103 protein-coding genes and 1 tRNA gene (2 of these 104 cut by a window edge) are annotated in these 110,683 nt (G+C 70.3%); 54 read left to right on the top strand and 50 right to left on the bottom strand.

The genetic code is table 11. From position 1 onward, the window contains the following. The 5 genes in view from G9Q37_RS06255 to G9Q37_RS06275 are tightly spaced (at most 58 nt apart) and all read right to left on the bottom strand, a layout consistent with a single transcriptional unit that may run on beyond the window. Positions 1–986: the 5' portion of an acyl-CoA dehydrogenase family protein gene (locus G9Q37_RS06255; RefSeq protein WP_166226095.1), read on the bottom strand. 274 nt of this gene lie to the left of the window's left edge; the window shows 986 of its 1,260 coding nt (coding positions 1–986); it begins with the start codon at positions 984–986; its stop codon lies beyond the left edge, outside the window. 47 nt (positions 987–1,033) lie between these two features. Next, the gene (locus G9Q37_RS06260; RefSeq protein ID WP_166226098.1) at positions 1,034–2,119 is read right to left on the bottom strand and encodes a phosphotransferase; all 1,086 of its coding nucleotides are present in this window, start codon (positions 2,117–2,119) and stop codon (positions 1,034–1,036) included. Between the two features lie 28 nt (positions 2,120–2,147). Beyond that, complete coding sequence (locus G9Q37_RS06265; RefSeq protein ID WP_166226101.1) at positions 2,148–2,867, bottom strand: Crp/Fnr family transcriptional regulator; 720 nt, start codon at positions 2,865–2,867, stop codon at positions 2,148–2,150. A gap of 58 nt (positions 2,868–2,925) precedes the next feature. Next, on the bottom strand, positions 2,926–3,705 hold the full coding sequence (locus G9Q37_RS06270; protein WP_166226104.1) for an oxepin-CoA hydrolase, alternative type: 780 nt from the start codon (positions 3,703–3,705) through the stop codon (positions 2,926–2,928). Positions 3,706–3,712: 7 nt separating this feature from the next. Then, a complete protein-coding gene (locus tag G9Q37_RS06275; RefSeq protein WP_166226107.1) occupies positions 3,713–5,233 on the bottom strand; it encodes a 3-hydroxyacyl-CoA dehydrogenase in 1,521 nt (506 codons plus the stop codon). Between the two features lie 117 nt (positions 5,234–5,350). On the opposite strand from G9Q37_RS06275, the gene G9Q37_RS21760 reads away from it, so the two are divergent. After that, a complete protein-coding gene (locus tag G9Q37_RS21760; RefSeq protein WP_205710729.1) occupies positions 5,351–7,432 on the top strand; it encodes a hypothetical protein in 2,082 nt (693 codons plus the stop codon). A 12-nt stretch (positions 7,433–7,444) separates the two neighbouring features. Here the strand turns inward: G9Q37_RS21760 and G9Q37_RS06285 are convergent, their stop codons facing one another. From G9Q37_RS06285 to lexA, 3 genes are all read right to left on the bottom strand, one after another. Beyond that, a complete protein-coding gene (locus G9Q37_RS06285) occupies positions 7,445–8,452 on the bottom strand; it encodes a D-2-hydroxyacid dehydrogenase family protein (RefSeq protein ID WP_166226110.1) in 1,008 nt (335 codons plus the stop codon). A gap of 81 nt (positions 8,453–8,533) precedes the next feature. Continuing rightward, on the bottom strand, positions 8,534–8,839 hold the full coding sequence (locus G9Q37_RS06290; protein ID WP_166226113.1) for a hypothetical protein: 306 nt from the start codon (positions 8,837–8,839) through the stop codon (positions 8,534–8,536). Positions 8,840–8,967: 128 nt separating this feature from the next. After that, complete coding sequence (lexA, locus tag G9Q37_RS06295; protein WP_166226116.1) at positions 8,968–9,651, bottom strand: transcriptional repressor LexA; 684 nt, start codon at positions 9,649–9,651, stop codon at positions 8,968–8,970. A gap of 70 nt (positions 9,652–9,721) precedes the next feature. Here lexA and G9Q37_RS06300 point away from each other — a divergent pair, with 70 nt between their 5' ends. The 3 genes from G9Q37_RS06300 to G9Q37_RS06310 are packed head-to-tail and all read left to right on the top strand — an operon-like array spanning position 9,722 to position 11,601. After that, complete coding sequence (locus G9Q37_RS06300; RefSeq protein WP_166226118.1) at positions 9,722–10,675, top strand: asparaginase; 954 nt, start codon at positions 9,722–9,724, stop codon at positions 10,673–10,675. Between the two features lie 3 nt (positions 10,676–10,678). Next, positions 10,679–11,098 carry a hypothetical protein gene (locus G9Q37_RS06305; protein ID WP_166226120.1) on the top strand — a complete coding sequence of 140 codons (420 nt, stop codon included), beginning with the start codon at positions 10,679–10,681 and terminating at the stop codon, positions 11,096–11,098. A 23-nt stretch (positions 11,099–11,121) separates the two neighbouring features. Then, positions 11,122–11,601 (top strand): DUF6152 family protein, encoded by a 480-nt coding sequence (locus G9Q37_RS06310; protein ID WP_205710730.1) that lies wholly within the window; start codon positions 11,122–11,124, stop codon positions 11,599–11,601. Between the two features lie 58 nt (positions 11,602–11,659). Here G9Q37_RS06310 and adk read toward each other — a convergent pair whose 3' ends face one another. The 6 genes from adk to G9Q37_RS06340 all read right to left on the bottom strand — a co-directional run bounded on the left by adk (position 11,660) and on the right by G9Q37_RS06340 (position 15,550). Further along, entirely contained in the window at positions 11,660–12,316 is a 657-nt protein-coding gene (gene adk / locus G9Q37_RS06315) for an adenylate kinase (RefSeq protein WP_166226123.1), read from the bottom strand. Between the two features lie 136 nt (positions 12,317–12,452). Next, positions 12,453–13,178 carry a 3-deoxy-manno-octulosonate cytidylyltransferase gene (gene kdsB, locus G9Q37_RS06320; RefSeq protein WP_166231018.1) on the bottom strand — a complete coding sequence of 242 codons (726 nt, stop codon included), beginning with the start codon at positions 13,176–13,178 and terminating at the stop codon, positions 12,453–12,455. A gap of 34 nt (positions 13,179–13,212) precedes the next feature. Beyond that, positions 13,213–13,419 carry a Trm112 family protein gene (locus G9Q37_RS06325; protein ID WP_166226126.1) on the bottom strand — a complete coding sequence of 69 codons (207 nt, stop codon included), beginning with the start codon at positions 13,417–13,419 and terminating at the stop codon, positions 13,213–13,215. Between the two features lie 21 nt (positions 13,420–13,440). Continuing rightward, complete coding sequence (gene lpxK, locus G9Q37_RS06330) at positions 13,441–14,472, bottom strand: tetraacyldisaccharide 4'-kinase (protein ID WP_166226129.1); 1,032 nt, start codon at positions 14,470–14,472, stop codon at positions 13,441–13,443. Between the two features lie 5 nt (positions 14,473–14,477). Beyond that, the gene (locus G9Q37_RS06335; protein WP_166226132.1) at positions 14,478–14,912 is read right to left on the bottom strand and encodes an ExbD/TolR family protein; all 435 of its coding nucleotides are present in this window, start codon (positions 14,910–14,912) and stop codon (positions 14,478–14,480) included. Then, a complete protein-coding gene (locus G9Q37_RS06340; RefSeq protein ID WP_166226135.1) occupies positions 14,909–15,550 on the bottom strand; it encodes a MotA/TolQ/ExbB proton channel family protein in 642 nt (213 codons plus the stop codon). Before G9Q37_RS06340 ends, G9Q37_RS06335 begins: the two co-directional genes overlap by 4 nt. A gap of 348 nt (positions 15,551–15,898) precedes the next feature. On the opposite strand from G9Q37_RS06340, the gene xseA reads away from it, so the two are divergent. From xseA to G9Q37_RS06355, 3 genes are all read left to right on the top strand, one after another. Further along, complete coding sequence (xseA, locus tag G9Q37_RS06345; protein ID WP_166231020.1) at positions 15,899–17,158, top strand: exodeoxyribonuclease VII large subunit; 1,260 nt, start codon at positions 15,899–15,901, stop codon at positions 17,156–17,158. Positions 17,159–17,232: 74 nt separating this feature from the next. After that, positions 17,233–17,814: a Fe-Mn family superoxide dismutase gene (locus G9Q37_RS06350; RefSeq protein WP_166226138.1), complete on the top strand. Its 582-nt coding sequence runs from the start codon at positions 17,233–17,235 to the stop codon at positions 17,812–17,814. Positions 17,815–18,014: 200 nt separating this feature from the next. Beyond that, the gene (locus tag G9Q37_RS06355; protein ID WP_166226141.1) at positions 18,015–20,252 is read left to right on the top strand and encodes an NADP-dependent isocitrate dehydrogenase; all 2,238 of its coding nucleotides are present in this window, start codon (positions 18,015–18,017) and stop codon (positions 20,250–20,252) included. A gap of 51 nt (positions 20,253–20,303) precedes the next feature. On the opposite strand, the gene G9Q37_RS06360 is transcribed toward G9Q37_RS06355, so the two are convergent. Then, entirely contained in the window at positions 20,304–20,753 is a 450-nt protein-coding gene (locus tag G9Q37_RS06360; protein WP_166226144.1) for a DUF192 domain-containing protein, read from the bottom strand. Between the two features lie 126 nt (positions 20,754–20,879). Here G9Q37_RS06360 and icd point away from each other — a divergent pair, with 126 nt between their 5' ends. Further along, complete coding sequence (gene icd, locus G9Q37_RS06365) at positions 20,880–22,133, top strand: NADP-dependent isocitrate dehydrogenase (protein WP_166226147.1); 1,254 nt, start codon at positions 20,880–20,882, stop codon at positions 22,131–22,133. An 84-nt stretch (positions 22,134–22,217) separates the two neighbouring features. Here icd and G9Q37_RS06370 read toward each other — a convergent pair whose 3' ends face one another. Together G9Q37_RS06370 and G9Q37_RS06375 are read right to left on the bottom strand one after the other, a co-directional pair. Then, positions 22,218–22,376 carry a hypothetical protein gene (locus G9Q37_RS06370; RefSeq protein ID WP_166226150.1) on the bottom strand — a complete coding sequence of 53 codons (159 nt, stop codon included), beginning with the start codon at positions 22,374–22,376 and terminating at the stop codon, positions 22,218–22,220. 177 nt (positions 22,377–22,553) lie between these two features. Further along, complete coding sequence (locus G9Q37_RS06375) at positions 22,554–22,730, bottom strand: hypothetical protein (protein ID WP_166226153.1); 177 nt, start codon at positions 22,728–22,730, stop codon at positions 22,554–22,556. Between the two features lie 62 nt (positions 22,731–22,792). Here G9Q37_RS06375 and G9Q37_RS06380 point away from each other — a divergent pair, with 62 nt between their 5' ends. Next, complete coding sequence (locus G9Q37_RS06380; protein ID WP_166226156.1) at positions 22,793–23,446, top strand: hypothetical protein; 654 nt, start codon at positions 22,793–22,795, stop codon at positions 23,444–23,446. An 85-nt stretch (positions 23,447–23,531) separates the two neighbouring features. Here the strand turns inward: G9Q37_RS06380 and rpoN are convergent, their stop codons facing one another. Then, complete coding sequence (gene rpoN / locus G9Q37_RS06385; protein WP_166226159.1) at positions 23,532–24,980, bottom strand: RNA polymerase factor sigma-54; 1,449 nt, start codon at positions 24,978–24,980, stop codon at positions 23,532–23,534. A gap of 340 nt (positions 24,981–25,320) precedes the next feature. Continuing rightward, positions 25,321–25,455, bottom strand: a complete 135-nt coding sequence (locus G9Q37_RS21925; protein ID WP_277345039.1) for a hypothetical protein — start codon at positions 25,453–25,455, stop codon at positions 25,321–25,323. Between the two features lie 26 nt (positions 25,456–25,481). On the opposite strand from G9Q37_RS21925, the gene G9Q37_RS06390 reads away from it, so the two are divergent. Together G9Q37_RS06390 and G9Q37_RS06395 are read left to right on the top strand one after the other, a co-directional pair. After that, positions 25,482–27,713 carry an ATP-binding protein gene (locus tag G9Q37_RS06390; protein WP_166226162.1) on the top strand — a complete coding sequence of 744 codons (2,232 nt, stop codon included), beginning with the start codon at positions 25,482–25,484 and terminating at the stop codon, positions 27,711–27,713. After that, positions 27,695–28,153, top strand: a complete 459-nt coding sequence (locus tag G9Q37_RS06395) for a PA2169 family four-helix-bundle protein (protein WP_166226165.1) — start codon at positions 27,695–27,697, stop codon at positions 28,151–28,153. Before G9Q37_RS06390 ends, G9Q37_RS06395 begins: the two co-directional genes overlap by 19 nt. Before the next feature lie 19 nt (positions 28,154–28,172). Here G9Q37_RS06395 and G9Q37_RS06400 read toward each other — a convergent pair whose 3' ends face one another. From G9Q37_RS06400 to G9Q37_RS06415, 4 genes are all read right to left on the bottom strand, one after another. Further along, the gene (locus G9Q37_RS06400) at positions 28,173–29,600 is read right to left on the bottom strand and encodes a sigma-54-dependent transcriptional regulator (RefSeq protein WP_166226168.1); all 1,428 of its coding nucleotides are present in this window, start codon (positions 29,598–29,600) and stop codon (positions 28,173–28,175) included. A gap of 113 nt (positions 29,601–29,713) precedes the next feature. Beyond that, positions 29,714–32,344 (bottom strand): hybrid sensor histidine kinase/response regulator, encoded by a 2,631-nt coding sequence (locus G9Q37_RS06405; protein ID WP_166226171.1) that lies wholly within the window; start codon positions 32,342–32,344, stop codon positions 29,714–29,716. Further along, the gene (locus G9Q37_RS06410; protein WP_166226174.1) at positions 32,341–32,790 is read right to left on the bottom strand and encodes a DUF421 domain-containing protein; all 450 of its coding nucleotides are present in this window, start codon (positions 32,788–32,790) and stop codon (positions 32,341–32,343) included. The genes G9Q37_RS06405 and G9Q37_RS06410 overlap by 4 nt, the downstream gene beginning before the upstream one ends. A 27-nt stretch (positions 32,791–32,817) precedes the next feature. Next, a complete protein-coding gene (locus tag G9Q37_RS06415) occupies positions 32,818–33,369 on the bottom strand; it encodes a hypothetical protein (RefSeq protein ID WP_166226176.1) in 552 nt (183 codons plus the stop codon). A gap of 125 nt (positions 33,370–33,494) precedes the next feature. Between G9Q37_RS06415 and G9Q37_RS06420 the strand changes: the two genes are divergently transcribed. Beyond that, on the top strand, positions 33,495–33,983 hold the full coding sequence (locus tag G9Q37_RS06420; RefSeq protein ID WP_166226179.1) for a CBS domain-containing protein: 489 nt from the start codon (positions 33,495–33,497) through the stop codon (positions 33,981–33,983). 63 nt (positions 33,984–34,046) lie between these two features. Here the strand turns inward: G9Q37_RS06420 and G9Q37_RS06425 are convergent, their stop codons facing one another. Then, the gene (locus tag G9Q37_RS06425; RefSeq protein WP_166226182.1) at positions 34,047–34,784 is read right to left on the bottom strand and encodes a DUF4142 domain-containing protein; all 738 of its coding nucleotides are present in this window, start codon (positions 34,782–34,784) and stop codon (positions 34,047–34,049) included. Positions 34,785–35,084: 300 nt separating this feature from the next. On the opposite strand from G9Q37_RS06425, the gene clpS reads away from it, so the two are divergent. Together clpS and clpA are read left to right on the top strand one after the other, a co-directional pair. Next, positions 35,085–35,441 (top strand): ATP-dependent Clp protease adapter ClpS, encoded by a 357-nt coding sequence (clpS, locus tag G9Q37_RS06430; protein ID WP_166226185.1) that lies wholly within the window; start codon positions 35,085–35,087, stop codon positions 35,439–35,441. A gap of 71 nt (positions 35,442–35,512) precedes the next feature. Then, positions 35,513–37,849: an ATP-dependent Clp protease ATP-binding subunit ClpA gene (clpA, locus tag G9Q37_RS06435; RefSeq protein ID WP_166226188.1), complete on the top strand. Its 2,337-nt coding sequence runs from the start codon at positions 35,513–35,515 to the stop codon at positions 37,847–37,849. A gap of 73 nt (positions 37,850–37,922) precedes the next feature. Here clpA and G9Q37_RS06440 read toward each other — a convergent pair whose 3' ends face one another. Next, positions 37,923–38,303 (bottom strand): hypothetical protein, encoded by a 381-nt coding sequence (locus G9Q37_RS06440; protein WP_166226191.1) that lies wholly within the window; start codon positions 38,301–38,303, stop codon positions 37,923–37,925. A 76-nt stretch (positions 38,304–38,379) separates the two neighbouring features. After that, positions 38,380–38,826, bottom strand: coding sequence for a host attachment protein (locus G9Q37_RS06445; RefSeq protein ID WP_166226194.1), 447 nt, complete (start codon positions 38,824–38,826; stop codon positions 38,380–38,382). Between the two features lie 144 nt (positions 38,827–38,970). Between G9Q37_RS06445 and G9Q37_RS06450 the strand changes: the two genes are divergently transcribed. Next, the gene (locus tag G9Q37_RS06450) at positions 38,971–39,420 is read left to right on the top strand and encodes a universal stress protein (protein WP_166226197.1); all 450 of its coding nucleotides are present in this window, start codon (positions 38,971–38,973) and stop codon (positions 39,418–39,420) included. A gap of 29 nt (positions 39,421–39,449) precedes the next feature. Here the strand turns inward: G9Q37_RS06450 and G9Q37_RS06455 are convergent, their stop codons facing one another. The 6 genes from G9Q37_RS06455 to G9Q37_RS06480 form a co-directional block, all read right to left on the bottom strand. After that, the gene (locus tag G9Q37_RS06455) at positions 39,450–40,094 is read right to left on the bottom strand and encodes a BON domain-containing protein (RefSeq protein ID WP_166226200.1); all 645 of its coding nucleotides are present in this window, start codon (positions 40,092–40,094) and stop codon (positions 39,450–39,452) included. Further along, positions 40,091–40,786 carry a lipoate--protein ligase family protein gene (locus G9Q37_RS06460; protein WP_166226203.1) on the bottom strand — a complete coding sequence of 232 codons (696 nt, stop codon included), beginning with the start codon at positions 40,784–40,786 and terminating at the stop codon, positions 40,091–40,093. Before G9Q37_RS06460 ends, G9Q37_RS06455 begins: the two co-directional genes overlap by 4 nt. 56 nt (positions 40,787–40,842) lie before the next feature. Then, on the bottom strand, positions 40,843–41,901 hold the full coding sequence (locus G9Q37_RS06465; protein ID WP_166226206.1) for an alpha-ketoacid dehydrogenase subunit beta: 1,059 nt from the start codon (positions 41,899–41,901) through the stop codon (positions 40,843–40,845). A 20-nt stretch (positions 41,902–41,921) separates the two neighbouring features. Further along, positions 41,922–42,932 (bottom strand): thiamine pyrophosphate-dependent dehydrogenase E1 component subunit alpha, encoded by a 1,011-nt coding sequence (locus G9Q37_RS06470; RefSeq protein ID WP_240936543.1) that lies wholly within the window; start codon positions 42,930–42,932, stop codon positions 41,922–41,924. 135 nt (positions 42,933–43,067) lie between these two features. Continuing rightward, on the bottom strand, positions 43,068–45,758 hold the full coding sequence (locus tag G9Q37_RS06475; RefSeq protein ID WP_166226209.1) for a bifunctional acetate--CoA ligase family protein/GNAT family N-acetyltransferase: 2,691 nt from the start codon (positions 45,756–45,758) through the stop codon (positions 43,068–43,070). Beyond that, positions 45,755–47,524 (bottom strand): PHA/PHB synthase family protein, encoded by a 1,770-nt coding sequence (locus tag G9Q37_RS06480; protein ID WP_166226212.1) that lies wholly within the window; start codon positions 47,522–47,524, stop codon positions 45,755–45,757. Before G9Q37_RS06480 ends, G9Q37_RS06475 begins: the two co-directional genes overlap by 4 nt. Before the next feature lie 99 nt (positions 47,525–47,623). On the opposite strand from G9Q37_RS06480, the gene G9Q37_RS06485 reads away from it, so the two are divergent. The 4 genes from G9Q37_RS06485 (at position 47,624) to G9Q37_RS06500 (ending at position 51,265) form a co-directional block, all read left to right on the top strand. Next, positions 47,624–48,628: a zinc-dependent alcohol dehydrogenase family protein gene (locus G9Q37_RS06485; protein ID WP_420810309.1), complete on the top strand. Its 1,005-nt coding sequence runs from the start codon at positions 47,624–47,626 to the stop codon at positions 48,626–48,628. Between the two features lie 113 nt (positions 48,629–48,741). Beyond that, positions 48,742–49,173, top strand: a complete 432-nt coding sequence (locus G9Q37_RS06490) for an Hsp20/alpha crystallin family protein (protein ID WP_166226215.1) — start codon at positions 48,742–48,744, stop codon at positions 49,171–49,173. Beyond that, entirely contained in the window at positions 49,170–50,687 is a 1,518-nt protein-coding gene (locus G9Q37_RS06495) for a bifunctional aminoglycoside phosphotransferase/ATP-binding protein (protein WP_166226218.1), read from the top strand. Before G9Q37_RS06490 ends, G9Q37_RS06495 begins: the two co-directional genes overlap by 4 nt. 104 nt (positions 50,688–50,791) lie before the next feature. After that, a complete protein-coding gene (locus tag G9Q37_RS06500) occupies positions 50,792–51,265 on the top strand; it encodes a phasin family protein (protein WP_166226222.1) in 474 nt (157 codons plus the stop codon). 26 nt (positions 51,266–51,291) lie between these two features. Here the strand turns inward: G9Q37_RS06500 and rrtA are convergent, their stop codons facing one another. Beyond that, positions 51,292–51,765, bottom strand: a complete 474-nt coding sequence (rrtA, locus tag G9Q37_RS06505) for a rhombosortase (RefSeq protein ID WP_166226225.1) — start codon at positions 51,763–51,765, stop codon at positions 51,292–51,294. A gap of 86 nt (positions 51,766–51,851) precedes the next feature. Next, positions 51,852–53,405 carry a helicase HerA-like domain-containing protein gene (locus G9Q37_RS06510; RefSeq protein WP_166226229.1) on the bottom strand — a complete coding sequence of 518 codons (1,554 nt, stop codon included), beginning with the start codon at positions 53,403–53,405 and terminating at the stop codon, positions 51,852–51,854. A 107-nt stretch (positions 53,406–53,512) separates the two neighbouring features. On the opposite strand from G9Q37_RS06510, the gene G9Q37_RS06515 reads away from it, so the two are divergent. From G9Q37_RS06515 to rng, 9 genes are read left to right on the top strand one after another with little or no spacing between them, the layout of a single operon-like run. After that, complete coding sequence (locus G9Q37_RS06515) at positions 53,513–54,238, top strand: YebC/PmpR family DNA-binding transcriptional regulator (RefSeq protein WP_166226232.1); 726 nt, start codon at positions 53,513–53,515, stop codon at positions 54,236–54,238. Beyond that, the gene (purD, locus tag G9Q37_RS06520; RefSeq protein ID WP_166226235.1) at positions 54,235–55,509 is read left to right on the top strand and encodes a phosphoribosylamine--glycine ligase; all 1,275 of its coding nucleotides are present in this window, start codon (positions 54,235–54,237) and stop codon (positions 55,507–55,509) included. The genes G9Q37_RS06515 and purD overlap by 4 nt, the downstream gene beginning before the upstream one ends. A gap of 32 nt (positions 55,510–55,541) precedes the next feature. Next, complete coding sequence (locus G9Q37_RS06525) at positions 55,542–56,174, top strand: 1-acyl-sn-glycerol-3-phosphate acyltransferase (RefSeq protein ID WP_240936547.1); 633 nt, start codon at positions 55,542–55,544, stop codon at positions 56,172–56,174. Further along, the gene (gene hemF / locus G9Q37_RS06530) at positions 56,171–57,088 is read left to right on the top strand and encodes an oxygen-dependent coproporphyrinogen oxidase (protein WP_166226239.1); all 918 of its coding nucleotides are present in this window, start codon (positions 56,171–56,173) and stop codon (positions 57,086–57,088) included. The genes G9Q37_RS06525 and hemF overlap by 4 nt, the downstream gene beginning before the upstream one ends. Next, positions 57,088–57,735: a nicotinate (nicotinamide) nucleotide adenylyltransferase gene (gene nadD / locus G9Q37_RS06535; RefSeq protein WP_166226241.1), complete on the top strand. Its 648-nt coding sequence runs from the start codon at positions 57,088–57,090 to the stop codon at positions 57,733–57,735. The genes hemF and nadD overlap by 1 nt, the downstream gene beginning before the upstream one ends. After that, positions 57,732–58,442, top strand: a complete 711-nt coding sequence (gene rsfS / locus G9Q37_RS06540; protein WP_166226246.1) for a ribosome silencing factor — start codon at positions 57,732–57,734, stop codon at positions 58,440–58,442. The genes nadD and rsfS overlap by 4 nt, the downstream gene beginning before the upstream one ends. Further along, entirely contained in the window at positions 58,439–58,906 is a 468-nt protein-coding gene (rlmH, locus tag G9Q37_RS06545) for a 23S rRNA (pseudouridine(1915)-N(3))-methyltransferase RlmH (protein WP_166226251.1), read from the top strand. The genes rsfS and rlmH overlap by 4 nt, the downstream gene beginning before the upstream one ends. Next, positions 58,903–59,592: a Maf family protein gene (locus G9Q37_RS06550; RefSeq protein WP_166226255.1), complete on the top strand. Its 690-nt coding sequence runs from the start codon at positions 58,903–58,905 to the stop codon at positions 59,590–59,592. Before rlmH ends, G9Q37_RS06550 begins: the two co-directional genes overlap by 4 nt. A 13-nt stretch (positions 59,593–59,605) precedes the next feature. Continuing rightward, complete coding sequence (rng, locus tag G9Q37_RS06555; RefSeq protein ID WP_166226258.1) at positions 59,606–61,120, top strand: ribonuclease G; 1,515 nt, start codon at positions 59,606–59,608, stop codon at positions 61,118–61,120. Between the two features lie 8 nt (positions 61,121–61,128). Here rng and G9Q37_RS06560 read toward each other — a convergent pair whose 3' ends face one another. Further along, on the bottom strand, positions 61,129–61,662 hold the full coding sequence (locus G9Q37_RS06560) for an Mpo1 family 2-hydroxy fatty acid dioxygenase (RefSeq protein WP_166226262.1): 534 nt from the start codon (positions 61,660–61,662) through the stop codon (positions 61,129–61,131). Between the two features lie 86 nt (positions 61,663–61,748). After that, a complete protein-coding gene (msbA, locus tag G9Q37_RS06565) occupies positions 61,749–63,545 on the bottom strand; it encodes a lipid A export permease/ATP-binding protein MsbA (protein WP_240936548.1) in 1,797 nt (598 codons plus the stop codon). Between the two features lie 217 nt (positions 63,546–63,762). Here msbA and tolB point away from each other — a divergent pair, with 217 nt between their 5' ends. The 6 genes from tolB (at position 63,763) to G9Q37_RS06595 (ending at position 68,538) form a co-directional block, all read left to right on the top strand. Continuing rightward, on the top strand, positions 63,763–65,043 hold the full coding sequence (gene tolB, locus G9Q37_RS06570) for a Tol-Pal system beta propeller repeat protein TolB (protein WP_166231030.1): 1,281 nt from the start codon (positions 63,763–63,765) through the stop codon (positions 65,041–65,043). A gap of 51 nt (positions 65,044–65,094) precedes the next feature. Then, positions 65,095–65,658: a peptidoglycan-associated lipoprotein Pal gene (gene pal / locus G9Q37_RS06575; protein WP_166226265.1), complete on the top strand. Its 564-nt coding sequence runs from the start codon at positions 65,095–65,097 to the stop codon at positions 65,656–65,658. Between the two features lie 7 nt (positions 65,659–65,665). Beyond that, complete coding sequence (gene ybgF / locus G9Q37_RS06580; RefSeq protein WP_166226268.1) at positions 65,666–66,445, top strand: tol-pal system protein YbgF; 780 nt, start codon at positions 65,666–65,668, stop codon at positions 66,443–66,445. Between the two features lie 33 nt (positions 66,446–66,478). Further along, positions 66,479–67,597, top strand: a complete 1,119-nt coding sequence (locus G9Q37_RS06585) for a YeeE/YedE family protein (RefSeq protein ID WP_166226271.1) — start codon at positions 66,479–66,481, stop codon at positions 67,595–67,597. Beyond that, positions 67,594–68,424, top strand: coding sequence for a tRNA threonylcarbamoyladenosine dehydratase (locus G9Q37_RS06590; RefSeq protein ID WP_240936549.1), 831 nt, complete (start codon positions 67,594–67,596; stop codon positions 68,422–68,424). Before G9Q37_RS06585 ends, G9Q37_RS06590 begins: the two co-directional genes overlap by 4 nt. A gap of 38 nt (positions 68,425–68,462) precedes the next feature. Next, positions 68,463–68,538, top strand: a tRNA-Lys gene (locus tag G9Q37_RS06595). Between the two features lie 120 nt (positions 68,539–68,658). Here G9Q37_RS06595 and G9Q37_RS06600 read toward each other — a convergent pair. Genes G9Q37_RS06600 through dapC form a run of 6 tightly spaced genes read right to left on the bottom strand, consistent with a single transcriptional unit; the run spans position 68,659 to position 75,934 of the window. After that, on the bottom strand, positions 68,659–70,611 hold the full coding sequence (locus G9Q37_RS06600; protein WP_166226275.1) for an ABC-F family ATP-binding cassette domain-containing protein: 1,953 nt from the start codon (positions 70,609–70,611) through the stop codon (positions 68,659–68,661). Then, complete coding sequence (gene prmB / locus G9Q37_RS06605; RefSeq protein ID WP_166226278.1) at positions 70,608–71,483, bottom strand: 50S ribosomal protein L3 N(5)-glutamine methyltransferase; 876 nt, start codon at positions 71,481–71,483, stop codon at positions 70,608–70,610. The genes G9Q37_RS06600 and prmB overlap by 4 nt, the downstream gene beginning before the upstream one ends. A gap of 5 nt (positions 71,484–71,488) precedes the next feature. Next, a complete protein-coding gene (gene dapE, locus G9Q37_RS06610; protein WP_166226281.1) occupies positions 71,489–72,661 on the bottom strand; it encodes a succinyl-diaminopimelate desuccinylase in 1,173 nt (390 codons plus the stop codon). After that, entirely contained in the window at positions 72,661–73,818 is a 1,158-nt protein-coding gene (locus G9Q37_RS06615) for a PilT/PilU family type 4a pilus ATPase (RefSeq protein WP_166226284.1), read from the bottom strand. Before G9Q37_RS06615 ends, dapE begins: the two co-directional genes overlap by 1 nt. Positions 73,819–73,853: 35 nt before the next feature. After that, a complete protein-coding gene (gene dapD, locus G9Q37_RS06620) occupies positions 73,854–74,678 on the bottom strand; it encodes a 2,3,4,5-tetrahydropyridine-2,6-dicarboxylate N-succinyltransferase (RefSeq protein WP_166226288.1) in 825 nt (274 codons plus the stop codon). A gap of 32 nt (positions 74,679–74,710) precedes the next feature. Beyond that, entirely contained in the window at positions 74,711–75,934 is a 1,224-nt protein-coding gene (gene dapC, locus G9Q37_RS06625) for a succinyldiaminopimelate transaminase (protein ID WP_166226292.1), read from the bottom strand. Positions 75,935–76,159: 225 nt separating this feature from the next. Here dapC and G9Q37_RS06630 point away from each other — a divergent pair, with 225 nt between their 5' ends. Beyond that, entirely contained in the window at positions 76,160–78,301 is a 2,142-nt protein-coding gene (locus G9Q37_RS06630) for a hypothetical protein (protein ID WP_166226296.1), read from the top strand. On the opposite strand, the gene G9Q37_RS06635 is transcribed toward G9Q37_RS06630, so the two are convergent. Then, the gene (locus tag G9Q37_RS06635) at positions 78,292–79,059 is read right to left on the bottom strand and encodes an MHYT domain-containing protein (protein WP_166226299.1); all 768 of its coding nucleotides are present in this window, start codon (positions 79,057–79,059) and stop codon (positions 78,292–78,294) included. The genes G9Q37_RS06630 and G9Q37_RS06635 overlap by 10 nt on opposite strands. Before the next feature lie 210 nt (positions 79,060–79,269). On the opposite strand from G9Q37_RS06635, the gene smc reads away from it, so the two are divergent. From smc to pgeF, 7 genes are all read left to right on the top strand, one after another. Further along, on the top strand, positions 79,270–82,782 hold the full coding sequence (smc, locus tag G9Q37_RS06640; protein WP_166226302.1) for a chromosome segregation protein SMC: 3,513 nt from the start codon (positions 79,270–79,272) through the stop codon (positions 82,780–82,782). Continuing rightward, a complete protein-coding gene (locus G9Q37_RS06645) occupies positions 82,779–83,930 on the top strand; it encodes a cell division protein ZipA C-terminal FtsZ-binding domain-containing protein (RefSeq protein ID WP_166226306.1) in 1,152 nt (383 codons plus the stop codon). The genes smc and G9Q37_RS06645 overlap by 4 nt, the downstream gene beginning before the upstream one ends. 2 nt (positions 83,931–83,932) lie before the next feature. Next, complete coding sequence (gene ligA / locus G9Q37_RS06650; protein ID WP_166226309.1) at positions 83,933–86,017, top strand: NAD-dependent DNA ligase LigA; 2,085 nt, start codon at positions 83,933–83,935, stop codon at positions 86,015–86,017. Further along, complete coding sequence (gene def, locus G9Q37_RS06655) at positions 86,014–86,553, top strand: peptide deformylase (RefSeq protein WP_166226313.1); 540 nt, start codon at positions 86,014–86,016, stop codon at positions 86,551–86,553. The genes ligA and def overlap by 4 nt, the downstream gene beginning before the upstream one ends. A gap of 135 nt (positions 86,554–86,688) precedes the next feature. After that, positions 86,689–87,795, top strand: a complete 1,107-nt coding sequence (locus G9Q37_RS06660) for an alkene reductase (RefSeq protein ID WP_166226316.1) — start codon at positions 86,689–86,691, stop codon at positions 87,793–87,795. Positions 87,796–87,834: 39 nt separating this feature from the next. After that, positions 87,835–88,476, top strand: a complete 642-nt coding sequence (gene maiA, locus G9Q37_RS06665) for a maleylacetoacetate isomerase (protein WP_166226320.1) — start codon at positions 87,835–87,837, stop codon at positions 88,474–88,476. Next, positions 88,476–89,246 (top strand): peptidoglycan editing factor PgeF, encoded by a 771-nt coding sequence (gene pgeF / locus G9Q37_RS06670; protein ID WP_166226324.1) that lies wholly within the window; start codon positions 88,476–88,478, stop codon positions 89,244–89,246. Before maiA ends, pgeF begins: the two co-directional genes overlap by 1 nt. Here pgeF and G9Q37_RS06675 read toward each other — a convergent pair. After that, a complete protein-coding gene (locus G9Q37_RS06675; RefSeq protein WP_166226328.1) occupies positions 89,166–89,462 on the bottom strand; it encodes a hypothetical protein in 297 nt (98 codons plus the stop codon). The genes pgeF and G9Q37_RS06675 overlap by 81 nt on opposite strands. A gap of 116 nt (positions 89,463–89,578) precedes the next feature. On the opposite strand from G9Q37_RS06675, the gene G9Q37_RS06680 reads away from it, so the two are divergent. From G9Q37_RS06680 to phbB, 3 genes are read left to right on the top strand one after another with little or no spacing between them, the layout of a single operon-like run. Continuing rightward, entirely contained in the window at positions 89,579–91,387 is a 1,809-nt protein-coding gene (locus G9Q37_RS06680) for a PHA/PHB synthase family protein (protein WP_240936552.1), read from the top strand. A 34-nt stretch (positions 91,388–91,421) separates the two neighbouring features. Further along, positions 91,422–92,600 carry an acetyl-CoA C-acetyltransferase gene (locus G9Q37_RS06685; protein WP_166226331.1) on the top strand — a complete coding sequence of 393 codons (1,179 nt, stop codon included), beginning with the start codon at positions 91,422–91,424 and terminating at the stop codon, positions 92,598–92,600. A gap of 51 nt (positions 92,601–92,651) precedes the next feature. After that, on the top strand, positions 92,652–93,389 hold the full coding sequence (phbB, locus tag G9Q37_RS06690; RefSeq protein ID WP_166226334.1) for an acetoacetyl-CoA reductase: 738 nt from the start codon (positions 92,652–92,654) through the stop codon (positions 93,387–93,389). Between the two features lie 97 nt (positions 93,390–93,486). On the opposite strand, the gene G9Q37_RS06695 is transcribed toward phbB, so the two are convergent. Next, on the bottom strand, positions 93,487–94,131 hold the full coding sequence (locus tag G9Q37_RS06695; protein WP_166226337.1) for a hypothetical protein: 645 nt from the start codon (positions 94,129–94,131) through the stop codon (positions 93,487–93,489). Continuing rightward, positions 94,128–94,610, bottom strand: a complete 483-nt coding sequence (locus G9Q37_RS06700) for a type III secretion system chaperone (RefSeq protein ID WP_166226341.1) — start codon at positions 94,608–94,610, stop codon at positions 94,128–94,130. Before G9Q37_RS06700 ends, G9Q37_RS06695 begins: the two co-directional genes overlap by 4 nt. A 150-nt stretch (positions 94,611–94,760) precedes the next feature. Between G9Q37_RS06700 and G9Q37_RS06705 the strand changes: the two genes are divergently transcribed. Both G9Q37_RS06705 and dusA read left to right on the top strand, forming a co-directional pair. Next, positions 94,761–95,966, top strand: a complete 1,206-nt coding sequence (locus G9Q37_RS06705; RefSeq protein WP_166226344.1) for an HD-GYP domain-containing protein — start codon at positions 94,761–94,763, stop codon at positions 95,964–95,966. Between the two features lie 25 nt (positions 95,967–95,991). After that, positions 95,992–96,999 (top strand): tRNA dihydrouridine(20/20a) synthase DusA, encoded by a 1,008-nt coding sequence (gene dusA / locus G9Q37_RS06710; RefSeq protein WP_205710731.1) that lies wholly within the window; start codon positions 95,992–95,994, stop codon positions 96,997–96,999. On the opposite strand, the gene G9Q37_RS06715 is transcribed toward dusA, so the two are convergent. Beyond that, complete coding sequence (locus tag G9Q37_RS06715) at positions 96,996–97,652, bottom strand: GntR family transcriptional regulator (protein WP_166226348.1); 657 nt, start codon at positions 97,650–97,652, stop codon at positions 96,996–96,998. The genes dusA and G9Q37_RS06715 overlap by 4 nt on opposite strands. Positions 97,653–97,767: 115 nt before the next feature. Between G9Q37_RS06715 and scpA the strand changes: the two genes are divergently transcribed. From scpA to G9Q37_RS06745, 6 genes are all read left to right on the top strand, one after another. Continuing rightward, a complete protein-coding gene (gene scpA / locus G9Q37_RS06720) occupies positions 97,768–99,924 on the top strand; it encodes a methylmalonyl-CoA mutase (protein ID WP_166226351.1) in 2,157 nt (718 codons plus the stop codon). 2 nt (positions 99,925–99,926) lie between these two features. Then, on the top strand, positions 99,927–100,937 hold the full coding sequence (meaB, locus tag G9Q37_RS06725; protein ID WP_420810318.1) for a methylmalonyl Co-A mutase-associated GTPase MeaB: 1,011 nt from the start codon (positions 99,927–99,929) through the stop codon (positions 100,935–100,937). A gap of 18 nt (positions 100,938–100,955) precedes the next feature. Then, entirely contained in the window at positions 100,956–102,488 is a 1,533-nt protein-coding gene (locus G9Q37_RS06730; RefSeq protein WP_166226354.1) for an acyl-CoA carboxylase subunit beta, read from the top strand. A gap of 20 nt (positions 102,489–102,508) precedes the next feature. Then, positions 102,509–104,557: an acetyl-CoA carboxylase biotin carboxylase subunit gene (locus tag G9Q37_RS06735; RefSeq protein WP_166226358.1), complete on the top strand. Its 2,049-nt coding sequence runs from the start codon at positions 102,509–102,511 to the stop codon at positions 104,555–104,557. 8 nt (positions 104,558–104,565) lie between these two features. After that, positions 104,566–105,057, top strand: a complete 492-nt coding sequence (locus tag G9Q37_RS06740; protein WP_166226361.1) for a VOC family protein — start codon at positions 104,566–104,568, stop codon at positions 105,055–105,057. A gap of 135 nt (positions 105,058–105,192) precedes the next feature. After that, complete coding sequence (locus G9Q37_RS06745; protein ID WP_166226364.1) at positions 105,193–106,707, top strand: methyl-accepting chemotaxis protein; 1,515 nt, start codon at positions 105,193–105,195, stop codon at positions 106,705–106,707. A gap of 10 nt (positions 106,708–106,717) precedes the next feature. On the opposite strand, the gene rsxB is transcribed toward G9Q37_RS06745, so the two are convergent. Both rsxB and G9Q37_RS06755 read right to left on the bottom strand, forming a co-directional pair. Further along, positions 106,718–107,380: an electron transport complex subunit RsxB gene (rsxB, locus tag G9Q37_RS06750; protein ID WP_166226368.1), complete on the bottom strand. Its 663-nt coding sequence runs from the start codon at positions 107,378–107,380 to the stop codon at positions 106,718–106,720. Between the two features lie 28 nt (positions 107,381–107,408). Continuing rightward, positions 107,409–108,803 (bottom strand): polyhydroxyalkanoate depolymerase, encoded by a 1,395-nt coding sequence (locus G9Q37_RS06755; protein WP_166226372.1) that lies wholly within the window; start codon positions 108,801–108,803, stop codon positions 107,409–107,411. A gap of 127 nt (positions 108,804–108,930) precedes the next feature. Here G9Q37_RS06755 and ygiD point away from each other — a divergent pair, with 127 nt between their 5' ends. Further along, positions 108,931–109,740, top strand: coding sequence for a 4,5-DOPA-extradiol-dioxygenase (gene ygiD / locus G9Q37_RS06760; RefSeq protein WP_166226375.1), 810 nt, complete (start codon positions 108,931–108,933; stop codon positions 109,738–109,740). Positions 109,741–109,807: 67 nt separating this feature from the next. Here ygiD and G9Q37_RS06765 read toward each other — a convergent pair whose 3' ends face one another. Continuing rightward, a protein-coding gene (locus tag G9Q37_RS06765) for an amino acid aminotransferase (RefSeq protein WP_166226378.1) crosses the window boundary here: on the bottom strand, positions 109,808–110,683 show its 3' portion. It continues 321 nt past the right edge of the window; the window shows 876 of its 1,197 coding nt (coding positions 322–1,197); its start codon lies beyond the right edge, outside the window; the stop codon is at positions 109,808–109,810.

Consider the following 110,683-nt stretch of genomic DNA (forward strand, 5'->3'; position numbering starts at 1 on the left):
GTGTCCATCATGTAGGCGGCCTTGAGCGTCAGCAGGCGCGCCATCTCGATGCGGCAGCGCGCGTCGGCGATGCGCTCGTGCCAGACCGATTGCGCGGACACCGGCTTGCCGAAGGCCACACGGCTGTTGAGGCGCTTGCACATGAGCTCGAGCGCGCGCTCGGCCGCGCCGATGGAGCGCATGCAGTGGTGGATGCGGCCCGGACCCAGGCGGCCTTGCGCGATCTCGAAACCGCGGCCTTCGCCGAGCAGGATGTTGCTCACCGGCACGCGCACGTTCTTGAGCACCACCTCCATGTGGCCGTGCGGCGCGTCGTCGTAGCCGAACACGGAGAGCGGGCGCACCACGGTGATGCCCGGCGTGTTCGCGGGCACCACCACCATGCTCTGCTGCGAATGGCGCGGCGCGGCAGGGTCGGTCTTGCCCATCACGATGTAGACCTGGCAGCGCGGGTCACCGGCGCCCGACGACCACCACTTGCGGCCGTTGATCACGTAGTGGTCGCCGTCGCGCTCGATGCGGCACTGGATGTTGGTGGCGTCGCTGGACGCGACCTCGGGCTCGGTCATGAGGAAGGCCGAGCGGAGCTCGCCGCGCAGCAGCGGTTCGAGCCACTGGTCCTTGAGCGCCTCGGACGCGTAGCGTTCCAGCGTTTCCATGTTGCCGGTGTCGGGCGCCGAGCAGTTGAAGACCTCGGCGGCCCAGGGCACGCGGCCCATGATTTCGCACAGCGGCGCGTACTCGAGGTTGGACAGGCCTTCGGGCGCGCGGTGGCTGCGCGGCAGGAACAGGTTCCACAGGCCCGCGGCCCGCGCCTTGGGCTTGAGCTCTTCGATCAGCGTGGTGGGCAGCCAGGCGTTGCCCTTGGCGCGGTTGGCCTCGATCTCGGCGAAGAAGCGGCCTTCGTTGGGGTAGACGTGTTCGTCCATGAAGGCGAGCAGGCGCTCGCGCAGGCCCTTGACCTTGTCGGTGTAGTCGAAATGCATGCGGTCTCCTTGAAAGGTCGCGGGGGCGGTAAAAAAAAGCGGGCGGCTCAGCCGCCGTTGGCGTAGCGCCAGGCCAGCTCGGCCATGGGGCGCGCGCCCGCGGCCGAGCGCACCGCCTGCTCGCTCGAGGCCGTGCCGGCCTCCACGCGCTTGGCGATGCCCTGCAGGATGGCCGCAAGGCGGAACATGTTGTAGGCGAGGTAGAACGACCAGTCGGCCTGCAGCTGCGCGGGCGTGGCGAAGCCGGTGCGCTCGCAGTAGCGCGCGATGTACTCGGCCTCGGACGGGATGCCCAGTGACGCGAGGTCAAGCCCCGCGATGCCACGGAACATGCCCGGCGGGATGTGCCACGACATGCAGTGGTAGCTGAAGTCGGCCAGCGGGTGGCCGAGCGTGGACAGCTCCCAGTCGAGCACCGCGAGCACGCGCGGCTCGCTCGGGTGGAACATGAGGTTGTCGAGCCGGTAGTCGCCGTGCACCACCGACACCATGCTTTCGTCGCGCGCCATCGCGGGCACGTTCTGCGGCAGCCACTCGATCAGCCGGTCCATCTCGGCGATGGGCTGCGTGACCGAGGCCTGGTACTGCTTGCTCCAGCGCCCGATCTGGCGCTCGAAGTAGTTGCCAGGCCTGCCGTAGTCGGTCAGGCCGATGGTGTCGGGGCGCACGCGGTGCAGCGCGGCCATCACGCGGTTCATCTCGTCGTAGATGGCGCCGCGCTGCGCGCGGTCCATGCCGGGCAGCGACTGCTCCCAGAGCACGCGCCCATCCACGCACTGCATCACATAGAAGGCACGGCCGATCACCGACTCGTCTTCACAGAGCAGGTGCATCTGCGCCACCGGAACGTCGGTCGACGCGAGCGCGCTCATCACGCGGAACTCGCGTTCGATGGCGTGCGCCGAGGGCAGCAGCTTGGCCACCGGGCCGGGCTTGGCGCGCATCACGTAGGCGCGCCGCGGCGTGATCAGCTTGTAGGTGGGATTCGATTGGCCGCCCTTGAACATCTCCACCGTGAGCGGGCCTTCGAAGCCCGGCAGGCGGGGTTCGAGCCAGCGCTGCAGGGCAGCGGTGTCGAAGGCGTGGCGGTCGGTCACCGGCCGCGTGCCGGTGAAGTTCTGTGCTTCGGTCATTCGGCAGCGGCGGTTCGGGGCAGGGCCCTCAGGTTTCGGATTCGGCGATGCGCATGAGCGCAGCGCGGTTGCGCACCACGAGGCCACCCTGCTCGATGCGGATGGTGTCCTCGCGCTCCATGGACTTGAGTTCCTGGTTCACGCGCTGGCGCGACGCACCCAGCAGCTGCGCGAGTTCCTCCTGCGCCAGCTGCAGGCCGATGCGCGTCTCGTTGCCGTCGTTGAGGCAGGGCACGCCATAGCTGCGAACCAGGTGCAGCAGCTGCTTGGCCAGGCGCGCGCGCAGCGGCAGCGTGTTGAGATCTTCCACCAGGCCGAACAGCGTGCGGATGCGCCGCGCCTGCAGGCGCATCAGCGCCTCGTAGAGCTCCACGTGCGTGGCGAGGATCTTCTGGAAGTCGGTGCGCGCCACGCACATCAGCGTGGTGGGGCCATGGGCGTACGCATCGTGCGTGCGCTGGTCGCCGTCGAACATCGCCACGTCGCCGAACCACACGCCGGGCTCCACGTAGGTGAGCGTGATCTGCTTGCCCGACAGCGAGGTCGAGCTCACGCGCACCGCGCCCTTGGCCACGCCCGTCCATTCCGAGGCCGGGTCGCCGCGCGCGACGATGAGGTCGCCGTCCTTGAATCGCTTGACGTAGGCGCATCGCAGGATGTCGTGCCGCAGGGAGGGAGAAAGGCTGTTGAACCAGCGACCGCTGTTGATCGCCTCGCGTTCTTCCATTGTCAGAATCGGCTCGTCCATGGTCTGTCTTTTGAGTGACTGCGGTGCCTGCGGATGTCGCGGTGGGGACCGCGTGGCTTCAGCGGTACTGGGCGCTGCGCTTCTCGAGGAAGGCCGAAATGCCTTCGCCCGCGTTGGCGTGGTGAAGGTTGCGCACGAAGTGGTCGCGCTCGGCATTGAGCTGGGTGTGCAGCGCGGCCTGCGGCGCGTCGTTCACGAGCTCCTTCACGCTGGCCAGCGCATTGGGCGCGCGTGCATTGAGGCGTTCGGCCAGCGCGAGCGCCTGGCCCAGCGCGGCGCCGGGTTCCACCACCGTGTTCACCACACCGAGCTGCTGCAGCCGCGGTGCGCCCACGCGCTCGCCGCCCATGAGCAACTGCATGGCCGTGGCGCGCGGCAGCATGCGAGCGAGGCTCCAGCTGCCGCCGCCATCGGGCGACAGGCCCACGCCGCTGTAGGCCATCACGAACACCGCGTTGTCGGCCGCGACGATGAAATCGCAGGCGAGCGCGAGCGAAAAGCCCGCGCCCGCGCACGAGCCTTCGACCGCCGCGATCACGGGCTTGGGGCAGGCGCGGATGGCCTCGATCCAGCCGTGCAGGCCGTCGATGCTCTGCGCCTGCACCTCGGGCGCTTTCTGCCGGTTGGCGAGCAGGCGCTGCAGGTTGCCGCCCGCGCAGAAGTGGCTGCCTTCGCCCGTGATGATCACGCTGCGCACGTCGGGGTTGCCCTCGGCCACGCTCAGGGCCTCGATGCCGGCGGCGTAGAGCTCCGGGCCGAGCGCGTTGCGGTGCTCGGGGTTGCTGATGGTGAGCACCAGGGTCGCGCCCTGGCTGTGGCTCTTGAGGCTGGCGGTCATGGCGTGATCAGAGTTCTTCTTGCTTGAGGCTCAGGCCCAGCGCGCCACGGCGGCGCAGCCAGGGCGAGGGGCGGTAGCGCGCGTCGCCGTACACGGTCTGCAGGTTGAACAGGATCTCGAGCACGTTGGTGGGGCCGATGCGGTCGCCCATGGCCAGCGGACCCATGGGGTAGCCCAGGCCCAGCGTCACGGCGACGTCGAGGTCGGACGGGCTGCAGATGCCCTGCTGGCACATGTCGGCCGCGATGTTGACGATGGTGGCGACCACGCGCTGCGTCACGAAGCCGCCGCTGTCGCGCACCACGCTCACCGGCTTGCCGTCGCGCGCGAACAGGGCGTGTGCGGCGTCGCGCATGTCGGCGCGCGTGGCCGGGTTGGTGGCCAGCACGCGGCGCTTGGTGGCGCTGTCTTCGAGCATCATGTCGATGCCCACGGTGCGCGAGGCGTCGTGGCGCTCCACCGCGGCCAGTGTGGTCACGTCCAGGCCCAGCGGTGCCACGAGGATCAGCGCCTGCGAGGAGGGCGCCGCGGCGGTCTCGATGCTCGCGCCCAGGTCCTTGAGCAGCTGGTAGATCTCCTGGCGGCGCGCGGCCTTGGGCGAGACCCACACGGGCGGCAGTTCGGCCACCTGCGGCACCGGCGGTTCGGCCGGCACCTGGGCCGCGCCGTCGACGTAGCGGTAAAAGCCTTCACCCACCTTCTTGCCCACCACGCCGCCGGCCAGGCGCTGCGCGGTGATCACGCTCGGGCGGTAGCGCGGCTCTTCGTAGTACTGGTGGTAGATCGACTCCATCACCGGGTGCGACACGTCGAGCGCGGTGAGGTCCATGAGCTCGAAGGGGCCGAGGCGAAAGCCCACCTGGTCGCGCAGGATGCGGTCGATGGTGGCGAAGTCGGCCACGCGCTCGCCGACCACGCGCAGCGCTTCGGTGCCGTAGCCCCGGCCCGCGTGGTTGACGATGAAACCCGGGGTGTCCTGCGCGGCCACCGGCGTGTGGCCGTAAGCCCGCGTGAAGCCCATGAGCCGCTCGCACACGGCGGGGTCGGTCTTGAGGCCCGCGATCACCTCGACCACCTTCATGAGCGGCACGGGGTTGAAGAAGTGGTAGCCCGCAAAGCGCTCGGGGTGGCGCAGCGCCGCGCCGATCGCGGTGATGGACAGTGACGAAGTGTTGCTCACGAGCACCGCATCGGGTGCGACGATGTCTTCCAGTTGTTTGAACAGGCCTTGCTTGACCTCAAGTCGCTCCACAATCGCCTCGATGACGAGATCACACGCCTTCAGGTCTTCGGCCGACGCCGCCACCTGCAGCCGTCCCAGGCAGGCATCGCGGTCCGCGGCCGAGAGCTTGCCCTTGGCGACCAGGCCGTCCCAGGTCTTGGCCAGCGCCTCGCGCGCTTTCTCGGCGGCGCCCGGCTGGGCATCGAGCAGCCACACACGAACACCTGCCTGGGCCGCCATTTGGGCAATGCCGCGACCCATGGCACCGGTGCCAACGATGCCTGCGCAGTCGAAGAAGGATTGCATATCTGTGTTTTATTTGGGTTGAAGACGCCTTTGCCTATGACAAAATGTTTCAACCTGTTGGGAAGGAAATCCGACGTGCGCCAGATTTGGACAGCCTGCATTTTGCTATCAACCGCCATGGGCAGTTCCGCTGTCACGCTGGGCCGCCACAGCGGCGTCGCGTTGATCGGCCGTCCGCTGGATGTGCGTTTGCAGGTCATGCTCGCCCCGGGCGAGGACATCGGCACGCAGTGCGTGGCCGCCGAGGTGTTCTATGGCGATGTTCTCGTGCCGTCCAACCTGGTGACCGTCACGACCAGCATCGCGGCCGGTGAAACCACCGGCACGGCACGCGTGGTGTCGAGCCAGCCGATCAACGAACCCATCGTCACGCTGTCGGTGCGGGCCGGATGCGGTCTGCCGTTTACGCGCCGTTACGTGCTGTTGGCCGACCCCGTGAGCGAGCCGGCGAGCACCCAGCCGCTGCCCGCCCCGGCCGCCGTGGCACCTGCACCGGCACCGCTGCCCGTGCCTGCCCCGCAGGCGGCACCGGCAGCGGCGGCGGTGCCCGCACCCCCGCCGACGGCTGCGCCCGCGCCCGCCCCGGTGGTACGGGCCCGCCCCCCGGCGCCACCCAAACCGCCCAAGGTGGCGGTGGCGCCGCGCCCCAAACAAAGCGCCCCGGCGCCGGCTCCGGCACCCAAGGTCGCCAATGCGCCGGCCGGCGCAGCCGCCGCGCCCGCGGCCGGTGGCTCGTCCCGCCTGCGGCTGGACCCGCCCGATCTGCCAGCCAGCGGTGCCGGCAGTCCTGGTGGCCAAGCCCCTGCCGGTTCGGCGGCGGGTTCGCCGGCCGAACCCAACGCGCTTGAAACCGCACTGGCCGCGGCCAACGCCGAGGTGGCGCGCAACAACGAACGCCTGGCCGCACTCGAGGCCGAGATGGCGCGCTTTCGCGAAGCCCAGCAGCGCGATCAGGCGCGCGTGGCCGAGCTGACCGCGCAACTCGCGCGGGCCGAGGAAGACCGTTACAGCAACTGGGTGGTGTTCCTGCTCGGCGGCCTGCTGGCGCTGGCGCTGGCCGCCATCGCCGTGCTGATGCGCCGCCAGCGCCGTGAAACCGCTCTGGCCTCGGACGCGTCGCGCGCCTGGTGGGCCGAGCAGCCAGCGGACGAGGCGGATGAGCCCCCGACGCGCGCGTCGCGCCGTGCTGCCCTCGAACCCAGCGCCCCGGTGCCGCTCGACGAGATCGACGTCGACGTCGATTCAGCGCCCGTGCCGCTGCCGCCGCCCGCCATGCCGCGCAAGGCCGCCTCCGACAGCCTGCCCCCGATCGACCGCCGTGAATTTGCGCCCAGCGCCATGGGCGTGTCGCGTTCGGTGGCGACCGAAGAGCTCTTCGACGTGCAGCAGCAGGCCGATTTCTTTGTTTCCCTCGGTGAAGACGAGCAGGCGATCGCGGTGCTGCGCAACCACCTGGCCGAGAGCCACGAGCCGAGCCCGCTGGCCTACCTCGACCTGTTCCGCCTCTACCACCGCCTGGGCCGCCGCGAAGACTACGACGCGCTGCGCGAAGAGTTCAACACCGTGTTCAACGCCGGTGCGCCGCAGTTCGACCGCTACAGCGACAAGGGCCGCGGCCTCGAGGCCTACGAAACCGCATTCGCGCGCATCCAGGCCCTGTGGCCGCAGCCGCGCGTGCTCGACCTGATCGAGCGCAGCATCTTCCGCGACAGCCAGGAGGGTGAGACCGAGGTGTTCGACCTCGAGGCCTACCGCGAGCTGCTCATGCTGCACGCCATCGCCAAGGAGCTGGTGGAGCGCGATGCCGGCAGCACCCAGCCGCCGCGCGATTTCCAGAACACCAACATGCAGCCGCTCAAGGCGGCCGGCAAGGCCGAAGCGGCTTCCGCGCCGGCGGGGGCGGGGGCGGGCGAAGAGACGCAGCGCCGCAACGTCACTGTGCCGATGGACCTGCACGTGATCCCCCCGGCGTCGCCGCGCGTGGCGCTCGACGTGAACATCGAAGAGCTCGAGATCGAATCGCAGTTCGAGGCCTCGCTGCCCGAGGTCGACGTGCCGGTCGAACCCACGGCGGGCCGCAGCCGCGCGTTCCGCGAGGGCGAAAGCATGATCGACTTCGAGATCCTGGACAACATTCCGCCGGTTCAGCGCCGCGACAGCGACCGCAACGGCGGCTCCAGCGACGACCCCGCGCGCTGAGCGCGCGGCCGGTCAGCGCCGGACCTGCAGGGCGCCCGGGTTGACGATGTTCGTCGGCGTGCCTTTGATGAAGTTCACCACGTTGTCGAAGGCCGAGTTGAAGAAGGTCTCGTAGTTCTCCTGCTCCACGTAGCCGATGTGCGGCGTGCAGATGCAGTTCTCGAGCCGCAGCAGCGCATGGCCCTGCAGGATGGGTTCGGACTCGAAGACATCGACCGCCGCCATGCCCGGTCGGCCCCGGTTGAGCGCAGCCAGCAGGGCCTCGGGCTCGATGATCTCGGCGCGCGAGGTGTTCACGATCAGCGCCGTGGGCTTCATGCGCTGCAGGTCGTCGAGCTTCACACAGCCCATGCTGCGCTCGCTCAGCCGCAGGTGCAGGCTCAGCACGTCGCAACTTTCGAAGAAACCTTCCTTGCTCGTGGCCACGTCGTGGCCGTCGGCCAGGGCGCGGGCGCGCGATTCTTCCGAGCCCCACACCACCACGCGCATGCCGAAGGCGCGGCCGTAGCCGGCCACGATGGAGCCGATGCGGCCGTAGCTCCAGATGCCCAGCGTCTTGCCGCGCAACACCATGCCGACCCCGAAGTTGGCGGGCATGGCCGACGACTTGAGGCCTGACTGCTGCCAGGCCCCGTGCTTGAGGTTGGACACGTACTGCGGAATGCGCCGCATGGCGGCCATCACCAGGGCCCAGGTGAGTTCGGCCGTGGCCACAGGCGAGCTCACACCCTCGGCCACGGCGATGCCGCGCTCGGTGCAGGCCGCCACGTCGATGTGGCTGCCCACGCGACCGGTCTGGGCGATGAGCTTGAGCCGCGGCAACTTGTCGACCAGTTGCCGCGTGATGTGGGTGCGTTCGCGGATCAGCACGACGATGTCGGCGTCGCGCAGGCGGACCGACAACTGGCCCACCCCCTTCACGGTGTTGGTGAAGACCTTGGCGGGATAGGCCTCGAGTTTCTCAGCGCATTGCAGCTTGCGGACGGCGTCCTGGTAGTCGTCGAGGATCACGATGTTCATGGGCGCTTATTGTGCCCGCGCGCTTCATGACCCTTCGGCCGCCCCAGGGCGCCAAGGTGCTTCCGGATGTAGCCCGCGCGCTCAGCGCGCCAATCGGCGTCGGCCCTGGGCTTCGCGGTCGGCCAGGCGATCGAGTTCGCGGCACACCTCGTCGATGCGGCCCGCGAGGGCCACGCGGCCGTCGTGACGGCCACGCGCCAGCGACTCGTTGGCCGCGGGCCGGCCGAGCCAGCCCGCGCGCGCGAAGCGGCGCACCGCGGGCGTGGGCGTGGCGGCCTGCGCCAGGCTCAGCGCCGCGCTGCGGCCCGTGAGCGAAGGCTCGGGCAGCCAGCATTCGATGAGCTGCAGGGGTTTGCGCCAGCTGCTGGATTGGAAGAACAGTCCCATGTGAAACGCCTTTCGGGGTTGAACACAGGCAGGATTGATCGTGGAAGCCGCCGTCGCGGGGTTGTGCCGCTCACCGGGGTGAGGGCCCAACGCCCGCCACCCGCAACGGTGGCGTGGACCCGGTCGGGTCAGTTCTGGAAGCTGTTGCGGATCAGGCCCACGGCCAAGCCTTCGATCTCGAAGGGTTCGCCGGGCTCGACCACGATGGTGGGGTAGTCGGGGTTCTCGGCGTGCAATTCGATGTGGTCGCGCAAGCGCATGTAGCGCTTCACGGTCACGTCGTCGCCGAGCCGGGCCACGACGATCTGGCCGTTGCGCGCCTCGCGCGTGGCCGCGACCGCAAGCAGGTCGCCGTCGAGGATGCCGACGTCGCGCATGGACATGCCGCGCACGCGCAGCAGGTAGTCGGGCGTGCGCTGGAACAGGCCGGGTTCGACCGCGTAGGTCTGGTCGACATGTTCCTGGGCAAGGATGGGCGAGCCCGCGGCCACACGGCCGATCAGGGGCAGCACGAGCTGGGCGAGGCCGGGCAGGGGCAGGGCCATCTGGCGCTCGCGCGACTCATTGATACTCTGCAGGTCGGCACGGCGCAGCCGGATGCCGCGCGAGGTGCCGCTCACGAGCTCGATCACGCCTTTGCGCGCGAGCGCCTGCAGGTGCTCTTCGGCCGCATTGGCCGACTTGAAGCCCAGCTCGGCCGCGATCTCGGCACGCGTGGGTGGCGCGCCGGTGCGGGCGATGGTGCTCTGGATCAGCGACAGGATCTGTTGCTGGCGGGCGGTGAGCTTGGGGCTGGCAGCGGTGTCTTGCATGGGGCCTCGCGGTCGGTGTTCGGATACTGTTCGGGTATCCAGTGCCTGTATTTTTAACCAGTTATCGAGGATGACGCAAGTGGCACGTGAAGATTCCACCGCCCGGTTCGTGGTGCTGGGCATGGGCGGCACCATCGCCGGCCGGGCCCGGCAGGCCGGCGACAACGTCGGCTACGAGGCGGGCCAGGTGCGCGTGGAGGACCTGGCAGCGGGGCTGCCGGCGCTGGCCGGGCTGGACATCCGCTTCGAGCAGGTGGCCCAAATCGACAGCAAGGACATGCGCCTGGCCGAGCTGCAGGCGCTGGTGCGGCGCGTGCAGGCGTTGCTGCACGATCCGCAGGTGCAGGCCGTGGTGGTCACGCACGGCACCGACACGCTCGAGGAAACCGCCTACCTGCTGCAGACCCTGCTGGTGCCGTCCAAGCCCGTGGTGCTCACCTGTGCCATGCGCCCCGCCACCGCGGTGTCGCCCGACGGTCCGCAGAACCTCAGCGATGCGCTCGCGGTGGCCGCGCACCCGGGCGCGCGCGGCGTGACCGTGGTGTGCGCGGGCCGGGTGCACGGCGCGTTCGAAGTGGCCAAGCAGCACCCTTACCGCACCGATCCTTTCGACTCGGGCGACGCGGGCGCGATCGCCCAGGTGGAAGAGGGCCGCGTGCGGCGCTTCCGCGACTGGCCCGCCGAAGGCCGCCACGGGCCGCGCTGCGCGGCCTTCCTCGCGGCCGCGGCGCTGCCGCGTGTGGCCTGGATCGACAGCCATGCCGACGCTGGCGCCTGGCAGGTCGAGGCGCTGTGTGCGGCCGGGGTGCAGGGGCTGGTGGTGGCCGGCACCGGCAATGGTTCGGTGCACCAGCACCTGCTGCAGGCCTTGCGGGCCGCGCGCGACGCCGGTGTGCGCGTGGTGCTGGCCACGCGCAGCGGCGCGCCCCTGGTGGGCCATCCCGCGCAGGCCTTCGAGGCGCTTGACGGGCTGTCGCCCGTGAAGGCGCGTTGGGCGCTGGCGCTCGACCTGCTGCCGGGCTGAGCCATGTTCGCCGCGCTGGCCTCGCACCCCTGGGCCTATCCCATGCTCGAGGTGGCCCACATCGTGGGCATCGCTTTGCTGCTGGGCAATCTGGTGCTGATCGAGGCGCGGGTCTGGGGCTTCGGTCCGGCCCTGCCGGCCGAACCGCTGGCCCGCCTGGGTCTGTCGATCGCGGTGGCGGGCTTCTCGCTGTGCGCGGTGAGCGGCCTGGTGATGTTCGCCACCATGCCGCAGGAACTGTTGGCCAACCGCGTGTTCACAGCCAAGATGGCGCTGATCGCGGTGGCCGCCTGCAACGCGGGCCTGTTCCATGCGCGCGGCTCGCTGCAGCGCCTCGACGGTCCGGCGCGCGCGCTGATGGCGGTGTCCACGCTGTTGTGGCTGCTGGTCATCACCTGCGGCCGCTGGATCGGCTACGTGTGAACCGCTCGACGAAGGAGACCCTCATGCACCGCAGAAACCTGCTGCAGGCCGGTGGCGCGCTCGCCCTGGGCAGCGTGGCCGGCCTGGCCCGCGCCCACCACGGCTGGAGCAGCTTCGATCAGGACCGCCCGATCTACCTCGAAGGCCGCGTCGTGCAGGCGGCCTGGCGCAACCCGCATGCCGAGTTGGTGCTCGAAGTGCCCGAGGGCCTGGCCGTGCCGGCTGCGCTCGCGCAGCGGCCGTTGCCCGCGCAGACCGCAGGCGTGGACGGCGCGGGTCTGCTGCGCCGCGCGGTGGTGCCCACGCGCAAGGACAGGCGCTGGCAGATCGAGCTCGCGCCCATCTTCCGCATGAACCAGTGGCAGGTGAGCGAGGTGAAGGTGGGCGACAGCATCGCGATGGTGGGCTTCACCTTCCAGGGCGAACGCGGTGAGCCGGTGCTGCGCGTCGAGTACCTGTTCGTGGGCGACAAGACCTACGGACTGCGTTCGAGCCCGGCCTGAGCCGGGCGCGCATGAAAAAGCCCCGCCGGGGCGGGGCTTGCGCTGGCGCGGGGCGGGTTCAGGCCGACAGGGCCTGCAGCGCGCGCGCGGTGATGTCTTCCACGCTGCCCACGCCACTGATGGCACGGTACTTGGGCGCGGCGGCGGCGTCGTTCTGCGCCCATTGGCGGTAGTAGTCCACCAGCGGGCGGGTCTGTGCGCTGTACACCTCGAGGCGCTTCTTGACGGTCTCTTCCTTGTCGTCGTCGCGCTGGATCAGGGGCTCGCCGGTCACGTCGTCCTTGCCTTCGGCCTTGGGCGGGTTGAACTTGACGTGGTAGGTGCGGCCCGAAGCCGGGTGCGAGCGGCGGCCGCTCATGCGCTCGATGATGGCGTCGAAGGGCACATCGATCTCGAGCACGTAGTCGAGCTTGACGCCCGCGGCCTTCATGGCGTCGGCCTGCGGGATGGTGCGCGGGAAGCCGTCGAAGAGGAAGCCGTTCGCGCAGTCGGGCTGGGCGATGCGTTCCTTCACGAGGTTGATGATCAGGTCGTCGCTCACGAGCGCGCCCGCGTCCATCACGGCCTTGGCCTGCAGGCCCAGCGGCGTGCCGGCCTTGACGGCCGCGCGCAGCATGTCGCCCGTGGAGATCTGGGGGATGCCGAACTTCTGGCAGATGAACGCCGCCTGCGTTCCTTTGCCAGCCCCCGGTGGGCCCAACAGAATCAGTCTCATCGGTTTCCTTTTCAGAGTTTGAATCGCGTCGTCGCTTGCCTCGGGCGACGCCCCTGGGCATGGGCGCCGGGGGTAACCGGGCGAGGATAGCATGCGCCCCCTGACACAGCCTTACGCCGCGCCGGGGCTGCAGGCCTCAGCGCGCGGCGAAGAGGGCGCGCACGCGCTCGAGGTCTTGCGGCGTGTCCACGCCCGGGCCCGGCGCGTGCGCGCTCAGGTGCACGGCGATGCGCTCGCCGTGCCACATGGCCCGCAGCTGCTCGAGCGACTCGAGCCGCTCGGTGGGCGCCACGGGCAGGCCGGGAAAGCGGCGCAGGAAGGCTGCGCGGTAGGCATAGATGCCGACGTGCCGCAACGGTGCGGGCGAGGGCAGGCCATCACCCTGGGCCATGCCATCGCGCCACCAGGGGATGGGGGCACGGCTGAAGTAGTGCGCAATGCCGTCGCGATCGAGCACCACCTTGACCACATTGGGGTTGAGCCAGTCGTCGCGGCGCTCGATCGCATGGGCCGCGGTGCTCATGGCGCAGCCGGGGTGCGCGCGCAGCTTCTCGGCCACCGCGCCGATCAGCGCGGGCTCGATCAGGGGTTCGTCGCCCTGCACGTTCACCACCAGGTCGTCGCCATCGAGGCCGAGCAAGGCGCAGGCCTCGGCGAGCCGGTCGCTGCCGCTGGGGTGGTCGGCGCGGGTGGCCACGGCCTCGACGCCGTGCGCCTCGCAGGCGCGCAGGATGCGCGCGTCGTCGGCCGCCACCACGCAGCGCAGGGCGCCACTGAGGGCCGCGCGTTGTGCCACGCGCACGACCATGGGCAGGCCGGCGATGTCGGCCAGGGGTTTGTCCGGCAGCCGGCTCGAGGCCATGCGCGCCGGGATCAGCACGGTGAAGCCGCTCACGTCAGTCGGGCGCGCGCGGCGCTGGCGGGCGCGCGGCTTCTTCTTCGGTCAGCGGGCGCGCTTCGTGTTCGAGCAGGATGGGAATGCCGTCGCGGATGGGGTAGGCCAGGCGCGCGCTGCGCGAGTGCAGCTCCTGCCGTTCGCGTTGGTAGATCAGCGGGCCCTTGGTGACGGGGCACACCAGCAGTTCGAGCAGTTTGGCTTCCATGGCGCGAATGATAGGCGGGGCTCAGCGGCGCAGGGTGGCGAGGTGGGCGTCCACGGCGGCGAAAAAGCCGGGGTCGATGTCGAGCCGCAGCGGCACGGCCCAGGCCGGCTGCGAGGCCGGCAGGCCGGCGAGCTTGACGAGGTCTTTCTCGGTGCACAGCACCGGGCCCTGCCAGCCGGCGAGGGCCCGCCGCAAGGCGCTGGCGTCGGCGTGGTCGGGCAGGGGCAGCAGGCGCTGCGGCCGCACGCCGGCCGCGGCCAGCATGCCGAAGAAGGCCTCGGGTCGAGCAATGGCGGCGAGCGCCGCGCAGGGCGTGTCCGAGAAGGTGTGCAGCGCGCGCGTTCGGCCCTGCAGGTCCACCACCTGCGCGGCGAGCCCGCGGCGCACGCCGAAACGCGCCATGCCCGCGGGAACGGGCAGCACAAGGTCGGGCGGGCACAGCAGCAGTTGCGGGGCCTGCGTGCTGCCGGCGCGCGGCGGCCAGGGTTCGCGCAGCAGGCCCGCGGGCAACAGCCAGCCGTTGCCCAGGCCGCGCGCGTCGAACACGGCGATGCGCAGGTCGCTGCGCAAGGGCCAGTGCTGCAGACCGTCGTCGCAGACGATGAGGTTCACCTCGGGGTGAGCCGCCAGCAGCGCCTGCGCGGCGTCGACGCGGCGTCGGCCCACCCACACCGGCACGCCGGTGCGGCGGCGGATCAGCAGCGGCTCGTCGCCGCTGCGTGCGGGATCGGTGTCGTCGCGCACCTCGGTCACCGCGTCCTCGCGGCGGCCATGGCCGCGCGAGACCACGCCCACGCGCCAGCCGCGGGCCCGCAGGTGCTCGATCAGCGCGAGCGTGGTCGGGGTCTTGCCGGCGCCCCCGGCCACAAGGTTGCCCACCACCAGCACGGGCACGGGCAGCGCCCGGGGCCGCAGCCAGCCGAGCCCGTAGGCGGCGCGGCGCAGGCCCAGCAGGGCGCGGTAGACCAGTGAGAGCGGCCACAGCAGGCAGGCCAGCGGGCCGCGCCGCTGCGCCATGCCCTGCCAGCCCGACTCGCGCGCGGCCTGCGGCATGCGGCTCAGCGCGTGCGCGCGCCGGCGCTGCCCTGTTGCGTGGCGAAGGTGATCTGCACCAGACCCGCGCGGCGCGCGGCGTCCATCACGTTGATGACGGCCTGGTGCGCGGCGGCCGCGTCGGCGCTGATGACCACCACGGTTTCGCGGCCGCCCTCGGCGCTTTCCTGCAGCGCGGCGGTGAGCTGTTCCACGCTGGAGCCCTCGAGCACGCGGCGGTTGATCGCATAGCGCCCGTCGGCCCCCACGGCCACCACCACCTCGCGCGGGTTCTGCTTGGGGGCTTCGGCATCGGCCACCGGCAGGTTGACCTTGAGTTCGGTGAACTTGCTGTAGGTGGTGGTGAGCACCAGGAAGATGACCACCACCAGCAGGATGTCGATGAACGCGATCAGGTTGATCTCGGGTTCATCGCGCGTGCCGCGGGTGTGGAAGTTCATGGCTTGCGCACGGTCATGAGGTGGCGCGCGAAGCGTTCGGCCGCCACTTCCATGGTCAGCAGGTACTCGTCCACGCGGGCGCGGAAGTAGCGCCAGAAGATGAGGGCAGGGATCGCCACCATGAGGCCGAAGGCCGTGTTGTAGAGCGCGATCGAGATGCCGTGCGCGAGCTGGGCCGGGTTGCCGCCGCCGGCCACCACGCCCATGCCGTCACCGGCCTGCGAGCCGAAGATCTCGATCATGCCGATGACCGTGCCCAGCAGCCCCAGCAGCGGCGCGGCCGACGCGATGGTGGCCAGCGCGCCCAGGTACTTCTGCATGCGCGCCGCGGCATGGCGGCCCGCGCCTTCGAGGTTGGCCTTGAGGTCCTCGGCGGTGGCACGCGGGTTGGCGTTGAAGGTGCGAAATCCCGTGGCCAGCACCGCGCCCAGCAGCGAGTTCTGTTCGAGCTGCGCCACCACGTCGGGGCCGGGGATGCCGTTGCGCGACACCATGATGGCTTCGTCGAGCAGTTTGGGCGGTGCGATCTTGCTGGTCTTGAGGCTGATGAAGCGCTCGATGACGAGGGCCAGGCCCAGCACGGAACAGATGATCAGGGGCCAGATCGGCCAACCAGCGGCTTGTATGATGGACAGCAACTCTGGGCTCCGGATGACGTTGGTGCCGACGGCACCGCACAACGCGGCGGATTATGGCCCAGCCCCCCCGCACTGCCCGCAGCTTCTCATTCACAACTTCTGTGGATAACTTTGTGAAGAACCCGGCGAACAAGCCCGCACGGTGCAGCGCCGCTGCGGTCTTGGCTGGAATGCCCGTTTTTTCGGCAGCACATTCCGCTTTGGAATCAAGGCCCTGGGCGTCATGCGGCGGCCTGTCGGGCATTCACGACAACAACCCCAGCAACGGCGCGGCCTGTGGACACGTTTGACCCTGAAAACCCCGGCGGCGCTGCATCCGCGGCCGCGCAGGGGCCATCCACCGAGCGTGTGTGGGCGGTTGGCCCGCTGGTGCGAGCCGTGGCCGACACCTTGTCGGCGCGCTTCAATCCCGTCGCGGTGCAGGGCGAGCTTTCGGGCTTCTCGCGCGCGGCCAGCGGGCATTGCTACTTCTCGCTCAAGGACGACGCCGGCCAGCTGCGTTGCGCCATGTTCCGCCGCGTCGCCGACGGCATCGGCTTCGCGCCGCGCGACGGCCTGCGCGTGCAGGTGCGAGGCCGGCTCGACGTGTACGGCCCGCGCGGCGACCTGCAACTGATCGTCGAGGGCATGAAGCCCGCGGGGCAGGGCAGCCTGTACGAACAGTTCCTGCGCCTGAAGGCGCAGCTGCAGGCCGAGGGCCTGTTCGAGCCCGGACGCAAGCGCCCCGTGCCGGCGCATCCGCGCCACGTCGGCGTGGTCACCTCGCTCGGGGCCGCGGCCCTGCGCGATGTGGCCACCGCCTTGCGCCGGCGCGTGCCGCACGTGGCGGTCACGGTGTTCCCGGCCTCGGTGCAGGGCGCGCAGGCGCCGGCCGAGATCGTGGCCGCGCTGGCCTCGGCCAACGCCCACCGCGGCGAGCGCGGCCCCTGCGACGTGCTGCTGCTGGTGCGTGGTGGCGGCTCGCTCGAAGACCTGTGGTCGTTCAACGACGAGGCGGTGGTGCGCGCCGTCGCGGGCTCGGCCCTGCCCGTGATCGCCGGCGTGGGCCACGAGACCGATTTCACCCTGGTCGACTTCGCGGCCGACCTGCGTGCGCCCACGCCCACGGCCGCGGCCGAGCTCTGCGCCGCACCGCGCGAGCAGCGGCTTGGCGAACTCGAATACCTGCAAGAGCGCCTGCAGGGCGCGGCGCAGGATGCGATCGACACCCAGGCCCAGCGCCTCGACCGCCTTGCGCAGCGCCTGGGCCGGCCCGCGGCGCGGCTGTCGCAGGCGCGCGAGCACCTGCAGGTGCTGCAGGCGCGGCTGCAGGGCGGCACGCGCCTGTGGCTGCAGCGTCAGACCTCGCGGCAGCAGCAGCTCGCGCTGGGCCTGCCCCAGGGCGTGGCGCGCGGCCTCGAGCGCCAGCGCGAACGCCTCGCGCGGCAGCAGGCCGCGCTCGGCCTGCTCGACCCGCGCCTCGTGCTGCAGCGCGGCTACGCGTACCTCACCGACGACGCCGGCCACGCCATCACCGGGGTGGCACAGGCCTTGCCGGGCGCCGCGCTGCAGGCCACGCTGGCCGACGGCGTGCTGCCCCTGCGGGTGCGCGGGCCTGCCGACGCATAACCCCGTTGGCGTGGCCGTCGCCCACGCTGCCTACAATCGCCGATCCACCCACAACCACACAGAAGAGGACGCGCATGGAACACACCCTGCCGGCACTGCCCTACGGTCTGGACGACCTGGCCCCGCACTACAGCCGCGAAACCCTGGAATACCACCACGGCAAGCACCACAACGCGTACGTGGTGAACCTCAACAACCTGCAAAAGGGCACCGAGTTCGAAGCCATGGCGCTCGAGGACATCGTGAAGAAGTCTTCCGGTGGCATCTACAACAACGCCGCGCAGATCTGGAACCACACCTTCTTCTGGAACTGCATGAAGCCCAACGGCGGCGGCGAGCCCACCGGCGCGCTGGCCGCGGCCATCACCGCCAAGTGGGGCAGCTACGCCGCCTTCAAAGAGGCCTTCACCAAGAGCGCCGTGGGCAACTTCGGCTCTGGCTGGACCTGGCTGGTGAAGAAGGCCGACGGCTCGGTGGACATCGTGAACACCGGCGCCGCCGGCACCCCGCTGACCACCGCCGACAAGGCCCTGCTCACCGTGGACGTGTGGGAGCACGCCTACTACATCGACTACCGCAACGCCCGTCCCAAGTTCGTCGAGACCTTCCTCGACAAGCTCGTGAACTGGTCGTTCGCCGAGAAGAACTTCGCCTGATTTTCCGCAGGCCGAACGCCGGGGCTCGAAGGGCAACCTTCGGGCCCTTTTTCTTGTCCGGCGTCCGTTGGCATGCAAATTTCTTTGCGCGTTTTTTGCATTGTGGGAGTTTGGTCCCGAAAACGCGGACCCGGCCCTGGCGCCGAAAGCACAATGTCGGGCGTCGGATTGCCGCACCCAACAATTTCTGGAGATAAGCCATGAGCAGCCAGCAACCCACCATCATCTACACCCTGACGGACGAGGCCCCCCTGCTGGCCACGAGCGCGTTCCTGCCCATCATCCGCACCTTCGCGGCGCCCGCGGGCATCAACATCGAGACCAGCGACATCTCGGTGGCCGGCCGCATCCTGGGCCAGTTCCCCGAACTGCTCACCGAAGCGCAGCGTGTGCCCGACAACCTGAGTGCGCTGGGCAAGCTCACGCTCAAGCCCGAGGCCAACATCATCAAGCTGCCCAACATCAGCGCCTCGGTGGCCCAGCTCAAGGCCGCGATCAAGGAACTGCAGGACAAGGGCTACAAGATTCCCGACTACCCCGAGAACCCGCAGACCGACGAAGAAAAAGACATCCGCGCGCGCTACAACAAGTGCATCGGCAGCGCCGTGAATCCGGTGCTGCGCGAAGGGAACTCGGACCGCCGCGCGCCCAAGGCCGTGAAGGAGTACGCCCGCAAGAACCCGCACAGCATGGGTGAGTGGAGCCAGGCCTCGCGCACCCACGTCTCGCACATGCACCACGGCGACTTCTACCACGGCGAGAAGTCGATGACGCTGGACCGCGCGCGCAACGTCAAGATGGAGCTCATCACCAAGAGCGGCAAGACCATCGTGCTCAAGCCCAAGGTCGCGCTGCTCGACCGCGAGGTGATCGACTCGATGTTCATGAGCAAGAAGGCCCTGCTGGCCTTCTACGAGCAGCAGATCGAGGACGCGCACAAGACCGGCGTGATGTTCTCGCTGCACGTGAAGGCGACCATGATGAAGGTGTCGCACCCCATCGTGTTCGGCCACTGCGTGAAGATCTTCTACAAGGAAGCCTTCGAGAAGCACGGCAAGCTGTTCGACGAGCTCGGCGTGAACGTCAACAACGGCATGGTCGATCTCTACAACAAGATCGCCAGCTTGCCGCAGAGCAAGCAGGACGAGATCAAGCGCGACCTGCACGCCTGCCAGGAGCACCGCCCCGAACTCGCCATGGTCGACTCGGCCAAGGGCATCACCAACTTCCACTCGCCCAACGACGTGATCGTGGACGCGTCCATGCCCGCGATGATCCGCGCCGGCGGCAAGATGTACGGCGCCGACGGCCGCCTGAAGGAAGTCAAGGCCGTGATGCCCGAGAGCACCTTCGCCCGCATCTACCAGGAGATGATCAACTTCTGCAAGTGGCACGGCGCCTTCGACCCGCGCACCATGGGCACCGTGCCCAACGTGGGCCTGATGGCGCAGCAGGCCGAGGAATACGGCTCGCACGACAAGACCTTCGAGATCCCCGAAGACGGCGTGGCCAACATCACCGACCTGGACACCGGCGAAGTGCTCATGAGCCAGGACGTGGAGCAGGGCGACATCTGGCGCATGTGCCAGGTGAAGGACGCCGCCATCCGCGACTGGGTGAAGCTGGCCGTGACCCGCGCGCGCAACTCGGGCATGCCGGTGGTGTTCTGGCTCGACCAGTACCGTCCGCACGAGGCGCAGCTGATCACCAAGGTCAAGATGTACCTGCACGAGCACAACACCTCGGGCCTGGACATCCAGATCATGAGCCAGGTGCGCGCCATGCGTTACACGCTCGAGCGCGTGATCCGCGGCCTCGACACCATCAGCGCCACGGGCAACATCCTGCGCGACTACCTCACCGACCTGTTCCCCATCATGGAGCTGGGCACCAGCGCCAAGATGCTGTCGGTGGTGCCGCTGATGGCCGGCGGCGGCATGTACGAAACCGGTGCGGGCGGCTCGGCGCCCAAGCACGTGCAGCAGCTGGTGGAAGAAAACCACCTGCGCTGGGACTCGCTCGGTGAGTTCCTGGCCCTGGCCGTGAGCTTCGAAGACCTGGGCCTCAAGAACAACAACCCGCGCGCCAAGCTGCTGGCCAAGACGCTGGACGCGGCCACCGGCAAGCTGCTGGACAACAACAAGAACCCCAGCCCCAAGACCGGCCAGCTCGACAACCGCGGCAGCCAGTTCTACCTGGCCATGTACTGGGCCCAGGAGCTCGCGGCGCAGACCGAAGACGCCGAGCTCGCCGCCAAGTTCGCGCCGCTGGCCAAGGCGCTGGCCGACAACGAGGCGACCATCGTCAAGGAGCTGGCCGAGGTGCAGGGCAAGCCGGTGGACATCGGTGGCTACTACAAGCCCGACTTCCAGAAGCTCGAGACCGTGATGCGCCCGAGCGCCACGTTCAACCAAGCGCTGTCCCTGGTCAAGCCCTGATCGATCGGGCCCCGGGCCTGCCACGCAAGCCGCCCACCCGGGCGGCTTTTTTCATTTCACGAAGGGCGGGCCGCTCAGCCGCGCGCCGGCCTTGAGGCCGCGCTTGGCGAACCAGCCCTGGTGCATCTCGAGCACGTAGCGCACGGGCTTGGCCGAGCAGTGCGAATCGAGGCTCTGGGGTTGCATGTCGACCAGGTTCACGATGGTGCCGTCGTCGGCCAGGAAGGCGGCGGTCAGCGGCAGCAGCGTGTTCTTCATCCAGAAGCACTGCGTGGCGGGCTGCTCGAACACGAAGAGCATGCCTTCGTTGGCGGGCATGTCCTGGCGGTGCATCAGGCCCACCATGCGCGAGGTGTGGGTGCTGGCGACCTGTGCGTTGATGAGGTGCATGCCCGCGCTGAGCGACACGCGGGGCAACTGGGTCTGGGGCGCGTCCTGCGACCAGGCCGGACCCGTGGCGAACAGGCACAGGGCGAGCAGACGGGTGAACAAGGCTTTCATGCGGCGTGACGGCGGTCAGGGGTGGCGACCGCCGCATTGTGTGCCATCGCCAGCCCCAGGGGCGCCAAAGCCCAGCGTCTAGAATTTCTTTTCCCTTGTCTGTCCGCCACCCGCATTCCCGTCGACATGTACCAGCACATCCAGGTGCCCGCGCAGGGCCAGAAGATCACCGTCAACGCCGACAGGTCGCTGCAGGTGCCCGACGAGCCCATCGTGCCCTACATCGTGGGCGACGGCGTGGGCGTGGACGTGACGCCGGTGATGCTCAAGGTGGTGAACGCCGCGGTCGAGAAGGCCTACGGCGGGCGCCGCAAGATCCACTGGATGGAGGTCTACGCGGGCGAGAAGGCCACGCGGCTGTACGGTCCCGATGTGTGGCTGCCCGACGAAACCGTGGCCGCGGTGAAGGAGTACGTGGTGTCCATCAAGGGGCCGCTGACCACGCCCGTGGGCGGCGGCATCCGCTCGCTCAACGTGGCGCTGCGCCAGGCGCTCGACCTCTATGTCTGCCTGCGCCCCGTGCGGTACTTCAAGGGCGTGCCCTCGCCGCTGAAAGAGCCGCACAAGACCAACATGGTGATCTTCCGCGAGAACTCCGAAGACATCTACGCCGGCATCGAATACGAGGCCGGCTCGCCGCAGGCGAAGAAGCTCATCCGCTTCCTGCACGACGAGCTCGGCGCGGACAACATCCGATTCCCCGAGAGCTCGGCGCTGGGCGTCAAGCCGGTGTCGGTCGAGGGCAGCGAGCGCCTGGTGCGCAAGGCCATCCAGTACGCGATCGACCACGACAAGCCCAGCGTCACGCTCGTGCACAAGGGCAACATCATGAAATTCACCGAAGGCGGCTTCCGCGAGTGGGGCTACGCGCTGGCGCGCCGCGAATTCGGGGCCGAGTTGATCGATGGCGGCCCTTGGTGCCGCGTCATGAACCCCCGCACCGGCCGCCAGATCGTGATCAAGGACGCGATCACCGACGCTTTCTTCCAACAGGTGCTGATGCGCCCGGCCGAGTACGCGGTGATCGCCACGCTCAACCTCAACGGCGACTACATCTCCGACGCGGTGGCCGCGCAGGTGGGGGGCATCGGCATCGCGCCCGGCGCCAACATGAGCGACTCGGTGGCCTGCTTCGAGGCCACGCACGGCACCGCGCCCCGGTACGCGGGCAAGGACTACGTGAACCCGGGTTCGTCCATCCTCTCGGCCGAGATGATGTTGCGCCACATCGGTTGGAAGGAAGCGGCCAACCTCATCATCGACGCGATGGAAAAGGCCATCCAGACCAAGAAGGTCACCTACGACTTCGCGCGCCTCATGGACGGCGCGATGCAGGTGAGCTGCTCGGGTTTCGGCGAGGTGATGATCGAGCAGATGTGAGGCGCAGGGCGCTGCGCCGACCACCCGGCAAAAACCCCTGGGCGCCGTGAGGCCCCAGGGGTTTTTGCATGGGGCCAGGCCGGATCAGCGCTGCTGGCGGCTGCCGCCCTCGTTGCGGTTGTTGCCCTCGCCGCGCTGCGGGGTGCGCGAGCCGCTTTGCTGTTCCTGCTGTTCCTGCGGCTTGCGCGAGGGCGTTTCCTGCTGGCGTTGGGTGTTGTCGGTGTTGCGGTTCGGCTGGTTCATCGAGATCTCCTGAAAGTTGATGCGGTACCGGCGGCATGCCGGCGCGCTGCGTCGGGCAATTGCGGTGCCTGGGGCGCGGCGGGCGGGGCCGGGCACCGAATCGCGGGTACCGCGATTGCCCGCCGGGTGCCTTCCCGTTCCAGCCCGCCCATCGAGGCGTTGCCCATGTCCAAGCCCTCAGCGCCCGCGGTGCAGGCCGAGGGCCAGCGCTGCCTGCTGCTGCCTGGCGACGTGCGCGACGGCGCGTTCAGCCGTGCCGCCGTGCAGGCCTCGGCCGAGGACATCGAGGCGCTCGGTGAAGCGCGCTGGCGCCACACCTTCGACACGAATTTGATCGGGAACGGGGCTTGCCATGCGGGCGCACTGGCCGGCGGCTGCCGGTCAGTCCTTCTCAACACCGATCCAAGGAGTTCCACATGTCACAACACGACGAGCGCGGCCGCCGCCAGGGCGGCCAGGCAGCACCGCGCCAGCAGGAAGCGCAGCAGCAGGGCCATGACCAGAGCCCCGGTCAATCCTACGAGGCCTACGGTGGTGGTGGCGCCCAGCGCGGCGGCTACCAGGGCGACTTCCCTGGCGGCTATTCGGGCCAGTACCCGGGCGACTCCCGGTCGGGCGGCTACGGAGGCCAACAGGGCGCCTACCAGTCCGGCGGCATGGGGCAGCAAGGCGGCGTTGCCTATGGCGGGCCTGGCGGTTATGGGCAGCAGGGCGGCTACGGCGGCCAGCGCTTCGGGGAACACGCGAGCTACGGCACCGGCGGTCAGGGCCAGATGGGAGGCGGCTATGGAGGCCGCGTTGGCGAGCAGGACCACCAGGGCCGTCAACACCACGACGACCCCGACTACTGGCAGTGGCGCAACGAACAGATGCGCGCGCTCGACGACGACTACCACGCCTGGCGGCAGGAGCGCTTCAGCAAGTTCTCCGACGACTTCTCGCAGTGGCGCAGCCAGCGTCAGAAGGGTGGTGGCTCGGGCACGGGCAGCAGCGGCTCCGGCGCAGGTGGCAGCAGCGCTTCGTCGGGCCAGGACACGCACGCCGGCAGCTCGAGCGAACGCCACAAATGAGGCCGCCGCCGTGACGCGGTCCCACTGATGTCCGGCCGGGCCCTGGTGAACAGGGCCCGGCCCTTTGCCGCGGTGTCCGGCGATTTCAGCTGTGCCGGCGCCGTTTCTCCACCGGGTCGATGCGCAGCAGCTGGCGGTACTTGGTGACCGTGCGACGCGCCACCACCAGGCCCTGGACCGCGAGCTGGCGCGTGATCTCGGCGTCCGACAGCGGACGGCTGCTGTCTTCACCCGCGATGATGTCGCTGATCAGCCCGCGGATGGCGGTGGCCGAGCACGCACCGCCGCTGGCACTCACCATGGGGCGCGAGAAGAAGTACTTGAGCTCGAACACGCCCAGCGGCGTGGCCATGTGCTTGTTGTTGGTCACGCGCGAAACCGTCGATTCGTGCACCCCCACTTCCTCGGCGATCTCGCGCAGCACCAGCGGGCGCATGGCCATGGGCCCGAACTCGAGGAAGTGCCGCTGGCGCCGCACGATGGCGCGTGCCACGTCGAGGATGGTCGAGAAGCGCTGCTCCACATTGCGCAGCGTCCAGCGCGCGTCCTGCAGATGTTCGCCGAGTGGGCAGGCCTGGCGCGCGCTGTGTTGCTGGTAGAGCTGCGCGTACACCTGGTTCAGGCGCACGCGTGGCACCACCGCCGGGTTGAGCTGCACGGCCCACTGGCCGCGCAGGCGCCGCACGATCACGTCGGGCACGATGTAGTCGATGCGCGAGGAGCCCAGTCGCCAGCCCGGGCGCGGGTCGAGCCGGCGGATGCGGTCGACCGCGGCCTCGACGCGCGCGATCGGCTCGCCCAGCGCGGCAGCCAGGCGCGGCACGTCGCGAGCGGCCAGCGCATCGAGGTGTTCGGTCACGATGCGCCCGGCGACCGCACGCAGGGCCTCGTCGGGCAGCAGCCGCACCTGCAGCCACAGGCACTCGCCCACGCCGCGCGCGGCCACGCCCGCGGGCTCGAGCGACTGCACCAGGCGCAGGGCCACAAGCATGTCGCCCTCGTGCGCGGTGGTTTCGCCGCGCACGAGGGCGGCGATTTCCTCGAGCGGCGTGCGCAGATAGCCGTCGTCGTCGAGCGAATCCACGATGGCGCGCGCCAGGCACAGGTCGCGCGCCGACAGCGGCATGAGGTTGAGCTGGGCGTGCAGGTGCATGGCCAGCGTGGTGTCGCCCGCGGTCAGGTCCATGGCGCTGGTCTCGCCATCGCCCGTGCCGCTGGCCTGACCCGGGCCATCGCTGGTCCAGATCTCGCGGTCGTCGGCGGCCTCGGGCGTGGCCGCGTCCCAGGTGTCGGGCTCGCGCGGTGTGTCGTCTGCGCCTGGGTCGGTGGCCTCGGGCCCGCCCGCGGTGTCGCGGTCGGGGTCGGCGGGTGTCTCGCCGTCTTCGTCGCTCTCCAGAAACGGGTTTTCGCCGAGCTTTTGCCGCACCAGCGCCGCGAAGTCGAGCGAAGACATTTGCAGCAACTGAACGGCGCGCTGCAGCCGCGGCGACAGGGTTTGTGTCTGGCGGGTTTCGGTGCGGAACTCCAGTCCCATGGGGTCTCCTGTGGCAGGCCGGTGGTTTGCCGGCCGGGGCCGGCGGCACCCTGGGCTTTTGCAACCCCCGTGCCGGACCGCACGCCACGCCGGCCTCACGGCGCGCGAACCCGCGCCGTTGCTGGGCTTGCGGGCTGCGCGCGCCGCCGCGCCCACGGCCGCGCCCACGCGTCCGGCCCGAAAAATCTGCCGGGGCAGCGCGCTGCGTCGGCGCATGCTGCGGCAAGAGTTGCCGACGGCGAGGCTGTCAATCGGGGGCTTCTTCCTGCCACCAGGCCGCGCGCGCCTCGGCCAGGGCCTCGCGCAGGGGTTCGAGCCGCGTGTCGTCGGGCAGCGCCGGTCAGAGCCAGGTCGACTGCCACACCGCGTGGGCCCGGAAGGCCTGGGCCAGCGCGGCCATCGCGCGATCGGGGGCGGCGTGATCGGGCACGGCCGCGGGCACACCGCTTGCCTGCCGCGGCGCGAGTGTTGTCATCCCCCGACCCTGTGCGCAGGCTTTCCATGTCGATCCGTTCCCGTCTGGTGCTTCTGGTTCTGGCCGTGCTCTTGCCGGCCCTGGGCGCGATCGCCTGGGTGGTGTTTCGCGGCTGGCAGAACGGCCACGCGGCCATCGACCACCACGCACGCGACAGCACCCAGGCCCGGGCCCTGGCGATCGAGCGCGAGCTCAACCGCTACAGCGGCATCGCGCACACGCTGGCCGCCTCGCCCCTGCTGGACCGCGCGCCGCCGCTGGCCGAGCGCGACCGCCTGGCCTTCGACGACACGGCGCGTCGCGCGATCGCCGGCCTGCCGGTGTCGGTGCAGCTCACCAGCGGGGCCACGGTCTGGACGGACACCCGCCTGCCGCGCGGGATGCCGGTGTCGCGCGCGCCCCCCGCGGCAGAGCCGCCGCCCCTGCATCCCGATGCATCGCCGGCCTCGTCGGCGGCGCGCCTGGTTGCCGGGCCAGGCAAGGACGCGGACCGCAGTCTGAGCCTGCTGGAGCCGGTGCTGCGGGGCGACGCGGGGCGGGGCGCGCGCGCGACCGCCCTGGGACTAAGCCTGCGCATTCCGCTGGCCCGGCTGCAAAAGGTGCTCGACGAGTACCCGGTCCCGCCCGGCTGGGGCGGCTGGCTGCTCGACGCGCACGGTCAGGTGCTGCTGCACCGTGCGGCGCGCAACGGCGCGGAACCGGGTCTGGGGGCGCGCGGCGTCCAAAACCCCGAAGGCACCGATGCCTTGCCGCTGCTCGCGCTGTTGCGCGAGAGCCTGGCCGGCGAGCAACGCGACGGGCGCTTCGCCCTGCAGACGGCCGAAGGCGACACGATGCGCGTGTACTACCGCCGCGCCCCCGAGGGCTGGGTCTACCTCACCACCGTGCCCCGTGCGCAACTCGCCCCGGGCTACGCCGACCAGGCCTTCGCACTGCTGCTGGGCGCGGTGCTCCTGCTCGTGGCGGGCGTGGTGGCGGCGATGCTGGTCGCGCGCGGCGAGTTGCGGCGCCAGGTGGACGAGGCAGTGCAGCGCGCCCGCCAGGCCGAGCGCTGGGCGGCGCGGCGCGAACGCGTGGAGGCCCTGGGCCGTCTCACCGGGCGCGTGGCGCACGAGTTCAACAACCTGCTCGGCGTGATCAGCAACAGCGCCCACCTGATCCAGCGCCACGCGAACACGCCGGCACTGGCCATGCCGCTGGCGGCCACCCTGCGCGCGGTCGATGCGGCCAGCGGCCTCATGCAGCACCTGCTGCGCTTTGGCGGCCGGCAGAGCACGCGGCCCTGCAAGCTCGTGCTCGCGCACTGGCTGCCCGAATTGCGCGACATGCTCGGTGTGGTGCTGGGCAAGCGTGTGGCGCTGGAGATCGAGGTGCGCGACCAAGGGTTGTGCGTGCACGTCGACCCGGACGAACTCGAACTCGCGCTCATCAACCTCGCGCTCAATGCGCGCGAGGTGCTGCCCGAAGGCGGCCGTGTGGCCGTGACGGCCGAAGCCGCGGCACCGGCGCTCACCGCCGACCTGCCGTCCGGCCGCTACGTGGCCATCGCCGTGCGCGACGATGGCCCCGGCATGGCGCCCGAGCAGGTGCGGCGCGCCTTCGAACCCTTCTTCACCACCAAGGACGACGACACCACCGCAGGCTTCGGCCTGAGCCAGGTGCACGGCCTGTGTTCACAGGCGCACGGGAAGGCCTTGCTCGTGAGCCAGCCCGGCGAGGGCACCACGGTCACGCTGGTGCTGCCCGCGGTGGAGCCCGAGCGTTCGTCGGCGGTGGGGCCTCGCGCCAGCGCCGCACCGCTGGCGGCGAGTGTGCTGGTGGCCGAGGACAACGACACGCTGGGCGATGTCACCGTGGCGCTGATCGAGACCATGGGCGCGCGCGTGGAGCGCGTTACGCACGCGGGTCAGGCGCTGGAGCGGCTGGAGCGCGGCCCGCCGATCGACGTGGTGCTCAGCGACGTGGCCATGCCGGGCCCGATGGATGGTGTGGGCCTGGCGCACGCGGTGCGCGCGCGCTGGCCCGGGGTGCACGTCGTGCTGATCAGCGCGAACGGCAGCAGCCTGGTCGGCGCCGAGAGCTTTCTCGTGCTGCGCAAACCCTGCGCACCCGCCGTGCTGCTCGAGGCGCTGCGGCCCGCGCTCGACGGACCGGGCCCGCGTGCAGGCACGCCGCGTGCCCCAGGCATGGGCGCCGTCGCGGGCGGCCGTTCCCGTTCAACCCATTGCGAGGACACACCATGGACAACAAACCCCTGATTCACGTGCTCAATGACCTGATCGAAACCTGCAAGGACGGCGAGTTCGGTTTTCGCAGCACGGCCGAACACGCCAGTTCGCCCGAGCTGCAGCGCCTGCTGGAGTTGCGCAGCGAGGAATGCCGCCAGGCGGCGTCCGAACTGCAAAGCCTGGTGGTGCACCTGGGCGGTGAGGCCGAAGCGCGCGGCTCGGTGGCCGGTGCGGCGCACCGCGGCTGGGTGGCCGTGAAAGGCACGCTGGCCGGCTACAGCGACCTGAACATGCTGGAAGAAGCCGAACGCGGCGAGGACGTGGCGATCGAGCGCTACCGCCGTGCGCTCGACCAGCAGTTGCCGCCCGACGTGCGCGCGGTGGTGGAGCGCCAGTTCGAGGGCGCGCGGCGCAACCACCAGCAGGTGCGGCGCCTGCGCGAAGAGGCCCGCGCGCGCTCGACGGCCTGAGCACTGCGGTCCGGCCGGCTCAGGGCGTGTCCGCCTCGGTGGCGTATTCCTTGAGCCGGTTGTAGAGCGTCTTGAGGCTGATGCCCAGCATGGCCGCGGTGCGCTCCTTCTGCTGCTGGCAGTGCTGCAGCGTGGCCTGTATGAGCAGCCGCTCGGCCTGCGCCATGGACACGCCCACGGGCAGCACGATGCCATCGGTGCACGGGGGCAGAACCTGGGCTTCGCCCACCACCACACCATCACCTTGCGGTGCACGCAGCGCGGGGCGGGGTGCGGGCGGCAGGCAGGCCAGCCCGGGGGCTTCGATGCAGTCGCCATCGGTCATGACGTAGGCGCGGTACACGGCGTTGCGCAACTCGCGCGCGTTGCCGGGCCAGTCGTGGTTGAGCAGGGCCTGCAAGGCGCCGGCCGAGAAGCGCTTGGGCACGCCTTCGCGGCGCACCACGTCGTCGAGAAAGTGCTGCGCGAGCAGCGGCAGGTCGTCGAGGCGCTCGCGCAGGGGCGGCAGGGCGATGGGGAACACGTTGAGCCGGTAGAGCAGGTCTTCGCGCAACTTGCCGCTGGACACGGCCTGGTGCGGTTCGCGGTTGGTGGCCGCGACGATGCGCACGTCGGTGGGCAGGCTCTGGGTGGAGCCCACGCGCATGAAGCGGCCGGTCTCGAGCACGCGCAGCAGCTTGACCTGCAGGTCGGCCGGCATTTCGGTGACCTCGTCGAGGAACAGGGTGCCGCCGTTGGCGCGCTCGAAGAAGCCCAGGTGCTGGCGGTCGGCACCGGTGAAGCTGCCTTTTTCGTGGCCGAAGATCTCGCTCTCGATCAGGTTGGGCGAGATCGCGCCGCAGTTGACCGCGAGGAAGGGGCCGTTCTGGCGCCGGCTCATGGCGTGCACCGTCTGCGCCACCACCTCCTTGCCGCTGCCGCTTTCACCGGTGATGAACACCGTGGCCGCGGTGGGCGCCACGCGCAGGATCTGCTCGTACACGCGGCGCATGGCGGCCGAGCGGCCACGCAGCAGGCCGAAGCCGCCGCTCTCGGCCACGGGGTCGCGCGGCAGGTCGCCGGCCGCCGGCGCGCCATCGGCGGCCGTCGCGCGTGGCTGGCAGCAGCGGTCGAGCACGCGCTGCAACTGCTTCATGGCGATCGGCTTCACGAGGTAGTCGGACGCGCCGCGGCGCATGGCCTCGATCGAGGTGTCCAGGCTCGCGTGGCCCGTGACGAGCACGATCTCCGAGTCGCTCACCAACTGGCGGTCGCCGAACAGGTCCAGGCCGTTGCCATCGGGGAGTTGAAGGTCGAGCAGCACGAGGTCGGGCGGCTGCAGGGCGATCTGGCGGCGCGCATCGCGCAGCGTGTGGGCCACCGCCACCGAAAAGCGGTCGGTGCGCACGAGCTCGCGCAGGGTGGTGGCGGCGTCGGTGTCGTCGTCGACGATCAACACGTGATTCATCAGTGGGTCTCCCTTCACGCGGCTGCCGGGGCACCGCATCGAACGGGACATCATGGGCAGCGAGGCCGACCTTGTGTGTTTCGAGGTGTGTGGATGGCCCCGGCATCATCTTTTCATCCTGGCCTCGCATCCGCATCTTCGCGGCGCGCGCCGGTCTGCATGAGCCGCGTGAGCTGCAGCGGGCTCACGGGCTTGGTGAGGTGCAGATCGAAGCCGGCCTCGAGCGCGAGTTCTCGGTCGTGGAGCTGGCTCCAGCCCGTCAGGGCCACGAGCAGCGTGCGCTCGCCGCCCGGCGCGCTGCGGATCGCACGCGCCACCTGGTGGCCGGAGCGCCCGGGCATGCCGATGTCGAGCAGGCAGATCTCGGGCCCGTGCGCGTGCCACAGGGCAAGCGCCTCGTCGCCGTCGTAGGCCAGCCGCACGGTGTGCCCGTCGGCAAGCAGCAGCGCGGCCAGGGTGTCGGACGCGTCGCGGTTGTCGTCGGCGATGAGCACATGGCGGTGCCGCGCGCCGGGCGTCGGCCGGTCTTCCACCGGCGCGTCGCTGGCGGTGGCCAGGGGGCCGGCGGGCAGGCGCACGCTGAACACGCTGCCGCGGCCCGGGCCTTCGCTGTGCGCGCTCATGCTGCCGCCGTGCAGCTCCACCAGGCCTTTGGACAAGGCCAGGCCAATGCCCAGGCCGCCGCGCGTGCGTTCGCCCGCATGCCGCAGCTGCGCGAACATGCGGAAGACGTCGACCAGCGCGTCGGCCGGGATGCCGATGCCGTTGTCGTGCACCTCGATCACCGCTTCATCGCCTTGCCGCCGTGCCAGCAGCCGGATGCTGCCGCCCGGGTCGGTGTACTTGGCGGCGTTGGTGAGCAGGTTCGCCACCACCTGGGCCAGGCGCAGCGGATCGGCATCGAGCATCAGCGGGCTGTCGCCGAGGCACACCTGCAGCCGGTGGCCCTTGGCGTCGATCAGAGGCCGGGCGGTCTCGACGGCCGAGACGAACACGTCGCCGAGGTCGGTGGGCGCCTTGCGCAGCGTGAGCGCGCCGCGCGTGATGCGCGAGACGTCGAGCAGGTCGTCGAGCAGCAGCGCCATGTGCGACACCTGGCGGTCGATGACCTCGCTGCTCCAGCGCTTTTGCTGTTCGGTGGCGCGCGGCGACATGGCCAGCAGCGTGGCCTGGCGGATCGGGGCCAGCGGGTTGCGCAGCTCGTGGGCCAAGGTGGCCAGGAACTCGTCCTTGCGGCGGTCGCCCTCGCGCAGCCGCTGCTCGTCGCGCTTGCGCCCGGAAATGTCGGTGAACCACACGCCGACGCCGTCGGGAATCGGCGAGGCGATGCAGTGGAACCAGCGCGTGTGCCCGCCGGCACCGTCGACGGCGTCGAACTCGACCGTGTGGGCGGTCTCGACCGTGCGAACGAAATGCTGAAAGGCCGCGCTGTCGGCCCAGTGGGCGTGCAGCGGATCGAGCAGGCGCTGCCCCAGCAGGCGCTCGGGCGCACGGCCCAGGGTGTGGGCGGCCGCGCGGTTGAGGTAGACCCACAGGAAATCGGTGATGCGGTCGTCGGCTCCGCGCACGGGCTTGAGGATCACGAAGGGCGCGCCCGAGGCCTCGAGCACCGTTTCGAAGCGTCCGCGGGTGAGCCGCAGCTCGTCGCTGGTGTGCGCCTGTTCGACGAACACCGCGATCTTGCGCGCGCAGATGTCGGCCAGGGTGCATTCGCGCTCGGTGGGTGCGCGGGCCTCGTCCAGGTGCACGGTGAGCGCGCCCAGCACCTCGCCGTTCGCGCTGATCAGCGGCGTGCCATGCACCGCGCGGATGCCCTGTGACTCGAAGAAGGTGCGGCAATTGTCGAAGCGGGCATCGCTTGCGGTGTCGTCGATGACCACGCGCGCGCCTTCACGGCAGGTCTGCAGACAGACCCCGCCCGGCAGCCGGGCCGCCAGGGCCAGCGCATGGGCGTCGAAGCCGATGCTGGTGGCCAGGCGCAGGGCGCCGCTCTCGCGGTCGAGCAGGGACACGACACCGCGGCGCGCGCCGTGGAAATGGGCCAGCACCTCGAGCACCATGCGCAGCTGCTCGGCCAGCGTGGTGGTGGTGAGCAGTTGCGTGCCGAGCTCGTGCAGGCGGTGCAGGTCGTCGACCTGCTGGCTCAGCTGGGTGCGCGCGGCCACGAGCTGGGCCTCGACCAGGCGCCGTTCGGTGATGTCGACGGCGGCGCCGCGCAGGCGCACCGGTCGGCCCTGGCGCCAGACCACGTGCACGCGCATGAGCATGTCGATGCGGCCGCCCCCGGGACGGTTCAGCGTGACCTCGCGCTCGTAGCTCGCGGCCTGCCGCACGAACTGCTCGCGCAGGAACCGGCAGTGGTCGCGCACCAGTTCCACCGGCAGGCGGTCGATCCAGTTGGGCGCGAGCGCATCGGGTTCGGGCAGACCGATCAGCCGGGCAAGCGCGGGCGAGGCGCAGAAGGTGCGCTGCACCAGATCGACGTCGAACACGCCGATGCCCGTGCCCTCGATGGCCATCATCAGCCGGTCTTCGGCGACCGCGGCCCGCGCCCGGCTGTCCTGCAGCAGGGCCCCCATGGCCACCAGCGCGCCGCACAGCACCACCCAGATCACGGCGTTGGCGGGCAGGCCGAGCCACGGGCCGAGGCCCCACTGCAGCGCGGCGGCGATCGTGGCCACCAGCACCACGCTCGCGAGCCGGCGCCATTGCCCTGGGTCTTGAACGTGCCAGCGCCGCGTCATGGGTGCCGTTCTTGGGGCACCACGGCAATGCTGCCATCGGACTCCAGAATGGCCCAGCGCACCTGCTCGAGGCGTTCCAGGCCAGCCTTGTGCATTTCGCAATACACCTCCTCGGGCGTGATCCGCATCCGGTTCATCGCCGTGTCCATGAAGCGCCCATGGCAGGCGAGCACGACAGGCGAACCCGCGATCAGCCGCTCGGCCCGCTCGAAGCGGTGCGCCAGCAGCGACGTGGCGAACACCAGCACCATCAGCGTGGCGGCACCGGTGAAGGCCGATGTGAGCGAATGGTCCTGGCCCACCAGGGCTTGCGACACGATCTCGGGGATCATGAGCAGCGACACCAGTTCGAGCGGGGACAGCTGGCCGAACTCGCGCTTGCCCAGCACACGCAGACCCGCAAAGACGAACAGGTAGATGGCACTGACGCGGATGACGGTGTCCATGGTCGAGGCGGTTGGGTGTTCTGCGGCTCAGGGCAGCACGACGGTGTCGAAATCCAGGCGCACGAGGCCCGGGCCACCGCCCGGGCGGCCGTCGCTGGTGAGGTCGACCCAGCCGCGGTGACGGCCCCAGCCATCGGCCTCGAGGCGAATGTGCAGTCGGGTGCGCTCGCCCGCGCGCAGCGCCGGCAGCCCGACCGCGAGGCGTCCCGAGCGGGAGTCGGCGGCCGTGGCGGGGAGCAGATCGGCCCGCGAGAAGCGATCGAGGTAGCCCTCGGAGATGCCCAGGCTCAAGGCGGGCAGGGGCTGGTCACCGGTGTTGACCACCTCGATCAGCAGCGAGCCGCTGCCCCGATGGCGCAGGCGCGAGGGATGCTGCACGCGAAGCGCGACGGTGCCGGGGATCAGCGCGAGCTGCGCCGACCGGCTGATGTCGGTCGGCCCCAGCAGGCCCGACAACGCGAGGCAAGGCAGCAGGGCCAGCACCGGCAGGCCGATGGCTTCCAATCGGCCCAGGCGCACGCGCCGCACAAAGCCCGGCGGGGGGGCGGGGAGGTCGTGCGGCGGTGTGGGAGCACTCATGTGGGGCACTCCCGGCAATCGGTGTGCCCGGCCTGTTGCCCGGAGGCGGCATGTCCCTTGCCGGAGGGGGCCGCCGTGGGCAGTCGCCCGCGGCGACCGTTGTCCATCGAGCGAAGGAGCTGCCCATGAACCAAGTGAGTGACGTGATGACCCGCGGGGTGCGAACCCTGAACCCCGAAAACCGGCTGCGCGAGGCCGCGCAGGCCATGGAAGCGCTTGCCGTCGGTTCTTTGCCGGTCTGTCAGGGCGAGCGCCTGGTGGGCGTGCTGACCGACCGCGACCTGGTGGTGCGGGGCATGGCTCAGGGCCTGCAGGCCGACGAGGCGATGGTGCTCGAGGTCATGAGTCCGGATGTGCAGAGGTGCTACGAGAACCAGTCGCTCGAAGAGGCCGCGCAGCAGATGCGCGACGGCCAGGTGCGGCGCCTGCCCGTGGTGGACGCCGAACGCCGCCTGGTGGGCATGTTGTCGCTGGGCGACATCGCCGCAAAGGCCGGTGCGGACGAGGCCGGTCAGGCCCTCCAGGACATTTCCCAGCCCGCCCGGCCCGATCGCAGCGGCCTCTCGCAGGCCAGCGGGAGCGCGGGCGGCGGGCAGGACGCCGCGCGGCGCTGAAGGCGGAAGCCGAAAAAAAGGGGCGCCCTTCGGGGCGCCCCAATCCGGGACGACTGGCAAGACTCAGCGCGAGTCCCGGGAGGGGGAAGAGGGCGAAGAGGGCGTGGCCGGGGTGCCGGGCGAGCGGTCGGAGCGGTCGTTGTGTGCCGGCCCCGTCCCTCCCGTGGCCGTGGGCTTGAGCCCTCGGGCCATGTCGAGGTGCTTTCGCAGGGTGGGCAGGCTGCGCTCGGCGAAGGCCTTGACCTCGGCGTCTCCCGCGCCCTCGGCGGCCTTCTCGAACAGCTTGACCGTGTCCTCGTGGGCTTCGACGGCGATGTTGTCCACGTAGCGCCGCGTGAAGGTGTCGCCCTCCGAGGTGGAGAGGAGCTTGAGTTTGCCGCGCTGCAGCAGCGACGGTCTGTCCGGCAGTTCCACGCCTTTGCTGCGGGCAAGCGTGCGCAAGGTCTCGGCCATGCGCGTGTGTTCGTCCACCATGGTCTGCGCGTAGCGCTTGACCTGCGGGTCGGTGGCTTTTTGCAGGGCGAGCCGGCTGCCCTCGACCTCGGTATGGCCGTCCTCGGCGGCCTGCTTCAGGAACGCTTCGTCGGCGTGCCGCAGCGTTTTCCGCTCGGGCACAGTGCTGGGGGGCGCGGTCTGGCCCTTTTCGCGGGCGGGTGGGTCGCTTGCCGCCGGCGCCGTGCTCTGGGCCAGGGCCGGCGCGGCACCGAACGCGGCGGCGGCCAGGGCGGTGCACAGCACAGCGGACCGCGCGGGGCCGCGAAGGGAGGGGGTGGGGCGGGTCAACAGGCGGGGTGTTTTCATGGGCGGGCTCCGGTGAAAGGGGTGCCGGGGCTTGGCAAGCGCGGTGCCCGTGAGCCGTGCGCGCGGCCGCGGCCCCCGTAGGGTGGACTCGGTAAAGGCTGCCGCAGGCTTTGCCGGGCGGCGTGCCTCCCTCCATCGGCCGGCCACCGGTCATGTGGCCGTTTTCGCGAAAAAGCGGCCTTTGGGGGGCTTCATGGGGGTCATGGCGGGCGGCAGCGATCGCACAATGGCGACAAGGCTCGGGTTCGGGCATGGCCCTGACGGGTAGCGGGGTGAAAGACGCTCGCTAGAATGAATTTCATGGCATCGCAGATACCCAAGAAACCGGAAACGCCCGCGGCCCCCCCGGCCACAGGCAGCGACGACGCGGTCGTGCTCGAACGGCGCACGCAGCGCGTGCAGCCCCCCCAGATGTTCCAGGTGGTGCTGCTCAACGACGACTTCACCCCCATGGAGTTCGTGGTGCAGGTGATCCAGGAGTACTTCAGCAAGGACCGCGAAACGGCCACCCAGATCATGTTGAAGATCCATCTCGAAGGCAAAGGCGTGTGCGGCGTGTATTCGCGCGACGTGGCCAGCACCAAGGTCGACCAGGTGCTCCAGGCCGCCCGCAACGCCGGCCACCCCCTGCAATGCCTGAGCGAACCCGTTGAATAACGCAACAGCCGCCCCATCTGGCCTACAGTCGTCTCAAGACGCCCCATTCCCCCAGCCCAAGGACGTGTCCCATGATTGCCCAGGAACTTGAAGTCAGCTTGCACATGGCCTTTGTCGAGGCCCGGCAACAGCGGCACGAATTCATCACGGTCGAGCACCTGCTGCTCGCGCTGCTCGACAACCCCAGCGCCGCCGAGGTCTTGCGCGCCTGCTCGGCCAACATCGACGACCTGCGCAAGTCCCTGACGAACTTCATCAAGGACAACACGCCGCAGGTCGCCGGCACCGACGAGGTGGACACCCAGCCCACGCTGGGCTTCCAGCGCGTGATCCAGCGCGCGATCATGCACGTGCAGTCCACCGGCAACGGCAAGAAGGAAGTCACCGGCGCGAACGTGCTGGTGGCCATCTTCGGCGAAAAGGACTCGCACGCCGTGTACTACCTGCACCAGCAGGGTGTCACGCGCCTCGACGTGGTGAACTTCATCGCCCACGGCATCCGCAAGAGCGACCCGCCCGAGCCCGCCAAGTCCAACGAGAGCGCGGCCGAGAACGAGGAAGCCGCCGAAGCCAAGGGCAACGAGAAAGCCTCGCCGCTGGAGCAGTTCACCCAGAACCTGAACCAGATGGCCAAGGACGGCAAGATCGACCCCCTGATCGGCCGCGACTACGAGGTCGAGCGTGTGATCCAGATCCTGTGCCGGCGCCGCAAGAACAACCCGCTGCTCGTGGGCGAGGCCGGCGTGGGCAAGACCGCGATCGCCGAGGGCCTGGCCTGGCGCATCACCCAGGGCGACGTGCCCGAGATCCTGGCCGAGTCCAACGTGTACTCGCTCGACATGGGCGCGCTGCTGGCGGGCACCAAGTACCGCGGTGATTTCGAGCAGCGCCTGAAGGGCGTGCTCAAGTCGCTCAAGGACAAGCCCAACGCCATCCTGTTCATCGACGAGATCCACACCCTGATCGGGGCCGGCGCGGCCTCGGGCGGCACGCTGGACGCGTCCAACCTGCTCAAGCCGGCGCTCTCCAGCGGCCAGCTCAAGTGCATCGGCGCCACCACCTTCACCGAGTACCGCGGCATCTTCGAGAAAGACGCGGCCCTGTCGCGGCGCTTCCAGAAGGTCGATGTGGTCGAGCCCACCGTCGAACAGACGGTGGACATCCTCAAGGGCCTGAAGTCGCGCTTCGAGGAGCACCACAACGTCAAGTACGCCGTGGCCGCGCTGCAGGCCGCCGCCGAACTGTCGGCCAAGTACATCAACGACCGCCACCTGCCCGACAAGGCCATCGACGTGATCGACGAGGCCGGCGCCGCGCAGCGCATCCTGCCTGCGTCCAAGCGCAAGAAGACGATTTCCAAGACCGAGGTCGAAGAGATCGTGGCCAAGATCGCGCGCATCCCGCCCGCCAACGTGTCCAACGACGACCGCGGCAAGCTCCAGACGCTCGAGCGCGACCTCAAGAGCGTGGTGTTCGGCCAGGACAAGGCGCTCGAGGTGCTGTCGGCCAGCGTGAAGATGGCGCGCTCGGGCCTGGGCAAGGCCGACAAGCCGATCGGTGCTTTCCTGTTCAGCGGCCCCACCGGCGTCGGCAAGACCGAAGCCGCGAAGCAGCTGGCCTACATCATGGGCATCGACCTGATCCGCTTCGACATGTCGGAGTACATGGAGCGTCACGCCGTGAGCCGCCTGATCGGCGCGCCTCCGGGCTATGTGGGCTTCGACCAGGGCGGCCTGCTCACCGAGGCCATCACCAAGAAGCCGCACTGCGTGCTGCTGCTCGACGAAATCGAGAAGGCGCACCCGGACATCTTCAACGTGCTGCTGCAGGTGATGGACCACGGCACGCTGACCGACAACAACGGGCGCAAGGCCGACTTCCGCAACGTGATCATCATCATGACCACGAACGCGGGCGCCGAGACCATGAACAAGGCCAGCATCGGCTTCACGAACGCCCGGGAGTCGGGCGACGAGATGGCCGACATCAAGCGCCTGTTCACGCCCGAGTTCCGCAACCGCCTCGACGCCATCGTGAGCTTCAAGGCGCTCGACGAGCAGATCATCCTGCGCGTGGTCGACAAGTTCCTGCTCCAGCTCGAAACGCAGCTGGCCGAGAAGAAGGTCGAGGTGACCTTCTCCGACGCCCTGCGCAAGCACCTCGCCAAGAAGGGCTTTGACCCGCTCATGGGTGCGCGCCCGATGCAGCGCCTGATCCAGGACACGATCCGCCGTGCGCTGGCCGACGAGCTGCTGTTCGGTCGCCTCACCGAGGGCGGTCGCCTCAACGTCGACCTGGTCACCAAGACCGGCGAAGACGGCAAGGAGACCCAGGAAGTCGAACTCGACATCCAGCCGTTGCCCAAGAAAGAGGGCAAGGCCAAGCCGGAGGAAGCCACCGAGGTCTGAGCCTCGAGCGGCTCCCGTGCTCAAAAAGCCCCGCCTCGGCGGGGCTTTTTGTTGGGCGCGCCCCGGTGCCGCTTCACTTCACCGGGCAGGCGGCGCGCGGCGGGTTGCCCATGGGCTTGCCGCGCTCGGCCGCTCGCTGTTCCATCAGCCGCCGGTGTTCCCGAAGAATTCGCTCGCATTCCTCGGGCGAACGGGCGGCATGCATTTGCGCCCGGTGCTGTGCACGCTCCTGCTCGCTCATCATGGACCAGCCCGGCGTGTACCGCGGGCCGCTGCGCCAAGGGCGTGCCGCGGGCGCGTTGTCTGATCCCGGCGCGGCGGCCACCCCGCCCGACGCCGGCGCGGGGTAGTTGCCCTCGCCGGGTGTCGAGCGGGTGCCTTGCGCAACGCCCGTGCCGAGGGCACTGGCGATCCAGAGGGCCACGGCGATGGATCGGATCTTGGGGGTGTTCATTGCAGACTCCCTTTCAACGGTTTTGAAGATGGCGGGCGCGGCCGCATGGCCGCATGGCCGCACTGGAGGCCCAGGCTCAGGCCGAGGCGAATTCGCGCTGCACACGCCGCTCGATCTCGTCCTGGCCGAGGTGGCACAGGTTCAGCGGCAGGCTGGCCTTGAGCAGGCGACGGGCATGTTCGCCCATGGCCTTGTGGATCTCACCGAGGAACGGGCTGCCTGCAAGCACCAGCAGCGAGCCATAGGCGTGCTCGCGCGCGCCGTGCTCCAACTGCTCGGCGAGTTCGCGCGCGAAGCGCAGGTGCTCCCGGTGGTGGGCATCCTGGCGCGGCGCGTAGGCCATGCCACCGAACGCCCTGTCGGCGCGTTCGCGGCCCGGCCGGTCGTCGCCGAGTTCATGGGCTCTGAGCCGCCCCTCGGGGTGCGAGAAGCTCGCGACCTGCACCATCGGCGAGCCGCGTTCGCGCTGGAAAATGCGTGCGTCGGTGGCACAGGCCACCAGAAGCCATTCGATGGCAGGCATGGGAGTCTCCTTTCGGTGGGCTTTTGAATCGGTACCCCACGGTAGGCGCAAGGGCCCGCGCCGAACTTGATGCATCGCAAGATGGGTCTTCGTGCGGCCCTGCACAGTGCGCACATCAACAGCCCGATGCCGGAGGTGTGCGCCATGAAACCGTTTCAACGAATCCTCGTGCCCGTGGATGGCAGCGATGCCTCGAAGAAGGCACTCGACGCCGCCGTGCAACTGGCGCACGTCATGGACGCGCAACTGCGCGTGCTGCACGTGATCGACGAGCTGCCTTACCTGAGCGGCCACGAGTACGCCGGCGACTTGCTGAGCGCAGCGCGCACCGGTGCGCGCGAGGGGCTCGACGAGGCGATGACGCGCGTCAAGGCCGCGGGCCTGGCCTGCGACTCGCAGCTCATCGACGAGCTCGGGCCGCGGCTGGGCGAGTCGGTGGAGCGGGCCGCGCGCGACTGGATGGCCGACCTCATCGTGGTGGGCTCGCACGGGCGCCGCGGTCTCAACCGCATGCTGTTGGGCAGCGGTGCCGAGCAGATCATCCGCCTCGCACCGGTGCCGGTGCTGGTGATCCGCGTGGACAAGGCAGGCTGATCTAGGCCGCTGATCGGGCGGCCCGCGCCTTACGCGGCCACCTCGAGCTGGTCGATCACGCGCGAGACGCCTTGCGCGGCGTAGGCGGTGCCCACCGCGGCCTGGCGATCGGCCAGCGACTGGACGGTGCCGCTCAGCGTGACCACGCCACCTTGCACGTCGACGGCGATGCGCTGGGCCTCGCGCCGCGCGTGGCGCTCCAGTGCCGAGGCGATCCCGCGCGAGATCGCCAGGGCATCGGCACGGGCCTTGATGGCGATGTCGTTCGTCACGCCGCGCACGCCCACGAGCGGGCGCACCGCCTGCTCCGCGCTCATGCGCTGGTAGGCCCAGTCGGTCTCACCCGAGAGCCGGATCCAGCCATCGTCGACCTCGACCGTCACCCGGTCTTCGGGCACCAGGGAATGCCAGCGCAGCGCATGCGCCGCGGCCTGTGCGATCTCGCTGTCGGTGCGCGCGTGCCCGGGCGCCAGGCGCACCTCCAGGTCCAGCGCAATGCCGCCCACGCGTCGCACCGCGCGCTCCACCGCGTGTTTCTGCACGTAGGTGTCCAGCGTGCCGCTGAGCGTGACCACGCCGCTGTGCACGGCCACGCCGATGTGGGTGGTGTTGATGGCGGGGTCCCAGGCGAGTTCCGCCGCCACGTCTTTCTTCAGTTGCTCGTCGCTCTTCATGGAAAACACTCCTGTGGGTGAAAGAGGCCGGGGACCCCGCGGGCCTCGTCGGGAGGGCCCAGTCTGGGCCGCGCACGCGCTGGCGGCCTTGATGCGGCGCAAGTGGCGTCTGCCGCGGCGACCGCGTGCAGGTGGGCGGCCCATTCCGCGGCCCAGCGCGCCGCGTTGGGCACATGGCCCAGGCAGCAACGCACGGTGGTGGTCGTTTCGGCCAGCGCCTGCGCGTGCTCGATGCGCCGGTTCGGCTCGCGGCACAGCATCGACCACGGCACCGGGCGCAGCAAGGTGCCCAACCACAGTTGCACCCGCTCAGGCCGCCAGGTCTGCGAAACGCCGGTGAGCTTGCGCCCGTCCACCAGCACGTCGCCGGGCCCGCGCCCCGCGAAGCAGGCCCAGTGCGGCCGGGGTGGTCCTTGATGGTTGTGGGCGTCGATGCCATGGCCGCGCAGCCAGTCGCGGTGCAGCGCGCCGAACCACAGGGCCAAGGCGACCGGGCCATCGCGAAGGCGCGGGTGCTCGGCCGGCAGCACGAGCACGGCGCGCAGCAGCCAGGGTTCGGGCGGCGCCGCCCCAGCGCCGCCCGAGCGCAGGCAGCAGGGCCAGGGCATCCCGGTCGTCCTGCCACGCTGCGATCGGCCCAGCGACAGGCCGGCGTGCGAGGAAACGGACGCGAGCGCGATCGGCCGCTGCATGGTTCATCTCCGCGCGATGAGGCCTGGCCCGGATTTGCGGGCGCCCGGGTCGGGCCTCATGCCGCCGCCTTCAGCTTCGCGTCGGCCAGCTCGCAGCAGGCCTCGACGATGCGCGTCACCGACGGAATCACGGCCTGCTCCAGCGGCCGGCTGTAGGGGATGGGCACGTTCGGCACGCCCAGGCGGCGGATCGGCGCGGCCAGCGCGACCTCGTCCATGTGCTCGGCCACCACGGCAGCGATCTCGCCCGACAGACCAAAGCCCAGATAGTCCTCGTCCACGATGAGCAGCCGCCCGGTCTTGCCGACCGAGCGCAGCACGCTCTGCGTGTCCAGCGGCACCAGGGTGCGCAGGTCGATGACCTCGGCCTCGATGCCCTGCGTGTGGAGCGTGCGAGCGGCCAGCAGGGCTTTGTGCACCATCAGGCCGAGCGTCACGATGGTCACGTGCCGGCCTTCGCGCGCGACCGCCGCCTGGCCGAAGGGGACGGTGAAGGCCGTCTCCGGCACCGCGACGCTCGCGCCTTCCTGGTACTGCATCCAGGGCAAGCCCATGATGCCCCGGTGCAGGAAGACCATCACCGGGTTGTCGTCGCGGATCGCCTGCGTCATGAGCCCCTTGGCGTCGTGGGCGTTGGACGGCACCACCACCTTGAGGCCGGGCAGGTGGGCGAAGGTCGCGTACAGACACTGGGAGTGCTGTGCCGCGCCGCCATGGCCGCCGCCGATGGCGGTCATCAGCACCACCGGCAGCTTCACCTGGCCGCCCGACATGTAACGGTTCTTCGCCAGGTGGTTGTAGATCTGGTCCATGCAGACGCCGAACAAGTCCACCGACATCAGCTCGGCGATGGGCCGCAGGCCCTCGACGGCGGCGGCCGCGGCGGCGCCGATGAAGGCGCTCTCGGAACGCGGCGTGTCGCGGATGCGCTCGGGCCCGAAGCGTTCGAGCAGGCCGCCGGTTGCGCTGAAAACGCCGCCGTAGCGGCCGAAGTCCTCGCCCATCACGAAGACGCGCGGGTCGCGTTCCATCTCCTGACCGATCGCCTCCGCGATGGCCTGGGCCGTGGTGAGGATGCGTGGTGCGCCAGGGGCCGGGTGGCCTGCGGTGTTCATGGGGTTTCCTTCCTCGCCGCTCAGGCGAACACGTGTTCCGTGGCCTCCGAGGCGGCCGGGTACAGGCTGCCGCGCGCGAACTCGAAGGCCGCTGCGATGTGGCCTTCGGCGCGTTGCCGGATGCGGTGGTCGAGCGCGTCGTCGAGCAGCTTGCGCCGCCGCAGCGTGGCGGCCAGCGTGGCAATCGGATCGTGCGGGCGCGGTTCGCCCGCCCCGGTCGTTGGCTGGAACACCCTGGCATCGCCCTGGAAGTGACCGAAGTGGCACTCGGTCTTCACGTCGATCAGCGTGGCGCCGCCCCCCTGGCGTGCACGGTCCACGGCCACGGCCGCCGCCTCATAGACCGCGATGGCGTCGTTCCTGTCGACCGCGATGCCCTCGATGCCGTAGCACTTCGCGCGCTCGGCGCTGGACGCGCCAGCGGCGGCCCGGTCTTCCGCCCCCGGGATGGCCGAGCGGTTGTCTTCGCACACGAAGACCACCGGCAGCCGCCACTGACCCGCGAGGTTGAGCGATTCGTGGAAGATGCCTTGCTTGGCCGCGCCCTCGCCGAGGAAGGCCACGGCGATGGCCGGACTGCCCGTCAGCCGGGCCGCGAGCGCCGCGCCGCAGGCCGGCGGCAGGCTGGCGCCCACGATGCCGCTGCAACTGAAGCGGTGCGCCGGATCGAACAGGTGCAGATGTCCGCCCTTGCCGCGCCCCAGCCCCGTGACCTTGCCGAAGATCTCGGCCGTCATGCGGTCCAGCGGCACGCCTTTGGCAATGGCGACGTGGTGCGAGCGGTGCGTGCCCACCACGGTGTCGGTCTCGCGCAGGTGCGCGCACACGCCGACGGCCACGGGTTCCTGCCCGGCGGCCAGGTGCATCTCGCCGGGCACCGGGCCCGAGGCGATGTCGAAGCTCAGCCCCGGCGGGATGTCGGGTGGCCGCTTGCCTTGCAGATACACCTGCGCAAGGGTCTCTTCGTATCGGCGGATGAGGAGCATGGTCTCGTACATCCACAGCAGCTTGTCGGGGGGCGGTTTCGTCACGGGGGTCTCCGGCTCGTTGAACGCGTACGAGCAATCTAGGCCGGGTGACGAAAGGGAAGTTGACGCGGCGCAAGAACGCCGTCGGGGCGCCGGACGCGGGCCCGAGGCCCGGCACTGGGCGGCCGCGGTCGGCTTTTATCGCCCGGTCCCGGTGGTCCCCGCCTGGCGCGCCGAAGCCAGCGGCAGGCGCAGCTCCAGCGTGCCGCCGTCGCAGCGGCGCATGCCGAAGCCGGCAGCGCGCGCCAGGTTGAGCATGCCGTGGTTGCCCTCCAGGCACCAGGCCCGCAGCTCGCGCGTGCCGCCCGCGCGCAGGTGCTCGATCAGCCGGTCCAGCAGGGCGCGGCCCAGCCCGCGCCGCTGCCAGGGGGGCGCCACCAGCACCGCGAACTCGGCCACCTCGTTGTCGGGGTCGCACACCGCGCGCGCCTCGCCGCACAGCGTGTCGCCGGCCAGCGCGACGAAGGCCATCTCGCGCTCGTAGTCGATCTGGCAATAGCGCGCCAGCTCGCTGCGCGGCACCTCGCGGCGCGTGAAGAAGAAGCGCAGCCGCAAGTCCTCGGGCGGGCATTGCGCATAGAAGCGCTGCAGCCGTTCGCCGTCTTCGGGGCGGATGGGGCGCAGGCACAGCGGCTCGCCGCCGAAGGCCTGCACACGCTCCAGGCCCGAGGGGTAGGGCCGCAGCGCGAGGTGCGCGCCATCGCGCGTGGCTTCGGCCGCGTGCACACGGATGCGCGCATCCAGCGCCAGCGCGCCTTGCGCGTCCACCAGCAGCGGGTTGATGTCCAGTTCGGCCACACCGGCGAGGTCGCAGGCGAGCTGGCTCAGTCGCAGGAGCACGTCGACGACGGCGTCTTGTTGCGCAGGCGGTCGCGAGCGGTAGCCGCGCAGCAGGGCCGCGACGCGCGTGCGCTGCACCAGGTCGCGCGCGAGCACCGCGTTGAGCGGCGGCAGCGCAAGGGCGCGGTCGGCGCGCACCTCGACCGCCGTGCCGCCTTCACCGAACAGCAGCACCGGGCCGAACACCGGGTCGCTGGCAATGCCCGCGATGGTCTCCACCGCCAGCGGCCGATGGGCCATGGCCTGCACGGTGAAGCCCTGCAGGCGCGCGCCGGGCTGGGCGCGCGACACCCGCTCCTGTATGCGCTGCGCCTCGGCCCGCAACTGGTCGGCGTCGGCCAGGTTCAGCGCCACACCGCCCAGGTCGGACTTGTGCAGCACATCGGGCGAGACGATCTTGAGCGCCACCGGGTAGCCGATGCGTTCGGCCGCGGCGAGCGCGCCGTCCGCATCGGCCGCACGTTCGCTGGCCACGCAGGCGATGCCATAGGCCAGCAGCAGCCGCCTGACGTCCGGTTCGTCGAGCCACCCGCCCCCCCGGGCCACGGCCGCCTCGACCAGGGCGCGCGCGCCTTCGCGGTCGGGGTAGTGCAGCTCGGGGCGCGACTCGGGCAACTGCAGCAGCGCGGCCTGCGCGGCATGGTGGTCGCGCAGTTGCTGCCAGGCCGCGGTGGCGCGTTCGGGCGTTTCGTAGTAGGCGATGCCCTGGGCGCCGAACAGCTCGCGCGCGGCCGCCACGTGCGGCCCGCCGAGCCAGCAGGCCAGCACCGGCTTGTCCGTCGCGCGCAGCAGCGGCAGGCAGGCCTGCGCGATCGCCGTGGCCGAGGCGATGGCCGTGGGCGCGTGCATGAACAGGATGCCATCCACCTCGTCGGCCTCGATCAGGGGGCGCAGCGCATCGAGGTAGCGTTCGGGCGGTGCGTCGCCGATGATGTCCACCGGGTTGGCGTGCGACCAGTTGCCGGGCAGGCAGGCGTCCAGCCGCGCCAGCGTGCGCGGCGACAGGGCCGCGAGTTCGCCGCGGGCCAGCGCGTCGGCGGCGAGCACGCCCGCGCCGCCGCCGTTGGTGAGCACCGCCAGCCGCGGGCCGCGCCAGGTGCGCACGCGCGAGAGTGTCTGCGCGGCATCGAACAGCGCTTCCAGCGTGTCCACGCGCAGCATGCCGGCGCGCCGCACGGCGGCGTCGAACACGGCGTCGGAGCCGGCCAGTGCGCCGGTGTGCGAGGCCGCGGCGCGCGCGCCCTCGGACCCGCGTCCCGATTTCACCAGCACCACGGGCTTGTTGCGCGCCGCCGCGCGCGCGGCCGACATGAACTTGCGCGCATGCTTCACCGACTCGATGTAGAGCAGGATGGCGCGCGTGTGCGGGTCGCTGCCCAGGTGGTCGAGCAGATCGCCGAAGTCCACGTCGGCGCTGTCGCCCAGCGAAATGAAGTGCGAGAAGCCGATGCCGCGGGCCTGGGCCCAGTCGAGCATGGCCGTGGCCAGCGCGCCCGATTGGGTGACGAAGGCGCGCTCGCCTGGCAGGGCCTGGCCCGGCGCGAAGCTGGCGTTGAGCGCCTGGCCGGGCACCAGCGCGCCGATGCAGTTGGGCCCCAGGATGCGCAGCAGGTGCGGGCGCGCCGCATCGAGCATGGCCTGCTCCAGGCTGCGGCCGTCGGCGACCCGGCCTTCGCGCAGCCCGGCCGTGAGCACGATGGCCGCGCGCGTGCCCTTGCGGCCGAGCTGGTCCACGATGGCCGGCACGCTCTCGGCCGGGGTGCAGACCACGGCCAGATCGGGCGCGGCGGGCAGCGCGTCCACGCTGGCGAACACGGGCTGGCCGTCGAGTTCGAAGGGGCAGCGGTTCACCGCCCACCGCGGGCCCGCAAAGCCGCCCTCGCGCAGGTTGCGCCAGACCAGGGCGCCCACGCCGCTGGCACGCCGCGACACGCCGATGACCGCCACCGAGCGCGGGTGGAACATCTTGTCGAGATGGCGAATGCTCACGGTGCGGGCTCCTGCGGGGCGCCGGACACGTAGCGGCCCGGTGCGGGGATGGTGTGGCCGCGCACGCGCAGACCGGTCACCGGCCGCGCCTTCACGCGGCGAGACGATTGCTGGGCGAGCCATTGGCACCAGTGCGGCCACCACGAACCCGCGTGGACCTGTGCGTGTGCGAACCAGAGCAGGGGCTTCGCAGGCGCTTCACGTGGCGCCCAGGCGCCCGTGCGGTAGGCGGCCTCGGGGCTGGCCAGCGGGCCGTCGGGCGGGTTCACGATGCCCACGTTGTGCCCGCCGGCGCACAGCACGAAGGTGGCCGGTGCGCGTGCGATGCGCAGCAGCTGGTAGACCGATGTCCAGGGCGAGACATGGTCGCGCTCGGTGGCCAGCAGGTACAGCGGCACGCGGATCGCCTCCAGGTTCACCGGCTCGCCGTGGAACCGGTAGCGGCCATCGGCCAGATCGTTCTGCAGGTACAGCCGGCGCAGGTACTCGCTGTGCATGCGAGCGGGCAGGCGGGTGGCGTCGGCGTTCCAGGCGCGCAGTGGCGTCACCGGTGTGCGCGCGCCCATCAGGTACTCATGCACCAGCTTGGACCAGACCAGATCCCTGGAGTTGATGAGCTGGAAGGCGCCGGCCATGCGCTGACCATCGAGGTAACCATGCTCGGCCATGATGTCTTCGAGAAAGGCGATCTGGCTTTCGTCGATGAACAGACCCAGCTCGCCGGGTTCCTGGAAGTCCACCTGCGCGGCCAGCAGCGACACGCTGCGCAGGGTCGCGTCGCCACGCGCGCCCAGCCATGCGGCGGCCATGGCCAGCAGCGTGCCCCCGAGGCAATAGCCCATGGCGTTCACGCCCGCGCCCGGGCAACGCTTGCGCACGGCCGCCAGTGCGTCGAGCACGCCGAACTGCAGGTAGTCGTCCAGACCGAGGTCGGCGTCCGCACTGCCCGGGTTGCGCCAGGACAGCATGAACACCGTGTGGCCCTGCGCCACGAGGTGGCGCACCAGCGAATCCTGCGGCGTGAGGTCCAGGATGTAGAACTTCATGATCCACGAGGGCACCACCAGCACCGGCTCGCGCCAGACCGTGGGCGTGGCCGGCTCGTACTGGATCAACTCGACCAGGTGGTTGCGCATCACCACCTGGCCCGGCGTGAGTGCGAGCGTCTTGCCCGGCTCGAAGGCCTGCAGGCCGCGTGCCCGGCCGCCCGCGCCCAGGGCCATGGCGTCGCGCGCCCAGTTCGCCGCGCCTTTGGCCAGGTTGGCGCCGCCGGTGCGAAGCGTCTCCTGCAACACCTGCGGGTTGAGCAGCGGCACATTCGAAGGCGAGAGCATGTCCAGCCATTGGCGCGCCACGAAGGCCGTCACCTCTTCGTGGTGGCGCGACACGCCGCGCACCCCGTGCGTGGCCTCGTCCCACCACTGCTGCTGCAACAGAAAGGCCTGGGCGAGTGCGTTGTAGGGGAACCGTTGCCATTCGGGCCGGGCGAAGCGCTTGTCTTGCGGCGCTGGTGTCACGCAGCCCTCGCAGGGGCCCTGTGCGGCGCGGGCCAGGTAGTGCAGCCAGGCCTGCCACTTGTGCAGGGCGCTGGCCGCCAGTTGCGACTGCCGCGCGGGCGAAACGAGCAGGTGCAGCCACCAGTCCGTCTGCGCTTGCGCGAGCGAGGCCGGTGACAGGCCGTTCGCGAAGCGGGCAATGCCGACCTTCAGGGGCAGGTCGATCGCGGATGGGCCGTGCGACGGGTCGGCGTGCGGGGGGCTGCGCATGCTTTCATCATGGCCCGCTGGGCGCCGCGGCCCTTGCGCTACATCAAGGGCCGCCTGGATTGCCCTCGGATCCCGCGCTCGCGGCCGTAGCATGGGCCCATGAGCACGCCGTCCATGCTGGCCATGGCCATCGATGTCGCCACACGGCGGCTGGTGCCGCTGCAGCGGCCCAGGCCCCGACCCGGCCCGCGCGAGGTGCTGGTGCGCGTGCGGGCCTGCGGCGTGTGCCGCACCGATCTGCACATCATCGATGGCGAGCTGCCGCGGCGCGAGCCCGCCGCGGTGCCTGGCCACGAGGTGGTGGGTGAGGTGGTGGCGCTGGGTGAGGGCGCCCGGCTGTTCGCGGCGGGCCAGCGCGTGGGCATCGGCTGGCTGGGGCGCAGCTGCGGCGTCTGCCCGTTCTGCGCCACGGCGCGCGAGAACCTCTGCGACGCGCCCCTGTTCACCGGCTATGACCGCGACGGCGGCTACGCTGCGTACTGCGCGGCCGACGAGCGCTTCTGCTTCGCGCTGCCAGACGGCGTGGACGATCTGCATGCCGCGCCGCTGCTGTGCGCGGGGCTGATCGGATTTCGCAGCTGGCGCCTCGCCGGGGGGCGCCGGCCGAAGCGGCTGGGCCTCTGGGGCTTCGGGGCCGCGGCGCACATCGTGTGCCAGCTCGCGGTGGCGCAGGGTCAGCAGGTCTATGCCTTCACGCGCCCTGGCGACGCGGCTGCCCAGGCCTTCGCGCGCGCGCTCGGCGCGAGCTGGGCCGGTGCCAGCACCGAGGCGCCCGCGGGCGCACTGGACGCCTCGGTGATCTTCGCCCCCGAGGGCGCCCTGGTGCCCGCCGCGCTCGCGGCCACGCGAAAGGGCGGGGTCGTGGTCTGCGGCGGCATCCACATGAGCGCCATTCCCGCCTTCGACTACCGGCTGCTGTGGGGCGAGCGCGAACTGCGCTCGGTGGCCAACCTCACGCGCGCCGATGGCGAGGCCTTCTTCCAGTTGCTGCGCGAGGTGCCGGTGCACAGCCAGGTGCAGCCCTTCGCGCTGCCTGACGCGAACGCGGCGTTGCAGGCGCTGCGCGAGGGGCGGTTGCAGGGCGCGGCGGTGCTGGTGCCCTGAGCGGGCTTCGCATCGCCGCTCTTGCGCCAGATCAAGTTGCGCGGCCGCGCCAATGCCACCATTGAAGCCGTGCGCCGGCCGCACCCGTTCAACCGCCAGATGAGGACACCACCATGAGCAACCTGCGACTGCTGGACCCGACGTTCAGCGATGCTTTCGACAACGCCTTTCGCCGCCTCTTTGCACCCATGGCCTTCGACGCCGAGCCCGCGCCCCTGCTCAAGATGCGCGTGGACGTGACCGAGAACGACCAGGCCTATGAGCTCAAGGCCGACATTCCCGGCGTCAGGAAAGACGACATCAACGTGCGCATCGACGGCAACGTGGTGCAGATCGACGCCGAGGCGCACAGCGAGAAGGAGACCAGGGGCAACGGCGACAAGGTGCTGCGCAGCGAGCGCTACCAGGGCAGCATCTCGCGCAGCTTCAGCCTGGCCTGCGACATCGACCAGGCCAGGGTGGACGCGCGCTACGCCGACGGCGTGCTGTCGCTCACCCTGCCCAAGAAGACCACCACGGGCGCGCGCAAGATCACGATCCAGTGAGCGCGGACCGCGCCGACCCGTGTGAACCGCCGGCGGACGGGGGCGCGCTCGCGCGCGCGCTGGCCGCTCGCCTGGGCGCCACGCTCATCGAGACGCACATCTCCTGGGTGCTGCTCGCGGGCGAGCATGCTTTCAAGCTCAAGAAGCCGCTGCGCCTGCCTTTCGTCGACTACGGCACGCTGGCGGCGCGTCGGCACTGCTGCGAGCAGGAGCTGAGGCTCAACCGCCGCCTCGCGCCCTCGCTGTACCTGGACGTGGTGGCGATCACGGGCCCGTGCGAGGCGCCCGTGATCGGGGGCGAGGGGCCCGCCATCGAGTACGCGGTGCGCATGCGCCGCTTCCCCGAGGGCGCGCTGTTCAGCGAACGCCTGGCTGCGCAGCGGCTCGGCGAGGCCGAGATCGATGCCTGTGCGGCCCTGCTGGCGCGCTTTCACCGCCAGGCGCCGGTGGCGCGCGCGGACAGCGGCTTCGTCAGCGCAGCGCACCGCGCCGCGCTGGCGTCGGCCGCGCTCGAGGGCGCCGCGCCGCTGGCATCGGCCGAAGAAGCGGGCTGGCTCGCGCGCTGGTTGCGCGGGCAGGCGCAGCGGCTCGCGCCGCACTGGGCCGAACGGCTGGCCGGCGGCCACGTGCGCGAATGCCATGGCGACCTGCACCTGGCCAACCTGATCGTGGTGGCGGGCGAGGTGAGCGCCTTCGACGGCATCGAGTTCGATCCGGCGCTGCGCTGGATCGACGTGATCGACGACATCGCCTTTCCCGTGATGGACCTGCACGCCCAGGGCCGCGGCGACCTGGCGTTTCGCCTGCTCAACGCCTGGCTCGACGCGAGCGGCGAGCACGCGGGCCTGCCGGGCCTGCGCCACGCCCTGGTGTACCGCGCGCTGGTGCGCGCGCAGGTGGAGCGGCTGCGCGGGTGCAACGGCCCGGCGCGCCGCTACCTCGACGCCGCGCTGCGCTGGGCGCGCCACGCGCCGCCCTGGCTCGCCCTCATGCACGGCCTGCCGGGCTCTGGAAAAAGCTTTGTCTCGCAACAGGTGTTGCAGGCGCAGGGCGCCATCCGCCTGCGCTCGGACGTCGAGCGCAAGCGCCTCTTCGGCCTGCAGGCGACCGAAGACTCGCGCGCCAGCGGGCTGGACATCTATGGCGGCGAGGCCACGCGCCGCACCTACGACCGGCTGTTCGCGCTCGCGGGCGCGGCGCTCGGCGCCGGCTGGCCGGTGATCCTGGACGCGGCTTTCCTGCGCCGGCACGAACGCGAAGCCGCCGCCGCGCTCGCGCGCCAGGCCCATGCGCCCTGGCGCATCGTGCATTGCGAGGCGGCGCCCGAGGTGCTGCGTGCGCGGCTGCGCGCGCGCCGCGGCGATGCCTCGGAGGCCGACGAGGGCACGCTGCGCGTGCTGCAGGCCGCGCAGGAGCCGCTGACCCCGCAGGAGTGGCTCAGGACCGAGGTCGTGCCGCTCGCGATGGGCCTGGGCGCGGCGGCGCCCGGCGCCCCGGTGGCAAGCGCCACATGACATTTGCGTCACGTCAAGTCGGCAGCCCCCCAGGCGTCCTACATTGCCCGTCCGGTGACGTCGACCGACACGCACCAGCGACCCCGCTTTCAAAGGAGAAGGCCATGGCCACCAAACGCAACCACTCCCCTGCGGCATCTGCCGTGCCAACGCCCGAGGCCGCCTGGAGCGCCGCGAGCGAGCTTCCGCGCCAGCAAATGAGCCTGGCGACCGAGAGCGCCTGCGCGGTGTTCCGCGGCTTCGAGGCGATGCGCAAGATCCAGGAGCGTGCGGCCCACGACGCCCTGAGGCACCACGCGCAGGCGGCCGAGCGGCTCCGGCAGACCAGCGAGCCCGCGCAACTGATCGAGATCCAGGCCGACCTGATGCGCTTCGATGCCGAGGGCGCGACGCAGTACTGGCAACTCCTGGGCGCTGCGGCCTTGGACATGCAGCGCGAGCTCATGGGCTGCTACACGCAACTGATCGACAACGGCGCGCTGCAGCGGCTCACTTCGGCCATGGACAGCTTCAACGGCATGGCCAACGGGCTCGGTGTGCTGCAAGCCGGCGCGCCGGCACGCGAGCGGGCGACCTGAAACCTGTGGGCGCGCGCCGGGCCGGGTCAGCCCCGCCGCGCGCCGGCCAGCAGCCACACGGCCGCCACGAGCAGGCCGTAGCCGTGCACCTGCTCGATCACCGGCCCGCCGATCAGCGCGGCCTCCATGGCCGGCACGCCGGACAGCAACTGCCAGCCCACGCGCACCGCGAGGTACAGCAGCGCGGCCCAGGCCAGCCAGCGCCCCTCGCGCGCCTGTGGCCACAGCACCAACAGCACAAGGCCGTAGAGCACGCCCGACAGGCCCACGTAGTCGGCCACCTCGGGGTCGAACACCAGCAGCATGAGCGAGATCGCCGCGGCCAGCGCGGGGATGCTGCGCGACAGCGCGCGCAGCGACAACGGCGCGCGCGCGAGCAGGCTCACGAGCGTGAGCGCGAAGGCATTGAGCGCCCAGTGGGCCCAGCCGAGGTGGATCAGGTGACCCGTGACCAGGCGCCAGAGCTCGCCGTGCAGCACCGCGGTGCGTTCGTAGCGCAAGGCCAGGTGCGCGGCCGGCGGCAGCGCCTGCAGCGCGGCGAAGAAGGCGAGGGCGGCCAGCGTCGGCCACCAGGCTTTGAGGGCGTTCAGCGTTTGCCGCCCAGCAGGCCGCCCAGCACGCCGCGCAGAATCTGGCGGCCCAGGCCGCTGGCCACGGTGCGCGCCGCCGTCTTGGCCATGGTCTGCACCAGGCCGTCGTACTGGCCGCCGCGGGGGCCGGTGCGGCCGAACAGCACTTCGTTGATGACGCTCTTTTCGGCGGCGGCCGGCGCATTCTGGGCCGCGCCCGGGATGCGCGGGGTCTTGGCCGCGGGCCTGTCGTCGGCCGTGTCGGCCGTGGGCGCCGCGCCGGCCTGGCCGCGCTGGGCCGCATGGGCCTGGAACATCTCGTAGGCGCTTTCGCGGTCCACGGTCTTTTCGTAGGTGCCCGCGACCAGCGAGCCCTCGATGAGCGCGCGGCGCTGCTCGGGCGTGATCGGCCCGATCTGGCTGCCCGGGGGCAGCACGTAGACGCGCTCGGTCTCGCTCGGGCGGCCCTTGGCGTCGAGAAAGCTCACCAGCGCCTCGCCCACGGCGAGCTCGGTGATCGCGGCCTCGATGTCCAGGCCGGCCTTGGGACGCATGGTCTGCGCGGTGCTCTTCACCGCCTTCTGGTCGCGCGGCGTGAAGGCGCGCAGCGCGTGCTGCACGCGGTTGCCGAGCTGGCCCAGCACGCTGTCGGGGATGTCCAGCGGGTTCTGGGTCACGAAGTACACGCCCACGCCCTTGGAGCGCACCAGGCGCACCACGAGCTCGATGCGCTCCACCAGCACCTTGGGCGCTTCGTTGAACAGCAGGTGGGCTTCGTCGAAGAAGAAGACCAGCTTGGGCTTGTCGGGGTCGCCGATCTCGGGCAGCGTCTCGAACAGCTCCGAGAGCATCCACAGCAGGAAGGTGGCGTACAGGCGCGGCGCGTTGAGCAGCTTGTCGGCCGCGAGGATGTTGATCACGCCCTTGCCGTCCACGGTCTGCATGAAGTCGGCAATGTCGAGCATGGGTTCGCCGAAGAACTTGTCGCCGCCTTGTTCTTCGACCTGCATCAGCCCGCGCTGGATGGCGCCGATCGAGGCCGCGCTGATGTTGCCGTACTCGGTGGTGAACTGCTTGGCGTTGTCGCCCACGTGCTGCAGCATGGCCCGCAGGTCTTTCATGTCGAGCAGCAGCAGGCCGTTGTCGTCGGCGATCTTGAAGATCAGGTTGAGCACGCCGGTCTGCGTGTCGTTGAGGTTGAGCATGCGCGCGAGCAGCAGCGGGCCCATGTCGCTGATGGTGGCGCGCACCGGGTGGCCCTGCTGGCCGAACACGTCCCACAGCGTGGTGGGGCATTCGGTGGGCTGGGGCAGGGCCAGGCCGCGGTCGGCCAGCACGGCCGCCATCTTTTCGCCGATGCGGCCGGTCTGGCTGATGCCGGTTAGGTCGCCCTTCACGTCGGCCATGAACACCGGCACGCCGATGCGCGAAAACCCCTCGGCAAGGGCCTGCAGCGTGACGGTCTTGCCGGTGCCGGTGGCCCCGGTGATGAGGCCGTGCCGGTTGGCCAGGCCGGGCAGCAGCAGGCATTGGGCGGTGGCGTTCTGGGCGATCAGCAGCGGTTCGGCCATGGGAGCGGTCCTGGGGTGGGGCAAGGCGGCGAAGGGACGGTGTGGGGCGAAATCGTAAAATCGCGGGCTCATTACACCAAAGCCAGCAGGCATTTCGAGGACTTCCCATGGCCGGACACAGCAAATGGGCGAACATCCAGCACCGCAAAGGCCGTCAGGACGAAAAGCGCGGCCGCATCTGGACGCGGCTGACGCGTGAAATCATCGTCGCCGCGCGCAGCGGCGGCGGCGACGTGGCCATGAACCCGCGCCTGCGCCTGGCGATCGAGAAGGCCAAGGCGGCCAACATGCCGGCCGACAACATCAAGCGCAACGTCGACAAGGCCACCGGCGCGCTCGACGGCGTGAACTACGAAGAGATCCGCTACGAGGGCTACGGCATCGGCGGTGCGGCCATCATCGTGGACACCATGACCGACAACCGCGTGCGCACCGTGGCCGAGGTGCGCCACGCCTTCAGCAAGCACGGCGGCAACCTGGGCACCGACGGGTCGGTGGCCTTCCAGTTCAAGCACTGCGGCCAGCTCGTGTTCGCGCCCGGCACCTCGGAAGACGCGGTGATGGAAGCGGCGCTCGAGGCCGGTGCCGAAGACGTGATCACCGACGGCGATGGCGCGATCGAGGTGCTGACCTCACCCGGCGACTTCGAGGCCGTGAAGAACGCGCTCGAGGCCAAGGGGCTCAAGCCCGAGATCGCCGAAGTGACCATGCGCGCCGAGAACACCATTGCCCTGGCCGGCGACGATGCCGCGCGCATGCAGAAACTGCTCGACGTCCTTGAAGACCTGGACGACGTGCAGAACGTCTTCCACAACGCAGAAATTTCGGAATGAAAGTCCTGGTGATCGGCGGCGGCGGCCGCGAGCATGCGCTGGCCTGGCGCCTCAAACAGTCCGAGGGGGTGGAGCAGGTCTTCGTGGCCCCCGGCAATGCGGGCACCGCGCGCGATGCGCAGCTCACGAACCTGGCCATCACCGACAAGGTGGCGCTGCGCGAGTGGGTGCAGGCCAACGGTATCGAACTCACCGTGGTGGGCCCCGAGGCGCCGCTGGCCGCGGGCGTGGTCGACGAGTTCCGGGCCCATGGCCTGGCCATCTTCGGCCCCACGCAGAAGGCCGCGCAGCTGGAGAGCTCCAAGGCCTTCAGCAAGGCCTTCATGCAGCGCCACGGCATTCCCACGGCCGAGTACCAGACCTTCACCGACCCGGTGAAGGCCCATGCCTATGTGGACGCCAAGGGCGCGCCCATCGTGGTCAAGGCCGACGGCCTGGCCGCGGGCAAGGGGGTGGTGGTGGCCATGAGCCTGGCCGAGGCGCACGAAGCGATCGACTTCATGCTGCTCGACAACAAGCTGGGCGTGGCGCACAACGAGGGCGGCGCGCGCGTGGTGATCGAGGAATTCCTGCAGGGCGAAGAGGCCAGCTTCATCGTGCTGTGCGACGGCGAACACGCGCTGGCCCTGGCCACCAGCCAGGACCACAAGCGCCTGAAAGACGCCGACCAGGGCCCCAACACCGGCGGCATGGGCGCGTACTCGCCCGCGCCCGTGGTCACGCCCGCGGTGCACCAGCGCGCCATGGACGAGGTGATCCTGCCCACGCTGCGCGGCATGAAGGCCGACGGCATTCCCTACACCGGCTTCCTGTACGCCGGCCTCATGATCACGCCCGACGGCGCGGTCAAGACGCTGGAGTTCAACTGCCGCATGGGCGACCCCGAGACCCAGCCCATCATGATGCGGCTGCGCAGCAACTTCGCCCAGGTGCTGCTGGCCGCCACGCGCGGCGAACTCGATCGCGTGCAACTCGATTGGGACCCGCGCATCGCGCTCGGCGTCGTCATGGCAGCCGCCGGCTACCCCATGGACCCCCGCAAGGGCGACGCCATCACCGGCCTGCCGGCCGACGAGGCCGACCGCGTGGTGTTCCACGCCGGCACCGCGCTCGACGGCGAGACCGTGCGCGTGTCGGGCGGCCGCGTGCTGTGCGTGACCGCGCTCGCCGACTCGGTGGCGCAGGCGCGCGAGCGCGCCTACGCGCTGGTGGACACGGTGCGCTTCGACGGCATGCAGTGCCGCCGCGACATCGGTTTCCGCGCGCTCTGAGCCTTCATTCCCTCCGGCCCGGGCATTCCCGTTTGAGCGATCCCGTTCTTCTGCCGCCGCCGCACCCGGTGCGCTTTCGCGGCTCGCGCCTGGCGCGGGCCGTGCTGCGCCTGGGCGGCTGGCAGGTGATCGAAGCCGGCTTTCCCGCGCGCCAGGGCGTGGCCATCGTCTACCCGCACACCAGCAACTGGGACTTCGTGGTCGGCATCCTCGCCAAATGGGCCATCGGCATCCCGGTGCGCTTCTGGGGCAAGGACACGCTGTTCGAGGTGCCGCTGTTCGGCCGCTGGCTGCGCTGGCTCGGCGGCATGCCGATCGAGCGCCGCTCGCCACGCGGGGCGGTGGGCGCCATGGTGCAGGCCATGCGCGAGGCCGCCGCGCGCGACGAACTGCTGTGGCTTGCGCTCTCGCCCGAAGGCACGCGCCGCCACACCGCGGGCTGGCGCAGCGGCTTCTACCAGGTGGCCATGGGCGCGCAGGTACCCCTCGGGCTGGTGGCCCTGGATTACAGTCGCAAGCAGGTGAGGGTGACCGAATTCCTGCGCCTGTCGGGCGACGCGGCGCGCGACTACGCGCTCATCGCCCAGGGCTTCGCGGGTGCGCAGGGCTTCAAGCCCGCGCAGGCCAGCCCGGTGCAGCCCCTGTCCACGTCCGCCAAGCCATGAACGACAACCCGATTGCCAACGTCCGCGAATACCTGACCGACCTGCAGGAACGCATCACCTCCACGGTGGCCATGGTCGACGGCGGCGCCTTCGTCGTCGACCGCTGGAGCAAGCCGCCCGGCGAGAAGCTGCAGGGCTCGGGCATCACGCAGATCCTCGAAGACGGCGCGGTGTTCGAGCGCGCGGGCTGCGGTTTCTCGCACGTCACGGGCCCGCAGCTGCCGCCCTCGGCCACGCAGCACCGCCCCGAACTCGCGGGCGCGCCCTTCGAGGCCATGGGCGTGTCGCTGGTGTTCCACCCGCGCAACCCCTACGTGCCCACGGTGCACATGAACGTGCGCATGATCGCGGCCACGCCCGCGGGCGGCGCGCCCGTGTGCTGGTTCGGCGGCGGCATGGACCTCACGCCCTACTACGGCTTCGACGAAGACGCGGTGCACTTCCACCGCACCTGCAAGGCCGCGCTCGACCCCTTCGGCGTCGACAAGTACCCGCGCTTCAAGCGGTGGTGCGACGAGTACTTCTACCTCAAACACCGCGACGAGCAGCGCGGCATCGGCGGCGTGTTCTTCGACGACTTCGCCGAGCTCGGCTTCGACGGCAGCTTTGCCATGCTGAGTTCGGTGGGCGACGCCTTCCTCGACGCCTACCTGCCCATCGTCGACCGCCGCAAGAACACGCCCTACGGCGAGCGCGAGCGCAGCTTCCAGCTCTACCGCCGCGGCCGCTACGTCGAGTTCAACCTGGTGTGGGACCGCGGCACGCACTTCGGCCTGCAGTCGGGCGGGCGCAGCGAGTCCATCCTGCTGTCCATGCCGCCGCTGGTGAGCTGGGCCTACAACCGCAAGACCAAGAAGGGCACGCCGGAAGACCGGCTGTACCGCGAATTCCTGGTGCGCAAGGACTGGGTCTGATGGCCGGCGCGCGCGAGCCGCTGCGCCGCGTCGGCATGTTCGGCGGGGCATTCGACCCGCCGCACGGCGCGCACCGCGCGCTGGCCGAGGCCGCGCTCGAACAGCTGCAGCTCGACCGCCTGCACGTGCTGCCCACGGGCCATGCCTGGCACAAGTCGCGCACGCTGCTGCCCGCGCACCACCGCATCGCCATGTGCGAGCGCGCCTTCGGCGACCTGCCGCGCGTGCGCATCGACCCGCGCGAGACGGAGCGCGAAGGCCCGAGCTACACCGCCGACACGCTGTCCGAGCTGAGCACCGAGTACCCGGGCGCGGAGCTCTTCCTGATCCTGGGCGCTGACCAGCTGCTGGCCTTCAAGACCTGGGTGCGCTGGCAGGACGTGCTCTCGCACGCCACGCTGGCCGTGGCCAACCGGCCCACGAGCATCGGCCCCCAGGCCCTGCTCGGCGAGGCGCCCGAGACCGACCTGTCCTCGGTCGACATTCCCTTTGTGCGGCTGAACATGCCGCTGCAACACCTGAGCGCCACCGCGGTGCGGGCCCGCCTGGCGGGCGGCGCCGCGGACGGCCCCCCCCTGGACGTGCTGGTCCCGGGGGCGGTCGCGAGCTATATTTCGCAGCACCACCTCTACCAGACCCCTACATGAGCGAAGCCTCCGCCAAGAAAGACATCCAGAAACTGCAGAAGGCCATCGTCGATGGCCTGGAGGACGTCAAGGGCCAGGACATCGTGGTGTTCAACACCGAAGAGCTCTCGCCGCTCTTCGAGCGCGTGATCATCGCCAGCGGCACCTCGAACCGCCAGACCAAGGCCCTGGCCGCCAGCGTGCGCGACGCCGTGCGCGAGGCCGGCTTCGACAAGCCGCGCGTCGAGGGCGAGGACAACGGCGAATGGATCATCGTGGACTGCGGCCAGGCCGTGGCGCACGTGATGCAGCCCGTGATCCGCCAGTACTACCGGCTCGAAGAGATCTGGGGCGCCAAGCCCGTGCGCCTGAAGGCCGCGGCCAAGGCGGCGAGCGCCAAGCCCAAGGCCGAGGGCGAAGCCGCCCCGGTGACCAAGGCCGCGGCGAAGAAGGCCGGCGCGAAGAAGGCGCCCGCGAAGAAGACCGCCGCAGCGGCGGCGCCGGCGGCCCCGGCCAAGAAGGCCGGTGCCAGGGCCGCGCCGGCCAAGAAGGCGGCGCCCCGGGCGGCCGCGAAGCCGGCGGGCAAGACCGCCGCGAAGAAGGCCCCGGCCAAGCCGCGCGCCGCGCTGCCCAAGGTGGTGGTGAACGCGCCGGCCGCGAAGAAGAAGGCTGCGCCGGCCGCGCGCAAGACGGCGGCCAGCAAGCCCGCCGCCAAGAAGAAAGCATGAAACTCGTGATCGTCGCGGTCGGGCAGAAGGTGCCCGACTGGGCCCAGACCGCCTACGACGATTACGCCAAACGCTTTCCCCCCGAGCTGCGGGTCGAGCTCAAGGCCGTCAAGACCGAGCCGCGCGGCTCCAAGACGGTCGAGACGCTCTGGGCCGCGGAACGCCAGCGCATCGAGGCCGCGGTCCCGCGCGGCGCGCGCGTGGTGGCGCTCGACGAGCGCGGCACGCCGCTCAGCACCCAGGCGCTCGCGCAGCAGCTCAAGCAGTGGCAGCTCGGTGGCGACGACGTGGCCCTGCTGATCGGCGGGCCCGACGGCCTGGACCCCGAACTGCGCGCCGCCGCGCACCAGCGCGTGCGCCTGTCCGACCTCACGCTGCCGCACGCCATGGTGCGCGTGCTGCTGATCGAGCAGCTCTACCGCGCCTGGTCGATCAACGCGAACCACCCCTACCACCGCGAATGAAAACCGGCCCCCACGCTCCGCCGCTGCGCGGGTCGCTGCCCCCCGAGGGGGCGCGTGTCGCCTTGGGGCGGCCCGGCGGCGACACCCCGTCGATCTACCTCGCCTCGCAGAGCCCGCGCCGGCGCGAGCTGCTCACGCAATGGGGCGTGGCCCACGAGCTGCTGCTGCCCGGGGCCGACGAAGACGCCGAGGCGCTCGAAGCCGCGAAGCCCAGGGAAGCGCCCGCCGCCTATGTGCAGCGCGTCACCGCGCTCAAGCTCGAGGCCGCGATGGCGCGCCTGAAGCAGCGCGGCCTGCCCGCCGCGCCCGTGCTCTGTGCCGACACCACGGTGGCGCTGGGCCGGCGCATCCTGGGCAAGCCGGCCGACGCGGCCGAAGCGCGGCGCATGCTGGCCGATCTCTCGGGCCGCGCGCACCGCGTGCTCACCGCCGTGGCCGTGGGCAAGGGCCGGCGGCGCTGGTCGGCTCTGTCGGTGTCCACGGTGCATTTCCAGCCCCTCACCGCGACGCAGATCCGCCGCTACGTCGAAGGCGGCGAACCCATGGGCAAGGCCGGGGCCTATGCGATCCAGGGCCATGCGGGCCTGTGGGTCAGCCGCATCCAGGGCAGCCACACGGGCATCATCGGCCTGCCCGCGTTCGAAACCGCGCAGCTCTTGCGCGCCGCGGGCCTGCCCATCCTCTGAACGGAACGCTCACATGAACCAGGACATCCTGATCAACTGGTCGCCGCAGGAAACGCGCGTGGCCGTGGTGGAGCAGGGCGCGGTGCAGGAGGTGCACATCGAGCGCACGCTCGAACGCGGCCTGGTCGGCAACATCTACCTGGGCAAGGTCTCGCGCGTGCTGCCGGGCATGCAGTCGGCCTTCCTCGACATCGGCCTGGACCGCGCGGCCTTCCTGCACGTGGCCGACCTGATGCCCAACATCCAGGCCAAGCACGCCGCGCCGCGCACGCCCGCGGCCGAGGGCGCGCCGCAGGTGCTCGCGCCCAACCCGGTGCTGCCGATCGAGAAGCAGATCTTCGAGGGCCAGGCGCTGATGGTGCAGGTGCTCAAGGACCCGATCGGCACCAAGGGCGCGCGGCTCACGGCGCAGATCAGCATCGCGGGCCGGCTGCTGGTGTTCCTGCCGCAGGACAGCCACATCGGCGTGTCGCAGAAGATCCCCACCGCGCAGCGCGAGGCCTTGCGTGCGCGGCTGCAGCAGCTCACCGCCACCAGCGACGGCAGCCCCGCAGGCGGCTTCATCCTGCGCACCAACGCCGAGGACGCGAGCGACACCGAGCTCGCCGACGACGTGGCCTACCTGCGCAAGACCTGGCTGCGCATCAAGCAGGCCGCGCTGAGCCAGCCCGCGGCCACGCTGCTGCACGAAGACCTCAACCTCATGCAGCGCGTGCTGCGCGACCTCACGAGCGCCGAGACGCAGTCGATCCGCATCGACTCGCGCGAGCAGTACGGCCTGCTCAAGGGCTTTGCCGACGAGTTCATGCCCGACACGGTGCGCAAGCTGCAGCACTACAGCGGCGAGCGGCCGATCTTCGATCTCTTCAACGTGGACGAGGAAATCGTGCGCGCGCTGGGCCGCCGCGTCGACCTCAAGTCGGGCGGTTACCTGGTGATCGACCAGACCGAAGCGCTGACCACGGTCGACGTCAACACCGGCGGCTTCGTGGGCGCGCGCAACTTCGACGACACCGTGTTCCGCACCAACCTCGAGGCCGCGCAGGCCATTGCGCGCCAGCTGCGGCTGCGCAACCTGGGCGGCATCGTGATCGTGGACTTCATCGACATGACGCGCGAGGACCACCGCGACGCGGTGCTCGCCGAGTTCCGCAAGCAGCTCGGGCGCGACCGGGTGAAGACCATGATCGGCAGCTTCTCGCAGCTCGGGCTGGTGGAGATGACGCGCAAGCGCACGCGCGAATCGCTGGCCCACATGCTCAGCGAGCCCTGCGAGGCCTGCCACGGGCGCGGCGCGGTCAAGACCGCGCGCAGCGTGTGCTACGACATCCTGCGCGAGATCCTGCGCGAGGCGCGCGCCTTCAGCCCGCGCGAGTTCCGCGTGGTGGCCGCGCCCAAGGTGGTCGAGCTCTTCCTCGACGAGGAACGCGCCCACCTCGCGGGCCTGTCCGAGTTCATCGGCAAGCCGATTTCGCTGCAGAGCGAGAGCTCGATGACGCAGGAGCAGTACGACATCGTGCTGCTCTGAGCGCGCGGCTACAGGGCCGTGCGGCGGGCCGGCGGGCCTTCACGCACCGGGCCGACGCGGGCCTCGATGTCGTGTTGCAGCGCGCGGCGCAGGCCCAGCAGGAAGCCGGCCTCGGCCACCACGAACAGCGGGCCGATGACCAGGCCCACGAGGTCGTCGACGAAGGCGGGTTTGCGGCCTTCGTAGAAGTGGCCGATGAACTGGATCACCCAGCCCACGAGGAACAGGCCGATGCCGATGGCCAGCCAGGTGCCCGTGCCCTGTGCGGCCACGGCCTGCGCGAACCACAGGCACAGCGCCATGAGCGCGGCCATCACCGCGCCCAGGCGCAGGTCCAGCCGCAGGTAGTACAGCACGGTGGCCAGCGTCACCGCGGTGGCCGGCGAAAGTGCCACGCCGCCCCAGTGGCCCAGCACCGGCCGCGAGAGCAGCACCGCCACGGCCACCACGATCATGGGGATGCCCACGAAGTGGGTGATGATGTTGCGGCGGTCGCGGTGGTAGGCCGCGTACTGGCTCAGCTGGTCGGTCAGGGTCTTCATCAGGTCGCTCCTCGCGCGGGGATGCGCCGTTTTACACCCTCTGCAGCCCGCGCCTCAACGGGGAAAGCGCGGGGGTGGCCGGGTGTTCAGTTCGTGCCGCCCAGGCCCTGACTGTGCAGGCGCGCGTACAGGCCGTCGGCGGCCAGCAGCTGCGCGTGCGAGCCCTGTTCGACGATGCGGCCGTCGGCCAGCACGATGACGCGGTCGGCGTGCTCGATGGTGGAGAGCCGGTGCGCGATGACCAGCGTGGTGCGGCCCTTCATGAGGCGCGCGAGCGCGTCCTGCACCAGGCGCTCGGACTCGTTGTCCAGCGCCGAGGTGGCCTCGTCGAGGATCAGGACGGGGGCGTCCTTGTAGATGGCGCGCGCGATCGCCAGCCGCTGGCGCTGACCGCCCGAGAGCTCGGTGGCGTTGTGGCCCACGTTGGTGTGCATGCCCTGCGGCAGCTTCGCCAGCAGATCGCCGAGGTTGGCCGATTCGAGCGCGGCCCGGGCGCGCGCCTCGTCGATCTGCGCGTCGGCCTCGCCCAGCGCCACGTTGGCCGCGAGCGTGTCGTTGAGCATCACCACGTCCTGGCTCACCATGGCGAACTGGCGGCGCAGGCTCGCGAGCTGCCAGTCGGGCAGGGGCACGCCGTCGAGCGTGACGCGGCCGCGCTCGACCTCGACGAAGCGCGGCAGCAGGTTCACCAGCGTGGTCTTGCCCGAGCCCGAGGGGCCCACGAAGGCCACCACCTCGCCGGGGCGCACGTGCAGATCGATGCCGCGCAGCGCCACGCCGGTCTCGCCCTCGGGCGTGGTGTCGTCCTTGGGTGGGTAGCGCACCCACACGCCCTCGAAGCGGATGTCGCCCTGCACGCGCGCGGCCTGGTGCGCACCGCCGCCTTGTTCGGCGGTCTGCTCGATCAGCTCGAGCCCGCGCTCGAGCGCGGCCAGCCCGCGCGTGATGGGCGAGGCGATCTCGGCCAGGTGCCGGATCGGCGCGATCAGCATCAGCATGGCCGTGACGAAGGCGACGAAGTTGCCCACCGTGACGCCCGAGGTGCTGCTCTGCCACAGCGCCACCGCCACCACGGCCGACAGCGCGGCCGACGCGAGCAGCTGGGTGAAGGGCGTCATGGCCGCCATCGCGATGGTGCTCTTGAGCGCGAGGCGGCGCAGCGACAGGCTCAGGCCGTCGAAGCGATCGGCCTGGCGCTGCTGCGCGCCGTGCAGGCGCACCACACGGTGGGCCAGCGCGTTTTCCTCGACCACGTAGGCCAGTTCGTCGGTGGCCTGCTGGCTCGCGCGCGTGAGCCGGTACAGGCGCTTGGAGAGCACGCGCATGATCCAGGCCAGGCCCGGGAACACCGCGATCACGATCAGCGTGAGCTTCCAGTTGAGGTAGAGCAGGTAGCCCATGAGCGCCACCAGCGTGAGGCTGTCGCGCGCCAGCGTGATCAGCGAGGACACCAGCATCTGCGAGCCGGTCTGCACCTCGTAGACCAGCGTGTTGGACAGCTTGCTCGCGCTCTGGCGCGAGAACAGCGAGAGCTGGGCCGCGGTGAGCTTGGCGAACATGGCCCGGCGCAGGTTGAGCATGCCGGTGTTGGCCGTGTACGAGAGCGCGTACTGGGCCACGAACGAGGCCATGCCGCGCAGGCCGAACAGGCCCATGAAGGCCAGTGGCACCATCCACAACGGCACGCGGCCCTTGTTGAAGCCGTCGTCGAGCAGCGCCTTGAGCAGCGCCGGGATCATGGGCTCGGTGAGCGCGCCCACCACGGTGGCCAGCGCTGCGAACACGATGCCGGTGCGCGCGTCGCGGAAATAGGGCCACAGGCGCTTCACGCGCTGCAGCACGCTGCCGGTGGGCAGGGCGGAGGTCGGGGCTTCGGGGCTCAAGGGCAGGGCGGCGGGGGCGATGGGGTCGACAGGTCGGGAACCAATGCCGCGCGACGCGGTCCAGTGGCCCGTGGCGCCTCACATCTTGTCACGGGGCAGGGTCAAGGGTCCGGTATTATCGGCCGGTCCTTCACCGGGGCACCGGGCGCCACGCCCCGCACTGCCTCAGCATCCCAACACCATGATCGAACCGAACCGACTCCATCCCACCACCGGGATGCCGCGCCGGCGTGCCCTTGGCCTGGTGTCCAGCCTGCCATTGCTGGGTGTGCCCGCCACCGGCGCCTGGGCCCAGTTCCGCGTCGAAGTGGCCGGCGTGGGCCTCACGCGCTTTCCGTTCTCGGCCGTCAATTTCCGCGGCAACGACGCCGCGAGCGAGAACATCGCGGCCATCGTGCGCGCCGACCTCGAACGCTCGGGCCAGTTCGTGTTCGTGCCGCCCCTCAACGGCAGCCTCGACGAAACCTCGCGCCCCGACCTTGCACCGTGGCGCGAGCGCGGCGCCGACTCGGTGCTCACGGGCAGCGTCACGCGCCTGGCCGACGGCCGCTTCGACGTGCGCTTTCGCCTCTGGGACTCGGTGCGCACCGCCGACCTCGGCGGCCAGAGCCTGCCGTCCACGCCCGCCAACCTGCGCGTGGCCGCGCACAAGGTGGCCGATTACGTCTACGAGAAGCTCACGGGCGAGAAGGGCGTGTTCTCCACGCGCATCGCCTACGTGTCCAAGGCCGGCAACACGCACCGCCTGTGGGTGGCCGACGCCGACGGCGAGAACGCCCAGGCCGCCTTCACGAGCAACGAGCCCATCATCTCGCCGAGCTGGGCGCCCAACGGCACGCAGCTCGCCTACGTGTCGTTCGAGAAGCGCAAGGCCGAGATCGTCACGCACGAGGTGGCCACGGGCCGCCGCCGCGTGCTCGCGAGCTTTCGCGGCTCCAACAGCGCGCCGGCATGGTCGCCCGACGGCCGCCAGGTGGTGGCCGCGCTCACGCTCTCGGGCAACGCCCAGCTCTACGCCATCGACGCGGGCGGCGGCGAGCCGCGGCGCCTGTCGCAAAGCGGCAGCATCGACACCGAGCCCGTGTTCAGCCCCGACGGCAAGCAGATCTACTTCGTGAGCGACCGCGGCGGCTCGCCGCAGATCTACCGCATGCCTGCGGCGGGTGGCAGCGCGCAGCGCGTGACCTTCACGGGCAACTACAACATCTCGCCCGCGCTCAGCCCCGACGGCCGCTGGCTCGCGTTCATCTCGCGCATCAACGGCGCGTTCCGCCTGCACGTGATGGACCTCGCCTCGGGCAACGTCACCGCGCTCACCGAGACCGGTGGCGACGAAAGCCCGAGCTTCGCGCCCAACAGCCGCATGATCATCTACGCCACGCGCGACAAGGGCGCCGAGGCGCTCATGACGACCACGGTGGACGGCCGCATCAAGACCCGCCTGGCCGGCGCCCAGGGCGACATCCGCGAGCCCGAGTGGGGCCCGTACCTGCGCTGAATCCGCTTTCCGTTCTCTTCACCCATCCCAACCACACACAGGCCACAAACCATGTCCAAGACCCTGTCCATGCGCCGCTTCAACGGCGTGCTCGTCACCCTCATCGCCGCCTTCACGCTCGCCGCCTGCGGCTCCGGTGTCCGCCTCGACCAGCCGCCCGTTGAAGACCGCAGCGGCACCGCCACCGGCGCCGGTGGGGCCGGCGCTGGCGGCGCGGGCAGCGGCGTCGACCCGCGCGGCGTGGCCGGCGTGCAGGTGCCCTCGACCGTGGGCAACCAGCCCGCCGCCCTGCAGCGCGTGATCTACTTCGACTACGACAGCTTCGACGTCAAGCCCGAAGCCGCGTCGCTGCTCGAGGCCAACGCGCGCTACCTCAACGCCAACCGCGCCGTGCGCGTGCAGCTCGAAGGCCACACCGACGAGCGCGGCGGCCGCGAATACAACCTGGCCCTGGGCCAGAAGCGCGCCGAGGCCGTGCGCCGTGCGCTGTCGCTGCTGGGCGTGCAGGACGCCCAGATGGAAGCGGTGAGCTTCGGTGAAGAGAAGCCGGCCGCCACCGGCGCCGACGAAGCCGCCTGGGCCAAGAACCGCCGCGTCGAACTGACCTACCGCTGAACGGCCCATGACCAGCCTGCGCCATCCCCGCGCCCTGGCCACCGCCGCGCTGCTCGCGATGGGCAGCGCGTGGTCGCCGATGGCGCACGCCATCTTCGGCGACGACGAGGCCCGCCGCGCGATCATCGAGCTGCGCCAGCAGGTCGATGCGAACAAGGCCGCCAACGCCGCCGCCGAGCGCGGCCTGCGCGAGAGCGACGCGAGCATCCAGCGCAGCATGCTCGAGCTGGCGAACCAGATCGAGCAGTTGCGCGGCGAGATCGCGCGCCTGCGTGGCCAGAACGAGCAGCTCGCGCGCGAGGTGTCCGAGCTGCAACGCGCCCAGAAAGACGCGCAGGCCGGCGTTGACGAGCGGCTGCGCCAGTTCGAGCCCGTCAAGGTCGAGCTCGACGGCCGCAGCTTCAACGCCCAGCCGGCCGAGAAGGCCGACTACGACGCTGCCATGGCCACGCTGCGCCGCTCCGACTTTCCCGCGGCGGTTGCGGCCTACAGCGGCTTTCTGCGCAAGTACCCGAGCAGCGGCTACACGCCCGTGGTGCTCTACTGGCTGGGCAACGCGCAGTACGCGGCGCGCGCCTACAAGGACGCGGTCGACACGCACCAGCGCCTGGTGCGCGAGTTCCCCGACCACCCGCGCACGCCCGAGGCCATGCTCGCCATGGCGAACAGCCAGGTCGAGCTCAAGGACCCGCGCGGCGCGCGCAAGACGCTCGAAGACCTCGTGAAGGCGCACCCGCAGAGCGAGGCCGCGTCGGCGGCCAAGGAACGGCTGGCCCGCCTGAAGTGAACCCCATGGGGCCGCACCTACAATCGCGGCCCTATGGATGAACTCGCCGCGCTGAACTCCCTTCGTCACACCGTGCTGTGGGCCGCGTTTGCGGTCGCGGCCGCCTTCGGTTTCATCGCCCAGCGCACCCATTTCTGCACCATGGGCGCGGTCAGCGACATCGTGAACATGGGCGACTGGAACCGCATGCGCATGTGGGGCATGGCGGTGGGCGTCGCGGCCATCGGCTTCTACGCGCTGGGCTGGCTGGGCCTGATCGACACCAGCGCCTCCATCTACACCGGCAAACGCATCGTCTGGCTCTCGGCCCTGGTGGGCGGCGCGCTGTTCGGTGTCGGCATGGTGCTGGCCTCGGGCTGCGGCAGCAAGACACTGGTGCGCATCGGCGGCGGCAGTCTCAAATCGCTGGTGGTGTTCTTCGTGATGGGTCTGGCCGCCTTCATGACCCTGCGCGGCGTGTTCGCCGTGGCGCGCAACGCCACCGTCGACCAGGTGGCCTTCGAGATCGGCGCCGGCGCCGCGCTGCCCGCGTGGCTGGCCACGGGCTTCGGTGTCGAGCCCGGCGTGGCGGGCCTCGCGGCCGCGCTGCTCGTGGGCGGCGCGCTGATCGTGTGGGCGCTGCTCGGCGCCGATTTCCGCACCTTCAACAACCTGCTCGGTGGCCTGGGCATCGGCCTCGTGATCGTGGGCATGTGGTGGGTCAGTGGTCGGCTGGGCTTCGTGCCCGAGCACCCCGAAACGCTGGACCCGGTCTACCTCGCGAGCAACACCGGTCGCATGGAGTCGCTCACCTTCACCGCGCCCATGGCCTACACGCTCGACTGGCTGATCTTCTTCAGCGACAAGAGCAAGCTGCTCACCTTCGGTGTGGTCACGGTGCTGGGCGTGGTCGCGGGCTCGCTGCTGTGCGCGCTGATCGACCGCAGCTTCCGCTGGGAAGGTTTCCGCGACACGCAGGACACGGCGCTGCACCTCGTGGGCGCGGTGCTCATGGGCGTGGGCGGTGTGACCGCGCTCGGTTGCACCGTGGGCCAGGGCCTGTCGGGCCTGTCCACGCTGAGCCTCATCAGCGCCATCGCGGTCGCCGGCATCATGGCCGGCGCGGTGCTGGGCTTCAAGTTCCAGATCTGGCTGCTGGAGCGCAGCGCGTGAACACGCTCGAGGCCGAGCGCTTCGAGCGCCGCTTCGGCGGCCTGCGCCGGCTCTATGGCGTCGAGGGCGCGCAGCGCATCTTCGGCGCGCACGCGGTGGTGGTGGGCATCGGGGGCGTGGGCTCCTGGGCCGCCGAGGCCCTGGCGCGCAGCGGGGTGCGCCGCCTCACGCTGATCGACCTCGATCACGTGGCCGAATCGAACATCAACCGCCAGGTGCACGCGAGCGAGGCCACGCTGGGGCAGGCCAAGACCGAGGCCATGCGCGACCGCATCCTGGGCTTTCACCCCGACATCGAACTCGAACTGGTCGACGATTTCGTCGATGCCGACAACTGGCCCACGCTGCTGCGGGGCCAGCGGCCCGATGGCGTGATCGACGCCTGCGACCAGGTGCGTGCCAAGACCGCCATGGCCGCGTGGGCGCGCGAACAGCGTGTGCCCTTCATCAGCGTGGGCGCGGCCGGCGGCAAGCGCCGCGCCGAGGCGGTGCAGATCGCCGACCTCGCCGACGTGACGCACGACCCCTTGCTCGCGCAACTGCGCTACCGCCTGCGCAAGCACCACGCCGCGCCGCGCGCCGGGGCCCTGCGCGTGGCCTGTGTGCACAGCAAGGAATCGGTGGCGCCGCCCGACCCGTCGTGCGCGGTCGGGGGCGATGCGTCGGTCGATGGCTCGCTCAATTGCCACGGCTACGGTTCGGTGGTGAGCGTGACCGCGACCTTCGGCCTGTGCGCGGCGGGCTGGCTGCTCGACGGCTTCGCGCGCGGCGATGTCAAAAAAGTGAAGGCCTCTTTCGAAGAGGTCAAAAACGACGCTATAATCTGAGGCTTCGCAGCAAACAAAACGTTTGACGTGAAAAGTGTGGGACGTTAGCTCAGTTGGTAGAGCAGCGGACTTTTAATCCGTTGGTCGGCAGTTCGAGCCTGCCACGTCCTACCACCAACAAGGGAAGCCCCTGATCGCAAGGTCAGGGGCTTTTTCTTATGTGCGCGCCCGTCCCGCGAGCGGCCACAAAAAAGCCCGCGCCAGGGCGGGCTTCGCAGCGCAAGCGGCGGGGCTTCAGGCCCCCGCCTGTTCGATCGCTTCGCTGAGTTCGAGCCAACGCGCCTCGACCGTCGCGAGCTCGCTTTCCACCGCCTTGAGCCGACGCCCGGCCTCGGCCAGCCGGGCCGGGTCTTGCGTGGCTTGCATCAATTGGGCTTCGAGCTGGGCGCGCTCGTCACCGAGCTTGGCCATGCGCTGTTCGATCTGCGCGAGCTCTTTCTTGAGCGGTCGCAGTTGTTCGTTGCGTTGCTTCTGGCGCTGTGCCTCGGCCTGGCGGTCCACCACGGGGGCGGGCGCGGGTGGCTCGGCGGCGCGCGCCTGTTCGCGTTGCGCCTCGCGCGCCTGCTTGGCCATGTCGAGCAGGTAGCGCTGGTAGTCGTCAAGGTCACCATCGAAGGGCGCGATGCCGCCGCGCGAGACCAGCCAGAACTCGTCGCACACCGCGCGCAGCAGCGAGCGGTCGTGGCTCACCAGCATCACCGTGCCTTCGAATTCGTTGAGCGCCACCGACAGTGCCTCGCGCGTGGCGAGGTCGAGGTGGTTGGTGGGCTCGTCGAGCAGCAGCAGGTTGGGGCGCTGCCACACGATCATGCACAGCACCAGCCGCGCCTTCTCGCCGCCGCTCATGCTGCCCACGGCCTGGAACACCTGGTCGCCGGTGAAGTTGAAGGTGCCGAGGAAGCTGCGCAGGTCCTGCTCGCGCGTGGGCTGGCCGCTCAGGCGGCCCTGCGCGGTGGTCTCCTTCACGAGCCGGATCATGTGCTCGAGCGGGTTGTCGCGCGGGCTCAGCACGTCGAGCTCCTGCTGCGCGAAGTAGCCGATGTTCAGGCCCTTGCCCTCGGTGACGGTGCCGGCCAGCGGGGCGAGCGTGCGCGCGATGGTCTTGACCACGGTGGACTTGCCCTGGCCGTTGGCGCCCAGGATGCCGATGCGCTGGCCCGCGAGCACCGAGCGGTTCACGCCGCGCACGATGGTGGCGGGGCCGGCGCCGTCTTCACCGGGGTAGCCGAAGTCCACGTCCTGCAGCACCAGCATGGGGTTGGGCAGGTTGGCGGGTTCGGCGAACTCGAAGGTGAAGTCGGCCTCGGCGAGCACGGGCGCGATGCGCTCCATGCGCTCGAGCGCCTTCACGCGGCTTTGCGCCTGCTTGGCCTTGCTGGCCTTGGCCTTGAAGCGGTCGATGAACTTCTGCAGGTGGGCGATCTTGTCCTGCTGGCGCGCGAACGCGGCCTGCTGCAGCGCCATCTGCTCGGCGCGCATGTCTTCGAAGCGGCTGTAGTTGCCGCCGTAGCGCTTGAGCTGCGCGTGTTCGATGTGCACCGTGACCTGCGTGACCGCGTCGAGGAACTCGCGGTCGTGGCTGATGACGAGCAGCGTGCCGGGGTAGCGCTGCAGCCAGGCTTCGAGCCAGACCAGGGCGTCGAGGTCGAGGTGGTTGGTGGGTTCGTCGAGCAGCAGCAGCTCGCTCGGGCACATCAGGGCGCGCGCGAGCTGCAGCCGCATGCGCCAGCCGCCCGAGAAGCTGTTGACCGGGCGCTCGAGCTCGTCGAGGCGGAAACCCAGGCCCAGGATCAGGGCCTGGGCGCGCGCATTGGCGTCGTGCGCGCCGGCGTCGTTGAGCGCCATGTAGGCGTGGGCCATGCGTTCGCCGTCGTCGCTGGCCTCGGCCTCGGCCACCTCGCGTTCGGCCGCGAGCAGGGTCACGTCGCCTTCGACCACGAAGCGCGTGGCGCTCTGGTCGGTCTCGGGCATGTCCTGCGCCACCTGCGCCATGCGCCAGTGCGCGGGCACCTGGAACTCGCCCTTGTCTTCGTGCAGCGTGCCGTCGAGCAGGCGGAACAGGCTGGACTTGCCTGCGCCGTTGCGGCCGACCAGGCCCACTTTTTCACCGGGGTTGATGGTGAGCGTGGCGCCATCGAGCAGCACCTTGACGCCGCGTCGCAGCACCACGTCGCGCAGCGTGATCATGGCTGGCCCTCCACGATGGCGTCGCGCGTGAGCAGCAGCACCTGGTCGTCGCCCGCGCTGGTGCCGAGCCACACGGACTGCAGGCGCGGGAAGGCGCGCTCGAAGTGTTCGCGTTCGTTGCCGATCTCGAGCACCAGCACGCCCTGCGGGTTCAGGCAGCGCGGCGCGTCACGCAGCAGCGCGCGAACGAAGTCCATGCCGTCGGCACCGCCGGCCAGCGCGAGTTCGGGCTCGGCGCGGTACTCGGCGGGCAGGGCGGCCATGCTCTGCGCGTTCACATAGGGCGGGTTGCACACGATCAGGTCCCAGGGGCCGGGGCAGGCCGCGAGCCCGTCGCTTTCCACCAGGGCGATGCGTTCGCCCAGGCCGTGGCGCTCGACATTGATGCGCGCCACCTGCAGCGCCTCGGGCGAGAGGTCGGCCCCGGTCACGCGGATCTCTGGCCAGGCCATGGCCGCGAGCACTGCGAGGCTGCCGTTGCCGGTGCACAGGTCGAGCACGGCCTGGGTGTGTTCACCGAGCCAGGGGTCGATGCTGCCGTCGGCGATGAGTTCGGCGATGAAGCTGCGCGGCACGATGGCGCGGCGGTCGACGTGGAAGGGCACGCCTTGCAACCAGGCCTCGCCGGTCAGGTAGGCCGCGGGCTCGCGGGTGTCGATGCGGCGCGCGATGAGCGCGTCCACCGCGGCGGCTTCGTCGCCGCTCACGGCGCGGCCGGCGAGGGCGTCGAGGTCGCTGTCCAGCGGCAGGCCCAGGCGCCAGAGCACCAGCCAGGCGGCCTCGTCGTGGGCGTTGGTGGTGCCATGGCCATAGGCCAGTTGCGCGGCGTCCAGGCGGGCTTCGGCCTGGGCCAGCAGTTCTTGCAGGGTCACGGGTGTCAGGCGTTCTGCACGGTCCGCGCGTGCAGGTGTTGCAGCGTGCGGCGGTAGATCGCGGTCAGGGGTTCGATGTCGGCGAGCACCACGTGCTCGTCGATCTTGTGGATGGTGGCGTTCGGCGGGCCCACCTCGACCACCTGCGGGCAGACCTGGGCGATGAAGCGCCCGTCGCTGGTGCCGCCGGTGGTGGAGAGCTCGGTGTGCAGGCCGGTCTCGTCGCGGATGGCGTCGCGCACCGCGTCGACCAGCGCACCGGGCGGCGTCAGGAAGGGCCGCCCGCCCAGGGTCCAGGCGATGTCGTGGTCGGCGCCTTCGCGCAGGCCGTGACGCGCGAGGATCTCGATCACCTGCGCCTGCAGCGACTCGGGCGTGCGCTCGGTGCTGAAGCGGAAGTTGAAATCGATCACCACGGTGCCCGGGATCACGTTGGTGGCGCCGGTGCCGCCGTGGATGTTGCTGATCTGCCAGCTCGTGGGCGGGAAGTAGGCGTTGCCGCGGTCCCACTCGGTGGCGGCGAGCTCGGCGAGGGCGGGCGCGGCCAGGTGGATGGGGTTCTTCGCCAGGTGCGGGTAGGCGATGTGGCCCTGCACGCCCTTGACGGTGAGCTTGCCGCTCAGGGTGCCGCGGCGGCCGTTCTTGATCATGTCGCCGGTGCGCTCGACCGAGGTGGGCTCGCCCACGATGCACCAGTCGAGCCGCTCGCCGCGCGCCTTGAGGGTCTCGCAGACCACCACGGTGCCATCGACCGCGGGGCCTTCTTCGTCGCTCGTGAGCAAAAAGGCGATGTCGATGCCGGGATCGGGCTGTTCGGCAAGAAAGCGCTCGCAGGCCACGACCATGGCCGCGATGGAGGTCTTCATGTCGCTCGCGCCGCGGCCGAAGAGCTTGCCGTCGCGGTGGCTGGGCACGAAGGGGTCGCTGGCCCAGGCCTCGCGCGGGCCGGTGGGCACCACGTCGGTGTGGCCCGCGAACACCAGCGTGGGCCGCTGGCCCGTGCCGCGGCGCGCCCAGAGGTTGCTCACGCGGAAGTCGGCCGGGCCGCTGTCGAGGCGTTCGCACGCAAAGCCCATGGCCTGCAGGCGCGCCGCGATGAGTTCGAGGCAGCCCGCGTCGCGCGGGGTGACGGAGGGCAGGGCAATGAGCGCCTCGGCCAGACGCAGGGTGTCGGACATCAGAATTTAACGTCGAGCGTGAACTCGGTGAACGAGGGCGTGTCGGTGGCGTCTTCGTCGGCGGCATCCGCTCCGCGCGCGGCGCTGGGCGCGAAGTCGTTCTGCAGGCGCCAGAGCAGGTTGTTGGGCGAGTCGGCCTGGGCCAGGCCTTCCTCGCGCGTCACCAGGCCTTCGTGGATCAGGCGCGCCAGGTCTTGTTCGAAGGTCTGCGAGCCTTCGGCCAGCGACTTCTCCATCGCTTCGCGCACGCCCGAGAAATCGGCCTTCTGGATCAGGTCGGCGATCAGCGCGGTGTTGAGCAGGACCTCCATGGCCGGCAGGCGGCCGCCCACGGGCGTGCGCAGCAGGCGTTGCGACACGATGGCGCGCAGTGCGGCGGCCAGGTCGCCCAGCATGGTGGGGCGCACCTCGACGGGGTAGAAGCTCAGGATGCGGTTGAGCGCGTGGTAGCTGTTGTTGGCGTGCAGTGTGGCCAGCACCAGGTGGCCCGACTGGGCGTACGCGATCGCGGCCGACATGGTCTCGCGGTCGCGGATCTCGCCGATCAGGATCACGTCGGGCGCCTGGCGCAGCGCGTTCTTGAGCGCGGTCTGCAGCGACACCGTGTCGGGCCCGATCTCGCGCTGGTTCACCACCGAGCGCTTGTTGCGGTAGGTGTATTCGATCGGGTCTTCGACCGTGAGGATGTGGCCGCTGACGCGCTCGTTGCGGTGGTCGATCATGGCCGCGAGCGTGGTGCTCTTGCCCGCGCCCGTGGCGCCCACCATGAGGATCAGGCCGCGCTTGTCCATCACCAGGTCGGCCAGGATGGGGGCGACGTTGAGCGTGTCCAGCGGCGGGATGTCGCTGGGCACGTAGCGGATCACCACCGCGATGGAGCCGCGCTGGCGCATGGCGCTCACGCGGTAGTTGCCCAGGCCTTCGAGCGTCACGCCCATGTTGAGCTCGCCGGTTTCGAGCAGCTCCTCCATGCGCGTGGCGGGCACGATCTCGCTGAGCAGGTTGCGCGGCGCCTCCGAGGGCAGCACCTGGCTGTTGATCGGGATCACCTGGCCGTTGATCTTGATCATCGCCGGCGCGTTCGCCGTGAGGTAAACGTCCGAGGCCTTCTTGTCGGCCATCAGGCGCAGGATGCGCTCCATCGTTCCGCTGCTCATGCCATCTCCCTCACGGCGGTGGTTGGTTCGACTTCTTACGGGCGCAGCAGGTCGTTCAGGCTGGTCTTGGCGCGGGTCTGCGCATCGACGCGCTTGACGATCACGGCCGCGTACAGGCTGTACTTGCCACCGTCCTTGGGCAGGCTGCCGCTGATCACGACCGAGCCCGCGGGCACGCGGCCGTAGCTCACTTCGCCCGTGGCGCGGTCGTAGATCGGGGTGCTCTGGCCGATGTACACGCCCATGCTGATCACCGAGTTTTCCTCGACGATGACGCCTTCGACGATCTCCGAGCGCGCGCCGATGAAGCAGTTGTCTTCGATGATGGTCGGGTTGGCCTGCAGGGGTTCGAGCACGCCGCCCAGACCCACGCCGCCCGAGAGGTGCACGTTCTTGCCCACCTGGGCGCAGCTGCCCACGGTGGCCCAGGTGTCGACCATGGTGCCTTCGTCCACATAGGCGCCGATGTTCACGTAGCTGGGCATGAGGATGGCGCCCTTGGCGATGAAACTGCCGCGGCGGGCCACGGCCGGCGGCACCACGCGCACGCCGGTGGCCTTCATCTCTTCGGGCGAGAGGTGGGCGAACTTGGTCTGCACCTTGTCGAAGAAGCCCAGGTCGCCCGCGCGCATGATCTCGTTGTCCTTGAGGCGGAACGACAGCAGCACGGCCTTCTTGATCCACTGGTGCACCGTCCACTGGCCCACGCCTTCGCGGGTGGCCACGCGCAGGCGGCCCTTGTTGAGCTCGGCGATCACGTGCTCGACGGCGTCGGTCACCTCCTTGGGGGCGGCGGCGGGCGACAGCGAGGCGCGGTTGTCCCAGGCGGTGTCGATGATGGCTTGCAGTTGTTGGCTCATGGGGTGATGGGCTAGGGGAGAAAGGGAATCGGTCAGGCGTTGGCGCGGCAGAAGCCGGCGATGCGGTGCGCGGCCTCCAGGCATTCGTCGACGCCGGCCACCAGGGCCAGGCGCACGCGCCCGGCACCGGGGTTGTGCCCCTGCACCGTGCGCGCGAGGTAGCTGCCGGGCAGGACGGTCACATTGTATTGAGCGAGCAATTCGCGCGCGAAAGCCTCGTCGGCGCTCAGGCCCGGGGCGCGCTGCGCGAAGGCCGCGGGCACGCCGGCCCAGAGGTAGAAGGAGGCATCGGGCAGGGCAACGTCGAGCACCTCGGCCAGCACCGGCGTGACCTGGGCGAACTTTTCGCGGTAGAGACGGCGGTTGTCGACCACGTGGGCTTCGTCGCCCCAGGCGGCCACGCTCGCGGCCTGCACCACCGGGCTCATGGCGCCGCCGTGGTAGGTGCGGTAGAGCAGGAAGGCCTTGAGCAGCTCGGCGTCGCCCGCCACGAAGCCGCTGCGCAGGCCCGGCACGTTGCTGCGCTTGGACAGGCTGGTGAAGGCCACCAGGCGCTTGAAGTCGCTGCGGCCCAGCTGCGCCGCGGCCTGCAGGCCGCCCAGCGGGGCTTCGTCGCGGAAGTAGATCTCGCTGTAGCACTCGTCGGAGGCGATCACGAAGCCGTGGCGGTCGCTGAGCGCGAACAGCTTGCGCCATTCGTCCAGCGGCATCACCGCGCCCGCGGGGTTGCCCGGCGAGCACACGTAGATGAGCTGCGTGCGCGCCCAGACGGCCTCGGGCACGCTGTCCCAGTCGACCGCGAAATTGCGTTCGGCCACGCTGGCCACGTAGTGCGGCTGCGCGCCCGCGAGCAGGGCCGCGCCCTCGTAGATTTGGTAGAAGGGGTTGGGGCAGACCACGGTGGCGCCTTCGCGCGTGGGGTCGACCACCACCTGCGCGAACGCAAACAGCGCCTCGCGCGAGCCGTTCACCGGCAGCACCTGGGTGGCCGCGTCCACCGCCAGGCCGTAGCGCCGCTGCAGCCAGCCGGCGCAGGCCTCGCGCAGCCGCGGCTCGCCCGCGGTGGCGGGGTAGCTCGAAAGGCCGTCGCCGAGGGCGTCGGCCAGCGCGCGCTTGAGGAAATCGGGGGCGGGGTGCTTGGGCTCGCCGATGCCCAGGCTGATGGGGCGGTGGGCGGACGCGGGCTTCACGTCCGCAAAAAGCCGGCGCAGCCGCTCGAAGGGGTAGGGCTGCAGGCGCTGGAGCAGGGGGTTCATGGGCCGCGATTATCGGGGAGGGCGCTGATGAATCTGTCATGCGGCCGAGGCCCGGGCCCAAGCGCACGGGCCGCCGCTAGTCTCGCCGGCCGACACCGACTAGGGCCAGGCATGGACAAGAGATCGAGCTTCATTTCGCTGAACCGCGGCACCCGCAGCGCCCACCGCACCGGCAGCGGCCGCCCGCCGGACCGGCGTTCGCCGCCAGCGACCCCGGATGCGGTCTTGCCCCGCATCGACGAGGACACGGTTCTGAATCCCCGCGCCGAGCCGCTGGCCGAGGTCCGGCCCGAGGGCGAGCCGTTCAGCATCACGCTGCAAGGCGACCGCCACGCCACCATGGCGGTGCCGCCGAACTGGCAGCTGCCCATGCTCCTGGGCGCGGTGACCGAGGGCCGCCTGGGCGTGGGCCAGGCCTGGTTCGAGTCCGACGGCCTGCACCTCACGGGCCCGGCCGCGGCGGACACCCTGCGCCAACTGACCGACGCCCTGCTCGTGCTCAACGAACTCGGCGTGGGCTCGCGCCCTGGGCCGGGCGTGCTGGACGTGCTGGTCAAGGCCCCCTCGCTGATGTCGGCGCCGACGCGGGGCGTGCGGCTGGTGGCGCTCGACGGGCAGACCCGCATCGCTGGCGACGCCCAGTGGGCGCTGGCCGTGCTGGTCGATCTGGCCGCGCATTCGCCCACGGTGGCCTGCGCCTTCATGGGGCGCCTGACGCCGCGCATGCAGCAAAACCTGCTGGGCCGCTGCCCGTCGGCCATCCACACCGTGGTGGCGCGGCTGTCGGAGGCGCGCGACCGGCGGGCCTGGATCGAATGCCTGGAAGCGGGTCTGGGCCGGGCCCTGCGCACCCGCGCCGAGGGCCGGGATGTGCTGGCCTGGATCGCCGGCTGCCCGCCCTGGGCCGCTGGCGCGCTGCACCGGCAATGGACGGCTTGCGAGGACGCGGCGGCGAAAGCCTGGTGCCTGCGCAGCTGTCCGCCGCTGGCCGAGGCCCTGGCCCGGCTCGCCGAGGCCGCCGACCTCGCGGCTTCGGGCATGGGGCGCGGTCCGCAGCCGCGCCCCACCTGGGGCACGCTCACCGTGGGCCTGGAGCAACCGCCCGCCCAGGTGCTGGCGGCCTTGCGTGTGCACGAGGAGCCGCCCGAGGGCAGTGTCTGGTGGAACCTGGGGGTCGGCTTCCTGCGGCGGCGGGCAGGGCAGATCGTGAGCGGCGAAGCCGAGCACCCCGAGGGCTGCCTGGCCTGTTACCAGGACGTGGTCGAGGCCTCGCGCCTGCTGCTCAAGCAGGGCACCGCCACCTTGCGGCTGCACGCGGTCTGCAGCGAGGTGGCCGCGCTGTACGCCGACAAGCGTGTGGATGACCAGCGCCTGGCCTGGCTGCTCGGCCAGCTGTACCGCAACGCCCAGACCTCGTTCGCCCACGCCGTGGGCCATGCCTTCCGCCAGCACTGTGCCGCGCCGGCCTCGAGCCGGCTGGTCCTCGAGGCGGCCGGCGCGGGCGAACGCGCGCATGTGGACCTTCAGGACAATGTCCATCTGCGCTGGTTGCTCGCGGCCCTGGTGCTCACGGCCTGCGCCGATCCGGCCTTTCAGGCGAGTCTGCCGCTCGACGCCCGCAAGCCCTTGCAGGCGCTGTTGGGCCCCCTGGAGCCGCCCCTGGTGCAGCGCCTGGCCCCCGACGGGCTCGAGAAGGCGCCCTGGCGCGTGCAGTACCTCTGGCGCGGCGAGCTGGCGTCGGACGACCAGGACTTCGCGCTCACCAGCCAGGTGTTCGCCGGCATTCTGCGCAAGGCCGTGCACGGCGAGCACCCCATCCGGCCCGAAGAGATCAACGAACTCGCCGCGCAGATCGCGGGCGCGCAGCAGCACGACGACCTGATCGCCTGGACGTCTTTGCTGCTGGCGCAATTCCCGGCCGACCAGGACTACCAGCAATGCGTGGCCAAGATGCTCGTCAACACGGCCTGTCGGCTGTTGGAGGCGAGCCCCGGCCAGTGGCCATGGGCCGATCGGTTCCTGAGCCTGCTGTGCCGCGCCGACACGGTATGGATCGCTCGCCTTCAAGACGCCAAGCCGCACGCGATCTCGTCGCGGCTGTGTTGCACCGAGACGCTGATCCGCGTGCAGCGGCTGCTCTCAGGCCGCAAGGAGAAGCGGGCCCAACAACGTGTGTGCGCGTGGATGGCACAACTGCCGGTGTCGGTGGGCTCGCTCGCCACGGACGAGACCCGGGACCTCGCCGCTTACATCTTCACGCTTCAACGCAGCCACGGCCTGGACCTGCTCAACGCCGACGAGCGTGGCGTCGTGGCGATCTACCTGAACAGCCACCAATCCCCTGCCTGGCGCGGGTCTTACACCTGAGCCCGGCGCGCCCGCAGCGCGTTCTGCCGCAGGGCCTGATAGAACTGGTCGAGCGAGAGCATCAGCGTGAGCATCACCGTGGTGGCGATCACCAGCATGGGCAGGCTGAACACCGCCACATAGCCCGTGCCCTGCGGAATGGCCGTGCGCTCGGTGGTGGTGCACACGAACTCGGCCGCGGCCATGCCGGTGTAGTGCATGGCGCACACCGCCACGCCCATGACCACCGAGGCCGCAATGCGCCGCGGCAGCGTGGCGATGTTGAAGGCCAGCCAGAGCGCGGCGGTGGCCGCCACCACGGCGATCAGCATGGACAGGCCCACGAGACCCATGTCCCAGGCGATGAAGCCGTAGATCTTCAGGCCGAACATGCCCAGGTAGTGCATGAGCACCACGCTCATGCCGAGCAGGAAGCCCGCCAGCAGCAGACGCGCCAGGCTGTCGGGGCGGCGCGCGGCCAGCACCACCGAGCCCGCGGTGGCGCCCACGGCCACCAGCAGCGAGGTGAAGGTCTCGAGCATGGAATAGCTGCTGCCCACGTCCATGCGCAGCGCGAGCATGCCGATGAAGTGCATGGACCACACGCCCACGCCGCCCAGGGCGATGCCCACGGTGAGCACGTTGCTCCAGGCCAGCTCGCCCCGGCGGCCGCGCAGGCGGCCGGCGGCGGTGAGCGCCACGAAGGAGCCGGCAACGGCGAAAGCGAAGGACAGGGCCACGAGGCCGGCGTCCCAGGAAGTATTCACGGTCGGATTCATGATCGGGTCTCTGTCAGCACTTGGTATTCAGGAAAGGCCTGCCCGAATTTTGTTGGCATGCTTTCAATGCGACAAGGCCGTGGCAGCGCCGATCGCGTCCGCCGTGCGTTCTGACCATGAAATTTCGCACCCGGGGCCCGCAGGTATCATCCCCCGGCCGAGCCCTTCCAGGGCCGGGCCCCTGCCATTGCCGACCCCCCGGACCGCGCCGTGCGTCTCACCTCGATCAAGCTCTCCGGCTTCAAATCCTTCGCCGAACCGACCAACTTCATGCTCCCCGGCCAGCTGGTCGGCGTGGTGGGGCCGAACGGGTGCGGCAAGTCCAACATCATGGACGCGGTGCGCTGGGTGCTGGGCGAGTCCAAGGCCTCCGAGCTGCGCGGCGAGTCCATGCAGGACGTGATCTTCAACGGCACCACCAGCCGCAAGCCCGCGAGCCGCTCCAGCGTCGAGCTGGTGTTCGACAACAGCGACCACCGCGCGGGCGGCCAGTGGGGCCAGTTCACCGAGATCGCCGTCAAGCGCGTGCTCACGCGCGACGGCACCAGCAGCTACTACATCAACAACCAGCCGGTGCGCCGCCGCGACGTGCAGGACGTGTTCCTGGGCACCGGCCTGGGCCCGCGCGCCTACGCCATCATCGGCCAGGGCACCATCAGCCGCATCATCGAGAGCAAGCCCGAAGAGCTGCGCCTGTTCCTCGAAGAAGCCGCGGGCGTGTCCAAGTACAAGGAACGCCGCCGCGAGACCGCGCACCGCCTCGCCGACACGCGCGAAAACCTCACGCGGGTCGAAGACATCCTGCGCGAGCTCAACGCCAACCTCGACAAGCTCGAGCGGCAGGCCGAGGTGGCCGCGCAGTACCACGCGCTCAATGCCAGCGCCACGCTCAAGCAGCACCAGCTCTGGTTCCTGAAGCGCGCCGAGGCCGAGGCCGACCAGGCCCGCATCCAGAAAGACGCGGCCCAGGCCGTGAACGACCTCGAATCGCGCACCGCCGACCTGCGCCGCGTGGAAAGCGAGCTCGAAACCATCCGCCAGGCGCACTACGCGGCCGGCGACCAGGTGAACCAGGCCCAGGGCAAGCTCTACGAGGCCAGCGCCGAGGTGGGCAAGCTCGAGGCCGAGATCCGCTTCGTGGTTGAAGGTCGCCAGCGCGTGGAGCAGCGCCTGGCCCAGCTCAAGGAGCAGATCGCCTCGTGGTCCACGCGCAGCGAGGACGCCGCGGTGGAGCTCGAACAGCTGGCCGAGAAGATCCTTGGCGCCGAAGAACAATCGGTCGTGCTCGCGGCCCAGGGCGAAGAGCAGGCCGGCGCGCTGCCCGCGCTCGAAGACGCGTTGCGCGCCGCGCAGGCGCGTGCCAACGAGCAGCGTACGGCCGTGGGCCAGGTGCAGCAGCAGATCCAGGTGCTGGCGGCCGAGCAGCGCAACATCGAGGAACAGTCGCGCGGCCTGAACCAGCGCCGCGAGCGCCTGCTGGCCGACCGCAATGCCCTGGCCGCGCCCGACGAGGCCCGCCTGCTCAACGCGCAGGGCGCGCTGCAGACCGCGCAGGCCCTGGCCGAAGAAACCGATGCCCGCCTGCACGAGCTGCAGGAGCAGGTGCCCCAGCTCGACGACGCGCGCCGCACGGCCCAGGCCGAGGTGAACGCGCAGTCGGCGAAACAGGCCGACCTCAGCGCGCGCCTGGAAGCGCTCAAGGCGCTGCAGGAAAAGGTGCGCACCGACGGCAAGCTCAAGCCCTGGCTCGCCAAGCACGGCCTCGACGGCCTGCAGGGCCTGTGGAGCCGCATCCACGTGGAGCCGGGCTGGGAGAACGCGCTCGAAGCCGCGTTGCGCGAGCGCCTGGGCGCGCTCGAAGTCTCGCGGCTGGAAATGGTGCGCGCCTTCGCCAACGACGCGCCGCCCACACGCCTGGCCTTCTACCAGCCGCCCGCGGCGGGCGCCGGCGCCGAGGCCTCGGGCGCGCTCAAGCCGCTGGCCCAGTGGCTGCGCCTGAACGACGCCGCGCAGCAGGCGCTGCTCGGCGACTGGCTGCGCGGCTGCTACAGCGCCGCCACGCTCGACGAGGCCCTGGCGCTGCGCGGCCAGCTGCAAGCCGGCGACACCATCTACGTGGCCAGCGGCCACGCGGTCAGCGCGCACAGCGTGGCCTTCTATGCACCCGACAACGAGCAGGCCGGCCTGCTCGCGCGCGCCCAGGAAATCGAGAACCTGGACAAGCAGCTCAAGGCCCAGGTGCTGATCGCCGAACAGGCGCGCTCGGCGCTGGTGCGCGCCGAGGCCGCCTACAGCGACGCCTCGCAGCGCCTGGTGGGTGCGCGCCGCGAAGCCGCCGAGGCGCAGAGCCGCGCGCACGAGCTGCAGGTCGAGGCGCTGCGCCTGACGCAGCAGGCCGAGCAGACGCGTGCGCGCAGCGAACAGATCGCGGCCGACCTCGCCGAGGTCGACGCCCAGCTCGAAGACCTGCAGGAGCGCCGCGTGACGGCCGAGGCGCGCTTCGAAGAACTCGACATGCAGCTCGCCGACAGCCAGGAGCGCCACGCCCAGCTCGACGACGCCGTGATCGAGGCCGAGCGCCGCCTCAACCAGGCGCGCGAGCAGCAGCGCGCGCTCGAACGCAACGCGCAGGAGGCCACTTTCTCGTTGCGCAGCCTGCAGGCGCGCCAGGCCGAGCTGCAGCGCGCCATCGACACCGCGGGCCAGCAGGAAAAGGCGCTGATCGACGAAGAGCAGCGCGCGCGCGACGAGTTCGCGCGCCTGAACGACGCCGCGGCCCAGGCGGGGCTGCAGACCGCGCTGGCCGCCAAGACCGAGCGCGAGCAGGCGCTGTCGGCGCTGCGCAGCCAGTACGACGACCTCACCATGAAGCTGCGCGCGAGCGACGAACGCCGCCTGCAGCTCGAACGCGAGCTCGAGCCGCTGCGCAGCCGCATCACCGAATTCCAGCTCAAGGAACAGGCTGCGCGCCTGGGCGTGGAGCAGTACAGCCAGATGCTCGACGAGGCCGAGGCCGACCGCGCCGCGATCGCGCAGAGCATCACCGAGGGCAATGTGCGCCTGGCCGGCCTGCAGGGCGAGATCGACCGCCTGCACCGCGAGATCCAGGCGCTGGGGGCGGTCAACCTGGCCGCGCTCGACGAGCTCACGGCCGCGCGCGAGCGCAAGACCTTCCTCGATTCGCAGACCGCCGACCTCACCGAGGCCATCAACACGCTCGAAGACGCGATCAAGAAGATCGACAACGAAACCCGCGAACTGCTGGCCTCGACCTTCGAGACCGTCAACACGCACTTCGGCCGCATGTTCCCCGAGCTGTTCGGCGGCGGCAACGCCAAGCTCATGATGACCGGCGAAGAGATCCTCGACGCCGGCGTGCAGGTGATGGCGCAGCCGCCCGGCAAGAAGAACCAGACCATCCACCTGCTCTCGGGCGGCGAAAAGGCGCTCACCGCGATCGCGCTGGTGTTCGCCATCTTCCAGCTCAACCCGGCGCCGTTCTGCCTGCTCGACGAGGTGGACGCGCCGCTCGACGACGCCAACACCGAACGCTACGCCAAGCTCGTGAGCGCCATGAGCAAGGACACGCAGTTCCTGTTCATCAGCCACAACAAGATCGCGATGGAAATGGCCCAGCAACTCATCGGCGTGACCATGCAGGAGCAAGGCGTCTCGCGCATCGTGGCGGTCGACATGGAGTCGGCCGCGGGGATGCTGTCATGAGCAGCCTGCAAGTGGGTCTGGCGGTCATCGGCGGCCTGGTGCTGGCCGCGGTGGTGGCCTACAACGCCTGGGTCACGCGCCAGAGCGCGCCGCGCACCGCGCGCGAACGCGGCGCCGCGCCCGCGCCGGGCGAGCGCGAGCACATCGAGCCCACGCTCGACCCGCTCGGCGACGCGCCGGCCGAACGCCGCGAACCGGTGCTGGGCGATCCCGAGTCGCCCGACGAGTCGGCCGTGGTCACGGTGCCCGGCGAACTGCTCGCGGCCGCGCGCGACGAAGCGCCCGCGCCCATGGCCCCGGCCCTGCCCGTGGCCGAGCGCCGCCCCGCGCCCGCGCTCGACGCGCTGATCGACGTGATCGCGCCGCTCTCGCTCGAACACGAGGTCTCGGGCGATGCCGTGCTGCTGGCGCTGCCCGCCACGCGCCGTGTGGGCAGCAAGCCGTTCGCGGTGGAGGGCTTCACGCCCGACGGCGCCGAATGGGAAAGCCCGCGCCCGGGCCAGCGCTACCGCGCGCTGCAGGCCGGCGTGCAGCTGGCCAACCGCGCGGGCGCGCTCAACGACATCGAGTTTTCCGAGTTCGTGGTGAAGGCCCAGGCCTTCGCCGACGCGGTGGGCGCCAGCCCCGATTTCCCCGACATGCGCGCCGAGGTGGCGCGTGCGCGCGAGCTCGACGCCTTCGCCAGCGGCCACGACGCGCAGCTGGGCTTCACGCTGCGCGCGCGCCGCGCCGCCTGGAGCCCCGGCTATGTGGCGCAGCACGCGGCACGCATCGGCTTCGTGGCTGGCGCGCTGCCGGGCCGCATGGTGCTCGCGGCCACCCAGCCCGGCCTGCCGCCCGTGCTGGTGCTCAGCTTCGACGCCCAGGCCGCCATGGCCGACGACCCCGAGCAGAGCGCGCTGCGCGAGGTGACGCTGTCGCTCGAGGTCACGCACGTGGCGCGCGAGGAGCAGGCCTTCCTGCGCCTGCGCCAGGCCGCACAGGCCCTGGCCGAGGCCATGGACGGCGTGGTCACCGACGACACCGGCGTGCCGCTGTCGGCCGAGACCATGGACCGCATCGGCGCCGACCTCGAGGCCCTGTACGACGCGCTCGACGCGCGCGACCTGTCGGCAGGCTCGCCGCAGGCGCGCCGCCTGTTTTCCTGATCATGACCTCGCTAGACCTGTTCGCGGCCGCGCCCACGCCGGCCGAGCGCGCGGCCGAGCTGCGCGCGCAGCTGCACCGCCACGCGCACCTCTACTACACCCTCGACCAGCCCGAGATCCCCGACGCCGAATACGACCGGCTGTTCCGCGAGCTGCAGGCGATCGAGGCCGAGCACCCCGAACTGCTCACGCCCGACTCGCCCACCCAGCGCGTGGGCGGCACGGTGCTCAAGACGCTGCCGCCGGTGCGCCACGCGGTGCCCATGCTGAGCATCCGCACCGAGACCGACACCGAGGCCAGCGGCGCTGCCGCCTTCGACGCGCGTGTGCGCCGCGAACTCGGCCTGGGCGAGGCGGACCCGCCGGTCGAATACGTGGCCGAACTCAAGTTCGACGGCCTGGCCATGAGCCTGCGCTACGAGCGCGGCGTGCTGGTGTGCGCGGCCACGCGCGGCGACGGCGAGAACGGCGAAGACGTGACGCACAACGTGCGCACCATCGGCCAGATCCCCTTGCGGCTGCCCGAGGGCGTGCCCGAGGTGCTCGAAGTGCGTGGCGAGGTCTACATGCGCCGCGACGATTTCGAGGCCCTGAACGAACGCCAGCGCCAGAAGATCGCCGCGGGGGCCAAGGGCGAGAAGACCTTCGTGAACCCGCGCAACGCCGCGGCCGGCGCGGTGCGCCAGCTCGACTCGCGCATCGCGCGCGAACGCCCGCTGAGCTTCTTCGCCTACGGCTGGGGCGAGGTGGTGGGCGACGCCGCGCCGCCGGCCACGCAGTTCGACTGGCTCATGCGCCTGAAGGCCTGGGGCTTTCCGGTGGCCGAACAGACCGCCGTGTGCCTGGGCGCCGAGGCGCTGGTGGCCTTCCACCGCCGCATCGGCGAGGCGCGCGACGCGCTGCCCTACGACATCGACGGCGTGGTCTACAAGGTCAATCCGCTGGCCCTGCAGCAGCGCCTGGGCTTCGTCACGCGCGAGCCGCGCTGGGCCGTGGCCCACAAGTACCCGGCGCAAGAGCAGCTCACCACGGTGCAGGCCATCGACGTGCAGGTGGGCCGCACCGGCAAGCTCACGCCCGTGGCCAAGCTCGCGCCGGTGTTCGTGGGCGGCGTCACCGTCACCAACGCCACGCTGCACAACGAACTCGAAGCGCGCCGCAAGGACGTGCGCGTGGGCGACACCGTGGTGGTGCGCCGCGCGGGCGACGTGATTCCCGAGGTGGTCTCGGTGCTGGCCGACAAGCGCGCGGGCGATCCGCCGCCCTTCACCATGCCCACGCATTGCCCGGTCTGTGGCAGCGACGCCGTGCGCGAAGAGGGCGAGGCCGACCACCGCTGCACCGGCGGGCTGTTCTGCGCCGCTCAGCGCAAGCAGGCCATCCTGCACTACGCGCAGCGGCGCGCGCTCGACATCGAAGGCCTGGGCGACAAGCTCGTGGAGCAGCTGGTGGACAGCGGCCTCATCAAGACCCTGCCCGACCTCTACAAGCTCGGCTTCACCGCGCTCGCGGCGCTCGAACGCATGGCCGAGAAGTCGGCGCAGAACGTGCTCGACGCGCTCGAGAAGAGCAAACACACCACGCTGCCGCGCTTCCTGTTCGGCCTGGGCATCCGCCACGTGGGCGAGGCCACGGCCAAAGACCTCGCGCGCCACTTCGGCGGCATCGACCGCATCATGGACGCGAGCGTGGACGCGCTGCTGCAGGTCAACGACGTGGGCCCGGTGGTGGCGCAGAGCATCCGCACCTTCTTCGACCAGCCGCACAACCGCGAGGTGGTGGAGCAGCTGCGCGCCGCGGGCGTGCAGTGGCCCGAAGGCGAGGGCGCGCAGAACACGCCGCAGCCGCTGCTGGGCAAGACCTTCGTGCTCACGGGCACCCTGCCCACGCTGGGCCGCGAAGACGCCAAGGCCCTGCTCGAAGCCGCGGGCGCCAAGGTCGCGGGCTCGGTCAGCAAGAAGACCGACTACGTGGTGGCCGGCGCCGAGGCCGGCAGCAAGCTGGAGAAGGCGCAGGCGCTCGGCGTGGCGGTGATCGACGAGGCGGCGATGCTGGCGCTGCTCAACCCCCCTGGAGACGCTGCATGACCGTGCACACCATCCTCAAGATGGGCGACCCGCGCCTGCTGCGCCACGCCCGGCCCGTGACCGCCTTCGACACGCCCGATCTGCACCGCCTGGTGGCCGACCTGCACGACACCATGGCCGCGGCCAATGGCGCCGGCCTGGCCGCGCCGCAGATCGGTGTCGACCTGCAGGTGGTGATCTTCGGCAGCGGCGCGCCCAACCCGCGCTACCCGGAGGCGCCCATCGTGCCCCGCACCGTGCTGATCAATCCCGTCATCACGCCCTTGTCCGACGAGGAGGAAGAGGGCTGGGAAGGCTGTCTCTCGGTGCCGGGCCTGCGCGGTGTGGTGCCGCGCTGGCGGCGCATCCGCTACCAGGGCTTCGACGCCTTCGGTCAGGCCATCGACCGCGAGGCCGAGGGCTTCCATGCGCGCGTGGTGCAGCACGAATGCGACCACCTCTGGGGCACGCTCTACCCGATGCGGGTGCGCGACTTCACGCGCTTCGGTTTCACCGAGGTGCTGTTCCCCGGCCTGGACGCGAACGACGACGATTGAAGTCTGCAAGCGGGTGCGTGGGCACCCGCACATCGGATGGGGCCATTGCGCTGGCGCGCACGTGCCCCGCAGGCGCTCCGCACAATGCGCCGGTTCGCGGCCCTGGCGGGCCGCATCCGTTTCAAGGAGAACCCGATGACCACCCTGTTCGAGCCCACCACCGCCGGCGACCTGCGCCTGAAGAACCGCGTCGTGATGGCCCCGCTCACGCGCAACCGCGCGCCCAACGCCGTGCCCACGCCGCTCATGGCCACCTACTACCGCCAGCGCGCCAGCGCCGGCCTGCTGATCACCGAAGCCACCGCCATCAGCCACCAGGGCCAGGGCTATGCCGACGTGCCCGGCCTCTACGGCCCCGACCAGATCGCGGGCTGGAAGCAGGTGACCGACGCGGTGCACGCCGCGGGCGGCACCATCGTGACCCAGCTCTGGCACGTGGGCCGTGTCTCGCACACCGAACTGCAACCCGGCAAGGCCGCGCCCGTGGCGCCGTCGGCCATCGCGGCCAAGACCAAGACCGTGCTGATCGTGGACGGCAAGCCCAGCTTCGTGGACACCTCCACGCCGCGCGCGCTCGAGCTGTCCGAACTGCCCGGCATCGTCGAGGACTACCGCCGCGCCGCGCTGGCCGCGATCGAGGCCGGCTTCGACGGCGTGGAGGTGCACGCGGCCAACGGCTACCTGCTCGACCAGTTCCTCAAGACCGGCGCCAACCAGCGCACCGACGCGTATGGCGGCTCCATCGCCAACCGCGCGCGCCTGCTGCTCGAGGTGGTGCGCGCCGTGACGGGCGCGATCGGCGCTGGCCGTACCGGCATCCGACTCTCGCCGGTGACCCCGGCCAACGACGTGATCGACGCCGATCCGCAGCCGCTGTTCGAGCACGTGGTGCGCGAGCTCGCACCGCTGGGCCTGGCGTACATCCACGTGATCGAGGGCGCCACCGGCGGCCCGCGCGAGGTCGATGGCCGGCCCTTCGACTACGCCGCGCTGCGCCAGGCCTGGCGCGCCGCGGGCGGGCAGGGCGCCTGGATGGTCAACAACGGCTACGACCTGCCGCTGGCCGAGCAGTCGCTGCGCGACGGCGCCGACCTCGTGGCCTTCGGCCGCCCCTTCATCGCCAACCCCGACCTGGTGGCGCGTCTGCGCAGCGGCGGCCCGTTCAACACGCCCGACAAGAACACCTTCTACGGCGGCGGCGCGCAGGGCTACACCGACTACCCCACGCTCGCCACGGCCTGAGGCCGCGGCCGGCCCCCGGGCGGTTTATCCTCGGGGGCCATGAAGCTCTACAACTACTTCCGCTCCTCCGCCTCGTTTCGCGTGCGCATCGCGCTGCACCTCAAGGGCCTGCCCTTCGAGTACGTGCCGGTGCACATCGCCAAAGGCGAACACAAGCAGGCGGCCTGGGCCGGGGTGTTGACCGAAGGCCTGGTGCCCGCGCTGGAGCTCGACGACGGCACGCGGCTCACGCAGTCCATGGCCATCATCGAGTACCTCGACGAGACCCAGCCCGGCGCGCGCCTGCTGCCCACCGATGCGCTGGGCCGTGCCCGCGTGCGCGCGCTGGCGCAGATCGTGGCCTGCGAGATCCACCCGATCAACAACCTGCGCGTGCTCAAGTACCTCACGCGCGAGCTCAAGGTGGAAGACGAGCCCAAGAACGTCTGGTACCGCCACTGGGTGCGCGAAGGCCTGGAGGCCTTCGAGCGCCAGCTCGCCGCCGGCCCAACGGGCCGCTTCTGCCACGGCGACACGCCCACGCTGGCCGACTGCTGCCTCGTGCCGCAGATCTTCAACGGCCAGCGCTTCAACACCGACTTCAGCGGCCTCACGCGCACCATGGCGGTGTTCGAGCAGTGCATGCAGCACGAGGCCTTCCAGAAGGCGCAGCCCTCGGCCTGCCCCGACGCCGAGGCCTGATGGCCGAGGGCAGCGCCTTCGCGCCCGACTGGCCCGCGCCCGCGGGCGTGCGTGCGCTGTGCACCACGCGCGCGGGCGGTGCCTCGGTGGCGCCGTTCGACAGCTTCAACCTCGGCGACCACGTGCGCGACGAGCCGGCCGCCGTGGTCGCCAACCGCGCCGCACTGGCCCGGCTCACCGCGCCGGCGCGGCCGGTGTTCCTGCAGCAGGTGCATGGCACCCAGGTGCTGCACCTGGAACCTGAGACCCCCGATGGCGCGGTGGCCGACGCCGCGCTCGTGACCGTGCCCGGTGTGGCCGCCACCATCATGGTGGCCGACTGCCTGCCGGTGCTGTTCGCGCACGGCTCGGGCCGGGCGGTGGCGGCCGCGCACGCGGGCTGGCGCGGCCTGGTGGGCGGGGTGCTCGAAGCCACGGCAGGCGCGCTGCGCGAGGCCGCGGGTCCGGGCGAGGTGCTGGCCTGGCTCGGCCCGGCCATCGGGCCCACGGCCTTCGAGGTCGGTGACGAGGTGCGCGAGGCCTTCGTGGCGGCCGATCCCGCCGCGGCGGGGCATTTCAGGCCGCACGAGACGGCCGGCAAATGGTGGGCGAACCTGCCCGGTCTGGCGCGCCAGCGGCTCGCGGCCGCGGACGTGGTCGCGGTGCATGGCAACGACGGTGGCCCCGGCTGGTGCACCGTGGGCCAGCCCTCACGGTTCTTTTCGCACCGGCGCGACGCCGCCCGCCTCGGCAGCACCGGCCGTTTCGCGGCCTGCGTCTGGCTGGGCTGAGGCCGCCGCGCGGGCCGCGTCCTGCGCGGCCTCCTGCGCCCGGCGCTCGCGCCGCCGCTGGGGCGTGCGCATCACGTAAACGATGATGGCGACGGGCACAAGACCGTAGAGAAAAAAGGTCACAATGGCCCCGAGCACCGAACCGGTCGTGTTCATGGCTTCGGCCACCGACATCATCAACACGACATACATCCAACCAATCACGATCAGGTACACGGCTTGCTTTCTGTGTGATCTGCGTCAAGTCCCTGAAAGGCGGCGCAGGGATACTTCGACCCATCAAGAGACAAAGGCCGAACTGTAGGCCACCGGCAATCGCCGAGGAGACATGCATGGCATCGGGCAAACCAGAACAGACCCCCGACTGGGCGCAGGCCGCGCAGCAGTTCCAGCAGCACCTGGTGCAGCAATGGACACAGCTGGCGCAGGCCTTCCCGGGCGCCGCGGCCATGCCCGCCCAGGGCGCCGACCCGCTGGCCGCCTTCCGGGCATTCATGCCGGCCGGCCAGGCCGCCTCGCCCCTGGGCTTGCCCGCGCTCGGCGAGCTGTTCCAGCAGGCGGGCGGGCAGGGCGTGCGCATCGACCCGGCGCAGCTGCTCGAGATCCAGCAGACCTACCTCAAGGAAGCCGCGGCGCTGTGGAACCAGGGTCTCACGCCCACGCCAGCGGGTGACCGCCGCTTCGCCGGCGAGGCCTGGGCGCAGAACCCGCTGTCCTCGTTCACCGCGGCCGCCTACCTGCTCAATGCGCGCACCCTCATGGCCCTGGCCGATGCGGTGCAGGGCGACGCCAAGACCCGCGCGCGCGTGCGCTTCGGCGTGCAGCAATGGATCGACGCCAGCGCGCCGAGCAACTTCCTGGCCTTCAACGCCGAGGCCCAGAAAAAGGCCATCGAGACCCAGGGCGAGAGCATCGCCAAGGGCGTGGCCAACCTGCTGCACGACATCCGCCAGGGCCATGTGTCCATGACCGATGAGAGCGTGTTCGAGGTGGGCCGCAACGTGGCCACCACCGAAGGCGCCGTGGTGTTCGAGAACGAGCTGTTCCAGCTCATCGAATACAAACCGTTGACGCCCAAGGTGTATGAGCGGCCCTTTCTGCTCGTGCCGCCCTGCATCAACAAGTTCTACATCCTCGACCTGCAGCCCGAGAACTCCTTCATCCGCTACGCGGTGGAGCAGGGCCACCGCACCTTCGTGGTGAGCTGGCGCAACCCCGACGAATCGCTGGGCCACAAGACCTGGGACGACTACATCGAGGACGCGGTCATCAAGGCCATCGACACCGTGCGCGACATCAGCGGCGCGGCCGACATCAACGCGCTGGGCTTTTGCGTGGGCGGCACCATGCTGGGCACGGCGCTCGCCGTGCTCGCGGGCCGCGGCGAGGACAAGGTGCACAGCGCGACCTTCCTCACCACGCTGCTCGACTTCACCGACACCGGCATCCTCGACGTCTTCATCGACGAGAACTTCGTGAAGTACCGAGAGCTGCAGTTCGCCAACGGCGGTCTCATGCCCGGCCGCGATCTCGCCACCACCTTCAGCTTCCTGCGCCCCAACGACCTGGTGTGGAACTACGTGGTGGGCAACTACCTCAAGGGCGAAACGCCGCCGCCCTTCGACCTGCTGTACTGGAACTCCGACAGCACCAACCTGCCCGGGCCGTACTACGCCTGGTACCTGCGCCACATGTACCTGCAGAACGACCTCGTCAAACCCGGCGCGGTCACGGTGTGCGGACAGAAGATCGATTTCCGTCGGGTCAAGCTGCCGGTCTACATCTACGGCTCGCGCGAAGACCACATCGTGCCCATCGGCGGCGCCTACGGTGCCACGCAGATTTTCCCGGGCAAGAAGCGCTTCGTCATGGGCGCCTCGGGCCACATCGCGGGCGTGATCAACCCCGCGAGCAAGGGCAAGCGCAGCCACTGGACCAGCAGCGGCACCCACTTCCCCAAGGACGTGAAAGACTGGATCGCCAACGCCACCGAGCACCCGGGCAGTTGGTGGACCGACTGGTCCGCGTGGCTCAAGCCCCAGGCCGGCAAGCAGATCGCCGCGCCCAGGGCCTATGGCCGCGGCAAGGCCTACTCCGCCATCGAACCCGCCCCGGGCCGCTACGTGAAGGCCCGGGCCTGAGTTTTCTCAACATCGCAGACCAACGGAGAACCCCATGGAAGACATCGTCATCGTCGCCGCCGCCCGCACCGCCGTCGGCAAGTTCGGCGGCACCCTGGCCAAGACCCCGGCCACCGAGCTCGGCGCCACGGTGATCAAGGCGCTGCTTGAGCGCACCGGCCTGCCCAACGACGCCATCGGCGAAGTGATCATGGGCCAGGTGCTCGCGGCCGGCGTGGGCCAGAACCCCGCGCGCCAGGCCATGATGAAAGCCGGCGTGGCCAAGGAAACGCCGGCGCTCACCATCAACGCGGTCTGCGGCTCGGGCCTCAAGGCCGTGATGCTCGCGGCCCAGGCCATCCACGCCGGCGACAGCGAGATCGTGATCGCGGGCGGCCAGGAGAACATGAGCGCCTCGCCCCACGTGCTCAACGGCAGCCGCGACGGCCAGCGCATGGGCGACTGGAAAATGACCGACACCATGATCGTGGACGGCCTGTGGGACGTGTACAACCAGTACCACATGGGCATCACGGCCGAGAACGTCGCCAAGGCCCACGGCATCACGCGCGAGATGCAGGACGCGCTCGCCCTGGGCAGCCAGCAGAAGGCCGCGGCAGCGCAGGAGGCCGGCCGCTTCAAGGACGAGATCGTGGGCGTGAGCATCCCGCAGAAGAAGGGCGATGCCCTGGTGTTCGACACCGACGAATTCATCAACAAGAAGACGAATGCCGAAGCGCTCGCGGGCCTGCGTCCGGCCTTCGACAAGGCCGGTACCGTGACCGCGGGCAATGCCAGCGGCATCAACGACGGCGCGGCCGCCGTGGTGGTGATGAGCGCGAAGAAGGCCGCGGCCCTGGGCCTGAAGCCGCTCGCGCGCATCGCGGCCTTCGGCACCAGCGGCCTCGACCCGGCCACCATGGGCATGGGCCCGGTGCCGGCTTCGAAGAAGGCGCTGGCGCGCGCGGGCTGGAAGGCCGCCGATGTGGACCTGTTCGAGCTCAACGAAGCCTTCGCGGCGCAGGCCTGCGCGGTCAACCGGGCGCTCGAGATCGACCCGGCGCGCGTGAACGTCAATGGCGGCGCCATCGCCATCGGGCACCCGATCGGTGCGTCGGGTTGCCGCGTGCTCGTGACCCTGCTGCACGAGATGCAGCGCCGCGACGCCAAACGCGGCCTGGCCGCGTTGTGCATCGGCGGCGGCATGGGGGTTTCCCTTGCTGTGGAGCGCTGAGCCCACGGCTAGCATGGGTTCGTTTTCCTAAACAAGACTGGAAAGGTCATCATGGGTCAGAAGGTTGCATACGTCACCGGCGGCATGGGCGGCATCGGCACCGCCATCTGCCAGCGCCTGCACAAGGAGGGCTTCAAGGTCATCGCGGGCTGCGGCCCGACGCGCGATTACCAGAAGTGGCTCGACGAACAGAAGGCGCTGGGCTACACGTTCTATGCCTCGGTGGGCAACGTGGCCGAATGGGATTCGACCGTGGCCGCCTTCGGCAAGGCCAAGGCCGAACACGGTTCCATCGACGTGCTCGTGAACAACGCGGGCATCACGCGCGACCGCATGTTCCTCAAGATGACGCGCGAGGACTGGGACGCGGTGATCAGCACCAACCTCAACTCCATGTTCAACGTGACCAAGCAGGTCGTGCCCGACATGGTGGAAAAGGGCTGGGGCCGCATCATCAACATCAGCTCGGTCAACGGCGAAAAAGGCCAGGCCGGCCAGACCAACTACTCGGCGGCCAAGGCCGGCATGCACGGCTTCACCATGGCGCTGGCGCAGGAGCTGGCCAACAAGGGCGTGACGGTGAACACCGTGAGCCCGGGCTACATCGGCACCGACATGGTCAAGGCCATCCGCACCGACGTGCTCGACAAGATCGTGGCCACGGTGCCCGTGAAGCGCCTGGGCGAGCCTAGCGAGATCGCGTCCATCATCGCCTGGCTCGCGGGCGACGAGGCTGGTTATTCCACCGGCGCCGACTTCTCGGTGAACGGCGGTCTGCACATGGGCTGAACCCCCCGCGCAGCTTCCCAACAAAAACGGCGGCCTTGTGGGCCGCCGTTTTTTGTTGGCACGGGGTCCGGTCGAGGGTGGACCGGGTGTGCGGGGGTCAAAGGGGGGTGGCGTGATCGGCGTCGCCTTCGGGCGCTTCGGGCGCTTTGGGCGTGCTGTCCAGCAGCCGGGCGTAGGCGGCGTAATCGATGGAGGGGGTCGGCTGAACCAGGGCAGTGGCGGCCAGTTCCGCATCGGCATCTGCGACCGTGCGCGTCGGTGCGGGCTGCGGTTCATAGCCGGCCACGTACTGGCGCAGGTGCGCCGGGACTTCGCCGTTCTCCAGGCCAACGGCATGGGAAGGCGGTGGAACCTCCGCCACCGGTGGCTCGGTGGGGGACGGCATGAAGCCGGGTCTGGATGGCTGCTGCGGGCCGGTGCTTGACGTTCGGTGCGGGCGATGGTGCACCGGGGGACGGAAGTCGAAGCGCGGTTCTTTCTGGCTGAACCGCGGCTCAGGCGCTGTGGACATCAGCAGGTCGATGGGGAAAGGCGGCGCGAGCAGCTCTTGAATCAAGCGTTGCAAGGCCAGGTGCGCGAGCACAGACGACAGGCGCGGCGGCATCGGGCCCAGGCCATCGCGCGTGAAGACGATCATCTGGAGGGACGGGGCCGCCGAGAGCCTGGGTGTGGGCAGACCGCGGAAGGCGGAGAACGCATCCGGGCTGCGGTGCAGGACATGAAGGCTGGAAAGGGGTCTCATGCGGGGGGGTGCTTGGGGTTGGTGGGAGGTGTGGTGGGGGCTGTGCCGGGATACGGGGGCAACGCCGCCAGACAGGTGTGCCAGCGCTCGGCCAGCCCGACCAGCGAGCGCAGCGCATCGCGCAGATCGCTCAGCCCCAGGCCGTCGACCGGCAGATCACGCACCAGGTACAGGACGCGGTCCTGCGGGTCCAGGGCCATGCGCGTGCCGCCGTTGTCGCGACCGAACAGGCTGAAACCGAGCAGGGTTTCGAGCACGACGTTGGGGGTCTGGGGTTCAAGCGGGCAGACCGCCGAGAGCAGTTCGAGCCTGGACGGGGCGTCGAACCAGTTCAGCAAGACCTGGGAGGCGTCGTGGAAGGTGATGGCCCAGGTGGCGGGGTCGTCCTGCGCCACTGCGGCGATGTCCTCGCAATGCGGGCCGATGCCCTGCAGGAGCCAGGACACGGGCACGGGCGGGACGGGGCGGGGCGCAGGCATGGGCGGCGGCTTGAACAGGACCGCTGTGGGTGGCCGACGGCTCTCGACGGTTCCAGCGCGCCCATTGCGGCCCGGTTTCGCTGCGTTTTGCGGCCTTTTGGTGCCGGTATTCCGGCGTTTGGCCTGCGCCCTCCTGCCTACAGTGCCGGTATGTACCGGCCATTGCCCCTCGACTCGATCGCGCTCAACCAGCCCGTTCCCGTGAACATCTGGGACCCCAAGGGCGTGTTGCTGCTTCGCAAGGGCGAGACCATCACCTCGGAGCAGCACCGCAGCACGCTGATGCTCCACGGGCCGCTCGTGCTCGCAAGCGACTGGCAAAGCGCCAGCTACGGCTACACCACCGCGCTGGACCGCATGGTGCGCAGCAACGTCTCGCTGAGCCGCATCGCCCAGGTGAACGTGATGGGCGTGTCGGCCGAGGCGCCGTCTGCGCGCGAGGACCAGCCCGTGACCGAGGCCTGGGCCGATCTGCACGCGTCGCTTTCGACCCTGCTGCTGCAGGGGCCGAACGCCCACCACTTTCTCGAGCGCCTGCACAAGGTGCAGGCCAGCGGCGAGCTGCTGTGGCAGGAGCAGCCCGACAACAGCCTGCTGGTGCTGGTGCAGATGCTGTTCGACCCGGCCGTGACCTACAGCGCCACCCATGCCTTGCTGTCGGCCTGCCTGTGCGCGCTGGTGGCGCCGCTGGCCGGGCTCGACGACACGCAGCGGCGCGCCGTGATCCTGGCCGCGCTCACCATGAACGTGGGCATGACGCGTGAGCACGACGAAATGGCGCGCCAGGCCGGCCCGCTCACGACGCCGCAGCGCAAGACGGTGCGCGAACACCCGCAGCGCGGCGTGACCCTGCTGCGCGAGGCCGGCGCGAGCGACGCCGAATGGCTGCGCCTGGTGGCCCAGCACCACGAACGCCCCGATGGCACCGGCTACCCCACGGGCCAGCGCATCGACCGCATCACGCACCGCCTGCTGCAGATGGCCGACGTCTACGTGGCCTGCATCAGCCCGCGCAAGAGCCGCGGCGCGCAGCTCTCGCAGCAGGTGGCGCGCGAGCTCTACATGGGCGCGCAGCGCGGCCTCGACCCGCTGGGCGCGCACTTCGTGAAGTGCGTGGGCTTCTACCCGCCGGGCAGCTTCGTGCGGCTGGTCAACGACGAGATGGGCGTGGTGATGCGCCGCGGCGAGAAGGCCAACACGCCCAAGGTGTTCGCGCTCGTGGGCCGGCACGGCATGCCGCTGGGCGAGCCGGTGCTGCGCGACACGGCCGACGCCGCTTTCGCGGTGAAGGAAAGCCTGCCACCGGGCGTGGTGAAGGTGCTGGTGAACCCGGCGCGGCTGATCGCGCGCTGCTGAGGCGCCCGGCTGGGATAATCCGGCCATGTCTTTGCCCGCCTCGCCGTCCCCCTGGCGCCTGTCCGTCGCGCCGATGATGGACTGGACGGACCGTCACTGCCGTTACCTGCACCGCCTGCTCACGAAGCACACCCTGCTGTACACCGAGATGGTGACCACGGGCGCGCTGATGCACGGCAGCGTGCAGCGCCACCTGCGCTTCAATGCCGAGGAACACCCGGTGGCGCTGCAGCTCGGGGGCAGCGAGCCCGACGACCTGGCCCGCGCCGCGAAGATGGGCGAGGACTGGGGCTACGACGAGATCAACCTCAACTGCGGCTGCCCGAGCGAGCGTGTGCAGCGCGGCGCCTTCGGCGCCTGCCTGATGGCCGAGCCGCAGACCGTGGCCGATGGCGTGAAGGCGATGAAGGACGCGGTGTCACTCCCTGTCACGGTCAAGCACCGCATCGGCATCGACAAGACCGAGAGCTACGAATTCGTGCGCGACTTCGTGGGCACCGTGGCCGAGGCCGGCTGCGAGGTGTTCATCGTGCACGCACGCAACGCCTGGCTGCAGGGCCTGAGCCCCAAAGAGAACCGCGAGATCCCGCCGCTGCGCTACGAGCTCGCGCACCGGCTCAAGCGCGACTTTCCGCGGCTCACGATCGCGGTCAACGGCGGCATCACCACCAATGCGCAGATCGCCGAGCACCTGCAGCACGTGGACGGCGTGATGCTGGGGCGCGAGGCCTACCACCACCCCTGGCTGCTCACCACCTGGGACGAGGCTTTCTACGGCGACGCGCCGAGCACCGTCACGCGCGAATGGGTGGAAGACCAGATGGTGCGCTACATGGAGCGCGCCCACGCCGAAGACGGCTGCCCCTGGTACGCGATCGCGCGGCACATGCTGGGCCTGCGCCACGGTCTGCGCGGCGCGCGCAAGTGGCGCCAGGTGTGGAGCGACCACCGCCTCAAGCCGCTGCCGCCGCGCGAGGTGTGGGCCATGGCCCAGGCGCACGTGAGCGACGAGCCGGAAGCCTTGCCGGCCTAGGTGGCGGCCTCGAGGCCGCTGGCGAAGTGCTCGCGCATGCGCTGCACCGTGAGGGCGCCGTCGCGGGCCTGCAGGGCGGCCAGGATGGCCCGGTGCTCGGCCAGCGATTCTTCGATGCGACCGGTCTTGAACAGCGAGTGGTGGCGGTTGAGCTTCATGACCTTGCGCAGGTCGCTCACCATCTGCAGCCGCCAGCGGTTGTCGGCCAGCTCCAGCAGCCGCAGGTGAAAGCGCTCGTTGACCGCGAAGAAGCGGTCGCGTTCGGCCTGGGCGGTTTCCAGTTCCTGGTGCAGCGCCGCGAGCTCGGCGATGGCCGAGGCCGGGGCGTGCGCCGCCACCTCGCCCGCGGCGTCGGCCTCGAGCAGCGACAGCAGGTGGTAGACGTCGCGCAGGTCCTTCTCGGACACTTCGGTCACGTAGGCGCCGCGGCGCACCTTCATGGTCACCAGGCCTTCGGCGGCCAGCACCTTGAGCGCCTCGCGCAGGGGTGTGCGGCTGATGCCGTATTCGTCGGCGATCTTGAGTTCGTCGATCCAGCTGCCGGGCTCGAGCTCGCGGCGGAAAATGCGCTGGCGCAGCAGCTCGGCCACCTCTTCGTAGAGGGCGCGCGGGGCCAGCGAGGCCGCGGAGGAGGGGGCGGTGGCGGTGTCCATGCAGGCGCGCATTCTACGCGGACAGAAATTCTGCATCAATAATTATGAATGATGTAGACTCGCGGCCATTGCGCCGGACCTCCCGGCCACCCTGCCCATTGCCTTTGCCACTGCCATGAGCCAACCCTCCGATGCCTTCAAGCGCGCCACGCTGACCGACTGGACCCAGGCCGCCGCCAAGTCCGCCCCTGGCGGCAACCTCGACGCGCTGACCTGGACCACGCCCGACGGCATCGCGGTCAAGCCGCTCTACACCGCGGCCGACCTGAAAGACCTGCCGTACACCGACACGCTGCCCGGCTTCGAGCCCTTCATCCGCGGCCCGCAGGCCACCATGTACGCGGTGCGGCCCTGGACGATCCGCCAGTACGCGGGCTTCTCCACCGCCGAAGAATCGAACGCCTTCTACCGCAAGGCCCTGGCCGCCGGCGGGCAGGGCGTGTCGGTGGCCTTCGACCTCGCCACCCACCGCGGCTACGACAGCGACCACCCGCGCGTCACCGGCGACGTTGGCAAGGCCGGCGTGGCCATCGACAGCGTGGAGGACATGAAGATCCTGTTCGACGGCATTCCGCTCGACAAGGTCAGCGTGTCCATGACCATGAACGGCGCCGTGCTGCCGGTGCTCGCGGGCTACGTGATCGCGGCCGAAGAGCAGGGCGTGGCGCAGGACCAGCTCAGCGGGACCATCCAGAACGACATCCTCAAGGAGTTCATGGTCCGCAACACCTACATCTATCCGCCCGAGCCGAGCATGCGGATCATCGGCGACATCATCGAGTACACCGCGGGCCACATGCCCAAGTTCAACTCGATCAGCATCTCGGGCTACCACATGCAGGAGGCCGGGGCCAACCAGGCGCTCGAGCTCGCCTTCACCCTGGCCGACGGCAAGGAGTACGTGAAGACCGCGATGGCCAAGGGCCTGGACGTGGACGCCTTCGCGGGCCGCCTCTCGTTCTTCTGGGCGGTGGGCATGAACTTCTACCTGGAGATCGCCAAGATGCGCGCGGCCCGCCTGCTGTGGTGCCGCATCATGAAGGGCTTCGGCGCGAAGAACCCCAAGAGCCTGATGCTGCGCACGCACAGCCAGACCTCGGGCTGGAGCCTCACCGAGCAGGACCCGTACAACAACGTGGTGCGCACCACCATCGAGGCCATGGCCGCGGTGTTCGGCGGCACGCAGAGCCTGCACACCAACGCGCTCGACGAAGCCATCGCGCTGCCCACCGAGTTCAGCGCGCGCATCGCGCGCAACACGCAGCTCATCATTCAAGAGGAGACGCACATCACGAACGTGGTCGACCCCTGGGCCGGCTCGTACATGATGGAAACGCTCACGCAGCAGATGGCCGACGCGGCGTGGGCCATCATCGAAGAGGTCGACGCCATGGGCGGCATGACCAAGGCCGTGGACAGCGGCTGGGCCAAGCTCAAGATCGAGGCCGCCGCGGCCGAGAAGCAGGCCCGCATCGACTCGGGCAAGGACGTCATCGTCGGCGTCAACAAGTACAAGCTCAAGAACGAAGACCCGGTCGAGATCCTCGACATCGACAACGTGAAGGTGCGTGAGCAGCAGGTGGCACGCCTGCAGCAGATCCGCGCCACGCGCGACGGCGCCGCCGTTCGGGCCGCGCTCGACGCGCTGACCGCGGCCGCCGAAAGCGGGCAGGGCAACCTGCTCGACCTGTCCATCCGCGCCATGCGCCTGCGCGCCACCGTGGGAGAAGTCAGCGATGCCCTCGAAAAAGCCTTCGGCCGCCACCGCGCCGACACCCAGAAGGTGACCGGCGTGTACGCCGCCGCCTACGACAGCGCCGAGGGTTGGGCGCAACTGCAGCAGGAGATCGCGGCCTTTGGCGAGCAGCACGGCCGCCGCCCGCGCGTGATGATCTCCAAGCTCGGCCAGGACGGCCACGACCGCGGCGCCAAGGTGGTGGCCACGGCCTTCGCCGACCTCGGCTTCGACGTCGACATGGGCCCGCTGTTCCAGACCCCCGAGGAATGCGCCCGCCAGGCGATCGAGAACGACGTGCACGCCGTGGGCGTGAGCACGCTGGCCGCCGGCCACAAGACGCTGGTGCCGGCCATCATCGCCGAACTCAAGAAGCAGGGCGCCGACGACATCATCGTCTTCGTGGGCGGCGTGATTCCGCGCCAGGACTACGACTTCCTCTACGAGGCCGGCGTCAAGGGCATCTACGGCCCGGGCACGCCCATTCCCGCCAGCGCCAAGGACGTGCTGGAGCAGATCAAGAAGGCCGTCGCTTGAGCCTGGCCGTGACGCCGCACGCGCTGTTCGACGGCATCGTGCACGGCCAGGGCATGGCGCAGCGCCGCGCCATGGCCAAGGCCATCACGCTGCTCGAATCGACGCGCGCCGACCACCGCGCGCAGGGCGATGCGCTGCTCACCGCGCTGCTGCCGCAAACGGGCAAGGCCTTTCGCATGGGCCTGTCGGGCGTACCCGGCGTGGGCAAGAGCACCTTCATCGAGGCCCTGGGCCTGCACCTTATCGCGCAGGGGCACCGCGTGGCGGTGCTCACCATCGACCCCTCGAGCACGGTCTCGGGCGGCTCCATCCTGGGCGACAAAACGCGCATGGAGCAGCTCTCGGTGCACGAGCGCGCCTTCATCCGCCCCAGCCCGAGCGGCGGCACGCTGGGCGGCGTGGCCGAAAAAACGCGCGAGGCCCTGCTGGTCTGCGAGGCCGCGGGCTTCGACGTGGTGATCGTCGAGACCGTGGGCGTGGGCCAGAGCGAGACCGCGGTGGCCGCCATGACCGACTGCTTCGTGCTGCTGCAGTTGCCCAACGCGGGCGACGACCTGCAGGCGATCAAGAAGGGCGTGATGGAGATCGCCGACCTGGTGGTCATCAACAAGGCCGACATCGACCCCGACGCCGCGACCCGCGCGCGCGCCATGATCACCTCGTCGCTGCGCCTGCTGGGCCAGCACGGGCGGCCCGAACACGCGGCGCACGACACGGCGCACTGGCACCCCACCGTGATGCAGCTGAGCGCGCTCAAGGCCCAGGGCATTACCGCTTTCTGGGACGAAATCGAACGCTTTCGCACCCTGCAGACGGCCAACGGCGAGCTCGCCGCGCGCCGCCAGCGCCAGGCCCGCGCCTGGATGTGGGAGCGCATCGACGCCGGCCTGAAGCAGCGCTTTCGCGAGCACCCCGCGGTGCGCGCCGCGCTCGCAGCCACCACCACCCAAGTGCTCGCCGGGCAGCTGCCCGCGAGCACCGCGGCGCGGCAGTTGCTCGCGCTGTTCGACTGATTCCTCCGGAGAAGCACCATGCAAGACATCCTGCAACAACTCGAAGACAAGCGCGCCCGCGCCCGCCTGGGCGGGGGCGAAAAGCGCATCGAAGCCCAGCACGCCAAGGGCAAGCTCACGGCGCGCGAACGCCTGGAGGTGCTGCTCGACGAAGGCACCTTCGAAGAGTGGGACATGTTCGTGGAGCACCGCTGCACCGACTTCGGCATGCAGGACAACAAGATCCCCGGCGACGGCGTGGTCACCGGCTACGGCATGATCAACGGCCGCCTGGTGTTCGTCTTCAGCCAGGACTTCACCGTCTTCGGCGGCGCGCTCTCCGAGGCCCACGCCGAGAAGATCTGCAAGGTGATGGACCAGGCCATGAAGGTCGGCGCGCCGGTGATCGGCCTGAACGACTCGGGCGGCGCGCGCATCCAGGAGGGCGTGGCCTCGCTCGGCGGTTACGCCGAGGTGTTCCAACGCAACGTGATGGCCAGCGGCGTGGTGCCGCAGATCAGCATGATCATGGGGCCGAGCGCGGGCGGCGCCGTGTACTCGCCGGCCATGACCGACTTCATCTTCATGGTCAAGGACAGCTCCTACATGTTCGTGACCGGCCCCGAGGTGGTGAAGACCGTGACCCACGAAGAGGTGACGGCCGAAGAACTGGGCGGCGCCATCACCCACACCACCAAGAGCGGCGTGGCCGATCTGGCCTTCGACAACGACGTGGAAGCGCTGCTCATGCTGCGCCGCCTGTTCAACTACCTGCCGCTCAACAACCGCGAGAAGGCGCCCGTGCGCCCCAGCGGCGACCCCATCGACCGCATGGAGCTGAGCCTGGACACGCTGGTGCCCGAGAACCCGAACAAGCCCTACGACATGAAGGAGCTGATCCTCAAGATCGTGGACGACGGTGACTTCTTCGAACTGCAGCCCGAGTACGCCAAGAACATCCTGATCGGCTTCGCACGCGTCGACGGCCAGACCGTGGGCATCGTGGCCAACCAGCCGCTGGTGCTCGCGGGCTGCCTGGACATCAAGAGCTCCATCAAGGCCGCCCGCTTCGTGCGCTTTTGCGACTGCTTCAACATCCCCGTGGTGACCTTCGTGGACGTGCCCGGCTTCATGCCCGGCACCTCGCAGGAGTACGGCGGCATCATCAAGCACGGCGCCAAGCTGCTCTACGCCTACGCCGAGTGCACCGTGCCCAAGATCACCGTGATCACGCGCAAGGCCTACGGCGGCGCCTACGACGTGATGGCCTCCAAGCACCTGCGCGGCGATGTGAACTTCGCCTGGCCCAACGCCGAGATCGCGGTGATGGGCGCCAAGGGCGCGGTGGAGATCATCTTCCGCGAGGAGAAGAAAGACCCGGCCAAGCTCGCGCAGCGCGAGGCCGAGTACAAGGCCCGCTTCGCCAACCCCTTCGTGGCCGGCGCGCGCGGCTTCATCGACGACGTGATCCTGCCGCACGAGACGCGCAAGCGCATCGCGCGCTCGCTCGTGATGCTCAAGGACAAGAAGCTCGAGAACCCGTGGCGCAAGCACGGCAACATCCCGCTGTGACGGCCCGAGGAGAAAAGAACATGTTCAAGAAGATCCTGATCGCCAACCGCGGCGAAATCGCCTGCCGCGTGATCGCCACCGCCCGCAAGCTGGGCATCGCCACCGTGGCGGTGTACTCCGACGCCGACAAGGAAGCGCGCCACGTGCAGCTCGCCGACGAGGCGGTGCGCCTGGGCCCGCCGCCCTCGCGCGAGAGCTACCTGCTCGGCGACGCCATCATCGCGGCCGCGAAGGAGAAGGGCGCCGAGGCCATCCACCCGGGCTACGGATTCCTGTCGGAGAACGAAGACTTCGCGCGCAAGGTCGAAGAGGCCGGCCTGGTCTTCATCGGGCCCAAGCATTACTCCATTGCGGCTATGGGCGACAAGATCGCGTCCAAGAAGCTCGCGAACGAGGCCAAGGTCAGCACCATCCCGGGCCACAACGAACCCATCCAGTCGCCTGAAGAGGCGGTGGCCATCGCGCAGAAGATCGGCTACCCCGTGATGATCAAGGCCAGCGCGGGCGGCGGCGGCAAGGGCCTGCGCGTGGCCTTCAACGACAAGGAATGCCACGAGGGCTTTTCGAGCTGCCGCAACGAGGCGCGCAACAGCTTCGGCGACGACCGCGTGTTCATGGAGAAATTCGTCCAGGAGCCGCGCCACATCGAGATCCAGGTGCTGGGCGATGCGCACGGCAACGTGATTTACCTCAACGAGCGCGAGTGCTCGATCCAGCGCCGCCACCAGAAGGTGATCGAAGAGGCGCCGTCGCCCTTCATCAGCGAGGCCACGCGCAAGGCCATGGGCGAGCAGGCCGTGGCCCTGGCCAAGGCCGTGAAGTACCAGAGCGCGGGCACGGTGGAGTTCGTGGTCGGCAAGGACCAGGACTTCTATTTCCTCGAGATGAACACGCGCCTGCAGGTCGAGCACCCGGTGACGGAGTGCATCACCGGCCTCGACCTAGTGGAGCTGATGATCCGCGTGGCCGCGGGCGAGAAGCTGCCGCTGGCCCAGGCCGACGTCAAGCGCGAGGGCTGGGCCATCGAGTGCCGCATCAATGCCGAAGACCCGTTCCGCAACTTCCTGCCCAGCACGGGCCGTCTGGTGCGCTTCATCGCGCCGCCGCAGACCATGTGGCAGGCCGACACGCAGCACCTGCAGGGCGTGCGTGTGGACACCGGCGTGCAGGACGGCGGCGAGATCCCCATGTACTACGACTCGATGATCGCCAAGCTCATCGTGCACGGCAAAGACCGCAACGACGCCATCGCCAAGATGCGCGAGGCGCTCAACGGCTTCGTGATCCGCGGCGTGCAGAGCAACATCCCGTTCCAGGCCGCGCTGCTCGCGCACCCCAAGTTCGTCAAGGGCGACTTCAACACCGGCTTCATCGCCGAGCACTACGGCCAGGGCTTTCGCGCCGAGGACGTGCCGCACGACGACCCCGACTTCCTCGTGGCGCTCGCGGCCTTCGTGCGCCGCAAGAGCCGCGAGCGCGCGGCCGGCCTGAGCGGCCAGCTGCCCGGCTACGGCGTGAAGGTGGGCCACGACTACACCGTGATCGTGCTCGACAAGGCCGGCCAGCACCGCCAGGTGCCGGTGCACGTGGACGAGGTGGTGGGGCAGATCGGCGCCGCGGTGGTCACGGTGGCGGGCCAGCGCTACGCCATCCACAGCCCCTCGCGCCTCAACGACGTGGTGATCACCGGCCAGTGCAACGACCGCGCCTTCACCGCGCAGCTCGAACGCGGCACGCCGTGCAACCCGCTCGCGCTCGTGGTGCAGCACAACGGCACGCGCATCGAGGCCATGGTGGTGTCGCCGCGCATGGCCGAGCTGCACGCGCTCATGCCCTTCAAGGCGCCGCCCGACATGAGCAAATACGTGCTCTCGCCCATGCCCGGCCTGCTGGTGCAGGTGGCCGTGCAGCCGGGTCAGAAGGTGCAGGCCGGCGAACGCGTGGCCGTGATCGAGGCCATGAAGATGGAGAACGTGCTGTTCGCCTCGGCCGACGGCGTGGTGGCCAAGGTGGTCGCCAAGCAGGGCGATTCGCTGGCGGTGGACCAGCCCATCGTCGAGTTCGAGTGAGGCCGGCCATGACGACGACGCAACGGCCCTTCCGCGTGCTCGGCGTGCAGCAGATCGCCATCGGCGGCCCCGACAAGCTGCGCCTGCAGAAACTCTGGGTCGACATGCTCGGCCTCGAAGTCACCGGCACCTTCCGCAGCGAGCGCGAGAACGTCGACGAAGACATCTGCGCGATCGGCAGCGGTCCGTTCAAGGTCGAGGTCGACCTGATGCAGCCGCTGGACCCCGAGAAGAAGCCCGCGGTGCACACCACGCCGCTCAACCACATCGGCCTGTGGATCGACGACCTGCCGGTGGCGGTGGCATGGCTCACGCAGCAGGGCGTGCGCTTTGCGCCGGGCGGCATCCGCAAAGGCGCGGCGGGCTTCGACATCACCTTCCTGCACCCCAAGGCGAACGAGGAATTCCCGATCGCGGGCGAGGGCGTGCTGATCGAGCTCGTGCAGGCCCCGCCCGAGGTGGTCAAGGCCTTCGCCGCGCTGCAGGCCCGGCCGGCCTGAGCGCGCGCGAACAAGGGCCATTTGCCGGCGCTGTTCGGGGTTTTGCCGCCCGTCGCGCTGCCTAAGCTGTCAGCACTTCCGTCCGGCGAGCCCGCCGGGCCCCCGCACCACACCGCTGCAGGAGTGCTGACACCCATGGCGACCCCGAACCCCCTGATGCGCCCCGGCGTGGCGCTGATGCGCCGCTTTGCGCTGGGCGGCAAGCTCACGCTGCTGGCGATCGCGGCGCTCTGGCCGCTGGCCGCCAACGGCCTGATCCTCTGGCTCGCGCCCGGCTGGCCGCTGTGGCCGGTGGACATCGCCGGCACGCTGCTGCTGGTCTATGCCCTGGCGGCCTTCCACAGCGCGTTTGCAAGCGAGTTCCAGCGCGTGGTCGCCGTGATGGGCGAGGTGGCCGCCGGCAACCTGCGCACCGGCATCCGCGCCGAGGGCAGGGACGAGCTGGCCGAGCTGGCGCGGCTGCTCGACCGCATGGTGAGCAGCCTGTCGGCCATGGTGGCCGAGGTGCGCAGCAACTCGGCGCTGGTGGCGCATGCGGGCCAGAGCCTGGCCAGCGGCAACCGCGAGCTCGCCGACCGCACCGAACAGCAGGCCGCCAACCTCGAACAGACCGCGGCCAGCGTGCAGCAGCTCACCGGCACGGTGGCACAGAACGCGCAGACCGCGGGCGAGTCCGACCGCCGCGCGGCCCAGCTGCGCGATGCGGCCGAACACGGCGCGGGCTCCATGGGCCAGGCGGTGGTGACCGTCGAAGGCATCCAGAAGCGCGCGGCCCAGATGAACGAGATCATCGGCGTGATCGACAGCCTCGCGTTCCAGACCAACATCCTCGCGCTCAACGCCGCGGTGGAAGCCGCGCGCGCAGGCGAGCAGGGCCGCGGCTTTGCCGTGGTGGCCAGCGAGGTGCGAGGCCTCGCGCAGCGCTCGGCCGAATCGGCGCGCCAGATCCGCGGCCTGATCGAGGCCTCGCGCAGCCAGGTCGAGACCGGCGTGTCGCAGATCCGCGCGGCCGGCCAGAGCATCGACCAGATCGTCGACGGCGTGCGCGGCGTGGCCAGCAACATGTCGCTGATCTCGGCCTCGAGCGCCGAGCAGAGCACGGGCCTGAGCGAAATCAGCACCGCGGTGCACCAGCTCGACCAGATCACCCAGCACAACGCGCAGATGGTGGAGCGCGCCGTGCAGCAGGCCGACCTGCTGGAGCGCCGCGCCGCGCACCTGGCGCGCGCGGTCTCGAGCTTCAAGCTGCAGCAGGGCACGGCCGAAGAGGCCATGGCGCTGGTCGATCGTGCGCTCGCGCACCGCCGACAGAGCACGCCCGACGCCTTCGTGCGCGACCTCACCGACCCGTCGCAGGCTTTCCACGACCGCGACATGTACGTGTTCGCGCTCGACAGCACCGGCGTCTACCGCGCCTTCGGCGGCAAGCCCGAGAAGGTGGGCAGCCGGGTGCAGGACATCGCGGGCATCGATGGCCAGGCGTTGCTCGCGGCCATCGTGGCGCAGGCCGAAGAAGGGCCGGGCTGGGTCGAGTACGACATCGTCAACCCCACCAGCGGCGCGGTGCAGGCCAAGATGTCCTACGTGGTGAAGGTCGACGCGCTCTACGTGGGCTGCGGCGTCTACAAGACCGCGGCCGCGCGCGCCTGAGCGCGTTCGTTCAGCCGGGCGGGGCCTGGCGCTTGGCCCGGGCGCGGGCCAGTGCGGCTTCGATCACCGCGCGCTTGCGATCGAGCGCCCCGGGCTCGGTCAGCGTCGACGCCGCGGCCAGGTCGGCCAGCTTGGCCTCGGCCTTGTGTTCCAGGCGCTGCGCGTGTTCGGCGGCCTCGCGCGCCACGCGCTGCTGGCGCGCCAGGTAACGCTCGCGTCCCATGGCCGCCTGCGCCGGCGACCAACCGGCCCAGCCGGTGCGCTCGCCGCTCACGTTGTCGAGCGAAATGCAGTCGACGGGGCACACCGGGATGCAGAGCTCGCAGCCCGTGCAAACCGGCTCGATCACGGTGTGCATGCGCTTGTTCGCGCCCACGATGGCGTCGGTGGGGCAGGCCTTGATGCACAGCGTGCAGCCGATGCACCAGGCTTCGTCGATCACGGCCACCGTCACCGGGCCTTCGATGCCGAATTTCGGGTCCAGGGGCAGGGCGGGGCGGCCGGTGAGCGCGGCCAGGCGCTGCACGCCTTCCTGGCCACCGGGCGGGCACTGGTTGATGCCGGCCTCGCCGTCGGCGATGGCCTGGGCATAACGCGCGCAGTCGGGGTAGCCGCAGCGCTGGCACTGTGTCTGGGGCAGGGCCTGGTCGATGCGGCGGGCGAGTTCGTTCATGTCGGCGGGGCGCCCGCCCCGCGAGGGGTCAGGCTTTGGCGGTGGTGCGGCGCGCGCGCGGCGCGGCGGCCGGGCTCGGGGCCGTGGCCTTGCGCGGCGCAGCGGCCTTCTTGGCGGCGGCCGTCTTGCGGGCCGGCTTGGCCGCAGGGGCGGCCTGGCCGCGCTCGTGTTCGGCGATGAAGGATTTCACCACGGGATAGACCATCTCGCGCCAGCGGCGGCCGCTGAAGATGCCATAGTGGCCCGCGCCCTTGGCCTCGTAGTGGCGGCTGTGGGTGGGCGGGATGCCGGTGCACAGCTCATGCGCGGCCGCGGTCTGGCCCGAGCCCGAGATGTCGTCGAGCTCGCCCTCGACCGTGAGCAGGCCGATGCCGCGGATGTCCTGCGGCCGCACGCGTTCGGCCTGGCCCTGTTCGTTCTTCACGTGCCAGGTGCCGTGGACCAGCTGGAACTCCTGGAACACCGTGCGGATGGTCTCCAGGTAGTAGTCGGCGTCCATGTCGAGCACGGCGTTGTACTCGTCGTAGAACTTGCGGTGCGCCTCGACGCTGTCGTTGTCGCCCTTGACCAGGTCCTGGAAGTAGTCGTAGTGGCTCTTGGCGTGGCGGTCGGGGTTCATGGCCACGAAGCCCGTGTGCTGCAGGAAGCCCGGGTACACGCGGCGGCCCGCGCCGGGGAATTTGTCGGGCACGCGGTAGATCACGTTGTTCTCGAACCACTCGAAGCTGCGCTGCATGGCCAGGTTGTTCACCGCCGTGGGCGATTTGCGCGCATCGATGGGGCCGCCCATCATGGTCATGGACAGCGGCAGCTTCTCGCCGCGGCTGGCCATGAGCGAGACCGCCGCGAGCACCGGCACCGTGGGCTGGCACACGCTCATCACGTGGCAGTTGCCATAGATGCCCTGCAGGTGGCGGATGAAGCGCTGCACGTAGTTCACGTAGTCGTCGAGGTGGAATTCACCGTCGGACATGGGCACCAGGCGCGCGTTCTTCCAGTCGGTGATGCAGACCTTGTGGTCCTGCAGCAGCGTGCGCACGGTGTCGCGCAACAGCGTGGCGTAGTGGCCGGACAGCGGCGCCACCACCAGCACCACGGGCTGCGACTTGAGCGTGGTGAGCGTGGCCGGGTCGTCGGTGAAGCGCTTGAAGCGGCGCAGTTCGCAGAACGGCAGGTCCACCTCCACCTGCTCGTGGATCGGCACTTCCACGCCGTTCACGCGCACCGTGCGGATGTTGAACTCGGGCTTTTCGTAATCCTTGCCGAGCCGGTGCATCAGGTCGTAGGCGGCCGAGATGCGCTGTGCCATGGGCAGTTGCGCGAAGGGCAGCACCGGGTTGGTGAACAGGCGCGATGCGACTTCGGCGAGGTCGGCGAAGGGCTCCATCATCGAGCGCTGCGTTTCGTAGAACTGGTACAGCATGGCGTGGGCGAGGGCTTATGTTGCGGTGCAATGTAGCAGGAAGGAGTGCCCCTCATGTGAGGGAGAACACGCAGGAAATGGCCCCAACTGTCGCGTTCGCGAACACCCGGGCCGCACAATCGGCCCCATGACCACCCCCGATCGCCTGCCGGTGCTGTTCGTCGGCCACGGCAGCCCCCTGAACGCCATTGGCGACAACCGCTGGCGCCGCCAATGGCAGGCGCTGGGGCCCGAGCTGCGCGCGCGCGGTCTGCCGATCCGGCTGATCCTGTGCGTGTCGGCGCACTGGCTCACCGAGGGCTGGTGGCTCACGGCCATGGCGCAACCGCGCACCATCCACGATTTCGGCGGCTTCCCGCAAGCCCTGTTCGACCAGCAGTACCCCGCACCCGGTGCGCCCGAGCGGGCGCGCGAGATCGCGGCCGCGGTGCGCCAGCCCGATGGCGCGCCGCTGGGCCTGGACATGGGGGAATGGGGGCTGGACCACGGCGCCTGGTCGGTGCTCAAGCCCATGTTCCCCGAGGCCGACATCCCCGTGGTGCAGCTGAGCATGGACTATGGCCGCCCGCCGGCCGAACACCTGGCCCTGGGCCGCGGGCTGCGTGCGCTGCGCGCGCAGGGCGTGCTGATCGTGGCCAGCGGCAACACCGTGCACAACCTGCGCGCGCTGCAGCGCCAGGCGCCCGATGACCAGGCCTACGACTGGGCGATCGATTTCGATCAGCGCGTGGCCGAGGCCGTGGCCGCGGGCGACCCCGAGCGACTGGCCGGTTTTCAGCAATGGGGCGACAGCGCCCGGCTGTCGCACCCGAGCCACGACCACTACCTGCCGCTGCTCTACGCGGCGGGGGCGGCCGAGCCCGGCGAGGCGGTGCGCTTCTTCAACGAGGGCTTCCAGGCCGCGTCGATCTCGATGCGATCGATGGTCTGGGGCTGAGCCCGGGCACAGGGCCCAAGCAAAAAGGCCACCCAGAGGTGGCCCTTTTGCTGCGGGTGCGCGCGGCTCAGAGCACCGCGGCGATCGACTTGCAGACGTGGTCGATGTTCTTGCCGTTGAGCGCGGCCACGCACATGCGACCGGTGTCGGTGCCGTACACGCCGAACTCGGTGCGCAGGCGCACCATCTGGTCCTTGCTCAGGCCCGAGTAGCTGAACATGCCGATCTGGTCGGTGATGAAGCCCATGTCCTGCTTCACGCCCGCGGCCTTGAGGCCATCGACCAGCTTCTGGCGCATGGCCTTGATGCGCACGCGCATCTCGCCCAGCTCCTTCTCCCAGAGCGCGCGCAGCTCGGGGTTGTTGAGCACCGCGGCCACCACCGCGCCGCCGTGCGTGGGCGGGTTGGAGTAGTTGGTGCGGATCACGATCTTGAGCTGCGACAGCACGCGGTCGGCCTCGGCCTTGTCGGCGCACAGCACCGAGAGCCCGCCCACGCGCTCGCCGTAGAGGCTGAAGCTCTTGGAGAACGAGGTGGACACCAGGAACAGCAGGCCGGCGGCCACGAACTTGCCGATCACCGCGCCGTCCTCGGCGATGCCGTGGCCGAAGCCCTGGTAGGCCATGTCGAGGAACGCGGTGAGACCACGCTCTTTCACCACCGCCACCACCTGGTCCCACTGCGCGGGGGTGATGTCGTAGCCCGTGGGGTTGTGGCAGCAGGCGTGCAGCACCACGATGGTGCCGGCCTCGGCCGCGCGCAGGCTGGCCAGCATGCCCTCGAAGTTCACGCCGCGTTTGGCCGCGTCGTAGTACGCATAGGTGCCGACCTCGAAGCCCGCGTTGGTGAACAGCGCGCGGTGGTTTTCCCAGCTCGGGTCGCTGATCAGCACCTTGGCCTTGGGGTTCAGCCGCTTGAGGAAGTCGGCGCCGATCTTGAGGCC

The sequence above is a fragment of the Hydrogenophaga crocea genome (genome assembly GCF_011388215.1).
GTDB lineage: Bacteria > Pseudomonadota > Gammaproteobacteria > Burkholderiales > Burkholderiaceae_C > Hydrogenophaga > Hydrogenophaga crocea.

Excerpts from the sequence above, each read along its gene's own strand:
- G9Q37_RS06275 (WP_166226107.1), bottom strand. The coding sequence starts at position 5,233 with ATGCAATCCTTCTTCGACTGCGCAGGCATCGTTGGCACCGGTGCCATG.
- G9Q37_RS06310 (WP_205710730.1), top strand. The coding sequence starts at position 11,122 with ATGCACCGCAGAAACCTGCTGCAGGCCGGTGGCGCGCTCGCCCTGGGC.
- G9Q37_RS06635 (WP_166226299.1), bottom strand. The coding sequence starts at position 79,059 with ATGAATCCGACCGTGAATACTTCCTGGGACGCCGGCCTCGTGGCCCTG.
- pgeF (WP_166226324.1), top strand. The coding sequence starts at position 88,476 with ATGGCCGAGGGCAGCGCCTTCGCGCCCGACTGGCCCGCGCCCGCGGGC.
- maiA (WP_166226320.1), top strand. The coding sequence starts at position 87,835 with ATGAAGCTCTACAACTACTTCCGCTCCTCCGCCTCGTTTCGCGTGCGC.
- clpS (WP_166226185.1), top strand. The coding sequence starts at position 35,085 with ATGGCATCGCAGATACCCAAGAAACCGGAAACGCCCGCGGCCCCCCCG.
- pal (WP_166226265.1), top strand. The coding sequence starts at position 65,095 with ATGTCCAAGACCCTGTCCATGCGCCGCTTCAACGGCGTGCTCGTCACC.
- G9Q37_RS21925 (WP_277345039.1), bottom strand. The coding sequence starts at position 25,455 with ATGACAACACTCGCGCCGCGGCAGGCAAGCGGTGTGCCCGCGGCCGTG.
- G9Q37_RS06450 (WP_166226197.1), top strand. The coding sequence starts at position 38,971 with ATGAAACCGTTTCAACGAATCCTCGTGCCCGTGGATGGCAGCGATGCC.
- G9Q37_RS06265 (WP_166226101.1), bottom strand. The coding sequence starts at position 2,867 with ATGGACGAGCCGATTCTGACAATGGAAGAACGCGAGGCGATCAACAGC.
- G9Q37_RS06660 (WP_166226316.1), top strand. The coding sequence starts at position 86,689 with ATGACCACCCTGTTCGAGCCCACCACCGCCGGCGACCTGCGCCTGAAG.
- G9Q37_RS06515 (WP_166226232.1), top strand. The coding sequence starts at position 53,513 with ATGGCCGGACACAGCAAATGGGCGAACATCCAGCACCGCAAAGGCCGT.
- G9Q37_RS06390 (WP_166226162.1), top strand. The coding sequence starts at position 25,482 with ATGTCGATCCGTTCCCGTCTGGTGCTTCTGGTTCTGGCCGTGCTCTTG.
- G9Q37_RS21760 (WP_205710729.1), top strand. The coding sequence starts at position 5,351 with ATGGGCAGTTCCGCTGTCACGCTGGGCCGCCACAGCGGCGTCGCGTTG.
- purD (WP_166226235.1), top strand. The coding sequence starts at position 54,235 with ATGAAAGTCCTGGTGATCGGCGGCGGCGGCCGCGAGCATGCGCTGGCC.
- G9Q37_RS06440 (WP_166226191.1), bottom strand. The coding sequence starts at position 38,303 with ATGAACACCCCCAAGATCCGATCCATCGCCGTGGCCCTCTGGATCGCC.
- G9Q37_RS06410 (WP_166226174.1), bottom strand. The coding sequence starts at position 32,790 with ATGGACACCGTCATCCGCGTCAGTGCCATCTACCTGTTCGTCTTTGCG.
- phbB (WP_166226334.1), top strand. The coding sequence starts at position 92,652 with ATGGGTCAGAAGGTTGCATACGTCACCGGCGGCATGGGCGGCATCGGC.
- G9Q37_RS06755 (WP_166226372.1), bottom strand. The coding sequence starts at position 108,803 with ATGCTGTACCAGTTCTACGAAACGCAGCGCTCGATGATGGAGCCCTTC.
- G9Q37_RS06715 (WP_166226348.1), bottom strand. The coding sequence starts at position 97,652 with ATGGACACCGCCACCGCCCCCTCCTCCGCGGCCTCGCTGGCCCCGCGC.
- G9Q37_RS06350 (WP_166226138.1), top strand. The coding sequence starts at position 17,233 with ATGGAACACACCCTGCCGGCACTGCCCTACGGTCTGGACGACCTGGCC.
- G9Q37_RS06445 (WP_166226194.1), bottom strand. The coding sequence starts at position 38,826 with ATGCCTGCCATCGAATGGCTTCTGGTGGCCTGTGCCACCGACGCACGC.
- G9Q37_RS06645 (WP_166226306.1), top strand. The coding sequence starts at position 82,779 with ATGAGCAGCCTGCAAGTGGGTCTGGCGGTCATCGGCGGCCTGGTGCTG.
- G9Q37_RS06680 (WP_240936552.1), top strand. The coding sequence starts at position 89,579 with ATGGCATCGGGCAAACCAGAACAGACCCCCGACTGGGCGCAGGCCGCG.
- G9Q37_RS06705 (WP_166226344.1), top strand. The coding sequence starts at position 94,761 with ATGTACCGGCCATTGCCCCTCGACTCGATCGCGCTCAACCAGCCCGTT.
- G9Q37_RS06360 (WP_166226144.1), bottom strand. The coding sequence starts at position 20,753 with ATGAAAGCCTTGTTCACCCGTCTGCTCGCCCTGTGCCTGTTCGCCACG.
- G9Q37_RS06420 (WP_166226179.1), top strand. The coding sequence starts at position 33,495 with ATGAACCAAGTGAGTGACGTGATGACCCGCGGGGTGCGAACCCTGAAC.
- G9Q37_RS06560 (WP_166226262.1), bottom strand. The coding sequence starts at position 61,662 with ATGAAGACCCTGACCGACCAGCTGAGCCAGTACGCGGCCTACCACCGC.
- G9Q37_RS06335 (WP_166226132.1), bottom strand. The coding sequence starts at position 14,912 with ATGAACTTCCACACCCGCGGCACGCGCGATGAACCCGAGATCAACCTG.
- kdsB (WP_166231018.1), bottom strand. The coding sequence starts at position 13,178 with ATGGCCTCGAGCCGGCTGCCGGACAAACCCCTGGCCGACATCGCCGGC.
- rlmH (WP_166226251.1), top strand. The coding sequence starts at position 58,439 with ATGAAACTCGTGATCGTCGCGGTCGGGCAGAAGGTGCCCGACTGGGCC.
- G9Q37_RS06745 (WP_166226364.1), top strand. The coding sequence starts at position 105,193 with ATGGCGACCCCGAACCCCCTGATGCGCCCCGGCGTGGCGCTGATGCGC.
- tolB (WP_166231030.1), top strand. The coding sequence starts at position 63,763 with ATGCCGCGCCGGCGTGCCCTTGGCCTGGTGTCCAGCCTGCCATTGCTG.
- G9Q37_RS06270 (WP_166226104.1), bottom strand. The coding sequence starts at position 3,705 with ATGACCGCCAGCCTCAAGAGCCACAGCCAGGGCGCGACCCTGGTGCTC.
- G9Q37_RS06615 (WP_166226284.1), bottom strand. The coding sequence starts at position 73,818 with ATGAGCAGCGGAACGATGGAGCGCATCCTGCGCCTGATGGCCGACAAG.
- adk (WP_166226123.1), bottom strand. The coding sequence starts at position 12,316 with ATGAGACTGATTCTGTTGGGCCCACCGGGGGCTGGCAAAGGAACGCAG.
- G9Q37_RS06485 (WP_420810309.1), top strand. The coding sequence starts at position 47,624 with ATGAGCACGCCGTCCATGCTGGCCATGGCCATCGATGTCGCCACACGG.
- rng (WP_166226258.1), top strand. The coding sequence starts at position 59,606 with ATGAACCAGGACATCCTGATCAACTGGTCGCCGCAGGAAACGCGCGTG.
- G9Q37_RS06695 (WP_166226337.1), bottom strand. The coding sequence starts at position 94,131 with ATGAGACCCCTTTCCAGCCTTCATGTCCTGCACCGCAGCCCGGATGCG.
- dapC (WP_166226292.1), bottom strand. The coding sequence starts at position 75,934 with ATGAACCCCCTGCTCCAGCGCCTGCAGCCCTACCCCTTCGAGCGGCTG.
- dapE (WP_166226281.1), bottom strand. The coding sequence starts at position 72,661 with ATGTCCGACACCCTGCGTCTGGCCGAGGCGCTCATTGCCCTGCCCTCC.
- G9Q37_RS06490 (WP_166226215.1), top strand. The coding sequence starts at position 48,742 with ATGAGCAACCTGCGACTGCTGGACCCGACGTTCAGCGATGCTTTCGAC.
- ybgF (WP_166226268.1), top strand. The coding sequence starts at position 65,666 with ATGACCAGCCTGCGCCATCCCCGCGCCCTGGCCACCGCCGCGCTGCTC.
- dapD (WP_166226288.1), bottom strand. The coding sequence starts at position 74,678 with ATGAGCCAACAACTGCAAGCCATCATCGACACCGCCTGGGACAACCGC.
- G9Q37_RS06500 (WP_166226222.1), top strand. The coding sequence starts at position 50,792 with ATGGCCACCAAACGCAACCACTCCCCTGCGGCATCTGCCGTGCCAACG.
- rsxB (WP_166226368.1), bottom strand. The coding sequence starts at position 107,380 with ATGAACGAACTCGCCCGCCGCATCGACCAGGCCCTGCCCCAGACACAG.
- ligA (WP_166226309.1), top strand. The coding sequence starts at position 83,933 with ATGACCTCGCTAGACCTGTTCGCGGCCGCGCCCACGCCGGCCGAGCGC.
- scpA (WP_166226351.1), top strand. The coding sequence starts at position 97,768 with ATGAGCCAACCCTCCGATGCCTTCAAGCGCGCCACGCTGACCGACTGG.
- G9Q37_RS06685 (WP_166226331.1), top strand. The coding sequence starts at position 91,422 with ATGGAAGACATCGTCATCGTCGCCGCCGCCCGCACCGCCGTCGGCAAG.
- G9Q37_RS06585 (WP_166226271.1), top strand. The coding sequence starts at position 66,479 with ATGGATGAACTCGCCGCGCTGAACTCCCTTCGTCACACCGTGCTGTGG.
- G9Q37_RS06395 (WP_166226165.1), top strand. The coding sequence starts at position 27,695 with ATGGACAACAAACCCCTGATTCACGTGCTCAATGACCTGATCGAAACC.
- lexA (WP_166226116.1), bottom strand. The coding sequence starts at position 9,651 with ATGCAAGACACCGCTGCCAGCCCCAAGCTCACCGCCCGCCAGCAACAG.
- icd (WP_166226147.1), top strand. The coding sequence starts at position 20,880 with ATGTACCAGCACATCCAGGTGCCCGCGCAGGGCCAGAAGATCACCGTC.
- G9Q37_RS06510 (WP_166226229.1), bottom strand. The coding sequence starts at position 53,405 with ATGGCCGAACCGCTGCTGATCGCCCAGAACGCCACCGCCCAATGCCTG.
- G9Q37_RS06480 (WP_166226212.1), bottom strand. The coding sequence starts at position 47,524 with ATGCGCAGCCCCCCGCACGCCGACCCGTCGCACGGCCCATCCGCGATC.
- G9Q37_RS06740 (WP_166226361.1), top strand. The coding sequence starts at position 104,566 with ATGACGACGACGCAACGGCCCTTCCGCGTGCTCGGCGTGCAGCAGATC.
- G9Q37_RS06290 (WP_166226113.1), bottom strand. The coding sequence starts at position 8,839 with ATGGGACTGTTCTTCCAATCCAGCAGCTGGCGCAAACCCCTGCAGCTC.
- clpA (WP_166226188.1), top strand. The coding sequence starts at position 35,513 with ATGATTGCCCAGGAACTTGAAGTCAGCTTGCACATGGCCTTTGTCGAG.
- G9Q37_RS06550 (WP_166226255.1), top strand. The coding sequence starts at position 58,903 with ATGAAAACCGGCCCCCACGCTCCGCCGCTGCGCGGGTCGCTGCCCCCC.
- G9Q37_RS06325 (WP_166226126.1), bottom strand. The coding sequence starts at position 13,419 with ATGGAAGCCAAACTGCTCGAACTGCTGGTGTGCCCCGTCACCAAGGGC.
- G9Q37_RS06380 (WP_166226156.1), top strand. The coding sequence starts at position 22,793 with ATGTCACAACACGACGAGCGCGGCCGCCGCCAGGGCGGCCAGGCAGCA.
- hemF (WP_166226239.1), top strand. The coding sequence starts at position 56,171 with ATGAACGACAACCCGATTGCCAACGTCCGCGAATACCTGACCGACCTG.
- nadD (WP_166226241.1), top strand. The coding sequence starts at position 57,088 with ATGGCCGGCGCGCGCGAGCCGCTGCGCCGCGTCGGCATGTTCGGCGGG.
- G9Q37_RS06425 (WP_166226182.1), bottom strand. The coding sequence starts at position 34,784 with ATGAAAACACCCCGCCTGTTGACCCGCCCCACCCCCTCCCTTCGCGGC.
- G9Q37_RS06460 (WP_166226203.1), bottom strand. The coding sequence starts at position 40,786 with ATGCAGCGGCCGATCGCGCTCGCGTCCGTTTCCTCGCACGCCGGCCTG.
- G9Q37_RS06455 (WP_166226200.1), bottom strand. The coding sequence starts at position 40,094 with ATGAAGAGCGACGAGCAACTGAAGAAAGACGTGGCGGCGGAACTCGCC.
- rsfS (WP_166226246.1), top strand. The coding sequence starts at position 57,732 with ATGAGCGAAGCCTCCGCCAAGAAAGACATCCAGAAACTGCAGAAGGCC.
- ygiD (WP_166226375.1), top strand. The coding sequence starts at position 108,931 with ATGACCACCCCCGATCGCCTGCCGGTGCTGTTCGTCGGCCACGGCAGC.
- G9Q37_RS06730 (WP_166226354.1), top strand. The coding sequence starts at position 100,956 with ATGCAAGACATCCTGCAACAACTCGAAGACAAGCGCGCCCGCGCCCGC.
- G9Q37_RS06700 (WP_166226341.1), bottom strand. The coding sequence starts at position 94,610 with ATGCCTGCGCCCCGCCCCGTCCCGCCCGTGCCCGTGTCCTGGCTCCTG.
- G9Q37_RS06300 (WP_166226118.1), top strand. The coding sequence starts at position 9,722 with ATGACGCAAGTGGCACGTGAAGATTCCACCGCCCGGTTCGTGGTGCTG.
- G9Q37_RS06400 (WP_166226168.1), bottom strand. The coding sequence starts at position 29,600 with ATGAATCACGTGTTGATCGTCGACGACGACACCGACGCCGCCACCACC.
- G9Q37_RS06415 (WP_166226176.1), bottom strand. The coding sequence starts at position 33,369 with ATGAGTGCTCCCACACCGCCGCACGACCTCCCCGCCCCCCCGCCGGGC.
- G9Q37_RS06260 (WP_166226098.1), bottom strand. The coding sequence starts at position 2,119 with ATGACCGAAGCACAGAACTTCACCGGCACGCGGCCGGTGACCGACCGC.
- G9Q37_RS06370 (WP_166226150.1), bottom strand. The coding sequence starts at position 22,376 with ATGAACCAGCCGAACCGCAACACCGACAACACCCAACGCCAGCAGGAA.
- G9Q37_RS06465 (WP_166226206.1), bottom strand. The coding sequence starts at position 41,901 with ATGAACACCGCAGGCCACCCGGCCCCTGGCGCACCACGCATCCTCACC.
- rpoN (WP_166226159.1), bottom strand. The coding sequence starts at position 24,980 with ATGGGACTGGAGTTCCGCACCGAAACCCGCCAGACACAAACCCTGTCG.
- lpxK (WP_166226129.1), bottom strand. The coding sequence starts at position 14,472 with ATGCCGCAGGCCGCGCGCGAGTCGGGCTGGCAGGGCATGGCGCAGCGG.
- G9Q37_RS06305 (WP_166226120.1), top strand. The coding sequence starts at position 10,679 with ATGTTCGCCGCGCTGGCCTCGCACCCCTGGGCCTATCCCATGCTCGAG.
- G9Q37_RS06735 (WP_166226358.1), top strand. The coding sequence starts at position 102,509 with ATGTTCAAGAAGATCCTGATCGCCAACCGCGGCGAAATCGCCTGCCGC.
- G9Q37_RS06375 (WP_166226153.1), bottom strand. The coding sequence starts at position 22,730 with ATGGCAAGCCCCGTTCCCGATCAAATTCGTGTCGAAGGTGTGGCGCCA.
- dusA (WP_205710731.1), top strand. The coding sequence starts at position 95,992 with ATGTCTTTGCCCGCCTCGCCGTCCCCCTGGCGCCTGTCCGTCGCGCCG.
- G9Q37_RS06600 (WP_166226275.1), bottom strand. The coding sequence starts at position 70,611 with ATGATCACGCTGCGCGACGTGGTGCTGCGACGCGGCGTCAAGGTGCTG.
- def (WP_166226313.1), top strand. The coding sequence starts at position 86,014 with ATGACCGTGCACACCATCCTCAAGATGGGCGACCCGCGCCTGCTGCGC.
- G9Q37_RS06285 (WP_166226110.1), bottom strand. The coding sequence starts at position 8,452 with ATGAACATCGTGATCCTCGACGACTACCAGGACGCCGTCCGCAAGCTG.
- G9Q37_RS06355 (WP_166226141.1), top strand. The coding sequence starts at position 18,015 with ATGAGCAGCCAGCAACCCACCATCATCTACACCCTGACGGACGAGGCC.
- G9Q37_RS06405 (WP_166226171.1), bottom strand. The coding sequence starts at position 32,344 with ATGACGCGGCGCTGGCACGTTCAAGACCCAGGGCAATGGCGCCGGCTC.